The sequence below is a fragment of the Kocuria rosea genome (assembly GCF_023715525.1).
Taxonomy (GTDB): domain Bacteria; phylum Actinomycetota; class Actinomycetes; order Actinomycetales; family Micrococcaceae; genus Kocuria; species Kocuria rosea_A.
Genome location: NZ_JAMBOG010000001.1, coordinates 1 through 110,955, shown reverse-complemented (window position 1 = coordinate 110,955; position 110,955 = coordinate 1). Strand labels below are relative to the sequence as shown.

General features: G+C 74.0%; 109 protein-coding genes, 1 tRNA gene, 1 pseudogene and 1 riboswitch. Of the genes and pseudogenes, 72 read left to right on the top strand and 39 right to left on the bottom strand.

Translation table 11 applies throughout. The features are described 5' to 3' along the window. Positions 1 to 53: 53 nt before the first annotated feature. Entirely contained in the window at positions 54 to 1,211 is a 1,158-nt protein-coding gene (gene manA / locus M3185_RS00555; protein WP_251331727.1) for a mannose-6-phosphate isomerase, class I, read from the top strand. 12 nt (positions 1,212 to 1,223) lie between these two features. Here the strand turns inward: manA and M3185_RS00550 are convergent, their stop codons facing one another. From M3185_RS00550 to M3185_RS00540, 3 genes are all read right to left on the bottom strand, one after another. Beyond that, complete coding sequence (locus M3185_RS00550) at positions 1,224 to 2,096, bottom strand: FRG domain-containing protein (RefSeq protein WP_251331726.1); 873 nt, start codon at positions 2,094 to 2,096, stop codon at positions 1,224 to 1,226. A gap of 82 nt (positions 2,097 to 2,178) precedes the next feature. Continuing rightward, complete coding sequence (locus M3185_RS00545; RefSeq protein ID WP_251331725.1) at positions 2,179 to 3,081, bottom strand: potassium channel family protein; 903 nt, start codon at positions 3,079 to 3,081, stop codon at positions 2,179 to 2,181. 175 nt (positions 3,082 to 3,256) lie between these two features. Beyond that, positions 3,257 to 4,489: a glycerophosphodiester phosphodiesterase family protein gene (locus M3185_RS00540; protein ID WP_251331724.1), complete on the bottom strand. Its 1,233-nt coding sequence runs from the start codon at positions 4,487 to 4,489 to the stop codon at positions 3,257 to 3,259. Positions 4,490 to 4,613: 124 nt separating this feature from the next. Between M3185_RS00540 and M3185_RS00535 the strand changes: the two genes are divergently transcribed. Both M3185_RS00535 and M3185_RS00530 read left to right on the top strand, forming a co-directional pair. Then, positions 4,614 to 5,936 carry a hemolysin family protein gene (locus tag M3185_RS00535; RefSeq protein WP_251331723.1) on the top strand — a complete coding sequence of 441 codons (1,323 nt, stop codon included), beginning with the start codon at positions 4,614 to 4,616 and terminating at the stop codon, positions 5,934 to 5,936. Positions 5,937 to 6,056: 120 nt separating this feature from the next. Then, positions 6,057 to 6,626: a hypothetical protein gene (locus M3185_RS00530; RefSeq protein ID WP_251331722.1), complete on the top strand. Its 570-nt coding sequence runs from the start codon at positions 6,057 to 6,059 to the stop codon at positions 6,624 to 6,626. A gap of 28 nt (positions 6,627 to 6,654) precedes the next feature. Here M3185_RS00530 and M3185_RS00525 read toward each other — a convergent pair whose 3' ends face one another. Both M3185_RS00525 and M3185_RS00520 read right to left on the bottom strand, forming a co-directional pair. Beyond that, positions 6,655 to 7,161: a metallophosphoesterase family protein gene (locus M3185_RS00525; RefSeq protein WP_251331721.1), complete on the bottom strand. Its 507-nt coding sequence runs from the start codon at positions 7,159 to 7,161 to the stop codon at positions 6,655 to 6,657. Beyond that, positions 7,158 to 8,237: a HoxN/HupN/NixA family nickel/cobalt transporter gene (locus M3185_RS00520; protein WP_251331720.1), complete on the bottom strand. Its 1,080-nt coding sequence runs from the start codon at positions 8,235 to 8,237 to the stop codon at positions 7,158 to 7,160. Before M3185_RS00520 ends, M3185_RS00525 begins: the two co-directional genes overlap by 4 nt. 236 nt (positions 8,238 to 8,473) lie before the next feature. Here M3185_RS00520 and M3185_RS00515 point away from each other — a divergent pair, with 236 nt between their 5' ends. Genes M3185_RS00515 through M3185_RS00505 form a run of 3 tightly spaced genes read left to right on the top strand, consistent with a single transcriptional unit; the run spans position 8,474 to position 10,686 of the window. Next, positions 8,474 to 8,929, top strand: coding sequence for a hypothetical protein (locus tag M3185_RS00515; RefSeq protein ID WP_251331719.1), 456 nt, complete (start codon positions 8,474 to 8,476; stop codon positions 8,927 to 8,929). Further along, on the top strand, positions 8,926 to 10,095 hold the full coding sequence (locus M3185_RS00510; RefSeq protein WP_251331718.1) for a zinc-dependent alcohol dehydrogenase: 1,170 nt from the start codon (positions 8,926 to 8,928) through the stop codon (positions 10,093 to 10,095). Before M3185_RS00515 ends, M3185_RS00510 begins: the two co-directional genes overlap by 4 nt. A 48-nt stretch (positions 10,096 to 10,143) precedes the next feature. Further along, complete coding sequence (locus tag M3185_RS00505; protein WP_251331717.1) at positions 10,144 to 10,686, top strand: type 1 glutamine amidotransferase domain-containing protein; 543 nt, start codon at positions 10,144 to 10,146, stop codon at positions 10,684 to 10,686. 102 nt (positions 10,687 to 10,788) lie between these two features. Here the strand turns inward: M3185_RS00505 and M3185_RS00500 are convergent, their stop codons facing one another. Further along, positions 10,789 to 11,718: a sulfite exporter TauE/SafE family protein gene (locus M3185_RS00500; RefSeq protein ID WP_251331716.1), complete on the bottom strand. Its 930-nt coding sequence runs from the start codon at positions 11,716 to 11,718 to the stop codon at positions 10,789 to 10,791. Between the two features lie 326 nt (positions 11,719 to 12,044). Between M3185_RS00500 and M3185_RS00495 the strand changes: the two genes are divergently transcribed. The 7 genes from M3185_RS00495 to M3185_RS00465 all read left to right on the top strand — a co-directional run bounded on the left by M3185_RS00495 (position 12,045) and on the right by M3185_RS00465 (position 20,340). Beyond that, on the top strand, positions 12,045 to 13,022 hold the full coding sequence (locus M3185_RS00495; protein WP_251331715.1) for a hypothetical protein: 978 nt from the start codon (positions 12,045 to 12,047) through the stop codon (positions 13,020 to 13,022). Positions 13,023 to 13,100: 78 nt separating this feature from the next. Beyond that, positions 13,101 to 14,156 carry a LacI family DNA-binding transcriptional regulator gene (locus tag M3185_RS00490; RefSeq protein WP_251331714.1) on the top strand — a complete coding sequence of 352 codons (1,056 nt, stop codon included), beginning with the start codon at positions 13,101 to 13,103 and terminating at the stop codon, positions 14,154 to 14,156. Positions 14,157 to 14,471: 315 nt separating this feature from the next. Then, entirely contained in the window at positions 14,472 to 15,590 is a 1,119-nt protein-coding gene (gene chvE, locus M3185_RS00485) for a multiple monosaccharide ABC transporter substrate-binding protein (RefSeq protein WP_374238450.1), read from the top strand. A gap of 85 nt (positions 15,591 to 15,675) precedes the next feature. Next, entirely contained in the window at positions 15,676 to 17,205 is a 1,530-nt protein-coding gene (mmsA, locus tag M3185_RS00480) for a multiple monosaccharide ABC transporter ATP-binding protein (protein WP_251331712.1), read from the top strand. Between the two features lie 4 nt (positions 17,206 to 17,209). Further along, positions 17,210 to 18,463, top strand: a complete 1,254-nt coding sequence (gene mmsB, locus M3185_RS00475) for a multiple monosaccharide ABC transporter permease (RefSeq protein WP_251331711.1) — start codon at positions 17,210 to 17,212, stop codon at positions 18,461 to 18,463. A 71-nt stretch (positions 18,464 to 18,534) separates the two neighbouring features. Beyond that, the gene (locus M3185_RS00470; protein WP_251331710.1) at positions 18,535 to 19,020 is read left to right on the top strand and encodes a hypothetical protein; all 486 of its coding nucleotides are present in this window, start codon (positions 18,535 to 18,537) and stop codon (positions 19,018 to 19,020) included. Between the two features lie 72 nt (positions 19,021 to 19,092). After that, positions 19,093 to 20,340, top strand: coding sequence for a cytochrome P450 (locus M3185_RS00465; RefSeq protein WP_251331709.1), 1,248 nt, complete (start codon positions 19,093 to 19,095; stop codon positions 20,338 to 20,340). Between the two features lie 18 nt (positions 20,341 to 20,358). Here M3185_RS00465 and M3185_RS00460 read toward each other — a convergent pair whose 3' ends face one another. Beyond that, positions 20,359 to 21,201 carry an SDR family oxidoreductase gene (locus tag M3185_RS00460; protein WP_251331708.1) on the bottom strand — a complete coding sequence of 281 codons (843 nt, stop codon included), beginning with the start codon at positions 21,199 to 21,201 and terminating at the stop codon, positions 20,359 to 20,361. 65 nt (positions 21,202 to 21,266) lie between these two features. Between M3185_RS00460 and M3185_RS00455 the strand changes: the two genes are divergently transcribed. From M3185_RS00455 to M3185_RS00445, 3 genes are all read left to right on the top strand, one after another. Next, complete coding sequence (locus M3185_RS00455; RefSeq protein WP_251331707.1) at positions 21,267 to 21,830, top strand: DUF488 domain-containing protein; 564 nt, start codon at positions 21,267 to 21,269, stop codon at positions 21,828 to 21,830. Beyond that, positions 21,818 to 22,150 (top strand): cupin, encoded by a 333-nt coding sequence (locus M3185_RS00450; protein WP_251331706.1) that lies wholly within the window; start codon positions 21,818 to 21,820, stop codon positions 22,148 to 22,150. Before M3185_RS00455 ends, M3185_RS00450 begins: the two co-directional genes overlap by 13 nt. A 126-nt stretch (positions 22,151 to 22,276) precedes the next feature. Then, on the top strand, positions 22,277 to 22,939 hold the full coding sequence (locus tag M3185_RS00445) for an SDR family oxidoreductase (RefSeq protein WP_251331705.1): 663 nt from the start codon (positions 22,277 to 22,279) through the stop codon (positions 22,937 to 22,939). Between the two features lie 58 nt (positions 22,940 to 22,997). Here the strand turns inward: M3185_RS00445 and M3185_RS00440 are convergent, their stop codons facing one another. Together M3185_RS00440 and M3185_RS00435 are read right to left on the bottom strand one after the other, a co-directional pair. After that, positions 22,998 to 23,456: a nuclear transport factor 2 family protein gene (locus tag M3185_RS00440; RefSeq protein ID WP_251331704.1), complete on the bottom strand. Its 459-nt coding sequence runs from the start codon at positions 23,454 to 23,456 to the stop codon at positions 22,998 to 23,000. Beyond that, complete coding sequence (locus M3185_RS00435) at positions 23,453 to 23,974, bottom strand: nuclear transport factor 2 family protein (protein WP_251331703.1); 522 nt, start codon at positions 23,972 to 23,974, stop codon at positions 23,453 to 23,455. Before M3185_RS00435 ends, M3185_RS00440 begins: the two co-directional genes overlap by 4 nt. A 137-nt stretch (positions 23,975 to 24,111) precedes the next feature. Here M3185_RS00435 and M3185_RS00430 point away from each other — a divergent pair, with 137 nt between their 5' ends. The 4 genes from M3185_RS00430 to M3185_RS00415 are packed head-to-tail and all read left to right on the top strand — an operon-like array spanning position 24,112 to position 26,309. After that, entirely contained in the window at positions 24,112 to 24,594 is a 483-nt protein-coding gene (locus M3185_RS00430) for a pyridoxamine 5'-phosphate oxidase family protein (RefSeq protein WP_251331702.1), read from the top strand. Continuing rightward, positions 24,591 to 24,929 (top strand): acylphosphatase, encoded by a 339-nt coding sequence (locus M3185_RS00425; protein ID WP_251331701.1) that lies wholly within the window; start codon positions 24,591 to 24,593, stop codon positions 24,927 to 24,929. The genes M3185_RS00430 and M3185_RS00425 overlap by 4 nt, the downstream gene beginning before the upstream one ends. A 41-nt stretch (positions 24,930 to 24,970) precedes the next feature. Further along, positions 24,971 to 25,954, top strand: a complete 984-nt coding sequence (locus M3185_RS00420; RefSeq protein ID WP_251331700.1) for a cation diffusion facilitator family transporter — start codon at positions 24,971 to 24,973, stop codon at positions 25,952 to 25,954. Further along, positions 25,944 to 26,309 carry a hypothetical protein gene (locus M3185_RS00415; protein WP_251331699.1) on the top strand — a complete coding sequence of 122 codons (366 nt, stop codon included), beginning with the start codon at positions 25,944 to 25,946 and terminating at the stop codon, positions 26,307 to 26,309. Before M3185_RS00420 ends, M3185_RS00415 begins: the two co-directional genes overlap by 11 nt. 9 nt (positions 26,310 to 26,318) lie before the next feature. Here M3185_RS00415 and M3185_RS00410 read toward each other — a convergent pair whose 3' ends face one another. Then, positions 26,319 to 26,741 (bottom strand): DUF779 domain-containing protein, encoded by a 423-nt coding sequence (locus M3185_RS00410; RefSeq protein ID WP_251331698.1) that lies wholly within the window; start codon positions 26,739 to 26,741, stop codon positions 26,319 to 26,321. A gap of 46 nt (positions 26,742 to 26,787) precedes the next feature. Next, positions 26,788 to 27,558: a spermidine synthase gene (locus M3185_RS00405; RefSeq protein ID WP_251331697.1), complete on the bottom strand. Its 771-nt coding sequence runs from the start codon at positions 27,556 to 27,558 to the stop codon at positions 26,788 to 26,790. A gap of 144 nt (positions 27,559 to 27,702) precedes the next feature. On the opposite strand from M3185_RS00405, the gene M3185_RS00400 reads away from it, so the two are divergent. Continuing rightward, entirely contained in the window at positions 27,703 to 28,383 is a 681-nt protein-coding gene (locus M3185_RS00400) for a hypothetical protein (protein ID WP_251331696.1), read from the top strand. Here the strand turns inward: M3185_RS00400 and M3185_RS00395 are convergent. Next, positions 28,367 to 29,668: a glucarate dehydratase family protein gene (locus tag M3185_RS00395; protein WP_251331695.1), complete on the bottom strand. Its 1,302-nt coding sequence runs from the start codon at positions 29,666 to 29,668 to the stop codon at positions 28,367 to 28,369. The two genes, M3185_RS00400 and M3185_RS00395, sit on opposite strands and share 17 nt — an antisense overlap. Before the next feature lie 153 nt (positions 29,669 to 29,821). Next, complete coding sequence (locus M3185_RS00390) at positions 29,822 to 30,634, bottom strand: IclR family transcriptional regulator (protein WP_251331694.1); 813 nt, start codon at positions 30,632 to 30,634, stop codon at positions 29,822 to 29,824. A gap of 218 nt (positions 30,635 to 30,852) precedes the next feature. On the opposite strand from M3185_RS00390, the gene M3185_RS00385 reads away from it, so the two are divergent. From M3185_RS00385 to M3185_RS00345, 9 genes are all read left to right on the top strand, one after another. Further along, on the top strand, positions 30,853 to 31,839 hold the full coding sequence (locus M3185_RS00385; protein WP_251331693.1) for a tripartite tricarboxylate transporter substrate binding protein: 987 nt from the start codon (positions 30,853 to 30,855) through the stop codon (positions 31,837 to 31,839). Continuing rightward, on the top strand, positions 31,836 to 32,345 hold the full coding sequence (locus M3185_RS00380) for a tripartite tricarboxylate transporter TctB family protein (RefSeq protein WP_251331692.1): 510 nt from the start codon (positions 31,836 to 31,838) through the stop codon (positions 32,343 to 32,345). Before M3185_RS00385 ends, M3185_RS00380 begins: the two co-directional genes overlap by 4 nt. A 15-nt stretch (positions 32,346 to 32,360) precedes the next feature. Further along, on the top strand, positions 32,361 to 33,896 hold the full coding sequence (locus M3185_RS00375; RefSeq protein WP_251331691.1) for a tripartite tricarboxylate transporter permease: 1,536 nt from the start codon (positions 32,361 to 32,363) through the stop codon (positions 33,894 to 33,896). A 44-nt stretch (positions 33,897 to 33,940) separates the two neighbouring features. Beyond that, the gene (locus M3185_RS00370; RefSeq protein WP_251331690.1) at positions 33,941 to 34,327 is read left to right on the top strand and encodes a universal stress protein; all 387 of its coding nucleotides are present in this window, start codon (positions 33,941 to 33,943) and stop codon (positions 34,325 to 34,327) included. 117 nt (positions 34,328 to 34,444) lie between these two features. Continuing rightward, complete coding sequence (locus tag M3185_RS00365) at positions 34,445 to 35,329, top strand: LysR family transcriptional regulator (RefSeq protein ID WP_251331689.1); 885 nt, start codon at positions 34,445 to 34,447, stop codon at positions 35,327 to 35,329. Between the two features lie 154 nt (positions 35,330 to 35,483). Continuing rightward, positions 35,484 to 36,410, top strand: coding sequence for a 5-dehydro-4-deoxyglucarate dehydratase (gene kdgD / locus M3185_RS00360; RefSeq protein WP_251331688.1), 927 nt, complete (start codon positions 35,484 to 35,486; stop codon positions 36,408 to 36,410). A 36-nt stretch (positions 36,411 to 36,446) separates the two neighbouring features. Continuing rightward, positions 36,447 to 38,066 carry an aldehyde dehydrogenase (NADP(+)) gene (locus M3185_RS00355; protein WP_251331687.1) on the top strand — a complete coding sequence of 540 codons (1,620 nt, stop codon included), beginning with the start codon at positions 36,447 to 36,449 and terminating at the stop codon, positions 38,064 to 38,066. Next, entirely contained in the window at positions 38,063 to 39,391 is a 1,329-nt protein-coding gene (locus tag M3185_RS00350; protein WP_251331686.1) for an enolase C-terminal domain-like protein, read from the top strand. Before M3185_RS00355 ends, M3185_RS00350 begins: the two co-directional genes overlap by 4 nt. A 19-nt stretch (positions 39,392 to 39,410) precedes the next feature. Beyond that, entirely contained in the window at positions 39,411 to 40,394 is a 984-nt protein-coding gene (locus M3185_RS00345; protein ID WP_251331685.1) for an AEC family transporter, read from the top strand. Between the two features lie 54 nt (positions 40,395 to 40,448). On the opposite strand, the gene M3185_RS00340 is transcribed toward M3185_RS00345, so the two are convergent. After that, complete coding sequence (locus M3185_RS00340; RefSeq protein WP_251331684.1) at positions 40,449 to 41,744, bottom strand: multidrug effflux MFS transporter; 1,296 nt, start codon at positions 41,742 to 41,744, stop codon at positions 40,449 to 40,451. A 146-nt stretch (positions 41,745 to 41,890) separates the two neighbouring features. Here M3185_RS00340 and M3185_RS00335 point away from each other — a divergent pair, with 146 nt between their 5' ends. After that, positions 41,891 to 42,322, top strand: a complete 432-nt coding sequence (locus M3185_RS00335) for a MarR family winged helix-turn-helix transcriptional regulator (protein WP_251331683.1) — start codon at positions 41,891 to 41,893, stop codon at positions 42,320 to 42,322. 62 nt (positions 42,323 to 42,384) lie between these two features. Here the strand turns inward: M3185_RS00335 and M3185_RS00330 are convergent. Beyond that, a pseudogene (locus M3185_RS00330) lies at positions 42,385 to 43,212 on the bottom strand (DUF3500 domain-containing protein). Between the two features lie 146 nt (positions 43,213 to 43,358). On the opposite strand from M3185_RS00330, the gene M3185_RS00325 reads away from it, so the two are divergent. Further along, entirely contained in the window at positions 43,359 to 44,837 is a 1,479-nt protein-coding gene (locus tag M3185_RS00325; protein ID WP_251331682.1) for a DHA2 family efflux MFS transporter permease subunit, read from the top strand. A 57-nt stretch (positions 44,838 to 44,894) separates the two neighbouring features. On the opposite strand, the gene M3185_RS00320 is transcribed toward M3185_RS00325, so the two are convergent. From M3185_RS00320 to M3185_RS00305, 4 genes are all read right to left on the bottom strand, one after another. After that, on the bottom strand, positions 44,895 to 45,947 hold the full coding sequence (locus M3185_RS00320; RefSeq protein ID WP_251331681.1) for a quercetin 2,3-dioxygenase: 1,053 nt from the start codon (positions 45,945 to 45,947) through the stop codon (positions 44,895 to 44,897). After that, positions 45,944 to 46,924 carry an alpha/beta hydrolase gene (locus M3185_RS00315; RefSeq protein ID WP_251331680.1) on the bottom strand — a complete coding sequence of 327 codons (981 nt, stop codon included), beginning with the start codon at positions 46,922 to 46,924 and terminating at the stop codon, positions 45,944 to 45,946. The genes M3185_RS00320 and M3185_RS00315 overlap by 4 nt, the downstream gene beginning before the upstream one ends. Before the next feature lie 84 nt (positions 46,925 to 47,008). After that, positions 47,009 to 47,887 carry a LysR substrate-binding domain-containing protein gene (locus tag M3185_RS00310; protein WP_251331679.1) on the bottom strand — a complete coding sequence of 293 codons (879 nt, stop codon included), beginning with the start codon at positions 47,885 to 47,887 and terminating at the stop codon, positions 47,009 to 47,011. 20 nt (positions 47,888 to 47,907) lie between these two features. Next, positions 47,908 to 48,531: a cyclodeaminase/cyclohydrolase family protein gene (locus M3185_RS00305; protein WP_251331678.1), complete on the bottom strand. Its 624-nt coding sequence runs from the start codon at positions 48,529 to 48,531 to the stop codon at positions 47,908 to 47,910. 158 nt (positions 48,532 to 48,689) lie between these two features. Between M3185_RS00305 and M3185_RS00300 the strand changes: the two genes are divergently transcribed. The 5 genes from M3185_RS00300 (at position 48,690) to M3185_RS00280 (ending at position 54,749) form a co-directional block, all read left to right on the top strand. After that, positions 48,690 to 49,940, top strand: a complete 1,251-nt coding sequence (locus M3185_RS00300) for an endonuclease/exonuclease/phosphatase family protein (RefSeq protein ID WP_374238445.1) — start codon at positions 48,690 to 48,692, stop codon at positions 49,938 to 49,940. Continuing rightward, complete coding sequence (locus tag M3185_RS00295; protein ID WP_251331676.1) at positions 49,937 to 51,781, top strand: pyruvate kinase; 1,845 nt, start codon at positions 49,937 to 49,939, stop codon at positions 51,779 to 51,781. The genes M3185_RS00300 and M3185_RS00295 overlap by 4 nt, the downstream gene beginning before the upstream one ends. A 43-nt stretch (positions 51,782 to 51,824) precedes the next feature. Continuing rightward, positions 51,825 to 52,799 carry an acyl-CoA thioesterase gene (locus M3185_RS00290; RefSeq protein WP_251331675.1) on the top strand — a complete coding sequence of 325 codons (975 nt, stop codon included), beginning with the start codon at positions 51,825 to 51,827 and terminating at the stop codon, positions 52,797 to 52,799. Positions 52,800 to 52,902: 103 nt separating this feature from the next. Further along, complete coding sequence (locus M3185_RS00285) at positions 52,903 to 53,694, top strand: di- and tripeptidase (protein ID WP_251331674.1); 792 nt, start codon at positions 52,903 to 52,905, stop codon at positions 53,692 to 53,694. 167 nt (positions 53,695 to 53,861) lie between these two features. After that, positions 53,862 to 54,749: a glycerophosphodiester phosphodiesterase gene (locus M3185_RS00280; protein ID WP_251331673.1), complete on the top strand. Its 888-nt coding sequence runs from the start codon at positions 53,862 to 53,864 to the stop codon at positions 54,747 to 54,749. A 91-nt stretch (positions 54,750 to 54,840) separates the two neighbouring features. Here the strand turns inward: M3185_RS00280 and purB are convergent, their stop codons facing one another. After that, a complete protein-coding gene (gene purB / locus M3185_RS00275; RefSeq protein WP_251331672.1) occupies positions 54,841 to 56,274 on the bottom strand; it encodes an adenylosuccinate lyase in 1,434 nt (477 codons plus the stop codon). Positions 56,275 to 56,441: 167 nt separating this feature from the next. Here purB and M3185_RS00270 point away from each other — a divergent pair, with 167 nt between their 5' ends. The 5 genes from M3185_RS00270 (at position 56,442) to M3185_RS00250 (ending at position 63,269) form a co-directional block, all read left to right on the top strand. Then, entirely contained in the window at positions 56,442 to 57,605 is a 1,164-nt protein-coding gene (locus M3185_RS00270; protein ID WP_251331671.1) for a histidinol-phosphate transaminase, read from the top strand. A 56-nt stretch (positions 57,606 to 57,661) separates the two neighbouring features. Continuing rightward, complete coding sequence (locus tag M3185_RS00265) at positions 57,662 to 58,960, top strand: thiamine pyrophosphate-dependent enzyme (protein WP_251331670.1); 1,299 nt, start codon at positions 57,662 to 57,664, stop codon at positions 58,958 to 58,960. Beyond that, positions 58,957 to 59,940: an alpha-ketoacid dehydrogenase subunit beta gene (locus M3185_RS00260; protein WP_251331669.1), complete on the top strand. Its 984-nt coding sequence runs from the start codon at positions 58,957 to 58,959 to the stop codon at positions 59,938 to 59,940. Before M3185_RS00265 ends, M3185_RS00260 begins: the two co-directional genes overlap by 4 nt. Positions 59,941 to 60,059: 119 nt before the next feature. Beyond that, positions 60,060 to 61,592, top strand: coding sequence for a dihydrolipoamide acetyltransferase family protein (locus tag M3185_RS00255; protein WP_251331668.1), 1,533 nt, complete (start codon positions 60,060 to 60,062; stop codon positions 61,590 to 61,592). A 447-nt stretch (positions 61,593 to 62,039) separates the two neighbouring features. Further along, positions 62,040 to 63,269: an aminotransferase class I/II-fold pyridoxal phosphate-dependent enzyme gene (locus tag M3185_RS00250; RefSeq protein ID WP_251331667.1), complete on the top strand. Its 1,230-nt coding sequence runs from the start codon at positions 62,040 to 62,042 to the stop codon at positions 63,267 to 63,269. On the opposite strand, the gene M3185_RS00245 is transcribed toward M3185_RS00250, so the two are convergent. From M3185_RS00245 to M3185_RS00225, 5 genes are all read right to left on the bottom strand, one after another. Next, positions 63,235 to 63,942 (bottom strand): DNA-3-methyladenine glycosylase I, encoded by a 708-nt coding sequence (locus M3185_RS00245; protein WP_251331666.1) that lies wholly within the window; start codon positions 63,940 to 63,942, stop codon positions 63,235 to 63,237. The two genes, M3185_RS00250 and M3185_RS00245, sit on opposite strands and share 35 nt — an antisense overlap. Before the next feature lie 107 nt (positions 63,943 to 64,049). Beyond that, positions 64,050 to 65,063 (bottom strand): hypothetical protein, encoded by a 1,014-nt coding sequence (locus M3185_RS00240; protein ID WP_251331865.1) that lies wholly within the window; start codon positions 65,061 to 65,063, stop codon positions 64,050 to 64,052. Further along, the gene (locus M3185_RS17275) at positions 65,060 to 66,355 is read right to left on the bottom strand and encodes a sensor histidine kinase (protein ID WP_308222157.1); all 1,296 of its coding nucleotides are present in this window, start codon (positions 66,353 to 66,355) and stop codon (positions 65,060 to 65,062) included. Before M3185_RS17275 ends, M3185_RS00240 begins: the two co-directional genes overlap by 4 nt. A gap of 33 nt (positions 66,356 to 66,388) precedes the next feature. Further along, positions 66,389 to 67,105 carry a LuxR C-terminal-related transcriptional regulator gene (locus M3185_RS00230; protein ID WP_251331665.1) on the bottom strand — a complete coding sequence of 239 codons (717 nt, stop codon included), beginning with the start codon at positions 67,103 to 67,105 and terminating at the stop codon, positions 66,389 to 66,391. A gap of 137 nt (positions 67,106 to 67,242) precedes the next feature. After that, positions 67,243 to 68,289 carry a hypothetical protein gene (locus tag M3185_RS00225; RefSeq protein ID WP_251331664.1) on the bottom strand — a complete coding sequence of 349 codons (1,047 nt, stop codon included), beginning with the start codon at positions 68,287 to 68,289 and terminating at the stop codon, positions 67,243 to 67,245. 81 nt (positions 68,290 to 68,370) lie between these two features. Between M3185_RS00225 and M3185_RS00220 the strand changes: the two genes are divergently transcribed. Further along, positions 68,371 to 70,077, top strand: a complete 1,707-nt coding sequence (locus tag M3185_RS00220) for a long-chain-fatty-acid--CoA ligase (protein ID WP_251331663.1) — start codon at positions 68,371 to 68,373, stop codon at positions 70,075 to 70,077. Between the two features lie 16 nt (positions 70,078 to 70,093). On the opposite strand, the gene M3185_RS00215 is transcribed toward M3185_RS00220, so the two are convergent. Then, positions 70,094 to 70,708, bottom strand: a complete 615-nt coding sequence (locus tag M3185_RS00215) for a flavin reductase family protein (RefSeq protein ID WP_251331662.1) — start codon at positions 70,706 to 70,708, stop codon at positions 70,094 to 70,096. A gap of 163 nt (positions 70,709 to 70,871) precedes the next feature. Between M3185_RS00215 and M3185_RS00210 the strand changes: the two genes are divergently transcribed. Then, positions 70,872 to 71,756: a LysR substrate-binding domain-containing protein gene (locus M3185_RS00210; protein WP_251331661.1), complete on the top strand. Its 885-nt coding sequence runs from the start codon at positions 70,872 to 70,874 to the stop codon at positions 71,754 to 71,756. Positions 71,757 to 71,809: 53 nt separating this feature from the next. Further along, positions 71,810 to 72,091: a muconolactone Delta-isomerase gene (catC, locus tag M3185_RS00205; protein WP_251331660.1), complete on the top strand. Its 282-nt coding sequence runs from the start codon at positions 71,810 to 71,812 to the stop codon at positions 72,089 to 72,091. A 265-nt stretch (positions 72,092 to 72,356) separates the two neighbouring features. Here catC and M3185_RS00200 read toward each other — a convergent pair whose 3' ends face one another. Both M3185_RS00200 and M3185_RS00195 read right to left on the bottom strand, forming a co-directional pair. Next, complete coding sequence (locus M3185_RS00200) at positions 72,357 to 72,839, bottom strand: MarR family winged helix-turn-helix transcriptional regulator (RefSeq protein WP_251331659.1); 483 nt, start codon at positions 72,837 to 72,839, stop codon at positions 72,357 to 72,359. Between the two features lie 72 nt (positions 72,840 to 72,911). Next, a complete protein-coding gene (locus M3185_RS00195) occupies positions 72,912 to 73,643 on the bottom strand; it encodes a hypothetical protein (RefSeq protein WP_251331658.1) in 732 nt (243 codons plus the stop codon). A gap of 173 nt (positions 73,644 to 73,816) precedes the next feature. Here M3185_RS00195 and M3185_RS00190 point away from each other — a divergent pair, with 173 nt between their 5' ends. Then, positions 73,817 to 74,893 (top strand): glutathione S-transferase family protein, encoded by a 1,077-nt coding sequence (locus M3185_RS00190; RefSeq protein WP_251331657.1) that lies wholly within the window; start codon positions 73,817 to 73,819, stop codon positions 74,891 to 74,893. A 120-nt stretch (positions 74,894 to 75,013) separates the two neighbouring features. Further along, the gene (locus tag M3185_RS00185; RefSeq protein ID WP_251331853.1) at positions 75,014 to 75,859 is read left to right on the top strand and encodes an HpcH/HpaI aldolase/citrate lyase family protein; all 846 of its coding nucleotides are present in this window, start codon (positions 75,014 to 75,016) and stop codon (positions 75,857 to 75,859) included. A gap of 67 nt (positions 75,860 to 75,926) precedes the next feature. Here the strand turns inward: M3185_RS00185 and M3185_RS00180 are convergent, their stop codons facing one another. Further along, a complete protein-coding gene (locus tag M3185_RS00180) occupies positions 75,927 to 76,643 on the bottom strand; it encodes an HAD family hydrolase (protein WP_251331656.1) in 717 nt (238 codons plus the stop codon). Positions 76,644 to 76,793: 150 nt separating this feature from the next. On the opposite strand from M3185_RS00180, the gene M3185_RS00175 reads away from it, so the two are divergent. From M3185_RS00175 to M3185_RS00115, 13 genes are all read left to right on the top strand, one after another. Further along, positions 76,794 to 77,786 carry an LLM class flavin-dependent oxidoreductase gene (locus tag M3185_RS00175; protein ID WP_251331655.1) on the top strand — a complete coding sequence of 331 codons (993 nt, stop codon included), beginning with the start codon at positions 76,794 to 76,796 and terminating at the stop codon, positions 77,784 to 77,786. A 64-nt stretch (positions 77,787 to 77,850) separates the two neighbouring features. Next, positions 77,851 to 78,897 (top strand): NAD(P)-dependent alcohol dehydrogenase, encoded by a 1,047-nt coding sequence (locus M3185_RS00170; protein WP_251331654.1) that lies wholly within the window; start codon positions 77,851 to 77,853, stop codon positions 78,895 to 78,897. A gap of 70 nt (positions 78,898 to 78,967) precedes the next feature. Further along, positions 78,968 to 81,205, top strand: coding sequence for a 4-alpha-glucanotransferase (gene malQ / locus M3185_RS00165; protein WP_251331653.1), 2,238 nt, complete (start codon positions 78,968 to 78,970; stop codon positions 81,203 to 81,205). Further along, positions 81,202 to 82,047 carry an SGNH/GDSL hydrolase family protein gene (locus M3185_RS00160; protein ID WP_308222156.1) on the top strand — a complete coding sequence of 282 codons (846 nt, stop codon included), beginning with the start codon at positions 81,202 to 81,204 and terminating at the stop codon, positions 82,045 to 82,047. Before malQ ends, M3185_RS00160 begins: the two co-directional genes overlap by 4 nt. Then, the gene (locus M3185_RS00155; protein WP_251331652.1) at positions 82,044 to 82,949 is read left to right on the top strand and encodes an ABC transporter ATP-binding protein; all 906 of its coding nucleotides are present in this window, start codon (positions 82,044 to 82,046) and stop codon (positions 82,947 to 82,949) included. Before M3185_RS00160 ends, M3185_RS00155 begins: the two co-directional genes overlap by 4 nt. A gap of 274 nt (positions 82,950 to 83,223) precedes the next feature. After that, positions 83,224 to 83,460, top strand: a complete 237-nt coding sequence (gene rpmB / locus M3185_RS00150) for a 50S ribosomal protein L28 (protein WP_251331651.1) — start codon at positions 83,224 to 83,226, stop codon at positions 83,458 to 83,460. Position 83,461: 1 nt separating this feature from the next. Further along, the gene (gene rpmG, locus M3185_RS00145) at positions 83,462 to 83,629 is read left to right on the top strand and encodes a 50S ribosomal protein L33 (RefSeq protein ID WP_017832642.1); all 168 of its coding nucleotides are present in this window, start codon (positions 83,462 to 83,464) and stop codon (positions 83,627 to 83,629) included. A gap of 4 nt (positions 83,630 to 83,633) precedes the next feature. Further along, positions 83,634 to 83,939, top strand: coding sequence for a 30S ribosomal protein S14 (rpsN, locus tag M3185_RS00140; protein ID WP_251331650.1), 306 nt, complete (start codon positions 83,634 to 83,636; stop codon positions 83,937 to 83,939). A 73-nt stretch (positions 83,940 to 84,012) separates the two neighbouring features. Continuing rightward, entirely contained in the window at positions 84,013 to 84,297 is a 285-nt protein-coding gene (locus M3185_RS00135) for an HU family DNA-binding protein (protein ID WP_251331649.1), read from the top strand. 205 nt (positions 84,298 to 84,502) lie between these two features. Beyond that, positions 84,503 to 85,153, top strand: a complete 651-nt coding sequence (locus M3185_RS00130; protein WP_251331648.1) for a hypothetical protein — start codon at positions 84,503 to 84,505, stop codon at positions 85,151 to 85,153. Between the two features lie 142 nt (positions 85,154 to 85,295). Further along, the gene (locus M3185_RS00125; RefSeq protein ID WP_251331647.1) at positions 85,296 to 85,832 is read left to right on the top strand and encodes a copper resistance CopC family protein; all 537 of its coding nucleotides are present in this window, start codon (positions 85,296 to 85,298) and stop codon (positions 85,830 to 85,832) included. A 124-nt stretch (positions 85,833 to 85,956) separates the two neighbouring features. Then, positions 85,957 to 88,125, top strand: a complete 2,169-nt coding sequence (locus M3185_RS00120) for a cytochrome c oxidase assembly protein (RefSeq protein ID WP_251331646.1) — start codon at positions 85,957 to 85,959, stop codon at positions 88,123 to 88,125. Positions 88,126 to 88,276: 151 nt separating this feature from the next. Continuing rightward, positions 88,277 to 90,172, top strand: a complete 1,896-nt coding sequence (locus M3185_RS00115) for an NHL domain-containing thioredoxin family protein (protein ID WP_251331645.1) — start codon at positions 88,277 to 88,279, stop codon at positions 90,170 to 90,172. Between the two features lie 35 nt (positions 90,173 to 90,207). Here the strand turns inward: M3185_RS00115 and M3185_RS00110 are convergent, their stop codons facing one another. Then, positions 90,208 to 91,188 (bottom strand): hypothetical protein, encoded by a 981-nt coding sequence (locus M3185_RS00110; protein WP_251331644.1) that lies wholly within the window; start codon positions 91,186 to 91,188, stop codon positions 90,208 to 90,210. A gap of 110 nt (positions 91,189 to 91,298) precedes the next feature. Between M3185_RS00110 and M3185_RS00105 the strand changes: the two genes are divergently transcribed. Then, on the top strand, positions 91,299 to 91,949 hold the full coding sequence (locus M3185_RS00105) for a hypothetical protein (RefSeq protein WP_251331643.1): 651 nt from the start codon (positions 91,299 to 91,301) through the stop codon (positions 91,947 to 91,949). Positions 91,950 to 92,031: 82 nt separating this feature from the next. On the opposite strand, the gene M3185_RS00100 is transcribed toward M3185_RS00105, so the two are convergent. The 7 genes from M3185_RS00100 to M3185_RS00070 all read right to left on the bottom strand — a co-directional run bounded on the left by M3185_RS00100 (position 92,032) and on the right by M3185_RS00070 (position 98,393). Then, entirely contained in the window at positions 92,032 to 93,294 is a 1,263-nt protein-coding gene (locus tag M3185_RS00100; protein WP_251331642.1) for an ABC transporter ATP-binding protein, read from the bottom strand. Between the two features lie 50 nt (positions 93,295 to 93,344). Then, on the bottom strand, positions 93,345 to 94,178 hold the full coding sequence (locus M3185_RS00095; RefSeq protein WP_251331641.1) for a carbohydrate ABC transporter permease: 834 nt from the start codon (positions 94,176 to 94,178) through the stop codon (positions 93,345 to 93,347). Between the two features lie 6 nt (positions 94,179 to 94,184). Next, complete coding sequence (locus M3185_RS00090) at positions 94,185 to 95,177, bottom strand: carbohydrate ABC transporter permease (RefSeq protein WP_251331640.1); 993 nt, start codon at positions 95,175 to 95,177, stop codon at positions 94,185 to 94,187. Then, positions 95,174 to 96,496 carry an extracellular solute-binding protein gene (locus M3185_RS00085; protein WP_251331639.1) on the bottom strand — a complete coding sequence of 441 codons (1,323 nt, stop codon included), beginning with the start codon at positions 96,494 to 96,496 and terminating at the stop codon, positions 95,174 to 95,176. Before M3185_RS00085 ends, M3185_RS00090 begins: the two co-directional genes overlap by 4 nt. A gap of 230 nt (positions 96,497 to 96,726) precedes the next feature. After that, positions 96,727 to 97,653, bottom strand: a complete 927-nt coding sequence (locus M3185_RS00080; RefSeq protein ID WP_251331638.1) for an AEC family transporter — start codon at positions 97,651 to 97,653, stop codon at positions 96,727 to 96,729. A gap of 85 nt (positions 97,654 to 97,738) precedes the next feature. Then, complete coding sequence (gene panD / locus M3185_RS00075) at positions 97,739 to 98,185, bottom strand: aspartate 1-decarboxylase (RefSeq protein ID WP_251331637.1); 447 nt, start codon at positions 98,183 to 98,185, stop codon at positions 97,739 to 97,741. Between the two features lie 137 nt (positions 98,186 to 98,322). Next, a tRNA-Gly gene (locus tag M3185_RS00070) sits at positions 98,323 to 98,393 on the bottom strand. Between the two features lie 107 nt (positions 98,394 to 98,500). Between M3185_RS00070 and dcd the strand changes: the two genes are divergently transcribed. Next, positions 98,501 to 99,076, top strand: a complete 576-nt coding sequence (gene dcd, locus M3185_RS00065; protein ID WP_251331636.1) for a dCTP deaminase — start codon at positions 98,501 to 98,503, stop codon at positions 99,074 to 99,076. 2 nt (positions 99,077 to 99,078) lie between these two features. On the opposite strand, the gene M3185_RS00060 is transcribed toward dcd, so the two are convergent. Next, positions 99,079 to 100,389, bottom strand: coding sequence for an MFS transporter (locus tag M3185_RS00060; RefSeq protein WP_251331635.1), 1,311 nt, complete (start codon positions 100,387 to 100,389; stop codon positions 99,079 to 99,081). 199 nt (positions 100,390 to 100,588) lie between these two features. Here M3185_RS00060 and M3185_RS00055 point away from each other — a divergent pair, with 199 nt between their 5' ends. The 10 genes from M3185_RS00055 to M3185_RS00010 all read left to right on the top strand — a co-directional run bounded on the left by M3185_RS00055 (position 100,589) and on the right by M3185_RS00010 (position 110,827). Then, entirely contained in the window at positions 100,589 to 103,702 is a 3,114-nt protein-coding gene (locus M3185_RS00055; protein ID WP_251331634.1) for a Na+/H+ antiporter subunit A, read from the top strand. Further along, positions 103,699 to 104,190, top strand: a complete 492-nt coding sequence (locus tag M3185_RS00050; protein ID WP_251331633.1) for a Na(+)/H(+) antiporter subunit C — start codon at positions 103,699 to 103,701, stop codon at positions 104,188 to 104,190. Before M3185_RS00055 ends, M3185_RS00050 begins: the two co-directional genes overlap by 4 nt. Then, the gene (locus M3185_RS00045; protein WP_251331632.1) at positions 104,187 to 105,824 is read left to right on the top strand and encodes a Na+/H+ antiporter subunit D; all 1,638 of its coding nucleotides are present in this window, start codon (positions 104,187 to 104,189) and stop codon (positions 105,822 to 105,824) included. Before M3185_RS00050 ends, M3185_RS00045 begins: the two co-directional genes overlap by 4 nt. Beyond that, entirely contained in the window at positions 105,821 to 106,498 is a 678-nt protein-coding gene (locus M3185_RS00040) for a Na+/H+ antiporter subunit E (protein WP_251331631.1), read from the top strand. Before M3185_RS00045 ends, M3185_RS00040 begins: the two co-directional genes overlap by 4 nt. Next, positions 106,495 to 106,767, top strand: a complete 273-nt coding sequence (locus M3185_RS00035; RefSeq protein WP_251331630.1) for a monovalent cation/H+ antiporter complex subunit F — start codon at positions 106,495 to 106,497, stop codon at positions 106,765 to 106,767. The genes M3185_RS00040 and M3185_RS00035 overlap by 4 nt, the downstream gene beginning before the upstream one ends. Next, on the top strand, positions 106,764 to 107,198 hold the full coding sequence (gene mnhG / locus M3185_RS00030; RefSeq protein WP_308222155.1) for a monovalent cation/H(+) antiporter subunit G: 435 nt from the start codon (positions 106,764 to 106,766) through the stop codon (positions 107,196 to 107,198). The genes M3185_RS00035 and mnhG overlap by 4 nt, the downstream gene beginning before the upstream one ends. Before the next feature lie 57 nt (positions 107,199 to 107,255). After that, the gene (locus tag M3185_RS00025) at positions 107,256 to 107,522 is read left to right on the top strand and encodes a DUF4235 domain-containing protein (protein ID WP_251331629.1); all 267 of its coding nucleotides are present in this window, start codon (positions 107,256 to 107,258) and stop codon (positions 107,520 to 107,522) included. Positions 107,523 to 107,601: 79 nt separating this feature from the next. Beyond that, a riboswitch (TPP riboswitch) is annotated at positions 107,602 to 107,723 on the top strand. A gap of 85 nt (positions 107,724 to 107,808) precedes the next feature. Continuing rightward, a complete protein-coding gene (locus M3185_RS00020) occupies positions 107,809 to 108,423 on the top strand; it encodes an ECF transporter S component (protein ID WP_251331628.1) in 615 nt (204 codons plus the stop codon). Continuing rightward, a complete protein-coding gene (locus tag M3185_RS00015; protein ID WP_251331627.1) occupies positions 108,420 to 110,030 on the top strand; it encodes an ABC transporter ATP-binding protein in 1,611 nt (536 codons plus the stop codon). The genes M3185_RS00020 and M3185_RS00015 overlap by 4 nt, the downstream gene beginning before the upstream one ends. Then, positions 110,027 to 110,827 (top strand): energy-coupling factor transporter transmembrane component T family protein, encoded by an 801-nt coding sequence (locus tag M3185_RS00010; protein ID WP_251331626.1) that lies wholly within the window; start codon positions 110,027 to 110,029, stop codon positions 110,825 to 110,827. The genes M3185_RS00015 and M3185_RS00010 overlap by 4 nt, the downstream gene beginning before the upstream one ends. On the opposite strand, the gene M3185_RS00005 is transcribed toward M3185_RS00010, so the two are convergent. Then, positions 110,824 to 110,955 (bottom strand): integrase core domain-containing protein (locus tag M3185_RS00005; protein WP_251331850.1); only part of this gene is annotated, 132 nt, incomplete at its 5' end. The genes M3185_RS00010 and M3185_RS00005 overlap by 4 nt on opposite strands.

Sequence of the window (110,955 nt, the reverse complement as noted above, 5' to 3'; positions counted from 1 at the left end):
TTAGGCCACGGAGGTCCCGGGCCCGCCCCGTGAGCTGTGGTTGGATGACAGCCATGGGAGAGATACTGCGGATGCGCAACCCGATCCGCCACTACGCGTGGGGCTCGCGCGAGGTCCTGGCGCGCATCCAGGGCCGGCCGGCCCCCAGCCCGGAACCGGAGGCCGAGCTGTGGGCCGGGGCGCACCCCGGCGCGCCCTCCGCCGTGCTGGTGGACGGGCAGGAGCAGGCGCTGGACCGGCTGGTCGAGGAGGCCCCCGGCCGCTTCCTGCCGGGCGCCGGGCACGGCGGGCGCCTGCCGTTCCTGCTGAAGATCCTGGCGATCGACGCGCCGCTGTCCATCCAGGTCCACCCGTCGCCGGAGCAGGCGCAGGAGGGCTTCGAGCGCGAGGAGCGCGCCGGGGTCCCGCTCGACGCCCCCGAGCGCAACTACAAGGACCGCTCCGCCAAGCCCGAGACCGTCGTGGCGCTCACCGACGTGGAGCTGCTCACCGGCGTCCAGCCGGAGGACCGGCTGCGCGCGACCGCCGCGCGGCTGGGCCTCGGCTGGCTGCGGGACGCCCTCGCGGGGGAGGCCCCCGTCCTGCACGCGGTCCTGGGCCTCGACGACGCCGCCGCCCGCGCCGCCGTGGACGCGACCCTCGCCGCGGCCCGCGCCGCGGACCCGGCGGACCCCGTCGCAGAGCTGGTCCGGTACGTCGGCGAGCGCCACCCCGGGGACCGCGGGCTGCTCGTGGCCGTGTGCATGAACCACGTCCGCCTCACCCCGGGCCAGTCCCTGCACACCCCCGCCGGGCAGGTCCACGCCTACCTCTCCGGGACGGCGGTCGAGGTGATGTGCTCGTCGGACAACGTCCTGCGGGCCGGGCTGACCGGCAAGCACGTCGACGTGGCCGAGCTGCTGGCGGTGCTGGCGCCCGAGCAGGCGGACCCCGAGGTCGTCGAGCCCCCGGCCGCGGAGGACGGGCGCCGCGTCTACCCCCTGTGGGACGACCGGCTCGTCCTGATCGCCCACGAGCTCACCCCCGGCCGGCCGGTGCGGGACGAGCTGCGGGGGACCGCCGTGCTCCTGGACGTCGCCGGACGCGCCGTGGTCGGCGACCCGGACGGCACCTGGGAGCTCTGCGGCGGGGAGTCCCTGCTCCACTGCGGGGCTCCGACGCCGGTGAAGCTGTCCGGGGACGCGACGCTGTTCACCGTCTCCTGCTGCTGAGCCGGCCGGGGCTCAGCCGAGCTGCTGGTCCGTGTCGTTGCCCATCGCCGGCGGGGCCGGCGCGGAGGAGGCCTCCATCTCCGGGCGGGGCCCGTAGTAGCGGGTGAGCCACCGGCACAGCCCGTCGAGGCCGGGGAAGAGAACCCGCTCGGTCATGTTCGCCTGGTCGAGGTGGTCGCGGATCCGCCACTTCAGCCCCGGGGGGATGATCACCTTCCGGCAGAGCTCGGGGTGCTCGCCCAGCCAGTCGTGGAGGGAGGCGCTCGCCCCGGACATCGCGGAGAACACCGCCGCCTGGTTCACGATGCGGTCGTCCAGGGACGGCGGCTCGAAGAACAGCGGCACGGGGCGCCCGTCGGTGTCCCGGTGCCGGTCGAAGTCCTCCAGCGTGTACGCCACCCGGGTGAGCATGTCGGTGGTGAACAGCCCGGCCTCGTGCGCGTCGATCACCCGGTGCAGCCCCGGGGGCAGCAGCTCGTGCACCGCCGCGTAGTCCACGCACCACACGGCGCCCGGCTCGTCGTAGCAGCGCGGGTCGGCGGTGGCGAAGTGCAGGGCGACGTAGGGGGAGTTCGACCAGTCCAGCAGCCGGGTCGGCAGGCCGTGGTGCTGGGCGACGCTGAGCCAGTTCCAGTCCGAGTTCCCGGGGGACGTGTCCCGGGCGGCGAACTTGCGGAAGTTGCGCAGGATGTGGGGCTCGATCCGCTCGCTCGAGGCGCCCCGGAGGCGGTACAGGCTGGTGTGCAGGTCGTGGTCGGCCAGGGCGTGCCCCCGGTAGGCCACGTTGACCCGGAATCTTCCGCCGGACGGCTGCCAGTCGTTGTGCGTCAGGGCCGCGATCAGCCCGTACAGGTCGTCCTCGTCGATCTCGATGACCGGGTCCATGGGGTCTGGTCTCCGCCTTCTGCCGTGTGCGCCCCACGCTAGTGCCCGGTCCCGCCCGGGGAAAGCCCGGGCCCGGGGCGGGTCAGCGGCCGAGCCGGCCGGAGCGCCGAGGGGGCGGGTCCCCGTAGCCGTGGTCGACGGCGTAGGTGGTGAAGGCCTCCTCCGGGGTCTCGCCCGAGCTGTGGAACTCCTCCTGCAGCAGCCGGGCGAAGTCGTGCGCGGCGAGGGAGAGCACCGCCCCGGCGAGCCGGATCTCCGGGCTCGCGGAGTCCTGCGCCCGCGCCGCGATCTCCAGGGCGTAGGGCAGGGACACGGCGAGCGAGGCGTCCTCCCGGACCTCGCGGAAGTAGTAGGTCTCCGCGTTCTGCACGAGCGTCACGTGCGCCCGGGTGAGGTCCTCCGCGAGCTGGTCCAGCACCCGGGTGGCGCTGGCGGGCCCGAGTCCGGCGACGTGGTGGGCGTAGCCGACCTCCCGCAGCGCCCTCAGCCGGGCGGCCAGCGCTCGCCGCTCCGCCAGCGCCGGGTAGATCTGGCTGAACCAGGACAGCGCCGCGGTCACCAGGGCGAAGCCGACGAGCGCCTCCACCGGGGCCACGAAGCGCAGCCAGGGGCCCGCCGGGACGACGTCCCCGAAGCCCAGCGTGCCCAGGGTGACGAGGGAGACGTAGAAGGCCTCGGCGAAGTTGTTGTAGCGGGCGGCGTCCAGGCCCTCGGAGTAGAGGTAGTTCTCGGGCACGTGGGGGTAGAACACGAGGGCCCAGCCCAGGGCCTGGACGAGGACCCACAGCACGATCACGATCACGATCCCCACCGGACCGGCGAACGAGCCGAGGCGGTGGTGCGTGCGCCGGGAGAGCCTCCAGACGAGCTGCAGCACCCAGTGGCTGAGCGTGCCGCGGCCGCTGGGGTACAGGAGGTTGTGGAACACGTCGTTGAGCCCGAACAGCACCAGGCCCACGCCCAGCGCGGTGTACAGCACGTCCATCCCGGTCTCCCGTCGCGGCGCGGCCGGGCCCGGGGCGGGCGCTCCGCCCCGGGCCCGTCGATCGCCCCAGGATACTCGGCGCGCCCCGTCCGAGATCCCTTCCCCCGGGGCCGCCCGGATCCGGTTCCACGGGTGGGCGCTCAGCCCCGGCGGGGCACCTCGCGCCCGCCGGGCCTCAGTCGGCGAAGACGTCCTGCAGCTTGCCCTCCCCGGTCCACAGGGCCACGGAGTCCCCGCCGTTGTTGAGCACGGCCCCGGTCCGGCCGTTGTAGTAGGCGTCCTCGGTGTTCTCGCCGGGGCCGGTGTGCACGCGCAGCTGCGCGCCGGGGGCCAGCGCGTAGCCCTCGCCGACGGTGAGGACGTTGTTGGCGGCGTCGCGCAGCAGCCAGCCGCTGACGTCCACGGTGGTCGTGCCGGTGTTGGTGAGCACCACGTGCTCCCCGGTCCCGTGCTGGACGTCGTCGCCGGGCACGTCGTTGACCGAGCCGGCGATCTCCACGCCCCGGTCCGCGGGGAAGGGGTCCCGCCCGTCGAGGTACCGGTCGGTCTGGATCGGGAAGTCGCCGGTGACCATGTCGACCCCGAGGTCGAGCACGTGCTGGACGGCCTCGGGGGAGTTCACGGTGTACACGCCCAGGTCCAGGCCGGCGGCGTCGACGCGTGCGACGTCGTCGGCGTCGAGGGTGCGGTAGTTGGTGCCCACCGAGTCCACGACCCCGGTCCACCGCTGGAGGGTGGCGGCGTCCGGCACGGTGCCGACGAGCTGCTGCAGCGGGACCTCCGGGGCGATCCCGGCGAAGGTCCGGTTGGAGGTCTCGTCGAAGCCGATGACGGTGACCTTCCCCGCCTCCAGCAGCTTCGCCCACGCCTTGTCCCCGGCCAGGGCGTCGGCGACGACCTGCTCGATGCCGGGGGAGTTCTTCGGGGACTTGATCTCGATGTAGACGCCGGTGCTGACGGTGGCGATCCTCGCGGCGTCGTCCAGGTGCGGGATCCGCTCCCCGGCGTACCGGCCGGCGAAGTAGGAGCCGGCGTCGAGCTGCTGCAGCTCGGCCCAGGTGAAGGAGGTGACGGGGTCGTTCTCCCGGCCCGGGAAGACGTCCTGGACGTTCGTGGTCCGGGCGGGGGTGTCGTCGTGGAAGAGGAACGGCACGCCGTCGGCGCTGAGCTGGACGTCGATCTCGAGGTAGTCGACGCCGGCGGCGCGGGCGTCCTTGAACGCGGCCACGGTGTTCTCGGGGGCGGTGCCGGCGGCGCCGCGGTGGCCGATCACGAGGGGCTGCCCGGCGTCGTGCACGGCGGCCGCCGGGGCCGCGGTGGCGGGCAGCGCCGCGCCGAGCAGGGCGGCGGCGGAAAGGGCGCCGGCGGCGGCGCCGCGCAGCGTGCGGGGGGTGGGGCGGGCGGTCATGGCGGGTCCTTCGGGTCGGGGAGGGGGCTCCTCCAGGAAAGGCGGGCCGGGCGACGCCGGGGTCAACGCCGGGTGAAGCGGGGGTGATGTTCTGGGGACGCCGGCCGCTCGGTAGCGTGGGCCCATGGACTCCGACACCCTCGTCAACTCCCTGCTCGTGCTGGCTTTCGTGGTGGTCGGGGGTGTGTTCGCCGGCACGGAGATGGCGATCGTGAGCCTGCGGGAGAGCCAGATCAAGCGGATCGAGCGCTCCGGCCGGAAGGGTACCCGGACCGCGGCACTGGTGCGGGACCCGAACCTGTTCCTCTCCGCGGTGCAGATCGGGGTGACCGTGGCCGGGTTCTTCTCCTCCGCCTACGGCGCCTCCACGATCGCCCCCGACCTCGCCCCGCTGCTGGCCCGCGCCGGGCTGCCGGCGCCGGCGGCGCAGACCGCGGCGCTGATCGCGATGACCCTGGTCATCGCCTACCTCTCCCTGGTGTTCGGGGAGCTGGTGCCCAAGCGCCTGGCCATGCAACGGGCCGTGGGGTTCACGAAGGTCCTGGCCCCGCCGCTGAGCGTCTTCGCCGCGCTCATGCGCCCGGTGATCTGGCTGCTGTCGGCCTCCACCAACACGGTGGTGCGCCTGCTGGGGGCGGACCCGCACGCGGTCACCGAGGAGGTCACCGCCGAGGAGATCCGGGAGATGGTGGTGGACACCCGCGGGATCGGGCCCGTCTCCCGCTCGATCCTCACCGACGTCTTCGCCGCCGGGGACCGCCGGCTGGCCGAGGTGATGCGCCCGCGCCCCGATGTGGAGTTCCTCGACGGGTCCCTGTCGATCAACCAGGCCTACCGGCAGGCGCTGTCGCTGCCGCACTCCCGCTACCCCGTCACCGGCCAGGACATCGACGACGTGCTGGGCTTCGTGCACATCCGCGACCTGGTGGCCGCCGACGCCGACGGGGACGGGATCATCGAGGCCCCCCCGCGCACCCTGGCCGAGATCCTGCGCCCGATCCCCTACCTGCCCGAGACCAACTCCGTGCTGCGCACCCTGCAGTTCATGCGCAAGGGCGGCCACCACATCGGGCTGGTGGTGGACGAGTACGGCGGGACCGCCGGGATCGTGACCCTGGAGGATCTGGTGGAGGAGCTGGTGGGGGAGATTTACGACGAGTTCGACACCGGAGCCCGCGAGCACGAGGACACCGTGCTGCGCTCCGGCGAGGCGGTGCTCGTGGACGGCGGGCTCATCATCCAGGAGGTCCCGGCCGAGACCGGGCTGGTGATCCCGGAGGGCCCCTACGAGACCGTGGGCGGGTTCCTGATGGAGCGGCTGGGGCGGGTCGCGCGCACCGGCGACACGGTGGAGGTCGAGGGCTACCGCCTGGAAGTGCTCGCCACCGACCGCCACCGGGTCGAACGCGTCCGCATCACCCGCCTACCCGAGGCCTCCGGGTCCTGAACGCCCTTCCCCTCCCCGGCGCGGGCGTGGAGATGCGGGGCCCGGGGCAGGACAATGGGCGGTGACCGGCCGCGACGCGGGCAGCGGGCGGCGGGCGGGCGACGAGAGGACGGCGCGGCCATGGACGAGGAGATCCGGCTCGGCGGGGCCGAGCACCCGCACGTGCAGATCCCCCGGCTCGGGGAGCTCGATGCGATCTGGGCCCGGCGCGTCGTCGTGGCCGCCGTCCTGAGCCTGGTCCTCGGGCTCGTCGCCGGGATCGCGGCGGTGTGGCTGCTGGGGGAGGACGGGCCGCTGAGCCCGGCCCAGTGGGGGACGGCGGCCGGCGGGGCCGCCCTGGTCGTCAGCGGCCTGGTGCTCTCGCTGACCCGGGCGGACGACGCCCCGCGCAACGACCTGATGGACGCCCGCGCCCGGGCGGCCAAGGGCCTGCGCACGTCGGTGCGCCGGGGGGCGGTCCCGCAGGACCCGGCGCTGCGGGAGATGCAGGACTACATGGCGGTGGAGATGGTCCAGTACGCGTGGCCGATCCTGCTGGCGGTGCCCGGCATGGCGCTCATGGTGTGGGCGATCTTCGTCCCGGCGCCCGTCGTGGTGGCGACGCTGCTGTTCGTGGCGGTGTGGGCCGTGGTCCGGGTCAACGGGACCGTGGTGGGCCGGCGGTACTACCGGCTGCGGGACCTGCTCTGAGGCGGACCGGTCCGAGCAGGCCGGGGCCTCAGGCCCGCGGCGGCAGGCGCACGAGCTCGACGTCGGTGAGCCGCCCGCCCTCTGCGACGGCCGTGACGTAGGTGCAGAAGGGCTGGCGCCGCCGGTCCGTGGGGGAGCCGGGGTTGAGCAGGCGCAGCCCGTTCGCGGTCGTGGTGTCCCACGGGATGTGGCTGTGGCCGAAGACCAGGACGTCGAGGTCCGGGAAGGCGCGGTCCATCCGGGCCTCCCGCCCGGGCGTGCCGCCCGTCTCGTGGACCATGCCCAGGCGCACGCCCCCGATGGTCTCCCGGGCGATCTCGGGCAGACGGGCCCGCAGCGCGGGCCCGTCGTTGTTGCCCCACACGCCGACGAGCCGTGCCGCCCGCTCCTGGAGCCGGTCCAGGGTCGCGACGTCGACCCAGTCGCCCGCGTGGAGCACCACGTCGGCGTCGTCGACCGCGCGCCAGACCTGCTCCGGCAGGTCCCGGGCGCGCTTGGGGACGTGCGTGTCGGCGAGCAGGAGCAGACGGGTCATGGGCCCCAGCTTCGCACGAGCGCCGGCCGGGCGTCCCGGCGCAGCCGGTCCAGCACCCGCGCGCCGAGCCAGGCGGCGCCGAAGAGGACGATCACGGCCAGGCCGAGGAAGTTCAGGTCCACGGCGGCGACGGCGGCCAGCGCCCCGCCGGCCGGCCGCAGCAGCTCGGCCAGCACCGAGAGCAGGCCGGTGCCGCCGATGACGAAGGCGAGCACGACCGAGACGGTGGTGACCGTGAGGTTGTAGTTGAGCCGGCGGCGGGCGTCGGCCGAGCTCCAGCCGTAGACGCGGTTCATGAGGATGCCGTCGGCGCTGTCGAACACCGTCATGCCCGCGGTGAAGAGCACCGGGAGCACCAGCACGGCGTACCAGGGCAGCTCGGGGGCGAGCCCGCCGGCCATGACGAACAGCCCGATCGAGGCGGCGGTGTCCAGGCCGAGACCGAAGAGGAAGCCCACCGGGTACATCTTCGCCGGCCGGTCCACGACGCGGGTCAGGGGGTGCAGCACGCGGTGCAGGACCCCGCGCCGGTCGAGGTGCGCGTCGAGCTCCGCAGCGCTCAGGACGCCGGCACGGGCGGCCCCGCGGGCGCGGCGCAGCCGCAGCAGCACGGCGAGGTTCAGGGCCCCGGCCGCCAGGAGGAACAGCCCGGACACGGTGCCGCCCCAGATCCCGGCGGCCCGGCGCAGCCCGGAGCCCTCGTCGGCGAGCCCGCCCGCGAAGGCCTCCAGGCCCAGGGCCAGGAGCAGCACCGAGAGCAGCACCACGGAGGAGTGGCCGAGGGCGAACCAGAAGCCGGTGGCCGCGGACGCCCGGCCGCGGGCCATGAGCGCCCGGGTGGCGTTGTCGATCGCGGCGATGTGGTCGGCGTCGAAGGCGTGCCGGACGCCCAGGGCGTAGGCGCTCAGGGCGAGGCCCACGAACAGCCCGGTGCCGCCCGCGGCGGTCTCCGCGCCGAGGACCAGGCCGAGCAGCGCGCCCCATCCCACGACGTGCAGCGCCACGACGGTCGCACCGATCGTCGTGGCGCTGCGCCGTGCGGCGGGTGAGAGGGGAACGGGGCGGGATGTGCTCACGGGTGGCCTTCCGGTGCGGTGGGCGGTCGTCGTCAGAGGGGTCGTCGTCAGGGCGTCGGCGCGAGGCGTGCCGCGCGGGGTTCCCACGCTATCGGCGGAGGGTTACGGGCATGTTCCGGGGCCCGGGCGGCCACGGCGCGGCGGGCACCCCCTGGGCGTTCCCGGCCGGGCCTCGACCCCGATTGCCAGCATGGTTACCATTTCGGTACGAGCCCATCCCTGCCGAGGAGGACGACATGGTGAGCAGAGCCGCGCTGATCGGGGCAGGGTCCGTGGCCGCCGCGGTGCTCGCCCGGAAGGCCCTGGCGGTGGCGCGCACCGGGCGCACCACGGGCGACGACGAGGAGCGCTGGCAGGTGGTCACGGTGAACCGGCCGCCGGAGGAGGTGGCCCCGGGCGGGCGGTGTCCGCAGCCGCTGGCGGAGCTCGGCGGCAGCGTCGAGATCCGCACCGCGCCCGCCCCGGGCGGGCGCGGGACCGAGCTGGCCGTCCGGGCGCTGCAGACGGGAGCGGTCCGCAAGCGCCCGCGCCCCGAGCAGATCCGCCGGGCCGTGCGCGACGCCAAGGAGCTGCTGGAGGTCGGGGAGATCCTGCGCAACGAGCCGCGCCCGCACGGCAAGCGCTCCGCCTCCCCGGCGGGGTGGCTGGTGGACCGGGCGGAGAAGCACGCGCGAGGAGGAGGAAACCTGTGAAGGCCCTGACCTGGCAAGGCATCAACGACCTGGCCGTGGAGGACGTGGACGACCCGCAGATCCTCAACAGCCACGACGTCGTCGTCAAGGTGGTGCAGACGGTCACCTGCGGCTCCGACCTGCACCTGATCGGCGGCTACATCCCCACGATGCGCAGCGGCGACGTCCTGGGCCACGAGTTCGTGGGGGAGGTCGTCGAGATCGGGTCCTCCGTGCGCAGGCACCGGGTGGGCGACCGCGTCGTCGTGTGCTCCTTCGTCTCCTGCGGCCAGTGCTGGTACTGCCGGCAGGAGCTGTACTCGCTGTGCGACAACGGCAACCCCAACGACGCGCTGCCCGAGTCCCTGTGGGGCTACGCGCCCGGCGGCTGCCTGGGCTACTCCCACGCCATGGGCGGGTGGGCCGGCAGCCACGCCGAGTACATCCGGGTGCCCTACGCCGACGTCGGGGCGTTCCGGATCCCCGACGGGCTCGGCTACGAGCGCGCGCTGTTCGCCTCCGACGCCGTGCCCACCGGATGGATGGGCGCGGACCTGGGCGGGGTGCAGGCCGGGGACGTCGTCGCCGTCTGGGGCGCGGGCGCCGTGGGGCAGATGGCGGCCCGGGCGGCGCTGCTGCTCGGGGCGGAGCGGGTGGTCGTCGTCGACCGCTACGCCTACCGCCTGGAGCAGGTCCGCACCCACATCGGGGCGGAGACCCTGGACTACACCGAGACCTCCGTGCTCGGCGAGCTCAAGGAGCTGACCGGCGGGCGCGGGCCGGACGTGTGCATCGAGGCCGTCGGCATGGAGGCGCACAGCACCCGCCCCGACTACCTCTACGACCAGGCCAAGCAGCAGGTGCGCCTGCAGACGGAGCGGCCCACCGCGCTGCGGGAGGCGATCCTGGCGTGCCGCAAGGGCGGGAGCGTCTTCGTCCTGGGCGTCTTCGCGGGACTCGCGGACAAGATCCCGCTCGGCGCCCTGATCAACAACGGCCTCACGGTGCGCGGCGCGCAGCAGCACGGGCAGCGCTACATCCCCATGCTGCTGGAGCGCATGGCCGCCGGGGAACTGACCACCGAGCACCTGGCCACCCACGTGATGCCCCTGGCGGAAGGCCCGAGGGGCTACGAGATGTTCAAGCACAAGACCGACGACTGCGTCCGGGCCGTGTTCGAGCCCTGAGGGGCCGGCGCCTGGACCACGGACCGAGAAACCGAGAAGGAGAACCGCATGACCACCGACATCACGGGCAAGAGGATCGCGTTCATCGCCACCGACGGCGTCGAGGAGCCCGAGCTCACCGAGCCCTGGAAGGCCGTGCAGGAGGCCGGCGGCACCCCCGTGCTGCTGTCCCCCGAGCCGGGGACCATCACCGCGATGCAGGGCGACTGGGAGCACGCCGGGACCTACGAGGTCGACACCACCGTGGCCGAGGCGACGGCCGAGGACTTCGACGCCCTCATCCTGCCGGGCGGGACGCTCAACGCCGACAGCATGCGGGTCGACGAGGACGCGGTGCGCCTGGTCAAGGAGTTCGACGCCGCCGGCAAGCCGATCGCCGCCATCTGCCACGCCCCCTGGATCCTCATCGAGGCGGGGCTGGCCCGGGGCAGGCGCCTCACGTCCTACCACTCCCTGTCCTCGGACCTCGTCAACGCCGGGGCCGAGTGGGCCGACGAGGAGGTGGTGGTCGACGGCAGGCTCGTCACCTCCCGCAACCCGGGCGACCTCGAGGCGTTCAACCGGGAGACGCTGAAGACGATCGCCGGCTGAGCTCCTGCTCGCTGCCGGCGAGGGGTCGTCGCCCGCCCGTGTCCTCCGGGGACCTCAAGGAGCTGACCGGCGGGCGACGACCCCTCGTCCGTGCGGCGCGGCTCAGGCCTCGACCGGGCTGGTGGCGCGATCCGCGGCGGCTTCCCCGGCCCGCTCCGCGGCCCGGGTGCGCAGCTCGCCGCGCACGGTCCGGACGACCAGCGCGGCCCAGGCGGCGAAGAGGGCTCCGAGCAGGACGGTCCCGGCGGCCGGGCCCAGCAGGGCCTGGGCGGTGTCGGTGTTCACCAGGGTGCGGGTGTTGGTCCAGATGATCAGCCCGCCGGCGGCCACCGCCAGCACCCGGGGGGCCAGGTGGCGCACCAGGTAGGCGGCGATGGGGGCGGCGACGACCCCGCCGAGCAGCAGGGCGAGGACCCAGGCGAAGTCGATGCCCGCCGCACCCAGGCCGGTGAGGAACCCGGCGGAGGCGCCGAGGGCGACCACGAACTCGGAGGTGTCGATGGAGCCGATGACCTTGCGCGGGGCGATCTTGCCCGAGGCCAGCAGGGTGGGGGTGCCCACGGGGCCCCATCCGCCGCCGCCGACGGCGTCCAGTGCTCCGGCGGCCGCGGCCAGGGGCACGAGCAGGCGCTTGGGCAGCCGGCCCTGGAAGCTCGGGCGGGTGGTGGGCATGCGCAGGAAGCGGATCAGCACGTAGATCCCGAGGCCCAGCAGGATGGTCGAGACGACGGGCTTGGCGGCGTCGCCGTCCAGGCCCACCAGGAAGTGCGCGCCGAAGAACGCCGCGATCCCGCCGGGGGCGGCCATGATGGCCACCACGCGCCAGTCGACGTTGCCGAACCTCCAGTGCGCGGCCCCGGAGGCGATGGTGGTGCCGACCTCGGCGAGGTGGACCACCGCCGAGGCCGAGGCCGGGGCGATGCCGGCCAGCAGCAGCAGGGAGGTGGAGGTCACCCCGTAGGCCATGCCCAGGGAGCCGTCGACGAGCTGGGCGAAGAAGCCGATCACGGCGAGAACGACGAGAGAGCGCACGGGGAACCTTCCGTTGACGGGCCTGCGGCGCCCGGCGGGGCCGGACCAGCTCAGGCTAGGGAGGGCAGGTGCTCCCGCCAACGTCTGCGACGGAAGGCGTCCCCGGATGAATTCCCGTGACGTCCCTCTTGCGTTCTTCCGTCATCTGCCGCGCGCCCCGCGTCATCTGCCGCGCGGCCTTCGTCGTCCTCCGTGCGCCGCGGCCACGGCACGGTGAGCGGGAAGCCGGCCGCCTGTAACAAAACTGCCAGCCCTCGCGCGGCTTCCGTGCTTGTCAGCGCCCGTGCGACGCTGAGACACGTCGCCGGGGCAGAGAGGGAGTTGCCGTGCTGGATCCACGAAGCGTCACCGCCGAGAGGCCCGTGGGGGAGACCCCGTCCACCGCCGGACCCGGCGCGCCGGGCCGGCGGCCTCCCGCGCTGCCCGCCTCCCTGATCGCCCTGGGCGCGGCGCTCGTGCTCGTCGCCGTGGTGCTCGGCGAGGCGTGGTCGGGAGTCGCCGTGGACGCCGGCTTCGCCCTGCTCACCGTCGGAGCCGTGGTCCTGCTCCTCGAGTCCGGCCGGTCGGCCCGGCGCGCCCGCCGCCCCGGACGCCCCGCCGAGGGCGCGCACCAGGAGCCCTCCGGGCGCCCCGCGGCCGCCGGCGCCCAGCACGGCCTCGCCGGGGTGCACGAGGAGCTCGACGTCGTCGACGTGCTCCGGGGCGTGGCCCCGGGGCAGGAGCTGTGGTGGATGGAGACCTTCCCGCTGACGCTGGCCGGGGACCTCGACGCCATCCACAAGGCGCTGCGCACCGGGGTGCGGGTCCGGCTGCTGCTGCTGGACCCGAAGTCCCCGGCGCTCGCGGCCCGGCTCCGGGACATCCGCCACCGCTACGGCCTCTCGCCCATGGACCTGCGGCGCGGCTTCGACACGCTGAGCCACCAGCTGAAGGTGCTCGGCGGGACCGACCCGGCCGTGGCCGAGCACCTGGAGGTCCGGGTCTACGACGGCCTGCCGGGGGCGCCGCTGTTCCTCGTCCTCGACGGTGCCGCGCCGGGCGGTGCGCAGGACGGCGAGCCCGCACGGCAGGTCGTCCGGGCCTTCAGCAGCTACTACCTGCTCGACGCGAGCCAGGACATGCCGTACCTGGAGTGGCGCGACGGGCCCTTCGCGGACCGGCTGCGCGCCTACGTCGAGCACAAGTGGGACGAGGGCCGCGTGGTCTTCCCCGTCGAGACCGGGGAGCGCTCCTCCTCCGCCTTCCGCGCCGGGGACCTCCCGGCGAAGCACCGGGCCGGGAGCTCCGCCCCGACCGACCGCTGACGGGCCGCCCGCCCGGGCGCCGTCGGGCACGGCCACCCGGGCGGGTCGTCGCCCGCCCCGTGCAGTAGCGTTCCCGTCATGACCGTCGACGACGGGGTCAGCGGCGGGGCGGGTCCCGAGCGGCCCGGACGTGCTCCCAACATGCGGGACGTGGCCCGCGCGGCCGGGGTCTCGCACCAGACCGTCTCCCGGGTGGTCAACGGGCACCCGAACCTGCGCGAGTCCACCCGCCGGAGGGTGCTGGACGCGATGGAGCAGCTGCGCTTCCGGCCCAACCGCGCCGCCCGGGCCCTCGTGACCAGCGAGTCCCGCATCATCGGCGCGCTGCTGTCCAACGGCGCCGAGTACGGGCCGTCCGCCACTCTGCAGGCCGTCGAGGCCGCTGCCGACGCCGCCGGCTACGCCGTCGACATCGTGCACATCGACCCCGCCGGTCCCGCCACCATCGAGGCCGCCGTGGACCGGCTGGCCGACCACGCCGTCGACGGCCTGGTGGTGCTGGCGCCCCAGGTCCGCTCGCTCGAGGTGATCGAGCGGCTGCCGATCCGGATCCCCTTCGTCACGGTGCACTCGACCGGCGGCCGGGACCACCGGATGTCGGTCGACCAGCTCGCCGGTGCCCGGCTCGCCACCCGGCACCTGCTGGAGCTGGGGCACCGGCGCGTCGTCCACGTGGCCGGCGCCGAGGGGTGGGTGGAGACGTCCGCCCGCCGGCAGGGCTTCGCCGAGGAGATGGCGGCGGCGGGGCTCCCCGCCCCCGTGGTGCGCGCCGCCGACTGGACCGCCGAGTCCGGCTACCGGGTGGGCCTCGAGCTGGTGGCGCACCGCGACTTCAGCGCCCTCTTCTGCGCCAACGACCACATCGCGCTCGGGCTGGTCCACGCCCTGCACGAGGCCGGCCTGCGCGTCCCGGAGGACGTCAGCGTCGTGGGCTTCGACGACGTCCCCGAGGCGGCCCACTTCCTGCCGCCGCTCACGACGGTCCGCCAGGACTTCCCGGAGCTGGGGCGCCGGTGCATCGCGGCCCTGCTCGCGGAGCTGCGCGGGCAGCCCGTTCCGGCGGCCGGGGACGTCACACCCGGGCTCATGCTGCGCTGTTCGACGGCGCCCCCGGGTGCCGTTCCCGGTGGCTGAGCGGAAGTGGATGACGTTATAAATTCGTTATAAAACCTTGTTGATCCGTACCGGTTACTCCGGGGTATGGTGACGCAGATAACAGATGTGATCGTTCACATAGCGGATCGGGCGGTGCAGCGCCGTGGTCCCCGCTTCCCGTCACCACGACAACGAGGTCATCGCATGAGCCCGTCCCGGCCGGATCGGAGGTGCCTCACCGGCGCGGGCCGCGGCGCCGGGGCCCGCCACGCCGCCCTGACGGCTCGTGCGCATCCCTGACCTCGCCACCACGGACTCCCGGGCTCTCCCGGACCGACGAAAGGCACGACCATGATGAAGAACCGTATCCTCCTCGGCGTGACCGCGAGCACGCTCGCCCTCGGCCTCGCGGCCTGCGGCGGCAGCCGGGGCGGCGGGGGCGAGGGCGGTGGCGAGGACGCGGCCGCCAACGAGGGCGCCCGGATCGGGGTGGCGATGCCCACCCAGCAGTCCGAGCGCTGGATCGCCGACGGCGAGAACGTCAAGGCGAAGCTGGAGGAGCTCGGCTACGAGGTGGACCTGCAGTACGCCAACGACGACATCCCCACCCAGGTCTCCCAGATCGAGAACATGATCAACGGCGGGGCCAAGGCCCTGGTGGTCGCCTCCATCGACGGCACGACGCTCACCAGCGTCCTCGACACCGCGGAGTCCCAGGACATCCCGGTGATCGCCTACGACCGGCTGATCAACGAGTCGGAGACCGTCGACTACTACACGACGTTCGACAACCACCAGGTCGGTGTGCAGCAGGCCACGTCCCTGCTCACCGGGCTCGGCGTGCTCGACGAGAACGGCGAGGAGACCGGGGAGAAGGGACCGTTCAACGTGGAGCTGTTCGCGGGCAGCCCCGACGACAACAACGCCACCTTCTTCTGGAACGGCGCGATGGAGACCCTCCAGCCCTACCTGGACAGCGGCGTGCTGGAGGTCCCCAGCGGCCAGACGGAGTTCGAGCAGGCCGCCATCCTCCGGTGGCTGCCCGACACCGCCCAGGACCGCATGGAGGACCTGCTCACCGTGGGCGGCGGCGCCAAGCTCGACGGCGTGCTCTCCCCCTACGACGGGCTGTCGATCGGCATCATCTCCGCCCTGCGCTCGGGCGGGTACTCCGCGGACGAGCTGCCGGTGATCACCGGGCAGGACGCGGAGGTGGGCTCGGTGAAGTCCATCGTGGCCGACGAGCAGTACTCCACGATCTTCAAGGACGTGCGCGAGCTCGGCGAGCGCGCGGTCACCATGGTCGACTCCCTGATGAAGGGGGAGGAGCCCGAGGTCAACGACGAGAAGACCTACGACAACGGTGTGAAGGTCGTGCCCGCCTACCTGCTCGAGTCGCAGATCGTCACCAAGGACAACTACCAGGAGGTCCTCGTGGACAGCGGCTACTACGAGGAGTCCGACCTCAAGTGAGCGCCGCCGGCCGGGCGGACTCCTCCGCCCGGCCGGCGCGCCTGCCCCACCACCCCACCAGGTCCCACCAGACAAGGAGATCCGCATGGGCGAGCCCCTGCTGCAGATGCGCGGGATCACCAAGACCTTCCCCGGCGTCAAGGCGCTGGAGGACGTCAACCTCGTCGTCGCCCGCGGAGAGGTCCACGCGATCTGCGGCGAGAACGGCGCCGGGAAGTCCACCCTCATGAAGGTCCTGTCCGGGGTGTACCCGCACGGGACCTACGACGGGGACATCGTCCTGGAGGGCGGGACCGTCTCCTTCCGGGACATCAAGGACAGCGAGCGCAACGGCGTCGTCATCATCCACCAGGAGCTGGCCCTGTCCCCCTACCTCTCCGTCGCCGAGAACATCTTCCTCGGCAACGAACGGGCGCGGGCGGGCTTCGTCGACTGGAACGAGACCAACGTGCGGGCGGCCGAGCTGCTGCGCCGCGTGGGCCTCGACCTCAACCCCGTCACCCCGGCCGGGGAGATCGGGGTGGGCAAGCAGCAGCTCGTGGAGATCGCGAAGGCCCTGTCCAAGGACGTGAAGCTGCTGATCCTCGACGAGCCCACGGCCGCGCTCAACGACGAGGACTCCGAGCACCTGCTGGGCCTGGTCCGCGGCATGCGCGCGGATGGGATCACCTGCATCATCATCAGCCACAAGCTCAACGAGATCCGGGCCATCGCCGACTCCGTGACGATCCTGCGGGACGGGCAGACCATCGAGACGCTCAGCCTCCACGACGGGTCGGTCACCGAGGACCGGATCATCAAGGGCATGGTGGGCCGCGAGCTCACCCACCGCTACCCGCAGCGCACCCCCGCGGTCGGTGAGGAGATCCTGCGGATCGAGGACTGGACGGTGCACCACCCCCAGGACCACGCGCGGCGGGTCGTGGACGGGGCGAGCCTGTCCGTGCGCGCCGGCGAGATCGTCGGGATCGCCGGCCTCATGGGCGCGGGCCGCACGGAGCTCGCCATGAGCGTCTTCGGGCGCAGCTACGGGTCGGGGATCAGCGGCCGGCTGTACAAGAACGGCCAGGAGGTCACCGTGCGCACCGTCCGGGACGCCATCCGCCACGGCATCGCCTACGCCACCGAGGACCGCAAGCGCTACGGGCTGAACCTCATCGACGACATCAAGCGCAACATCTCCGGGGCCGCCCTGGGCAAGCTCGCGAGGGCCGGCTGGGTGGACGGCGGCAGGGAGACGCTCGTGGCCCAGGAGTACCGGGCGAGCATGAACATCAAGGCGCCCTCGGTGGCGGCCGTCACGGGCAAGCTCTCCGGCGGCAACCAGCAGAAGGTCGTGCTCTCCAAGTGGATGTTCGCGGATCCCGACGTGCTGATCCTCGACGAGCCCACGCGCGGCATCGACGTCGGCGCGAAGTACGAGATCTACCAGATCATCAACACCCTGGCCGCCCAGGGCAAGGCCGTGCTGGTGATCTCCTCCGAGCTGCCCGAGCTCCTCGGCATCTGCGACCGCATCTACACCCTCGCCGAGGGCAGGATCACCGCCGAGGTGCCCATCGCCGAGGCCACCCCAGAACTGCTCATGCAGCACATGACCAAGGAAAAGGACTGATCCCATGGCTTCCACCCTCGTCGACGAGCACCGGCTGGTCGCCCCCGACGGACGCCCGCCGCGCTCCACCCTCTCCGACGCCGGCCGGTTCCTGGCCGGGCGGCTGCGGCAGATCGGCATCTTCCTCGCCCTGCTGGTGATCGTGACGCTGTTCCAGGTCCTGACCGGCGGCGCCCTGCTCCAGCCGGACAACGTCTCGAACATCGTGGTGCAGAACAGCTACATCCTGCTCCTGGCCATCGGCATGGTGATGATCATCGTCGCGGGCCACATCGACCTGTCGGTGGGGTCCGTGGCGGCCTTCGTGGGGGCCATGTCCGGGATCATGATCCGGGACTGGAGCCTGCCGTGGTGGGTCGCCCTGGTCGCGTCCCTCGCCGTGGGCGCGCTCGTCGGGGCCTGGCAGGGCTTCTGGGTGGCCTACGTGGGCATCCCCGCCTTCATCGTGACCCTGGCCGGCATGCTCGTCTTCCGCGGGCTCACGCAGATCGTGCTCGAGAACCAGCGCATCACCGGCTTTCCGCAGGAGTACCGCCAGCTCGGCGGCGGGTTCCTGTTCCCGGGCCTGTTCCCGCCCGAGACCAGCATCCTCGACTGGACGACCGTGGGCCTGGGCGTGCTGGCCACGGTGCTGCTCGTGGGCAGCCAGGTGCGCGGGCGCCGGACGCGGGCGCGCCTGGGGCTCGACGACGAGCCGCGCGCGTGGTTCGTCACGAAGCTCGTCTTCGCGGCCGTCGTCGTGCTGGGCCTGACCTACCTCCTGGCGAGCTCGCGCAGCGGCACGCCGATCGTGCTCGTCGTGCTCGGCGTGCTCGTCGTGGCGTACAGCACGGTCATGAAGCGCAGCGTCTTCGGCCGCCACGTCTACGCGCGCGGCGGGAACCTGCAGGCCGCGCAGCTCTCCGGCGTGGACACCAAGCGGGTCGACTTCCTGCTCTTCGTCAACATGGGCGTGCTGGCGGCGCTGGCCGGGCTCATCTTCACGGGGCGGCTGAACTCGGCCGGCCCCGGGGCCGGCAACCTCTTCGAGCTCGACGCGATCGCCGCCGCGTTCATCGGCGGTGCCGCCGTCACCGGCGGAGTGGGCACGATCGTCGGGGCCATTACCGGCGGGCTGATCATGGGCGTGCTCAACAACGGCATGTCCCTGATGGGCGTCGGCATCGACTACCAGCAGTTCATCAAGGGCATGGTGCTGCTCCTGGCGGTCGGCTTCGACGTGCTCAACAAGCGCCGCGCCACGAACGCGCTCAAGTGAGCCGGGGCCGTGCGCCCGAGCCGTGGGCGGGGGGATTGGCGGCGGGACCGGAACTCTGGTGAGGTGAGGGCATGGACGTTTCGGACTTCAAGACCCTGTTCGGCGACAGCATCCGGGCCTGGCTCGACTGGGACGCGCTCCACGAGGAGAACGCCCGCGTCGAGGACCGGGTGCTCTCCGCGCGCGAGGACATCGGGGACCTCTACACGGTCTGGCACGTGGACCCCGACGGCAACCCGGGCGAGTGGTCACACCCCCAGCACCGGCCGCTGACGGTCGCCGACGCGGCCTCCCGGTCGTGGCCCGAGGGGCGGCAGGAGAAGATCGGACGCTTCCAGGAGGACTTCTCCGGCAAGCACGAGCCCGTGGTGCTCACCGTGCCCGCCTACCGGGCGGACGACGTGCTCGTCGTGCTGGACTCCTCCCACCGCGTGGTGGGGGGCTACCTCTCGGAGGCCGAGCTGCGGGTGCTGCTGGTCGTCCTGGCCGGGCCGGCGTCCTCCCTGGTCCTCCCGGGCCTCGCCCAGGTGGAGAACCATCTGGCGGACCGGATCTGACGTCCCCGGAGCGCACCGGCCCCGCGGGCGCCCCTGTGTTCCCGCTCACGCCCGGCGGCTAGCATGGCGTCCATGAGCGACGACGCCCGCTGCCCCGTCCCGCACGGCGACCGGCGCAGGACCGCCCGCCCCGGAGAGCCCGCCGCCCCGCGGGTGGAGGTGCTCGACGGGGTCTGGCACGTCCGCTCCCTGCCGCTGGTCCGCCAGGTGCTGCGGGAGGCGGACGCCACGGTGCAGGCGGGCTTCAACGCGGAGGCCGCCCGCGAGGGGCTCACCGGCAGCCACCCCCCGGTGCTGTTCATGGACGGCCCCGAGCACCGGCGCCACCGCACCGCCACGGCGAAGTTCTTCACCCCGGCCACCGTGAGCCGCCGCTACCGCGCCCTGATGGAGGAGCGCGCCGACGAGCTGGTCCAGCGGATCCGCCGGGACGGCGGGGGTGAGCTGTCCGCGATCACCCTGCGCTACTCGGTGGAGGTCGCCGCGCAGGTCGTGGGCCTGACGAACTCGGACACGGACGGGATGGCCCGCCGCCTCGAGCGCTTCTTCGCCGTTCCGTCCGCCCGCGCGCCGCAGCGGCCGGGTCCCGCGGCCCGGGTGCGCTCGGCCCTGGCCGCCCTGCGGCCTGTGTGGGCGATGGGCGTGTTCCACGTGCGGGACGTGCGCCCGGCCGTCGCCGCCCGGAGGGCCCAGCCCCAGGAGGACGTGGTCTCGCACCTGCTCGAGCAGGGCTACACCGAGCGCGAGATCCTCACGGAGTGCCTCACCTACGCCGCCGCGGGCATGGCCACCACCCGGGAGTTCATCGCGGTCGCGGCCTGGCACCTGCTGGAGGACGAGCGGCTGCGCCGCGCCTACCTGGACGCCGACGAGCCGGGCCGGCACACCATCCTGCACGAGATCCTGCGCCTGGAGCCGGTGGTGGGCCACCTCTACCGCCGCAGCACCCGGGAGCTGGTGCTGGAGGACGGCGACGAGCGGCACGCGGTGCCCGCCGGTGCCCTGCTCGACCTCTACGTCCGGCAGGCGAACACGGACCCCGAGGCGCTCGGGGAGGACGCCCGGCAGCTGTGCCCGGAGCGCTCCCGGCCCAGGGGTATCCGGCCGGAGGCCATGTCCTTCGGCGACGGCGCCCACCGCTGCCCCGGCGGCTTCATCGCGATCCAGGAGAGCGACATCTTCCTGCAGCGCCTGCTGCGGCTGCCGCTGGAGCTGGCGCGACCGCCCCGGCTGGCCTGGGTGGACCTGATCGCCGCCTACGAGGTGCGCGACGTCGCGCTGCGGGTGCGCCAGGACGTGCCCGCCCAGCCGGTGCCGTAGCCGGGCGGCGCCGCCCGCTCAGGGGTGGCGCACGCCCTGCCCGGCCAGGACCGCGCGGTAGCCCTCGCGGAAGGTGGGGTAGCGGAAGACGAAGCCGGACTCCCGCAGCCGCCGGTTGGACACCCGCTTCGAGCCGCGCCGCGGCGTGTCCGCCTCGGGGACGTCCTCGGGCAGCGGGACGCCGAGCTCCTGCGCCAGGAACTCCAGGACCTCCCGCTCCCGCACGGGCTCGTCGTCCACCCCCAGGTACAGCGTCAGGGGCTGGTCCGCCATGGTGAGCAGGTGCACGGCGGCCGCGGCGGCGTCGTCGCGGTGGATGCGGTTGGTCCAGGCGGCGCCGCTCGCGGCGTTCCCGGAGCGGACCGTGTCGATCAACCGGGTGCGCCCGGGCCCGTAGATCCCCGCCAGGCGCAGGACCGTGCCGTGCGGGAAGTGCTCGTGGAAGATCTCCTCGGCCTCCAGCAGGACCTCGGCCGTGGGGGTGGAGGGGGCGACGGGGGTGTCCTCGGTGACCCACTCGCCCTCGGCGGCCGCGCAGACCGCGGTGGAGGAGATCAGCAGGGCGCGCCGGGGGAGCGCGCCCCCCTCCAGGACGCCGGTGAGCAGGTTCCGCAGACCGTCGACGTAGGCCGCCCGGTAGTCCTCGGGGGAGCGCCCGTCCGCGGCCGTGGCGACCACGAGGTGCTCGAGGTCGCCCGGCAGCTCCGGCACCTCGGTGCTGAGGTCCACCGGCACCCCGGCCAGGGGCGGCGGCACCAGCTCCGCCCGCCGGCGCAGCCCCAGCACCTCGTGGCCCTGCTCGGCCAGCCGCAGCCCGATCTCCGTGCCCAGATCTCCGCATCCCGCGATGACGACGCTCATGGTGTGCATTCTTCCACCGTTCCCTCCACGGCGCGCCCGGCGGTGCCGGTCAGTAGGCTGAGGACATGGCACCGGGCACCGTCTACACCGTCGGGCACTCCACGCGCTCCGCCGAGGAGCTCGTGGCGCTGCTGCGGGAGTTCGGCGTGCAGGAGCTCGTGGACATCCGCACCGTGCCGCGCTCGCGGACCAACCCCCAGTTCGACCTCGACCGGCTGCCCGCCACCCTCGCGCAGGCCGGGATCGGGCACACCTACTGCAAGGGGCTCGGCGGGCTGCGCCCCACGTCGGGCGCCTCGGTCAACACCGCCTGGCGCAACGCGTCCTTCCGCGGCTACGCCGACCACATGCAGACCGAGGAGTTCCGGTCGGCGCTCGCCCGGCTGGAGGAGCTCGCGGCGCACCGCGTCGCCGCGATCATGTGCGCCGAGGCCGTCTGGTGGCGCTGCCACCGCTCGCTCGTGGCCGAGGCCCTGCTGGTGCGCGGGCACGACGTCCGGCACATCATGGGGCCCGGCCAGCAGACCCCGGCGGCGCTGCGGGACTTCGCCGTCGTCGACGGGGACCGGATCACCTACCCGGGCACCCATCCAGGCACGCAACCAGGAGGAGAACGATGCAGCACCTGAACGAGATCGCCATGCAGCACCTGAACGAGGCCCGCCACGGCGAGCACGGCCGCAGCTCGGAGCGCCTGCTGCACCAGAAGGTGCTGCGCCAGACCCTGATCGCCCTGCGGGAGGGCTCCCAGCTCTCCGAGCACAACGCCCCCTACGCCGGCAGCCTGCAGGTGCTGCACGGGAGGATCCGGGTGCGGTCCGGCAAGGAGCTGGTCCTCGAGGCCGGGCACCTGCACGAGCTCCCGCTGGCGCGGCACTCCGTCGAGGCCCTGGAGGACGCGGTGTTCCTGCTGACGGCGGTCACGGGCATCGAGGACGCCGCCGAGTAGCCGCCCCCCGCGCGCAGGGCGGGGCATTCCCGGTTTCGCCCTGCGCGTGAGGCGTGTCGCGGCGCCCGCGACGGGTCTAGCGTCGGGGGAGAACGCGAACATCCCCGCACCCGAAGGAGCACCCGCATGTCCCACGTGACCATCATCGGCGGCCACGGCAAGGTCGCCCTGATCCTCGCCCCGCAGCTCGTGCGCGCCGGCCACGCCGTGACCAGCATCTTCCGCAACCCCGACCACGTGGCCGACGTCCAGCAGACCGGGGCGGAGCCCGTCGTGGCCGACGTCGAGAAGCTCTCCGTCGACGAGATCGCCGGGCTGCTGCAGGGCCAGGACGCCGTGGTCTGGAGCGCCGGGGCCGGCGGCGGCAGCCCGGAGCGCACCTACGCCGTCGACCGGGACGCCGCGATCCGTGCCATGGACGCCGCCGAGCGGGCCGGCGTGAAGCGCTTCGTCATGGTCTCCTACTTCGGCGCCGGGCAGGACCACGGCATCCCCGAGGACGACCCCTTCCACGCCTACGCCCAGGCCAAGGCCGACGCCGACGACCACCTGCGCGCCTCCGGCCTCGTCTGGACCATCGTGGGCCCCGGAGCCCTCACCCTCGAGGAGGCCACCGGCGCGATCGACGTGCCCGCCGGCGGCGAGCGCGACGGCGAGCGCCGCACCTCCCGCGCCAACGTGGCGCTCGTGGTCGCCGCCGTGCTGGACGACCCGGCCACGATCGGGCGGAGGATCGACTTCTCCGACGGCGGCACCCCGATCCGCGAGGCGCTCGCCGCCCAGCAGTAGCGGGACCGGCACGAACCCGCCGCCGGTGCTGCGGCGCGGCGGCGGGCGGGGGAGGGGCTCAGCCCAGGAAGGCCTCCACGCCCGGCCGGGTGCCGGCCCCCGGCTGCGTCCGGGTCGTGCGGCGCTCCGTGATCCGCCACCCCTCCGGGGTGCGCACGAGCAGGTCCAGCTGCTCGCCGCCGCGCACGGTCCCGTCCGCGGCGACCGTGAACCACTTGCTCCACGCCCGCACGCGGTCGGCACCCAGCCGGCGCAGCACGGTGTCGGTGATGTGGTGCGGGCCGAGGCCGTGGGCCCGGGCGCGCTCGACGACCTCCACGAACTCCGTGGTGCCGTGCGCGGTCCCGTGCGTCGAGGCCACGACCGCGTCCCCGGTGAGCACCAGGTCCAGGTCGTCCCAGGCGGCGACGTCCACGAGCCGGGCGCACCGGACGAGGGCGGTGCCGATCGCCAGGGCGTCGTCCGCCGGGACCCGCTCCCAGCCCGCCGACGGGCCCGCCCCGGGCGCGGCGCTCACCGGCGGGCTCGTCCGGTCGCGGCGAGCACGGCGTCGTCGAACAGCGCGTACGAGTACGGGTCCGGGGCGTAGCCGCCCTCGGCGAGCGCCACGGAGTCCTGGTCGTTGCGGGGCGCGACCGTGCGCCGGGTGATCCGCCAGCCGGGGCCGGTGCGGCGGAACGTGTCGATGAAGTCCCCGCCGACGGCCTTGCGGTCCCAGGTCAGCAGCAGCATCCGCGACCAGGCCACGGCGGTGTCCTCGTCGACGGCCTCGATGATCGTGTTGAGCGTGTGCGTGGCCGGGAAGCGGGAGAGGTCGATCATCTCGAGGTAGCGCCGCACGCCCGCGGTGCCGGTGAACTCGCCGCGCGGGGTGACGAGCTCGACCTCCGGGACGAAGACCTCCCCGAACATGTCCCACTGGCGGTTGTCGAGCAGGTGCGACGAGAAGCTGAGGATCTCGGTGATCTCGATCCTGTCCTGGGCGCTGATCGTCCCGGGGGCGGTCTCCTCCGGGGCCTGTGCTGCGTGGTCCATCTGCGTGCTCCGGTCCTCTTCTGCGCCGGCGTCCCGGGGAGGACGGACCGGCGGACGGTGCGTGGGGGTTCGGCCCACGACGAATTCTCGGGCTCCGACCGTGCCGCGAGCGACGGTCGGTCCCCTAATCTGACCACATGAGCACGCACCAGGATGACATCCAGCACATCGTCGAGTTCGTCAACCGCACCCGGGTCGGCATGCTGACCACGCGGGAGGCGACCGGCAAGCTCGTGAGCCGGCCCATGACCGTCGTGGACGTCGCGCCGGGGGAGGACCTGCACTTCTTCACCGACCGCTCCACGTCCGCGGTGGAGGACGTCCGGCGCGAGGACGCCGTCAACGTCGCCTTCGTGGGCCCCCACGAGTGGGTCTCGGTCTCCGGGGCCGCCGAGGTGGTCGAGGACCCCGCGGTGGTCGAGGGCCTGTGGTCGGACGCCCTCAGGCCCTTCTACCCGGACGGCCCGGCCACGCCCGGGCTCGTCGTGCTGCGCGTGCGCACCGAGACCGCCGAGCTGTGGCGCAGCCCCGGCACGCTCGCCACCGCCCTGCGCTGGGCCCGGGCGCGGGTCACCGGCGAGCAGATCGACGCCGGCGAGTCGACGGTGGTGGAGCTGTGAGCCTGCCCCCGATCCACCCGAGCGCCTCCGACGACCGCTCCGCCGACGAACTGGACCTCAACGAGCCGCTGCGGCTCACCGCCGTGGTGCACGGCACCGTGCACGGGGTGGGCTTCCGCTACTGGACCTGGCGCCACGCCGAGAAGCTCGGCCTGCACGGCTCCGTGGTCAACAACGCCGACGGCACCGTGGGCGTGATCGCCGAGGGCCCGCGGTGGGCCGTGGGCGACCTGCTCAAGGCGCTCAACGGCAACGACACCCCCGGCGCCGTGATGCGGGTGGACTCCCACTTCGGCCCCGCCACCGGGCAGTTCAGCGAGTTCGTCACGGGCTGACCCGCCCGGCCGGGGCCGCGGCCCCGGCTTAGGATGGAGGCATGGCGCACGACCACGCCCGGGCCCACGGGCACGCGGGGCACGACACCGACCGCGGCCACGACCACGGCCCGGGGCACGCCCACGCCGGGCCCGGCACCGACCGGTGGCGGATCGTCACCGCCTTCGGGATCACCGCCGGACTGTTCGTCGTCCAGCTGGCCGGTGCCCTGTGGACGGGGTCGCTGGCCCTGCTCTTCGACACCGCCCACGTGCTCACCGACGCCGGCGGGCTGCTGCTGGCGCTGATCGCCGCACAGCTGTCCCTGCGCCCGCCCACGGCGCGGCGCACGTGGGGCTGGCGGCGCGCCGAGATCGTCGCCGCGGCCCTGCAGGCCGGGGTGCTGCTGGCCGTGGGCCTGTTCGTGCTCGTCGAGGGCGTGCGACGGTTCGTGCAGCCGGAGCCGGTGGCCTCCGTCGAGATGATCGTCTTCGGCGTGCTGGGCCTGGCCGGCAACCTCGTGGCCATGGCGGTGCTCGTGGGCGGGCGGCGCTCCAACCTCAACCTGCGCGCGGCCGTGCTCGAGGTGCTCAACGACGCCCTCGGCTCGGTCGCCGTGATCGTCGCGGCCGTGGTCATCACCCTCACCGGCTGGGTGCAGGCGGACGCCGTCGTCGCCCTGCTCATCGGCGTGCTCATCGTCCCGCGGACCATCCGGCTGCTGGTGGAGTCCCTGTCCGTGCTCATGGAGAGCGCACCGCCGGGGCTCGACCTCGCCGACGTGCGCGGGCACATCCTCGAGCTGCCGCACGTCGTGGAGGTCCACGACCTGCACGCCTCCCGCATCTCCTCGGACCTGCCGGTGCTCACCGCCCACGTGGTGCTCGAGGACGAGTACTTCTACTCCGGCGGCTCCGCCGAGGCGCTCGGCCGGATCCAGCGGTGCGTGGCCGAGCACTTCCCGGTCTCCGTCCAGCACTCCACGATCCAGCTCGAGCCCGCCGACCACGTCGAACCCGAGGTGTGCGCCCCCCATGACCACTGACACCCACGCGCTGGTCGTCTACGTCCCCGCCACCCACGCGGAGGCGGTGCTGCAGGCCCTCGGCGACGCCGGCGCCGGGCGCTTCGGCCACTACTCCCACGTGGCCTTCGTGAGCCGCGGCACCGGCCGCTTCACCCCCCTGCCGGGGGCGGACCCCGTGCTCGGCGAGGTGGGCCGCCCCGAGGAGGTCGACGAGGTGCGCATCGAGGTGATCTACTCCGCGGCCGAGCGCGAGCACGTCCTGCGGGCGATGGCCCGGGCCCACCCCTACGAGGTCCCGGCCTTCCACACCTTCCCGGTCCACGACCGGGGCCCGTCCTTCGACGAGCAGGGCCGGCTGCGCCCGGCCCCGTGAACCGGTGCCCTAGCCGCCCAGCAAGGTCGAGCGGATGAGGAAGCGCTTGCCCTCGGGGGCCTCCACCGAGAACCCCGAGCCGCGTCCGGCCACGACGTCCACGGTGAGCAGCGTGTGCTTCCAGTACTCGAACTGCTCCCGGGAGATCCAGAACTCCAGCCGGGCGGTCGCGGGATCGCCCGGCAGCGTGAACACCCCCAGCAGCACGTCCGCGGGGCCCGTGAGGAACTCGCCGGCCGGATAGCACATGGGCGCGGAGCCGTCGCAGCACCCGCCGGACTGGTGGAACATCAGCCGCCCGTGGACCTCCCGCAGCGTGCCCAGCAGCTCGACCGCCGCCGGGGTGAGCGCCACCCGGGAGAACGTCTCGCCCTCGATCGCCGGGGCGGAGTCCAGGACGCCGATCTGCTCGGTCTGGTCGGTCTTCTCCACGGTACGCTCCTCGGCATCGGGCACGGGCTCGGCGGTGCGACCCACGCTACAGCCGGCCCAGCAGTTCCTCCAGGCCCAGCCCGTCCAGCACGCCCGCCGGGTGCGGGCCCGCCGCCGCGAAGTGCTCCGCCCACGGCCGGGGCAGGGGCCGCCGCCCGCCCACGAGGATCAGGTTGCCCGGGTAGCGGCCCGTCAGGAGGCGCTGGTCGGCCAGGCACCACACGTCCGCGAAGACGGCCCGGGCGGCCCGGGCCTGGGCCGCGAAGAACGCCAGGCCCGGGTCGTCGCCGACGTTGACCGCCATGACCCCGTGCGGGGCCAGCAGCCCGGCGGCCTCGGCGTAGAACGACGGCTCCGTGAGGTGGCCGGGGTCGTCCCGGCCGGTGAAGACGTCGAGCACCACGAGGTCCACGGTCCCGGGGGCGGCGACGTGCGGCAGCGCCGCCCGGGCGTCGTCGACGACGATCCGCACGTCCGCCCCCGCCGGCAGGGGGAGGGCCTCGAGCACGAACGCGGGCAGCTCCCGCTCCAGCTCGACGGCGACCTGGGCGGACCCGGGCCGCGTCGCGGCGACGTAGCGGGCGAGCGTCAGGGCGCCCGCGCCCAGGTGCACGGCGGTCACGGGCTCCCCGGCGGGCGCCACGAGGTCGACGACGTTGCCGATGCGCCGCAGGTACTCGTAGAAGATCTCCTCCGGCCGGGCCAGGTCCACGTGGGACTGCTCGGCCCCGCCGATGGACAGCACCCACCCGCCCTCGGTGAACCCGTCCGGGGTGATCTCGGCGTGCACGCCGGCGTCCTTGAGGAATCTGCGCATGGGCCCATCCTCCCGCAGGGAACTCCCCGGCGCCTCTTCGGCCCCGGTGCTCCGGCCACCCACCGGCCCGCGGGCCGGCCCGCGGACGCCGCCGCGGTCGCCCACCGCCACGGGTCGGCCGCGCCGGCGGAGGGCGCCTCCGCCGTGCCGGCGTCCCGGGGCTCCGCGGGGGCGCTGTTCCGGGCCGGCGACCTGGCGCCCACGGCCGGGATGCGGGTGATGTGCCTGCTGAGCCTGCTCTCCATGTCCGGCCTCACCACGTGGTTGCCGCAGATCATGGACCGGTCCGGCTCCGCGACGGGCTCGGCGGTCTCCTTCCTGCTCACGTACTCGATCGGCGCGCTGGCCGGGACCGTCGTGGCCGCGGTCATCGTCCAGCGCACGGCCCTGAAGGCCATGGTCGTCGTCGGCTTCGTCTCCGCCGCCACCGCCCTGCTGATCGCCTCCCCGTCCTCCTCGCCCGCCGTGCTCACGGCGGCGATCCCGGTCGCCGGCCTCGGCGGCATGGGCACGCAGAGCATGGTCAACGACCACATCGCCCAGTACCACCCCGCGGCCGTGCGGGCCACCGGGCTGGGCCCTGTCGCTGGGCCGCGTCGGGGCCGTCGTCGGCCCCCCACGGCGCCTGGGCGATCACCGTCGGCGGGGGAGGGGGAGGTCGTGGCCGCCCGGGCGCTCCCGCCCCGACGGGGCCCGGGACGCAGCGCCGGCGGGAGGCGTCCGTGGCCGGCCTCGGCCGCGCGTGCCGGGGACGGGCGTCAAGCCGGCAGCGCGGCGCCGCCCGAGCGGGCCCGCTGCCGGGCCGCGCTCACCAGCGAGGGGTGATCAGCTCGTACTCCGGGTTGATCCGCTGCATGTAGCCCGTGTCGTCCCGGCCGCGCAGGCCGCACTCGAGGTACTGGCGGTGGAGCTTCTCCAACCCGTCGCGGTCCAGCTCCACGCCCAGGCCCGGGGCGGTCGGCACCGGCACGGCCCCGCCGGCGAAGCGGAGGGCGCCGGGCAGCACGACGTCCTCGTCCTCGTCCTTCCACGGCCAGTGCGTGTCGCAGGCGTAGTCGAGGTTCGGGGTGGCGGCGGCGAGGTGGACCATGGCGGCCAGGCTGATCCCCAGGTGGGAGTTGGAGTGCATGGACAGCCCCAGGCCGAAGGTCTCGGTGATCCCGGCCAGGGCCTGGGAGCGGCGCAGCCCGCCCCAGAAGTGGTGGTCGGAGAGGATCACGTCCACGGCGCCGGCGGCCACGGCCGGCGCCACGTCGTCGAAGCTCACCACGCACATGTTGGTCGCCAGCGGCATCGACACCGCCCGGCGCACCTGGGCCATGCCCTCGATGCCCGGTGTGGGGTCCTCGAGGTACTCCAGGATCCCGTCGAGCTCCCGGCCCACCCGGATGGAGGTCTCCACGGACCAGGCGGCGTTGGGGTCGATCCGCAGCGGTAGCCCGGGGAACTCCTCGCGCAGCGCCTTGATCGCCGCGACCTCCAGGTCGGGGCGGAGGACGCCGGCCTTGAGCTTCAGGGCGGTGAACCCGTACTCGTCCACCATCCTGCGGGCCTGCCGGACGACGCCCTCCGGGTCCAGGGCGGCGCCCCAGGTGTCCTCGTCGTGCCCGGGGTGGCCCGCCCACTTGTAGAAGAGGTAGCCGCTGAAGGGCACGGCCCCGCGCACGGCCCCGCCGAGCAGGTCGCTGACCGGGCGGCCGAGCAGCTTGCCCTGGATGTCGAGGGCGGCGACGTCGAAGGGGGAGAGCACGCGGTCGGCGGTGGACGAGCCGGTCACCATCCCGCTCATGCCGTGCCCGCCCTGGACGGTGTCCCGGGCCAGCGCGGCCGCGACCCGCTGCCGGAGGAGGTTGGTGTTGAACACGTCCGTCCCGGTGACGGCCTCGGCCGCCACGCGCAGGCGCTGCAGGTGGCCCGCGTCGCCGTAGGTCTCCCCGAGGCCGCTGATCCCGGCGTCGGTGTGCACCTCCACGATCGCGCGCAGGGCGAAGGGCTCGTGCACTCCCACGGCGTTGAGCAGGGGCGGGTCCTTGAAGGCCACCGGGGTGATGGTGACCCCCGAGACGCAGACCTGGCCGAGGAGTTCTTCCTGAATGATGTGCGGGGTCACGGGCGGGACTTTCTGGTGGGAGGGAGAGACGGGCGGGCGGCACCGGGCCGCCGGATCCTGCGCCGAGCGTAGACATCCGGCGTAATACAAGTCCAAGCCAAAAAAAGCACTGAACGATCCATAAAAGGTATTGAGCGGACTCCGGGGTCCTGCTCAGGCGAGGAGGCCGCCCAGCCCCCGGACGATCTGGAGGGTGACGTCGGCGGTCGAGCGCAGGGCGGCGATGATCTCCTGCTCGTGCTCGGGGGTCAGCCGCTCGATCGGCACCGAGCAGCTGAGGGCGTCCGTGATGCCGGAGCGGATGGGCAGGGCCACGCCGAAGCAGCGCAGGCCCGGCGTGTTCTCCTCGTCGTCGACCGAGTAGCCCCGTTCCCGGGTGGCGGCCAGGTCCTCCTTGAGCGCCGACCGGGAGGTGATGGTGCGCGGGGTGAGCGCGGTCAGCACGGCCGGCAGGTGGGCCTCCAGCTCCTCCTCGTCGAAGTGCGCCAGCACGGCCTTCCCCAGGGACGTGGAGTACGCGGGCAGGCGCCGGCCGACCCGGTTCCGGGTGCGCTCGTAGGCGGCGGACTGGTGGGTGGCCAGGTAGACCATGTCGGTGCGGTCCAGGCGCCCGTAGTGCACGGTCTCCTCCAGGCGCCTGCTCACCTGCTCCACGTGGGGCTGGACCACCTGCAGCAGCGGGTCGGTGTCCAGGTAGGTGGTGCCGGCCAGCAGGGCCCGGATGCCGATGCTGTAGAGCGAGTGCGTGGAGTCGCTGCGCACCCACCCCAGCTCGCTGAGCGTGCGCAGCAGCGCGTACATGCTGCTGCGCGGAGCGCCCATGGCCTCGCACAGCTCCCGGACGGTGACGGGCTCGTTGCCCCGGGCGGCCAGCACCTCGAGGACCTCCACGGTGCGGGCGGCGGACTTCACCCCGCGCACCCCGTTGCCCGCTGCCGGGCCTGCGGTCGCTTCCTGCTGCTCCATCTGGATCTCCCTCGGTCGGGCCTGGCGACCCTTGACAGTGATGTGTCTCATACACAACTATGAGTCCCATCACGAACTCTTGTCTACATATATAGACAGATTCCACGGACAAGACCGAATCGGGGATCACGGTTCCCGCGGTCCCGCACCGCCGGTCCGGCTCCGCCCCCTCGGTCGCCCGCGCCATCCGGCCCCTTCCAGCAGAGGAACGCTCCACGATGAACTCCCAGAAGCCCGCAGTCACCGCCGTCGCCGGCCTCGGCATCCTGTCGCTCGTCCTGACCGGGTGCGGTGGTGTCGAGACGGCCTCCGGCTCCGCCGACTACCCCACCAAGTCCGTCAACCTCACCGCGCCCTCGAGTGCGGGCGGCAGCACCGACCTCATCTCCCGCGCCCTCGCCTCCTCCCTCGAGGAGCCCCTGGGCCAGAGCGTCGTGGTGGAGAACAAGCCCGGTGCCAACACGGCGGTGGGGACCAAGGAGGTCCTGAACTCGGAGGCGGACGGCTACAGCACCGTCCTGGCCGCCGAGTCCCTGTTCGCCATCACCCCGCTGTTCGTCGAGGACCCCGAGGCCGCGACGATGGAGGACATGGCCGTCGTGGCCCCCGTCTCGGTGGAGGAGTACATCCTGGTCGTGAACAAGGACTCCGGCATCTCCACCCTGGAGGAGCTCCTGGAGAAGGACGACATCAAGTACGCCACCTCCGGGGCGGGAACCGGCGGGCAGTTCGGGCAGGCGGCCCTCTTCTCGCTGGCCGGCAAGAAGGCCACCGACGTGCCCTTCGACGGCGGGTCCGCCGCCGTGACCGCCGTGCTCGGCAGCCACGCCGACGCGACCGCCACCCAGCTCGCCGAGGTGAAGCCGCAGATCGACGCGGGCGAGCTGGTGCCGCTGGCCGTCTTCACGGCCGAGCGCAGCGAGTACTTCCCCGACGTGCCGACCGTCGAGGAGGCCGGCTACGACGTCGACGTCGTCCAGCGCCGCTGGATCGCCGTGCCGAAGGACACCCCCGAGGAGGTCGTCACCAAGCTGACGGAGTCCGTCGAGACCGCCAAGGACTCCCAGGAGTTCCAGGACTTCCTGAAGACCAACCTCATCGGCGAGTGGGACGGCGCGCCGGCCGACGTGACCAGCACCGTCGAGGAGGACCTCCAGACCTACACCGAGCTCGCGCAGGAGTACGGCATCGGGGGCCAGCAGTGAGCTCGTCGGCCGTCGCCCGCGGGGAGCCCGATCAGGACCACGAGCTCGAGTTCGAGGAGGAGGCCCCCCGGGGCGGGGCGACCACCGCACGCCTCGGCGCCCTCGTCCCCCTGGTGCTGGGGGTGTCCGGTGCCGTCGTGTCCGCGGGGCTGGGCATCGGCTCCCTCGGCGCCCCCGGCGCGGGGCTGTGGCCCCTGGTCATCTCCCTGCTCATGATCACGGCCTCGGCCACGGCCCTGCTCAAGGCCAAGCAGGACGACGACGTCGAGGCGTTCGACCGCGGCATCCTCACCGTGGTCCTCAGCGTGGTCAGCCTCCTGGCCTATGCGGCGCTGCTGCCCATGGTCGGCTTCGAGATCCCCACGGTCCTGCTCCTGTTCTTCTGGATCAAGATCCTCGGCCGGGAGGGCTGGCGCTCCGCCGTCACGGTGTCCCTGGTGGCCACCGCGGTGGTCTACGGGCTGTTCGTGCTCCTGCTCGCCGTCCCTCTCCCGCACCTCTTCTAGGAAGCGACACCCGGAATGGATATCCTCAACGACGCCCTCGGCGGCTTCGACGTGGTGCTGCAGCCGGCCAACCTGCTGTTCTGCCTGCTCGGCGTCACCCTGGGCATGCTGATCGGCGTCCTGCCGGGTCTGGGCCCGGCGGCCACGATCGCCATCCTGCTGCCGATCACCTACACGATGGAGCCGGCCAGCGCCATCATCCTGCTCGCCGGCATCTTCTACGGCGCCCAGTACGGCGGGACCATCACCTCGGTGCTGCTGCGGCTGCCGGGTGAGGCCTCCAGCGTGGTCACCGCCCTGGACGGCTACCAGATGGCGCGGCAGGGCCGCGCCGGCGCCGCCCTCGGCATCGCCGCGGTCGGGTCGTTCGTCGGCGGCACCATCGCGATCGTGGGGCTGACGTTCCTGGCGCCCCTGGTGGCCTCCTTCGCCCTGGACTTCGGCCCCGCCGAGTACACCCTGCTCGCCCTGCTGGGCATCCTGCTGGTGTCCTCGCTGGGCAACGGCTCGGCCCGCAAGGCCGCGGTCGCCGCCACCATCGGCCTGCTCCTGGCCACGGTGGGCCGCGATCCCGTCACGGGCGTCAGCCGGTTCACCTTCGGCTCGGACAACCTGGCCGACGGCATCGACTTCGTCATCATCGCCATGGGCCTGTTCGGGGTCGGGGAGATCCTCTACAATATGGCCACCCCGCCCTCGGCCACCTCCGGCACCCCGCAGTTCCGGCGGGCGCTGCCCACCGGCGCGGACCTGAAGCAGTCCTCGGGGGCCATCGCGCGCGGCTCCGTCTCGGGCTTCGTGCTGGGCGTCCTGCCGGGCGGCGGGGCCACGATCGCCTCCCTGGTGGCCTACGCGACGGAGAAGAAGCTGGCCAAGCGGCCCGAGCGCTTCGGCCGCGGCGCGATCGAGGGCGTGGCCGGACCGGAGACCGCCAACAACTCCGCCGCCACCAGCTCCTTCATCCCGCTGCTGACCCTCGGCATCCCCGCCAACGGAACCATGGCGATCATGTTCGGCGCGCTGATGCTGCAGGGGATCACCCCGGGCCCGGGGCTGATCAACGAGCACCCGGACGTGTTCTGGGGCGTGATCGACTCCATGTACATCGGCAACGTCTTCCTGCTGCTGCTGTCGATCCCGCTGATCGGGATCTTCGTGCGGCTGCTGCGGGTCAAGGCCACGATCCTCAACCCGCTGACCGTGCTGATCACCATGATCGGCGTCTACACCGTGCGCAACAGCGTCTTCGACATGTTCCTCGTCATCGCCTTCGGCGTGGTGGGGTACCTCATGAAGAAGACCGGCTTCCCGCCCGGGCCCCTCGTGCTGGCCTTCGTGCTCGGCGGGCTCCTGGAGACCTCCTTCCGCCAGTCCATCCGGCTCTCCGAGGGCAGCCTGGCGATCTTCGTCGCCAGCCCGATCGCCGTCACCCTGGTCGTCGCGATCGTCGTGGCGATCGCCGCGGCGCCGGTCATGGCCTGGCTGCTCAGGCGCCAGCAGGCGAGGACCGACGCCACGCTGCACACCCACGCCCAGGCCTACCAGGACTGAGCCGACGGCCGCTCCCCCGAACCCCCGAACGGAAACAGGTGAACATGAGCATCATCATCGGATACGTCCCCAACGAGCGCGGCGAGGCCGCCTACGCCAAGGCCCTGTCCCTGGCCGCCGGCCTCGGCCAGGAGCTGGTCATCATGAACAGCAGCGGCCGGCACTCCCACATCGACCCCCGCCTGGCCGCGGAGTCGGACCTCGAGGCCCTGGTGGCCCGTGCCCGTGAGGCCGGCGTCGCCGCACGGACCGAGCGCAGCGCCGGCGCGGACGGCCCCGAGGCCCTCATCGAGGCCTCCCACGCCGAGGACGCGGACATGCTGGTCATCGGCATCCGCAAGCGCTCCCAGGTGGGCAAGCTGCTGCTGGGCAGCGACGCCCAGCGCATCCTGCTGGAGGCGACCTGCCCCGTCCTCGCCGTGAAGGCGTGACGGGGGCGGGTCCGGTCCGGCGGCGCGGTCGCCGGACCGGACCCGCGCCACGGGGCGCCCGCCGGATCCGCCCCGCATCCAGCTGCCCGCCGATTCCCGCACCCCCCGGAGGACACCATGTTCACGCTGGACCAGGCCCGCAGCTTCATCGCCGTGGCCGAGGAGCTGCACTTCGGCCGCGCCGCCGAGCGGCTCAACATGACCCAGCCGCCGCTGAGCCGCCAGATCCAGAAGCTGGAGAAGGCGCTGGGCGTCGAGCTGCTGGAGCGGGACAACCGCCGGGTGGCCCTGACCGCGGCCGGCGTGGCCTTCCTCGCCGAGGCGCGCCGTCTGGTGGTGGCCGCCGACCGCGCCCCGGCGACGGCCCAGCGGATCGCGGCCGGGCGGGCCGGGATGGTGCGGGTCGGCTTCACCGCGGCCTCCGGCTTCAGCGTCCTCAGCCCGCTGCTCAGCGAGCTCGGGCAGGTGCTGCCCGACGTGGACGTGGACCTGCAGGAGATGGTGACCGACGAGCAGCTGCAGGCCCTGCTGGACGGTGACCTGGACCTCGGCCTGGCCCGCCCGCCCTTCGACCGGAACGTCTTCGAGTCCCGGCTGCTGCTCTCCGAGGCGCTCTGCCTGGCCGTCCCGCAGACCCACGGCCTGGCGTCCCGGGGACGGCCCATCGCCCCGGCCGACCTCGAGGACGTGCCGCTGATCATGCACTCCCCGACCACGGCACGGTACTTCTACGACCTCGCCGTGCGCACCGTCGAGATCGACCACCGCAACGTGGCCTACACCGTGGGCCAGATCGTCACCATGGTGGCGCTGGTGGCGGCCGGCCGCGGCGTCGCCTTCGTGCCCGAGTCCGCCCGCGCGCTCGGTCTCGCCGGCGTCTCCTACCTGCCGCTGGAGAACCACGCGCCGGACGCCGTGCAGCTGCACGCCCTCTGGGTGCGCGGCACGAACAACCCTGCCCTGAAGCGCCTGCTGGACGAGGTCCCCCTGCTCGCCCGCTGACCGGAGCGCCGGCGGCACCGCCCCTCCATCAATACCCGCACCGCATCGCACCATCCATAAAAAGGCTTAGACAGGCATAGACGGCCTTCCTAGGCTCATTGACGAACCACTGCCTCCCCGCCGCCGCGCGGGACCGAACGTAAGGACCACGACCATGGCCAACCACACCCCGCAGGAACTGGCGTCCCGGCTCAAGGAGGGCCTGCTCTCCTTCCCCGTCACCGCGTTCGACCGCGACCTGCTCTTCGACGAGACGGCCTACCGCGAGCACCTGGCCTGGCAGGCCAGCTTCCCCGTGGCAGGGCTCTTCGCCGCCGGCGGGACCGGGGAGGGCTTCTCCCTGGCCCCGGAGGAGATCGCCACCGTCGTGCGCGTGGCCGTGGAGGAGGTCGGCGAGCAGGTGCCGGTGCTCGCCCCGGCGGCCGGCAACACCGCCCAGGCCGTGCGCAACGCCCAGGACGCCGAGGCCGCCGGCGCCGAGGGCCTGCTGCTGCTGCCCCCGTACCTCACCGAGGCCGACCAGCGCGGACTGGAGGCGCACGCGGACGCCGTGTGCTCGGCGACGAGCCTGGGCGTGATCGTCTACAACCGGGCGAACGCGATCTACTCGGCCGAGACCGTGGCCCGCCTGGCCGAGCGCCACGAGAACTTCATCGGCTTCAAGGACGGCGTCGGCAACATCGAGCACCTCACCAAGGTCTACGCCCGCAACGGCGACCGGCTCTTCTACCTCGGGGGCCTGCCCACCGCGGAGACCTTCGCCCTGCCGCTGCTGCAGCTGGGGATGAGCACCTACTCCTCGGCGCTGTACAATTTCATGCCCGAGTTCGCCCTCGCGTTCTACCGCGACGTCCGCGCCCAGGACCGGGCCGCCGTGACCGACAAGCTCAACCGCTTCGTCCTGCCCTACATCGAGATCCGCGACCGGGTGAAGGGCTACGGGGTCTCGATCGTCAAGGGCGGCCTCAAGGCCGTGGGCCGCGACGCCGGCGGGGTGCGCCCGCCGCTGCAGGACCTCACCGAGGCCGACCTCGCCGACCTCAAGGCCCTCATCGACGCCAACATCCTCCAGTCCGCCTGAGCGCCCCGCCCCCGAACCAGCAGAGGATCCACGCCCATGAGCACCCAGACCATCACCCTCTCCGGCCACTCGATCATCGCGGGCCGTGAGACCCCCGGCAACGCCGGCACCACCCGCGGCATCGACCCCGCCACCAACGCGCAGCTCGAGCCGGCCTACACCCTGGTCGACGAGGCCCAGCTCGCCGAGGCCACCGCCGCCGCCGAGGACGCCGTCGCATCCTTCAGCAGCCTCGACCCCGGGTCCCACGCCGCGTTCCTGGAGAGGATCGCCGCCAACATCGAGGCCGTCGGTCCCGAACTGGTCGAGCGCGCCTCGGCCGAGACCGGCCTGCCGGGCCCGCGCCTGCAGGGCGAGCTGGCCCGCACCACCGGCCAGCTGCGGCTGTTCGCGTCCGTCGTGCGCCAGGGCGACCACCGCGGCGTGCGCATCGAACCCGCCCTGCCCGAGCGCACCCCCCTGCCCCGCCCCGACCTCCGCCAGCGCAGGATCCCCCTGGGCCCGGTCGCGGTGTTCGGCGCGAGCAACTTCCCGTTCGCCTTCTCCACGGCCGGCGGGGACACCGCCTCCGCGCTGGCCGCCGGGTGCCCGGTGATCTTCAAGGCGCACAACGCCCACCCGGGCACGGGCGAGATCGTCGGCCGCGCGCTCACCGACGCCGTGGCCGAGTGCGGCCTGCACCCCGGCGTCTTCTCGCTGGTCTACGGCCCCGGCGCGAGCATCGGCCAGGCCCTGGTGAAGGACCCGGTGATCAAGGCCGTGGGCTTCACCGGCTCCCGCGGCGCCGGCACCGCGCTGATGGCCACCGCCGCCGCCCGTCCCGAGCCCATCCCGGTGTACGCCGAGATGAGCTCCATCAACCCGGTCTTCCTCTTCGACTCCGCCCTGCGCGGTGACGCCGACGAGTTCGCCCGCGCCTACGTCACCTCCCTGACCGGCTCCTCCGGGCAGCTGTGCACCAACCCGGGCCTGCTGTTCGTGCCCTCGGGGGAGGCCGGGGACGCCTTCCTGGCCGCCGTCGGGCGCGCCCTGGCCGACGCCGAGGGCGCGACCATGCTCACCCCCGGCATCGCCGACTCCTGCCGGGCCGGCATCGACGCGCTGGGGTCCCAGGAGGGCGTCGAGGTCGTGGCCCGCGGCCGCGAGGGCTCCACCGCCAACGCCCCGGCCCCCGTCGTGTTCGGCACCGAGGTGCCCACCTTCCTGACCAACCCGGTGCTGCAGGAGGAGATCTTCGGCGCCTCCTCCCTGGCCATCCGCTACGGCTCCGTGGAGGAGCTGCTCGCCGCCGCGGCCCGGATGGAGGGCCAGCTGACCGCCAGCCTGTTCCTGTCCGAGGAGGACCACGCGACGGCGGCCCCGCTGCTGTCGGTGCTCGAGCGCAAGGTGGGCCGCATCCTCGCCAACGGCTGGCCGACCGGCGTGGACGTCGGGGACGCCATGGTCCACGGCGGCCCGTTCCCGGCGACCTCCGACTCCCGCACCACCTCCGTGGGGACGCTGGCGATCGAGCGGTTCCTGCGCCCGGTGGCCTACCAGAACATCCCCGGTTCCCTGCTGCCCGCCGCCCTGCAGGACGCCAACCCCTGGCGCCTCAACCGCCGCGTCGACGGCCGCATCCAGCTGGCGGGGACCGCCGAAGGAGACCGCGCATGAGCACCCAGCCGACGATCGCCCGGGTCGAGGTGGTGCCCGTCGCCGGCCACGACTCCATGCTGCTGAACCTCTCCGGGGCGCACGGTCCCTACTTCACCCGCAACGTCGTGATCGTCACCGACTCGCAGGGCCGCACCGGCCTGGGGGAGGTGCCGGGCGGGGAGAAGATCCGCGCCACGATCGAGGAGGCCGGGAGCCTGGTCACCGGGCAGCCGGTGGCCCTGTTCCGCACCTTGCTGCGCCGGGTCGCCGCTACCTTCGCCGACCGCGACGCCGGCGGGCGCGGCCTGCAGACCTTCGACCTGCGCACCACCGTGCACGCCGTGACCGGCATCGAGTCGGCCCTGCTGGACCTGCACGGGCAGTTCCTGGGCGTGCCCGTGGCGGAGCTGCTCGGGGACGGCCAGCAGCGCACGGCCGTGCCCATGCTGGGCTACCTGTTCTTCGTGGGCGACCCGGACAGCACCGACCTGCCCTACCTGCGGGAGCCGCACGGTGCAGACGCCTGGGAGCGGGTGCGCCGCGAGGAGGCGATGACGCCGGAGGCCGTGGTGCGCCTGGCCGAGGCCTCCCGGGAGCGGTACGGGTTCAAGGACTTCAAGCTCAAGGGCGGGGTGCAGGCCGGCGACGTCGAGGTCGACGCCGTCACCGCGATCAAGGAGCGCTTCCCGGAGGCGCGGGTCACCCTCGACCCCAACGGCGGCTGGCTGCTGGAGGAGGCGATCCGGCTGGGCCGGCGGATGCAGGGCGTCGTCGCCTACGCGGAGGACCCGTGCGGGGCCGAGGGCCGGTTCTCCGGCCGGGAGGTGATGGCCGAGTTCCGACGGGCCACCGGCCTGCGGACGGCGACGAACATGATCGCCACCGACTGGCGGGAGATGTCCCACGCGGTGCGCGCCGGCGCCGTGGACATCCCGCTGGCCGACCCCCACTTCTGGACCATGGCGGGGTCGGTGCGCGTGGCCCAGCTGTGCCACGAGTTCGGGCTGACCTGGGGCTCCCACTCCAACAACCACTTCGACATCTCCCTGGCCATGTTCACCCACGTGGGTGCGGCCGCCCCCGGCGAGATCACGGCGCTGGACACCCACTGGATCTGGCAGGACGGCCAGGGCCTCACCCGGGACCCCCTGGCCATCCGCGGCGGCGAGATCCAGGTGCCCGCCGCCCCGGGCCTGGGCCTCGAGCTGGACCGCGACCGCCTGGCGGCCGCCCACGAGCTCTACCTCGAGCACGGGCTGGGCGCCCGCGACGACGCCGCGGCCATGCAGTACCTGATCGAGGGCTGGAGCTTCGACCCCAAGCGCCCCTGCCTGGTCCGCTGACCGGACGGGAGACGACCGGATGACGGGGGTGCTGCTGGGCTTCGGCGTGGTGGCCGTGATCGCGGCCACCGGTTTCGCCACCGCCGCGCTGCTGCCCGGTGAGGCCCGCACCATGCGCGCGGGCCTGACCCCCGTCATCTACTACCTCACCAACCCGGCGCTGATGCTGGTGCTCGTCGCGGGCACCGATCTCGGGGCCGTGCTCGGGGTCTACACCCCGATCGCCCTCGCCACCGCCGCGGTGGCGGGGGCGCTCTTCGCCCTGTTCAGCGGCCTGCTCCTGCGCCGCGGGGCCGCGCGCACCGCCGTGGGGGCCATGGCCTCCTCCTACGTCAACGCCGGCAACATCGGGCTGCCCATCGCCCTCTACGCGGTGGGCAGCGCCGCGCCCGTGGTCTCGGTGCTGCTGGCCCAGCTGCTGGTGGTCGCCCCGCTGTACCTGGTGGTGTTCTCCCTGGCCACCCGCCCCTCCCGCCGGACCGGGCCGGGGGCGGCGACGGCGACCGGGACGGCGGCCCCGCAACGGGAGGGCCCGTCGACCCTGCGCACGGTCGTCAGGTCGGTGGCCAACCCGGTGACGATCGGCACCGCCGCCGGGGTGGTGCTCTCGGCCACCGGCGCGCAGGTGCCGGAGGTGCTCTGGATCCCCCTGGAGATGCTCGGCGAGTCCTCGGTGCCGATGCTGCTGCTGCTGTTCGGCATGAGCCTGCACGGCCGGCGCCCCTTCGAGCAGCGTGCGCTGGTCCCGGACGTCCTCGGCGGGACCCTGATCAAGCTCACGGTGATGCCGGCCGCGGCCTGGGCCGTCGGGCGGTTCGGCTTCGGGCTGGCCGGCACGGAGCTGCTGGGCGTCGTCGTCATGGCCGCCCTGCCCACGGCCCAGAACGTGTTCCTGTTCTCGTCCCAGTTCCGCATGCCGGCCAACGCCGCCCGCGACATCATCTTCCTCAGCTCGATCCTGTCCTTCCCCGCGATCCTGCTCATCAGCCTGCTCCTGCACTAGGCCCCCGCCGTCACCGGCCCCCAGGAGCCGGTGCTGCCGGCGGCGCTGCGCAGGTCAGGCGCGGGCCGCGGCGTCGTCCCCGCGGCCGGCGCCGGACAGCAGGTGGCCGGCCAGGGCGATCAGGGCGGCGGTGACCATGACCGCGGCCAGCGGCGCGGCGGTGCCTTCCCCGCCGACGCTCACCAGGGGCGAGACGGCCCCGGCCAGGGCGAACTGCGCGGCGCCCAGCAGGGCCGAGGCGGTGCCTGCGGCGTGCGGGACGGCGCCCAGGGCCAGGGCGGTGGCGTTGCCCATGACCAGGCCCAGGGCGGCCACGGCCACGAAGATCGGCACGGCGTACCACCCGGCGGGCACGCCGGCGGCCACGAGCACGGCCAGCGCGACCGTGGCGACCAGGACGGTCACCAGCCCGGCGCGCAGCAGGCCCGGCACGGAGCGGGTGGCGGTCAGCCGCCCGGAGACGCCGCTGACCACGCCCAGGGCCAGGGCGTTGAGCCCGAACAGCAGGCCGTACTGCACCGCGCCCAGGCCCATCATCTGCTGGTAGAGGAACGGGGAGGCGGAGATGTAGGCCATCATCACGGCGAAGGCGAAGGTGAACGCCACCGTGCTGCCCCAGAAGGTGCGCGAGCGCAGCCCGCCGCGGCCCGCGCCGGCGCGGGCGGCGCGGGCCGTGCGCCGCCCGCGGGGCAGGGTCTCCCTCACCACGGCCAGCACCGCCACGAGCATCACCACCGTGAGGGCGAGCACCACCCCGAGCAGCCCCCGCCACCCCAGCGGTCCCATGAGCAGGCTGCCGACGACCGGGGCCACGACGGGGGCGATGCCGCCGACGATCATCATGAGGCTGAAGGCCCGCGCCGCGGCACGCCCGGTGGCCAGGTCCGAGACGATCGCCCGGCCGATGACCATGCCGGCGGCCCCCGCCAGGCCCTGCACGAAGCGGGCGGCGACGAGGACCTCCACGGTCGGGGCGAGGGCGGCCACGACGCTGGCGGCCACGCACAGCACGGCCCCGGCCACGAGCGGGGGCATCCGGCCGACGCGGTCGGACAGCGGGCCGAAGACCAGCTGCCCGGCCGCCACCCCGGTCAGGAAGGCGGTGAGCGTCAGCTGCACCCACGTCGCACTGGTGTCCAGCGCCGTGGTCATGAGCGGGAACGCGGGGAGGTAGAGGTCGGTGGCGAACGGGGCGATGGCCGACAGCAGCCCCAGGACCACCAGCAGGCCCGCGGTGATCCTCCGGCTTCCCTCGGGGACGTCCTCACCGTTCGGTGCGGGGGCGGCGGCAGGGCCGGTGCCGGCCCCTGCGGCGGGGAAGAGGCGCTCGTCGGGTGGTGCGCTGTGCATGGATGCTCCCAACATAGTTCTGTTTGTATAATCGTATGCACCAGGAAGGAGTGTCCACGCCCATGCCGGTGTTCTCTTCGTCACCCTCGCAACCGCCCACGCCGTCGGGCTCGCCGTCGAGCCCACAGTCGGGCTCGGACCCGGCGGTGTTCGTCGACCTACTCCTCACGGCCGCCCGCGAGTTCCACGTCTGCCAGGGGGAGGACCCCGGGATCATCGAGCTGACCGCGACCGAGACCAATGTCATGCGCTTCCTCGACAGCCACCCGGGCGCCACCCCGAGCGAGGCGGCCGCAGCGACCGGCCTGCGGCGCAGCAACCTCAGTGCCGCGCTGCGGGCCCTGGAGCACAAGGGGCTCGTCGAGCGCGCGGGCGACGACCGGGACCGGCGCTCCGTCCGGCTGCACCCCACCCCCCTGGCGCAGACCAACCTGGCGCGGCTGCACGCGCTGTGGCGCCGCGCCCTCGAGGAGGCGCTGGAGGGCGACCGCTCCGGCCTGGACGAGGCCGTCGACCTGCTGGCCCGGCTCGAGGCCGGGCGCGCGCGGGCGCGCACGCGGAGCGCCGGCGCGCCCTGATCGCGAGGGGGCACCGTGAGGAGAGCCCTGCCGATCCGTCCCGTGGGCGGACGCGACCGCGCTCAGTGCGCGCCGGGGCGGGCCTCCTGCCACTGCCGCACCCAGGCGCGGCCGTAGTCGTTGCCGTGCGGGGTGCGCAGCACGGTGTGGACGTGGAAGTGCTGCGGGGTGTCGTAGTCGAGGAACACTCCGCAGTGGTGGTCCAGCTCGGCGATCACCACCGAGGACCGGATGCGGTGGTAGAAGACGTCCCCGGGTTCGTGCCCGCCGATCCAGCAGGACCACGTCTAGTCCAGGTGCTCGGCGACCTCCCGCAGCCGAGCCGCCCGCGGGCCTTCGGGCAGGGGGAGCACGAACTGCTCCACGACCGCCAGCACCAGCTGCTGCGCGTCCGCCGGCATCTCGGCCACCCGGATGCCCTCGAACGGGATGACCCGGTTGTCCTGGAACGCCCCGGCCAGGTGCCGCTCGTCACCGGGGTGCACCCGCCCTTCGGGCATGGCGGTGTCGACCATCTGCTCGTAGACGGTGGCGGCGGCGCGCTGGTCGGCGGGCAGGGCGGCCATCAGCTCGGTGCCCAGGCGGATCCGGTCGCCGAAGGCGGCGGTGCCGGCGTGGGGGCCGGCGTCGATCTCGTTGGGCTCGGCGCCGAAGAACACCGGGCTGACACTCATGCGGCCCTCGACCGCCCGGCAGTTCACCGCGCAGTGGTGGCCGGACAGCTGCCACCCCCACGGGGCGGTGGGGTGCGGGGTGCAGTGGAGGGCGATGTCGTAGCTGAACTCGTTGAGCACGTTCTCCAGGCCCACGACCTCCCCCAGGAAGCCGTTGATGAGCATCGTGTCGTGGGCCAGCCGGAGCCCCTCCGGGCTCAGGGAGGCCTCCGGCAACGCCCGCGCCGCGAGACGCGGGCGGCCGTGAGCATCCGGCGCCGGCCGCGGCGACGGCTCCGGCGCCCGCCCGTTCGGGGACGCGCGGGCGCCACCCCTATGCTCTACCGGTGACGTCCGCCCTCCCGCCCGAAGGAGACCTGCCCATGGCCACCGACCCGACTGCGCCCCCGGGGCCCACGAGCCCCCCCGCCCCCGCGGCACCGGACCAGGTCGCCGACCGCGACCGCGTCGTGATCGGCGTGCTGCTGGTCTCGGCCTTCGTGGTGATCCTCAACGAGACGATCATGGGCGTGGCCCTGCCGCGGCTGATGAGCGACCTGGCGATCACGGCGGTCGCCGCCCAGTGGCTCACCACCGCGTTCATGCTCACCATGGCCGTCGTCATCCCGGTCACCGGGTACCTGCTGCAGCGGCTGGCCACCCGCCCCGTGTTCCTCACGGCGATGGGCCTGTTCAGCCTCGGCACCCTCGTCTGCGCGGCGGCCCCGGGCTTCGGCGTGCTTCTGGTGGGCCGCGTCGTGCAGGCGTGCGGCACGGCCATCATGATGCCGTTGCTGATGACCACCGTGCTGACCCTCGTGCCCCCGGCCCGCCGCGGCCGGGTGATGGGCAACATCTCCGTCGTCATCTCGGTCGCGCCGGCCATCGGTCCGACGATCTCCGGCGTGATCCTCAGCGTGCTCGAGTGGCGGTGGATGTTCATCGTGGTGCTCCCCATCGCGCTCGCGGCGCTGGTGCTCGGCGGGATGCGGATCCAGGACGTCACCGAGCCGCGCCCGGCGCCCCTGGACCTGCTCTCCGTCGTTCTGTCCGCCCTGGGCTTCGGCGGGCTCGTCTACGGCCTCAGCGCCCTGGGCGAGGGCGGCGGCGGCGCCGTCCCGGCGTGGGCCCCCCTCGCCGGAGGGGCCGTGGCGCTGACCCTGTTCGTGCTGCGCCAGACGCGCCTGCAGCGCAGCGACCGCGCCCTGCTGGACCTGCGCACCTTCGCGTCCCGGACCTTCACCGCGGCGACCGTGGTGCTCGGGATCAGCATGATGGCCCTGTTCGGCACCCTCATCGTCCTGCCCATCTACCTGCAGACCGTGCACGGGCTCGAGCCGCTGGCCACCGGGCTCCTGCTGCTGCCCGGCGGGCTCGTGATGGGCCTGCTCGCGCCCGTCGTCGGGCGGGTCTACGACGCCGCCGGCCCCACCGTGCTGCTCGTGCCCGGCGCGCTGCTCGTCAGCGCCGTGCTGTGGGGGCTCACCCTCGCGTCGGCGACCACGCCGATCCTGCTGGTGCTCCTCGCCCACGTCGTGCTGAGCACCGGGCTGGCCCTGATGTTCACGCCGCTGTTCACCGCGGGGCTGGGTGCGCTGCCGCACAAGCTGTACTCGCACGGCTCCGCCGTCGTCGGCACGGTCCAGCAGGTGGCCGGCGCCGCCGGCACGGCCCTGTTCGTGGCCGTCATGGCCATCGGGGCCGAGGCGTCCGGGGCACCCGGCGTCGAGGCCACCGCCGCCGGTGTCCGGGCCGCGTTCCTGTGCGGAGCGGTCGTCTCGCTGCTCGCCGTCGTGGGGTCCTTCTGGGTGCGCCGCCCCGCGGCGGGCGTGACCACGCTGCCGCCGGGCGCGGCCCACTAGGCCGGCGGCGCGGACCGCGTGCGGGCGGGCCCCGTGTCCGTGGTGGGACGCCCGCCCCTACAGGTCCGCCGCCCGCACGCGCTGCGGGGGCCCGCCCACGACGACGACGTCCAGGTCCGGGTGGGCCTGCATCCCGCCCATGACGACCGAGGGGTCGATCAGGCCCTCGGTGTGCACGAGGTCGTCGGTGGCCACCCCGGTGACGTCGAAGAACGGCTCGAAGACGTCGGAGGTCAGCAGCCCGAGCATCTGCGTGTTGTGCGCGGCGACGGCGAAGCTGTGCACCGTGCCGGCCGGGGCGTGCAGGAAGTCCCCGGGGGTCAGCAGCACCTCCTGGCCGTTGACCCACAGCCAGATCCGCCCGGACAGGCACAGGAAGTTCTCGGTGTGCAGCCGGTGGAAGTGGCGGACGATGTAGGGCTGCGGGGCGGCCAGGGTGCTGACCGCGAAGTACCGCCCGCCCGTGTGGCGCCCCCGGGCCGCGTAGGCGTTGACGGCGTCGGGCCAGGCGCGGCGGTCCCCGCCGCGGTTGCGCAGGAAGTATCCCTCGGCGCCGGCGGGCAGCTCGTCGTCCCACACGTCCTGCGGGTCCACCTGCGGCAGCTCGTGCAGCCGGGCGTCGCCGGGCAGCAGCAGCTGGCCCGTGGAGGTCCCGGAAGCGGAGTAGACGTGGCGCTCCACCGCCGCGTCCGAGCCGACCAGGGCGTCCAGGGCCCCGGAGGGGGCGGAGAAGAACAGCAGCCTGCTCAGATGGGACAGCATCCGGTAGGCCACCGGGGTGCCCGCCGGGACGTGGATCGAGTCCCCGGGCACCAGCACGCGGGACTGCCCGGGCAGCCAGAACTGCACGCTGCCGTCGAAGACGTAGTAGGAGCGCTGGTGGGAGGGCAGGCTGTGGAACGGCGTCCCGGCTCCCCGCGGGCCGAGCACGAACGCGGCGTCGAAGAGTCCGCCCGTGTCCGCGCCGCGGGCGACGACCGTCCACAGCTGCCCGTCGGTCTCGAAGCGCAGGCCCTCGCCGGACGCGAGGTAGTACGGGACCGGCTCGCCGGGCAGGGCGTCGATCACGGGCGCGAGGCCGTGCACGGCCTCCAGGTCGATGGCGGTCACAGGGAGTCTCCTGTCGTGGGGCGGGTGGTCAGGTGCCGGCGGAAGAAGGCCTCGACGTGCTCGAAGCCGAAGCCGCGGTCCTCGTCGGGGGCGCCCGGGCGCTCGGAGGTGCGGTAGCGGGCGGGGGCGGCTCCCTCGGCGGCGAGGCGCCCGTCGTCCATCACGCGGGCCAGCTCGACGTCCAGGCGCCCGGCCGGGTTGAGGAACCCGTGCTTGTAGCCCTCGACCAGGTAGAGCTCGCTGGCCGCGCCGGCGGCGACGAGGGCCTCGTGCAGCCGCTCGCTCTGCCGGTGCGGGACCAGGACGTCACCGGTGCCGTGGGAGATCTGGAACGGGGGAGCGGCACCGCTCACCCGGGCCAGCGGGCTCGCCGCCCGGGCCAGGTCCGGGCGGCCGGCGGCCGGCCCGCCCAGCAGCCGGGCCTCGGGGGTGCTCGTCCTGTCCGCGCCGGGGAGGGTGGTCTGCGCCGCGTCGGCCCCGGCGGTCAGGTCGGCCGGGCCGTAGGACTCCGCGACGGCCTGCACGGAGGCGTCCCCGGCGGTGTCCTCCTCGCCGGGGAGGCCCGGCAGGTGGCCGGTGAGCCCGGCCAGGGCGGCCAGGTGGCCACCGGCCGAGGAGCCCCACAGCCCCACCGCCCGCGGGTCGAGACCGAGCTGCCCCGCGGAGGCGCGCAGGAAGCGGATCGCGGCGCGGACGTCGTGCAGCTGGGCGGGGAACAGCGCCTGCCCGGAGAGCCGGTACTCGATGCTCGCCATGGCGCACCCGGTGGTGGCCGCGTGGCGGGCGAGGTCCGGGGCGAGGGTCCGGTCCCCGGTGAACCAGCCGCCCCCGTGCAGCCACAGCACCACCGGCACGGGCGCCCCGGTGGCGGGCGGTCGGTGGAGGTCCAGGAGCAGGTCGCCGGTTCCCCGGCGGGCGTACACGAGGCCGGCGTCGACGCGCACGGCCGCGACGGAGGAGGGAGGGTTCTGGGGCATGCCCTCCATCCTGTGCGGTCCGCCGCGGGGCGGCCAGCGGGAGTTCCCGCAGGGCCGTTCGGCCGCGCCGAACGGTCCGGCGGCTCAGGGGTGCGCCAGCTCGGCGGCGAGCCGCGCGAACTCCTCCAGCGGGCCGGGCCGCGGACCGGGGCGCAGGTACAGGTAGCTGGTGGCCGGGGGCGCGTCCTCGACGGGCACGAAGCGCACGCCGGGACGGGCGTAGCTCGCCTGCGCGGACTCCCCGGCGATGTTGACGCCCAGCCCGGCCCCGCACAGCTCCAGGACCTCCTCGAAGCTGCGGGCCACCGGCAGCAGCCGGGGGGCGGCGCCGTCCGCGGAGGCCAGGGCCGGGAACCAGCGCCCGGCGACCGCCCCGTCCTCGACCGACACGAAGGTCTCCCCGGCGAGCTCCGCCAGGCGCACCGAGCCCCGGCCAGCGAACCGGTGCTGCTCCGGGACCACGAGCACGCACCCCTCCTCCCACAGCCGCAGGGCCGGGAACTGCTGGGCCGGTGCCTCGCCGATCTCGGCGACGAACGCGCAGTCCACCTCGCCCCGGGCGAGCGCGCCGTGGCAGCCGAGGAAGCCCAGCTGCCGGATCTCCCACTGCACCTGCGGCATCCGCCGGGCCGCCGCCGCCATGATCGTGCGGAAGCCGGGGCTGGAGACCATCAGCCCGATCCGCAGGCGCTGCCCGCCCGCGACGGCCTCGGCCCAGCCCACGACGTCCTCCATGGCCGCCACGGCCGCCCGCGCCCGCGGGATCAGCTCGCGGCCGTCCGCGGTCAGCTCGACGCGGCGGGAGGAGCGGCGGAACAGCCGGCGGGAGAGCCGCCGCTCCAGGGCGGAGACCTGCTCGCTGAGCGAGGAGGGGCTCAGGTGCAGCCGTGCGGCGGCGCGGCCGAAGTGGAGCTCCTCGGCCACGGCCAGGAAGCACCGGAGGTGGTGGATGGTGAGGTCCACGGCGCTGGGGATCCGTCCGCTCAGCCCCGCACGCGCTCCCGGATCCGGCGGGTGAGCTCCGCGGCGTCCTCGACGGCCTGCTCCGCGCGGCCCACCTCCGAGCGCAGCTCCTCCTGCACGGCGGGGTCCTTGAGGGAGCGCAGGTTGATCTCGAGGGTGACGAGCGCCGTGGCGACGGCGGCCCGCGCCGCCTCGGACGCCGCGGCCACGTCGCTGAGGACGTTGGGGTTGCACCAGCCCGTCAGCTCCCGGGCCAGGCCGACGACCTCCGCGCCCACGCCGATCAGCTGCTGCGGGGGCCGGGCGGCCCCCGCCGTGGCCTCCTGGATGGCCCGGGAGCGCTCCGTGCGCTCCTCCTCGGAGCCGGCGGGCAGGGCGTAGGCCTCGGCGAGCGCCCCGAAGGCCTCGGCGTCGGCGTCGGCCAGGCGCAGCGCGTCCGGGATCAGCTCCTCGGCGCGCGCGGCCGCCCGCTCGGCGTCCTGTGCGTGCCCGGCGTGGTCGGGGCCGGTGGTGTAGCGGGCGGCCATCGCGAGCAGCGCCGCGCCCAGGGCTGCCTGGAGGGCCCCGGCGGCGCCGCCCCCGGGGGCGGGCTCACCCGAGGCCATGCGCTCGACGTAGGCCTGGACGTTCTCCGAACTGATCACGGTCGTTCCTTCCGACGGCGGACGTGCTCACGAGCCTAGCCCGCCGGTCGGGCGGGCGGGTCGTTCAACCGGTGTTCGCCCGGCCCCGCTACGGTGACCGGTGAGCGCGGGCGTCCGGTCCCGCGGACTGTGGACGGCCGGTCCCCGGGACGAGGACAATGATGGGCAGCAGCAAGGCGATCACGGCGGCCGGACTGGCCGCGGCCCTGGCGGCGGGCGCGACGGCGCCGGCCACGGCGGGGCAGGGGCACGGGCGGGACGCGGAGCACCGGAAGGAGCAGGCGGTGCAGGAACCGGTGCGGTTCATGACCTACAACGCCTCGCTGAACCGCGGGACCGAGGGGCGGCTCCGGGCGGACCTCACGGCCCCGGACGACCCGCAGGCGAAGGCGGTGGCCGAGGTGATCCAGCGCGCCGACCCGGACGTGCTGCTGGTCAACGAGTTCGACTTCGACGCCGGGGCCCGCTCCGCCGAGCTGTTCCGCACCCGCTACCTCGCCGTCGGCCAGAACGGCCTGGACCCCGTGGACTACCCCTACGTCTACACCGCCCCGGTGAACACGGGCGTGCCCTCCGGGCTGGACCTCGACCAGGACGGCGCCGTGGGCGGGCCCGGCGACGCCTGGGGCTTCGGGCTCTTCCCCGGCCAGTACGGCATGGTCGTGTACTCCAAGCACCCCGTCGACACGCACGGCGTGCGCACGTTCCGGGACTTCCGCTGGGCGGACATGCCCGGCAACCTCCTCCCCGCCGACTACTACACCCCTGAGCAGGCGGAGCAGCTGCGCCTGTCCAGCAAGTCCCACTGGGACGTGCCCGTGCGGATCGGCTCCCGCACCGTCCACGTGCTGGCCTCCCACCCCACCCCGCCGACGTTCGACGGGCCGGAGGACCGCAACGGGCGGCGCAACCACGACGAGATCCGGTTCTGGGCCGACTACGTGGGCGGCCCCGCGGCGTCGTCGTACGTCTACGACGACGAGGGCCGGCGCGGCGGGCTGGAGCCGGGGGCCCGCTTCGTGGTCATGGGCGACCAGAACGCCGACCCGCACGACGGCGACTCGTGGCCCGGGGCCGTCCAGCAGCTGCTCGGGCACCCCCGGGTGCAGGACCCGCTGCCCGCCTCCGCCGGCGGCCCCGAGGCCGCCGCCCGGCAGGGCGGGGCGAACCTCCGGCACGTCTCCGACCCGGCCCACGACACCGCGGACTTCAGCGACGACCCCGCCCCCGGCAACCTCCGGGCCGACTACGTGCTCCCGTCGAAGAACCTGCGGGTCGTGGGCTCCGGGGTGTTCTGGCCCGCCCCGGGCGAGCCCGGCGCGGAGCTGACCGGCGAGCACCCGTTCCCCACCTCCGACCACCGCCCCGTCTGGGTGGACGTCGCCCTGCCCGCCGGGGGCCGGGGATGACCCCCTCCCGGCAGGAGGAGGCCTCCGCGCTGCTGGACCGGGTCCTGGAGCTGGTCGACGTCGTCGCCCGCGCCCGCCGCCGGGCCGCGCGGGAGGTCGGGCAGGTCAACCCCCGGCACCGGCCCTCGGCGCTGAACCTCGTGGACTACGTGGCGGTGCGCAGCCAGGACGTCCGCGACCTGCAGCAGCGGCTGCGCGCGCTGGGGCTGTCCTCCCTGGGCCGGATGGAGGCCGGGGTGGAGCCGCACCTGCGCGCCGTCGTGGAGACCCTGCAGGTGCTCGCCGGCCGGACGGGGGAGGGGTGGGCCCTGGCCGGAGCGGGGGACCGGGCCGGTGACGGGGCCGGGGAGCCGGAGCTGCCGGGGGCCGAGGTGCTGCGGCGCAACACCGCCGCGCTGCTCGGCCCGGGCCGGGAGGACCGGGCCACCCGGATCATGGTCACCTTCCCCTCCGAGGCCGCCGGGGACGCGCGGCTCGTGGAGGACATGGTCCGCGCCGGCATGGACGTGGCCCGCATCAACTGCGCGCACGACGGCCCGGAGCAGTGGACGGCGATGATCGGCCACGTCCGGGCGGCCGAGCGGGCGCTCGGCCGGGAGGTGCGCGTGGCCATGGACCTGGCCGGGCCCAAGCTGCGCACCGGTCCCCTCGAGCCGGGCCCGCGGGTGCGGAAGATCAAGCCGGCGCGGGACGCCACCGGGCACGTCACGGCCCCCGCCCGCCTGTGGCTGGGCGAGCCGGACCCCGCGGTCGACGACGACGCCCCGGCCGTCCCCGTCGTCGAGCCCGCCTGGACCGCCGCGCGCACCCCGGGGGAGCGGCTGCGGCTCAAGGACGCCCGCGGCTCGGGGCGGAGCCTTCGCGTGCTCGAGGCCACCGGTCCCGGCGTGCTCGTGGAGTGCTCCCGGACCGTCTACTTCGCCACGGGCCTGGGCGTCGAGGCCGAGGACGGGTCGCGGGGCACCCTCGGCGAGCTGCCCGCCGTCGAGCAGTCCGTGCGCGTGCGCACGGGGGACACGCTGGTGCTGACCCGGGACATGTCCCCCGCCCCCGTGCGGGACACGGGACCCCACCGGATCGGCTGCTCGCTGCCGGAGGCGTTCGACGACGCCCGCGCGGGCCAGCCCGTGTGGATCGACGACGGGAAGATCCACGGCCGGATCCGCTCCGTCACCCCCGACGAGATCGAGCTCGAGGTGCTGCAGGCCGGGCCCGGCGGCACGCGGCTGCGGGCCGAGAAGGGCATCAACCTCCCCGAGACGGACCTGGGCATCGCCGCGCTGACCGCGGAGGACCGCGCGCACCTGCCGTTCGTGGCCGAGCACGCGGACATCGTCAGCATGTCCTTCGTGCGCTCGCGCGAGGACGTGGCGGACCTGCTGCGGGAGCTGGAGGCCATCGGCGACCACGCCCTGGACGTCACCCTGAAGATCGAGACGGTCGGCGGCTTCGAGGCGCTGCCCCTCATGCTGCTCGAGGCCATGCGCTGGGAGGACGTGGGGGTGATGATCGCCCGCGGCGACCTCGCCGTCGAGGCCGGGTTCGAGCGGCTGGCCGAGGTGCAGGAGGAGATCCTGTGGCTGTGCGAGGCCGGGCACGTCCCGGTCGTGTGGGCCACCCAGGTGCTCGAGTCCCTCGCCAAGAAGGGCCTGCCGTCCCGGGCCGAGGTCACCGACGCGGCGATGGGCCAGCGCGCCGAGTGCGTGATGCTCAACAAGGGCCCGTTCGTGGTCGCGGCGATCGAGGCGCTCGACGACATCCTCGTGCGCATGCAGGGCCACGCCGAGAAGAAGTCGGACATGCTCCGGCGGCTCCGCGCCTGGGCCCCGCTCGTCGACTGACCGCGCAGGGTGAGCCCCGCCACGCCCGTGGCACACTGGTGGCATGGCCGCCCGTGACACCGCCGTCCTCCGCTTCCTCGCCGCCCCGACCGACGCCGGGCGCACCGGCACCGTGGACGGCGGCCGCGTGCTCGAGTGGATCGACCGGGCCGCGTACGCCTGCGCGGTCGGCTGGTCCCGCTCGTACAGCGTGACGGCGTACGTGGGCAACATCCACTTCGACCGCCCGGTGTGCGTGGGCGACATGGTCGAGGTCGCGGCGAAGATCGTCCACACCGGCCGCTCCTCGATGCACATCCGCGTGGAGGTCGCCTCCGCGGACCCGCGCGAGCCAGGGGTCACCCTCAAGGACACCTGCCTGATCATCATGGTGGCCGTCGACGGCAACGGCCGGCCCGTCCCCGTCCCGCAGTGGGCGCCGGAGACCGAGTACGAGCGCCGGCAGCAGGCGATCACGCAGCGGCGGATCGAGCTGCGCGACCGCATCGAGGCGCTGATGGCCGAGCAGAGGTACACGGACGAGGGCACCGCCGAGGAGACCGTGCTGCGCTTCCTCGCCGCGCCCACGGACGTCAACTGGGGCGGGAAGGTGCACGGCGGGACGGCCATGCGCTGGATCGACGAGGCCGCCTACGTGTGCGGGTCCCGGTGGGCCGGCCGGCCCGTGATCGCCGTCTACGCCGGCGGGGTCCGCTTCTACCGGCCCATGCACATCGGCCACCTGGTCGAGATCCGGGCCCGGCTCATCCACACCGCCGCCCGCGGCCTGCACGTCTCCGTCAACTGCTGGTCCGGGGACCCCACCACCGGCGAGCTGCAGCTGACCACCAACTGCCTCATGGTCATGGTCGCCCTCGACGACGAGGGCCGCGCCCTGCCCGCCCGGCCGTGGGAGCCCGTCAGCCAGGAGGACCGGGACCTGGACGCCTTCGCCCGCGAGCTCGTGCGGCTGCGGGCCGAGTTCCCCGACTCCTTCCAGCACGTCGACCCGTCCGTCTCGCGCCTGCCCGGCGGCTGAGCCCGGGCGCCTCCGCCGTGGGCGAATCCCCGGTCCTGGGCTGCGCGCCGTGCCTATAGTGGGGCCGAGACCGCCGTCCCCGGCCCCAAGGAGAGCACGTCCCATGGACTTCAACCCCCTGAACAAGGCGTTCGACGAGCAGGGCAGGCCGAAGCCCGCCATGAACAAGGTCCTCGACACCGTGCTGCGCGTGCAGCGGCCGGTGGTGCTGAAGTTCGTGCAGAAGGAGCGCTCCGAGCACCCGGACGAGACGCCCCAGCAGCTCGCCGAGCGGCTCGAGAAGATCTACCTCCGCTCCGTGACCGTGGGCGGCGGGGCCGTGGGCGCGACGGCCGTGGTCCCCGGCGTCGGCACGATCGCGTCGCTGGGGCTGTCCTCCTTCGCGGTGGTCGGCTACCTGGAGGCCACCGCCCTCTACGCCCAGGCGATCGCGGAGCTGCACGGCGTGCACACCGAGGACCCCGAGCGGACCCGCACCATGGTGATGGCCCTCATGCTCGGCGAGGACGGCAAGCAGGTGATGAACCAGATCCTGGCCAGCGGCACCAAGGGCAAGGGCCTCGTCTCCTCGTGGGGCCTGATGATGGGCAGGGACGACTCCAAGACCTTCGACGTCGGGCGCACCATCCGCAACATGTTCGTCAAGCGCTTCATCGCCCGCCAGACCGGTGCGGTCTTCGGCCGCGCCCTGCCGTTCGGCGTGGGCGCGATCGTGGGCGGCGGCGCGAACCTCGCCATGGCCAAGCAGGTCATCGCCGCGACCCACGAGGCGTTCGGCCCCCTGCCGGCGAGCTTCCCGGCCGATCTCGCCACCGCGAGGCGCGCCCCCCGGTTCCGCGACCGCACGGGCGGGAAGGACACCGCCCGCGGCGAGATCCAGGGCGAGCAGCAGTAGCCCCACCGCTTCCCGGAGCGCTCCGGCCGACGACGCCCCGCGGGCCCGCCCGCGGGGCGTCGTCGGCATTTCACCCCGACGTGCCCCTCGTTGGCCGCTCGTTCACCGCCGCTCCCTAGCCTCGGGAGCGAGCGGCGGAGACCGCCGCCCCGAGCCGAGGGAGCGCCGTGCGACCGACCGTCTACGCCCACCGCGGATCCAGCGCCGCCTACGCGGAGCACACCCGCGCCGCCTACGTCCAGGCCCTGCTCGACGGCGCCGACGGCGTCGAGTGCGACGTGCACCTGACCCGCGACGGGCAGCTCGTGCTCCACCACGACGCCCAGCTCGGGCGCACCAGCGACGGCCGCGGCCCCGTCTCCGCGCGCACGCTCGCCGAGCTGCGCGGCCTGGACTGGAGCTCCTGGAAGGGCGTCGAGGTCCCGCCCACCCACGGGGCCGCGGACCGGCAGCTGCTGAGCCTGCCCGAGCTGCTGGAGCTGCTGCGCGACGCCGGCCGCCCCGTGGGCCTGGCCGTCGAGACGAAGCACCCGAGCCCGTACGGCCACCGGCTCGAGGAGGAGCTCCTGGCCCTGCTGATGCGCGAGGGCTGGGACCCCGAGACCGGCCGGCTGGACAACATCGACGTCTCGCTCATGAGCTTCCACCCCGACGCCGTGCGCTACCTCCTGGAGTCGGTCCCGCCCCGGCTCGTGTGCCAGCTCGTGGAGACCACCACCCGGCGCACCGTGCGGGAGAGCCTGCGGGTGAGCGGGGCGGCCGCGGCCGTGCTGCACGCGGGCATGCGCCTCGTCGTGCCCCCGGCCGTCCCGGTGATCAGCGGCGGGCTCGTGGGCCTCGCCGGCCCGGGCATCGACTTCGTCCGCGCCCACCCGGAGCTGGTCCGGCAGTGGCACGCGGACGGCTCCGTGCTGCGGGTGTGGACGGTCGACGAGCGGCGGGACGTGGAGCTGTGCCAGGCGCTGGGCGTCCAGGAGCTGACGACCAACCGGCCCGCCGAGGTCCTGCAGTGGACGGGCTCCGCGCTCACGGGCGCCCCCACCCTGAGCCGGTGAGCGCTGCCGCCGGCGGGGAGGGCGGCACCGCGGGGACACGGCAGGGCCCCCTCCGGGAGACCGGACGGGGCCCTGTGCGCGGGACGGAGGCTCAGCAGGCCAGGTAGTCCACGAGCTGCGACGCGATGCCCGTGTACGTGGCGGGCGTGAGCTCGGACAGCCGCCGCTCCGCCGCGGGGGGCAGGCCCAGCCCGGCCACGAACTCCTTGAGCCGGGCCGCGTCCACCCGCTGCCCGCGGGTGAGGTCCTTGAGCCGCTCGTAGGGGTTGTCCATCCCCGCGACGCCCGCGACGGCCTCGGCGCGCATCACCATCTGGATCGCCTCGGCCAGCACCTCCCAGTTCTGGTCGAGGTCCGCGGCCAGGACGTCCTCGGCGACGTCGAGCCGGGCCAGGCCCTTGACCACGTTGGAGACCGCGAGCAGCGAGTGGCCGAAGGCCACGCCGATGTTGCGCTGGGAGGAGGAGTCCGTGAGGTCGCGCTGCCAGCGGGACGTCACGAGCGTGGCGGCCAGGGTGTCCAGCAGGGCGTTGGAGAGCTCCAGGTTCGCCTCGGCGTTCTCGAACCGGATGGGGTTGACCTTGTGCGGCATGGTCGAGGAGCCGGTGGCGCCCTCGACCGGGATCTGCTGGAAGTAGCCGATGGAGATGTAGGACCAGACGTCCGTGCAGAGGTTGTGCAGGATCCGGTTGAAGCGGGCCACGTCCGCGTAGAGCTCCGCCTGCCAGTCGTGGGACTCGATCTGGGTGGTCAGCGGGTTCCAGGTCAGTCCCAGGCCCTCCACGAAGGTGCGGGAGACCTCGGTCCAGTCCGCGTCCGGGACGGAGGCGTAGTGCGCGGCGTACGTGCCGGTGGCGCCGTTGATCTTGCCGAGGTACTCGGTGCGCTCGATCCGGGCGAGCTGGCGGGACAGGCGGTGGGCGACCACGGCCATCTCCTTGCCCAGGGTCGTGGGCGTGGCGGGCTGGCCGTGGGTGCGGGAGAGCATCGGGGTGCCCGCCGCGGAGCGGGCGAGCTCCTCGAGGTCGGCCACGAGGCCCCGGGCGGCGGGCAGCCACACGTCGGTCACCGCGTCCTTGATCCCCAGCGCCCACGCGAGGTTGTTGATGTCCTCCGACGTGCAGCCGAAGTGCACCAGCGGGACGAGGTGCTCGAGCCCGAGGGCGGGCAGGCGGCGGCCGATGTAGTACTCGACGGCCTTGACGTCGTGGACGGTGACGGCCTCGATCCCGGCGAGCTCGGCCACCGCGTCCGTGTCGAAGTCCGTGACGATCCGGCGCAGCCCGGCCTTCTGCTCCTCGTCGAGCGGGGAGAGCCCGGGGAGCACGGCCCGCTCGGCCAGGTGGACGAACCACTCGACCTCCACGTGCACGCGGTTGCGGTTGAGCGCCGCCTCGGAGAGGTGGTCGACCAGCGGGGCGACCACGGGCTGGTAGCGGCCGTCGAGCGGGCCCAGCGCGACGGGCGGGACGGCGGCGGCGAGCGCGGCGCGCCCGGAGGACAGGATGCGGTTCGTGGTGGGCATGGGCCCATTCTCCCACGGTCCCCGGGCCCTCCCGGGCGGACGATTTGTCGTCCGTCGCCAACTTTGGCAGGACCCGGTTGTAGCTTTCGCGCCGAAAAGCACCGGGTCGTCCGGAGCGGCGTCATCCACCGGGGAACCCCGGGGGGAGCGGGGATAGCATAACCTCCATGAGTGCCAACGACGCTGCCCACACGCCGCTCGGAGAACCCGCGGCCGGAGGGACGACCACCGCCACCACCCCGGCGGTCCGACCGCGCCCCGCTCTGTCCCGCCTGCCCCGCTACGCCGCCGGCAAGCCGCCGGTCGCCGTGGAGGGCTTCGCCTCCTACAAGCTCTCCTCCAACGAGAACCCGTTCGGGCCCGTCCCGGCCGTCCGCGACGTCCTGGCCCGCTGGGAGGACGTCCACCGCTACCCCGAGACCACCTCCGCGGAGCTGCGCGAGGTCCTCGGCGAGTTCCTGGGCGTGCCCGCCGAGGACATCGTCACCGGCGCCGGCAGCCTCGGCGCCCTCAACCAGCTGCTCGGCGCCTTCGTGGGCGCCGGCGAGGACGGCGCCCCGGACGAGGTCGTCCACGCGTGGCGCTCCTTCGAGGCCTACCCCATCAGCATCGGGCTCTCGGGCGGGCTCGGCGTGCCGGTGCCCAACCGCCGCGACGGCTCCCACGACCTCGAGGCGATGGCCGCGGCCGTGACCGGGCGCACGAAGGTCGTGCTGCTGTGCACGCCCAACAACCCCACGGGCCCCAGCCTCACCACCGCCCAGGCCGAGGACTTCCTGGCCGCGGTGCCCCGCGACGTCGTCGTCGTGATCGACGAGGCCTACCAGGAGTTCCAGCGCCGGGACGACCTGGTCGACGGCATCGAGATGTACCGCCGGCACCCCAACGTCGTCGTGCTGCGGACGTTCTCGAAGGCGCACGGGCTGGCCGGGCTGCGGATCGGCTACTCGGTGGCCCGCCCGGAGATCACCCAGTACCTGCGCCAGGCCGCGCCCGCCTTCTCGGTCACGGACCTCGCCCAGCGCGCCGCCATCGCGTCGGTGCGCCACTACGACGAGGTCGCGGAGCGGGTCCAGCGCGTCGTCGACGAGCGCGAGCGCGTCCTGGCGGGCCTCGACGCCCTCGACTGGCCGTACCCCGAGACCCAGGCCAACTTCGTGTGGCTGAACCTCGGCGAGCACAGCGGGGCCTTCGCCGAGCTGTGCGACGCCCACGCCCTCGCCGTGCGCCGCTTCGGCGCCGAGGGGATCCGGGTGACCATCGGGGAGCCCGAGGCCAACACCCGGCTGCTGCAGCTGTGCGCGCAGTTCCCCCACCCGCCCGTGCTCTGACCCGAGCACGCCCCTGACCTGCTCCGAGCCGAGCAATCCGAAAGGACGTCCTGACCATGGATGCCGCCCCATCGTCCCCGGCCGCCCACGCGCCGGGCCGCGCCGCCGCCGCACCGCAGGTGCGCACCCGCCTGGTGCGCCTGCTGGACCGTGACGGCCGTCTCGGCGAGGACCCCGTCTTCTCGCCCCACGTCGGCGACATCGGGACGGAGGAGCTGCGCGGGCTCTACCGCTCGATGGCGCTCGCCCGCCGCTTCGACGAGGAGGCCCACAACCTCCAGCGTCAGGGCGAGCTCGTGCTGTGGGCGCCGATGCGCGGGCAGGAGGCCGCCCAGGTGGGCTCCGTGCGCGCGGTGCTCCCGGACGACCACGTCTTCCCGACCTACCGGGAGCACGCGGTGGCGATCGAGCGGGGCGTCGACCCCGCCGAGCTCCTCACCGTCTTCCGCGGGCACGCCGCCGGGGGGTGGAAGCCGAGCGAGCACCACATGGGCGTGTACTCGATCGTGCTGGGCTGCCAGGTCCCGCACGCCGTCGGCTACGCCATGGGCATGGACCTGGACCGCCGCGCCGCCGAGGCCGAGGGGCGCGAGGCCGCGCCCGGCGCCGCCCTGGTGTACTTCGGCGACGGCACCTCCACCCAGGGCGAGGTGCACGAGGGCATGGTCTTCGCCGCGTCCTACGACGCGCCCGTCGTCTTCTTCGTGCAGAACAACCAGTGGGCGATCTCCGTGCCGTTCAGCACCCAGTCCCGGGTGCCCCTGGCCGAGCGCGCGGCGGGCTACGGGTTCGAGGGGATCCGCGTGGACGGCAACGACGTCCTCGGCGTCCTGGCCGTCACCCGCTACGCCCTCGAGAAGGCGCGCCGCGGGGAGGGCCCCGTGCTCGTGGAGGCCGAGACCTACCGCCTCGGCGCCCACACCACCGCCGACGACCCCACCAAGTACCGGGACCGGGAGGACGAGCGGCGCTGGGCCGAGCTCGACCCGCTGGTGCGCCTCGAGACGCACCTGCGGGAGTGCCACGGCACCGGCGACGACTTCTTCGCGGCCGTGGCCGCCGACGCCCAGGTGTTCGCCGACGCCGCCCGCGCCCACGTGCTGGCGATGTCCCCGCCCCGGTTCGAGGAGTTCTTCGACAAGCCCTACGCCGAGCCGCACCCCCTCGTCGAGGAGGAGCGCGCCTGGTACGCCGCCTACCAGGCGGGTTTCGCGGACGACGACGCGGAGGGCGGCGACGGGGCCGGTCCGGCCGGTCCCGACCGCGGCACGCAGGCGTCGGGCCTGACCGTCGCCGCCGATCCCGACCACCCCGCCGAGGGCACCGCCTCGGGGACCCAGGAGGACCTCGCATGAACGACGTCGCGACCCTGACGCTCGCGAAGGCCGTCAACGCCGGCCTGCGCCGGGCGATGGAGGACAACCCCAAGGTCATGCTCATGGGCGAGGACATCGGGTCCCTGGGCGGGGTGTACCGCGTCACCGAGGGGCTGAAGCGGGACTTCGGGGCCCACCGTGTGCTCGACACCCCGCTGGGGGAGGCCGGGATCGTGGGCACCGCCGTGGGCCTGGCGATGCGCGGCTACCGGCCCGTGTGCGAGATCCAGTTCGACGGCTTCTCGTTCCCGGCGTTCAACCAGATCACCACCCAGCTCGCCAAGATGCGCAACCGCACCAGCGGGGACGTCACCGTCCCGGTGACGATCCGCATCCCCTACGGCGGGGTCATCGGCTCCGTCGAGCACCACTCGGAGTCCCCGGAGGCGCTGTTCGCCCACACGGCCGGGCTGCGCATCGTCACCCCGTCCAACGCCCAGGACGCGTACTGGATGACCCAGCAGGCCATCGCGTGCGAGGACCCGGTCATCGTCTTCGAGCCCAAGCGCCGCTACTGGCTCAAGGGCGCCGTGGACACGCAGCGCCCCACCGCCGACCCGTTCTGCGCCCAGGTGGTCCGCCCGGGCGAGGACGCCACCGTCGTGGCCTACGGGCCCCTCGTGCCCGTCGCCCTCGCCGCGGCGGAGGCCGCCGCGGAGGACGGGCGCAGCGTCGAGGTCATCGACCTGCGCTCGCTCTCGCCCATCGACTTCGACACCCTCGAGGACTCCGTGCGCCGGACCGGCCGCCTCGTCGTCGCCCACGAGGCGCCGACCTTCGGCGGGCTCGGCGGGGAGATCGCCGCGCGCATCACCGAGCGGGCGTTCTACTCCCTGGAGGCCCCGGTGCTGCGCGTCGGTGCGTTCCACATGCCCTACCCCGTGGCGGCCGTCGAGGACCAGTACGTGCCCGACCTCGACCGGATCCTGGAGGCCCTGGACCGGTCCTTCGCCTACTGAGCCCAGCCGAGCCCTGCCGAGCCCTGTCGGCGCCTGCCGACGCGTGCCGGCGACCGCCGAACCGGTCGCCGGCCCGGGCCGCCGCCGCCGCGGGGGCCCGTGAGAGAGGAAGTGGAAACATGCCCCAGATCTTCAAGTTGCCCGACGTGGGCGAGGGCCTGACCGAGGCCGAGATCCTGGCGTGGAAGGTCGCGCCGGGGGAGACCGTGACGGTCAACCAGGTGCTCGTGGAGATCGAGACGGCGAAGTCCGTCGTCGAGCTGCCCTCCCCGTACGCCGGGACGGTCCTGGACCTGCTCGTGCCCGAGGGCGGCACCGTCGAGGTCGGGACCCCGATCATCGCGGTGGCCTCCCCCGGGGAGACCGCGGGCGCCGCCCCGGCCGCCGGTCCGCGGGCGGCAGCCGCGTCCGCCCCGGCGCGGGAGGAGCAGGCCGAGGAGTCCCGTCCGCTCGTGGGCTCGGGGCCCAAGGCGGACCCGGTGCGCCGCCGCCGCCGGAGCGCCCCGGCCCCGGAGGCCGTCCCCGCCGCGCCGGCCGCCGCGGAGCCCGCCCGCTCGGCGGGGTGGACGGAGAAGCTCTCCCGCGGCGCCCTGGTCGGCGGGCTCGGCGGCTCCCTGGGCGGCAGCCTGGGCAACGGTCTCGGCAGCGGCCTGGGCAACGGCCTCGGCAGCGCGGCGCAGGGCCTCGCCGACCGCGCGGCACGCCTCGCCGAGGACCGCGGGGTCTGGCGCCGGCCCGGCCGCGGGGACGAGCCCGGCACCCCGCCGGCCGCGACCCCGCCCCGCCGGCCGGCGCTCGCGAAGCCCCCGGTGCGCAAGGCCGCCCGCGACCTGGGCATCGACCTCGCCGACGTCCCGGCGACCGGGGCCGCCGGCCAGATCACCAAGCAGGACCTGCTGGCCCACGCCGCGCGGCTGCGCGAGGCCGGCGCCCGGCGCCCGGCCGCGGCACCGGGCCAGGACGGGCGGATCGAGCGGATCCCGGTCAAGGGCGTGCGCAAGGCCACCGCGCAGAACATGGTGCGCAGCGCCTTCAGCGCCCCGCACGCATCGGTGTTCGTGGACCTCGACGCCTCACGGACCATGGAGTTCGTCCAGCGGCTCAAGGCCGCCCCGGACTACGCGGGGGTCAAGGTCACGCCGCTGCTGGTCCTGGCGAAGGCGGTCATGTGGGCGGTGGCCCGCACCCCGCAGGTCAACGCGACGTGGACGGACGAGGAGATCCTCGTGAAGCACTTCGTCAACCTCGGCATCGCGGCGGCCACGCCCCGGGGGCTCATGGTGCCCAACATCAAGGACGCCCAGGACCTGAGCCTGCGCGAGCTCGCCGTGGCCCTGGACGAGCTCTCCCGCACGGCGCGCGCGGGCCGCACCCAGCCGGCGGACATGCAGGGCGGGACCGTGACCATCACCAACATCGGGCCCCTCGGCCTGGACACGGGGACCCCGATCATCAACCCCGGCGAGGTGGCCATCGTCGCCTTCGGCAGCATCAAGCAGAAGCCGTGGGTCGTGGACGGCGCCGTGGTGCCCCGCTGGGTGACCACCCTGGGCGGATCGTTCGACCACCGGGTGGTCGACGGGGACCTCGCCGCCCGCTTCATCGCCGACGTCGCCCGGATCCTCGAGGAGCCGGCCCTGCTCCTGGACTGAGCCGCGGCCCCGGGCACGGCAACGGCCCCGTACCGGAAGGTACGGGGCCGTCTGCTCCGCCGTCGACGGGCGGTTCCGCGGCCTGCGGCTCTCCCCGCCGGGCCCTCGGCCCGGCACCGCACTCCACGGACGGCGGGTGGTCGTTCCCCGCGCCCGGTGTCCCACCGGTACGGATCCGCGATTGAAATCCCCCCAGACACAATCACACATCTCATTCACGATGGATCACCGCGGGACACGAGCCGCGGTGGCGACCGACCCGGTCGGCCCCCGGTGCTCGCACCGGCGACCTGTCCCCCCACGCCCGGCGGCCGCCTCAGCGCGCCCCCCTGACGTCCAGGACTGGCACCAGTATGTCCCAGGCCTGGACGAAAGTCTGTCCCCCGAAGTGCGCATGACCTGGCGTGACGGACATCACCTCCGGGGTCCCGGCCGTAGGCTGGGGCCATGCCCCGCCCCGCCCCGCCCCGCCCCTCCACCCGCTCCGCCGTCCCGGCCTTCCGGGTGATGGAGATCCTCGCCGCCGTCGAGCGCCTCCGGGCCGAGGGCCGGGACGTCGTCTCCCTGTGCGCGGGCGAGCCCTCCGGCGGAGCGCCCCGGGCCGTGGCCCGGGCGGCCGCGCGCGTGCACGCCCGCAACGAGGGCCTCGGGTACACCCCGGCCCTCGGCACCGAGCCGCTGCGCCGGGCCGTGGCCGGCCACTACGCCCGGTGGTACGGCCTCGAGGTCTCTCCGGAGGACGTCGCGATCACCACGGGGGCCTCCGGGGCGCTGGTGCTGACCTTCCTGGCGGCGTTCGACGTGGGGGACCGGGTCGCGGTGTGCCGGCCCGGCTACCCGGCCTACCGCAACACCCTGGCCGCCCTCGGCGCGGACGTGGTCGAGCTCGACTGCGGCCCGGCCACGCGCTTCCAGCCCACGCCCGCGATGCTCGACGCCGCGGCCGCCCGGCACGGACCGCTGCGCGGCCTCGTGGTGGCGGGCCCGGCCAACCCCACCGGCACCCTGCTCGCCCCGGAGGAGCTCGCGGCGCTCGCGCGCTGGTGCGCCGAGCACGGGACCCGGCTGATCAGCGACGAGATCTACCACGGGATCGTGCACGCGGCCCCGGAGGGGGCCGGCCGACCCGGCGGGCGGCCGTACCGGGGGGCCAGCGCCTGGGAGCACGACCGGGACGCGGTGGTCATCTCGTCGTTCTCCAAGTACTGGGGGATGACCGGGTGGCGCCTCGGCTGGGCGCTGCTGCCCCGGGACCTGGTGGCGCCCGTCGACGCGCTCGCCGGCAACGTGAGCCTCTGCCCGCCGGCCGCGGCGCAGCACGCCGCCGTCGAGGCGTTCTCTGAGGAGTCCTACGCGGCCGCCGACCGCGCGGTCGAGGGCTTCGCCCGCTCCCGGGGGCTGCTCCTGGACGCCCTGCCCGCCCTGGGCTGGGGGGAGACCGCCCCGGCGGACGGGGCGTTCTACCTCTACGCCGAGCTCGGGGAGCAGCTCGAGCGCCACGGCAGCTCGCTGGAGTGGTGCCGGCGGCTGCTCGAGGCCGAGGCCGTGGCGGTCGTGCCCGGACTGGACTTCGACGCGGCCCGCGGCCACCGCACGGTCCGGCTCTCCTTCGCGGCGGGGCCCGACCGGGTGGAGGAGGCGATCAGGCGGATCCTGCGCTTCCAGGCCCGGCCCTGAAGCACTCCGCGAGGTGTCCCGGGAGCACCCCGGTGCGCAGCAGGAACTGGTGGGCGGTCGTGGGGCCCACGAACACGAGGCCCCGCTCCTTGAGCCGGGCGGCGAGCCGGTCGCCCTCCGGGGACCGGGCGGGCAGCTCCAGCACGGTGCGCGGCGGCTCCGCGCGGACCGGCCGCAGGCCCTCGAGAAGCTCGGCCCACTCGCCCGGGCCCCGCTCGGCGCACGCGCGGGCGTTGTGCACCACGGCGGCGATCTTGGTCCGGTTGCAGATCACCGCGGGATCGAGCAGCAGCTCGTCGACGTCGTCCTCCGTCATCCGGGCGACCTCCTCCGGGGCGAAGCCCCGGAACGCCCGGTGCAGCCCGTCCCGGCGCTGGGCGATGCTCCAGCGGGCCAGGCCGGCCTGGAGGATCTCGAGGCACAGGGCCTCGAAGAGGCCGGCGGAGGAGCGGGGCGCGGTGCCCCAGCGCCGGTCGTGCTCCTCGAGGACCTCCGGGCCGGTGGCGGCCCAGGGGCAGCGGCGCAGGCCGTCGCCGCAGAGCACGGCGCGGAAGGCGTCGGCGGCGGCGGTGCTCCCGGGAACCGCCGCGGGGCCGGCCCCGGGCGGGGCCGGTGGCGCGGACGGGGGCGTGGGGTCGGGGTGCGGCGCGTGGCCGTCGGCGGGGCTGTCCATGGCCCCACCGTAGGGACGGCCCCGGTCCGGGGCGGCGCCGGGGCGGAGCGCTGTGGACGGGGCGGGCCCGGCCGCGGCGACCGGCCCGCGGTGCAGTGCGGACGCCGTCAGAACCGGGAGACCTCGCCGGTGCCGTCGGCGATCTCGATGGCCACGGGCTCCTCGTCCGCGGTGTTGCCGTCGTGCACGATGAACACCGCCGTGGGGTCCCCCTCGGGGAAGGCCCGGATCGTGACGGACCCGGACGTCGCGGCGTTGAGCACCTCCATGGCCTGGCGGGTGGCGGCGCGCAGCACGGCCGTGGGCAGGGGCTTGCCGCGCTCGTCGAGGATGTCCACCTGGACCCCCCGGGCCCGGGCCGCCCGGGCGATCTCGAGCAGGTAGGACGTGGCCAGCGCGCGGCCGCGGATCGAGTCCCGCAGCTGCGCCTCGGTGAGCCGGAACTGGTCGATCTCGTAGTCCGTGACGGGGGAGGCGTCGTGCGCGATCCGCTCGAGCAGCCCGCCGGCGAGGCGGCGCACCTCCTGGACGCGCTGGACGGAGGCGTTGACGACGTCCCGCTCGGCCTCGTCGTGCGTGCGGGCGGAGATCACCATCTCCCGGGCCTCGGCGAAGGCGGTGGAGGCCCGGTCGTACTCCCGGGCGATGAGCTGGCTCGCGAGGAGCAGGGCCGCGGCCGCGGCGTTGCTCAGGGCGGCGTCCCACGCCCCGAGACCGGAACGGGCGCCCCACGTCATCGAGATCGCCACCGCGATGACGAGCGTGGCCCAGCCCCACCCGCCGCGCCGGCGGATGCCCAGCACCACCAGGAACCCGTCGAAGCCGAGGGTGAACCACTGCCCGCCGAACAGCTCCGCCCGCGGGTCCAGGGCGTCGTAGGAGCGCTGGATCGACACCAGCATGAGGAGCACGGCCAGCAGCACGGGCAGGTCGGGCAGCCGCCGCCGCCCGTACGGGTGGACGACCAGGGCCACGGCCACCACGTAGGTGACGAGCGCGGCCTGCATCAGGTCCGGCTTGTCCATCTCCCGGGTCAGGAGCACGCCGAGCACCACGGGGATGAGGAAGAAGACGGCCGTGGCGACGACGGTCAGGGGGTGGAAGAGGGCCCGGAAGATCACGGCTGGGCGTCCCGGGGCCAGAGGACGGTGACGCGGGTGCCGCGGCCGGGGGCGGCGTCCACGTCCACGGCGCCGCCCACCTGCTCCACGTTGCCCAGGATGGACACGCGCACCCCCAGCCGGCGGGAGTCGATGCTGCGGACCTGGAACCCGCGGCCCCGGTCCACGACCTGGAAGCGCAGGTAGAAGCCCTCGGGGTTGATGGGGGTGGGCGGGCAGATGCCGCCGTCCATGGTGACGAACGTGACGTCCGTGCCGGAGTGGCGGGCGCTGTTGGACACGGCCTCGGTGATGGCCTGCACGAGCGCCTGCGCGGTCTCGGTCGGGATGAGCGGGCGGGGCTCGCCCGGGGGCCGGATGTAGGGCGTGATGCTGTTGAAGCGCACGCGGGTGCGCCACGGGGACAGGGACTCCAGCAGGTCGTCCAGGAGGACGTGCACCATGGTGGTGCCCTGGCCCCGGGCGCGGCGCTCCTCGAGCGCGAGGACGTCCAGGGCCCGCTGGGCCAGCACCCGGGTGCCGCGCTGGACGGGGCCCGGGGCCCGGCCGGCGTCCAGGAGGGCGGCCATAACGTTGTCGTGGATCAGCCGGTCCAGCCGCTCCTGCTCCCCGGCCTGGGAGCGGGAGCGGTTGAGCTGCAGCTCCTGGGCGATCGCGTCGGCGTAGACCCGGTCCGCGTTCCGCCCGCCCCGGGCGACGAGACTGATGAGCAGGACGATGATCACCCCGAAGGCGACCCGGCTCGTGGCGTCGAACAGCACGTCCATGACGTCCGGGGCGGCCGCCGTGCGGACCATGACGGCGACGTAGACGCCCGTCACCGCCACCAGGTACCCCACGGCCAGCTCCGGGCCCCACACGACCGCGACGGCGGCCGCGGCGAGCAGGATGAAGGGCTCCACCCAGGGGTCCTGGGGCGGCGGGGTGCCGGTCCACGCGAGCGGCAGGGCCAGCACGGCGAGCGCCACGAGCAGCGGGGCCGTCACGACCGGCCACGTCCGCACCCGCTGCCGCGCGCCCTGCAGGAGCAGCACCCCCGCGTCGAGCAGCAGGGCGAGGAGGAAGGCGAGGTGCCACCGCTCGAACGCCCGCAGCTGGTCCTCGAGGATGGTGAGGGACTCCAGGAACAGGGCGACGGCGACGAGCCCCTGGCAGATGTTGGCGAGCAGGTGGATCCGGTAGGAGTTCATCCCCAGCTCCTGCGGGGTCGCCGGGACCAGGAGGCCGGTGCGGCGGCGGCGGGCCGGGACCTTCCGGTAGGCGAGCGGGGGCCGGGAGGCTGCGGGGCTCACGGAGCGGGGCTCCTCACAGGGGGCCGGGGCGGCTCACAGGTGCTTCTCCGCCGTGGTGATGTCCGCCGTGGGCTCCACGAGGCCGTCCTCGATCGCGCGGATCCGCAGGTCGATCTTCGTGGGGGCCGGGCGGCCGATGCGGGCGTACTTCTCCCGGATGCGGTCGATGTTGGTCTTGACCGCGCTCTGCTTGATCCCCATCCGGCGGGCCACCTGGACCTGGGCGAAGCCCGAGGCGTACAGGCGCAGGGTCTCCTGCTCGCGCGGCGAGAGATTCGCGCGGGAGAACTCGACGTCGCCGTCGATCGCGGCGGCCAGCTCCTTGGTGATCACCGGCCGGCCCTCGGCGATGTTACGGGCCTCCTCGATGGCGTGCTCGAGCGGGTCCGACTTGCGCACCAGGCCCAGGGCGCCGGCCCGCAGCGCCTCGCGGATCAGGGCGGCGTTCTCCCCGATGCTGAAGATCAGCACCTTCATCCCGGCGGCGCGCAGCAGCTCGACGTTGGTCGAGGGGCGGGACATGTCGTTGAGGGAGAGGTCCAGCAGCACGACCTCGCACTCGATGCGCTTGGCGCCCTGGCCGGTGAGGGCAGGGTTCTCCGGGTCGCGGCCCAGCTGGTCGAGCAGGTCGGGGACGGTCGAGGCCGACCCCACCAGCTTCACGTCGGCCTGGGAGGTCATGGAGACGAGACGGACGCCTTCCCGGACGACCTCGTGGTCATCGACGACGGCGACAAGGGTGGACGGCATGGGGCTTCCTCCGGGTGCTGCTCGGTGGCCGGCCCGCAGGTTTCTGCGTGGGGGTGACGGAAAACCCACCGAGGTGCTCCGATTGTGACCCCTGCCGCCGCGGGAGACGAATCCGACACGGCCTTCGTGGCACAACGTTACCGACCGGTGTCCCCCCAGCGGTCGACCCGGCGGTGGTACCGGGCGCCCCACAGCCCGCCGAGCACCGCGCCCAGCAGGTCGACGAGGAGCACGGCCGCGACCGCGAGCAGGCCGGGGGCCAGCAGGTCGCCGATCAGCGCCTGGGCGGAGACCCCCACGGGCGCGAGGCCGATCGTGTCCGCCCACACGAGGCCGGCCACGGTGGCGACGGAGCGGCCGAGCAGGGACCACAGCCACACGGACACCCCCTGGCGGGCCCCGGAGAACCGGGCCATCCGGCCCGCGGCATAGCCGCCGCCCAGGAACGCGAGGAACTCGGCGGCGCCGAGCACGACAGCGCCCGTCCAGGCGGCCGGCGACCCGGAGGCGAGCTCGTCGACGACGCCGCCCATCCCGTCGTCGAGCCGCAGCCCCGCGGCCGAGGCGGCCAGTCCCGCCAGGGCCAGCAGCAACCAGGTGAGGGCCAGGGCGCTGAGCCAGCCGAAGAAGCCGGGGACCAGCTGCAGGCCCCCGAACTCCTCCCGCTGGCGCGCGTAGCGGGTGGCGGGGTCGACCGGCAGGCCCGGGACGGGACCGGCACCCGTGGCCCCGTAGCCCTGCACCCCGTAGCCCGGCGTCCCGTGGCCCTGCACCCCGTAGCCCTGCACCCCGTAGCCCGGCGTCCCGTGGGCCGGCATCCCGTGGTCGGCGGGCACCGCCCGCTCGCGGGACACCGGCGGCGCGGAGGACAGCGGCGGCATCGGCGCCGGGGCCGGCGGGGCCAGGGGCGCCGTGGGGGTCGGGTCGGTGCGCGGGTGCAGGTCCTCGCCCCGGGAGCGCTGCGCGGCGACCGGCGGCAGCGGCCGGGTGTGCTGCGCGTCGTCGTCGGTGTCGTACCAGCTCCAGTCCTCGTCGCCGGCGGCCGGGGCCGCGGGGAGCCTGCTCACCGCGGGCAGCGGCCGGGTGGCGTCGGCGGAGCCGTGCGGATCCGTGTCCGCCCACGGCACCGGGTCGCCGTGGTCGTCCCAGGAGGATGACGTGCCGGGGGTCGAGGAGGGAGTCATGTCATCGAAGTCTACGGGGCTCGAGGCGCCGGGCCGAAGCGGACTGGGAAGCGGTCGAGGCCGCCGAGTAAGGTCGGAGCCATGCCTGCTGAACCCGCGCGCGACCTCCTCGGCGCCCGCCCCTGGACCGCCAGCTACGACCCCGGGGTCCCCGTGGACCTGGAGCTGCCCGAGACCTCGCTCGTGCACATGCTCGAGCGCTCGGTCGCCCGCAACGGCGCCGGGACGGCCCTCGAGTTCTTCGGGGCGACCACCTCCTACGCCGTCCTCGGCCGGCAGGTCGAGCGCGTCGCGGAGGGACTGCGCCGGCTGGGCGTGCAGGCCGGGGACCGCGTGGCGATCGTCCTGCCCAACTGCCCGCAGCACGTCGTCGCGTTCTACGCGGTGCTGCGCCTGGGCGCGGTCGTCGTGGAGCACAACCCGCTGTACACCGCCGCGGAGCTGCGCCACCAGTTCGAGGACCACGGGGCGCGCGTCGCGATCGTGTGGGACAAGGTCGCCGGCCGCGTCCGGTCGCTGCCGGCGCAGCTGCAGATCGACGCCGTGGTCTCCGTGGACATCACCGCCGCGATGCCGCGCTCGATGCGCCTGGCCCTGCGCCTGCCGCTGCCGAAGGCCCGGGCGTCCCGCGACCAGCTCACCGGCCCCGCCCCCGGCACCGTCCCGTGGCAGCGGCTGCTGTCCGCCGAGCCCCTCGCCGTCGACCACCCACGGCCCACGGCCCGCGACCTCGCCCTGCTGCAGTACACCTCCGGCACGACCGGGCTGCCCAAGGGCGCGATGCTCACGCACCGCAACCTGGAGTCCAACGCCACGATGGGCCGGCACTGGCTCGACTCCTCCGAGGACGAGGTCGTCTACGGCGTGCTGCCCCTCTTCCACGCGTTCGGCCTCACCCTGGGGGTGACCTTCGCGATGTCCCTGGGGGCGAAGCTCGTGCTGTTCCCCACCGTCAGCACGGACCTGGTGCTCAAGGCAATGAAGCGCTCACGGCCCACGGTCCTGCCCGCCGTGCCGCCGGTCTACCAGAAGCTGCTCGACGCGGCCGAGGAGCGCGGCGCGGACCTCAGCGGCATCACGGTGGCCGTCTCCGGCGCCATGACCCTGCCGGTCCCGCTCGTCGAGCGCTGGGAGCACGCCACCGGCGGCGTGCTCATCGAGGGCTACGGGCTCACCGAGTGCTCCCCGCTCGTGGCGTGCAACCCGCTCAACGACTCCCGCCGGGCCGGGTCCATCGGGATCCCCTTCCCCTCCACGCAGATCCGGCTGGTGGACCCCGAGACCTCCGAGGACGTGCCCGCGGGCGAGGAGGGCGAGCTGTGGGTGCGCGGCCCGCAGGTCTTCCAGGGCTACTGGAAGCGCCCCGACGAGACCGCCCGGACCCTCGTGGAGGACGGCTGGCTGCGCACCGGGGACATCGTCGCCGTGGACGAGGACGGGTTCCTGCGGGTCGTCGACCGGATCAAGGAGGTCGTCATCACGGGCGGGTTCAACGTGGCCCCCACCGAGGTGGAGAACGCCCTGAGGCTCCACGACGACGTCGAGGACGCCGCGGTGGTCGGCCTGCCCGACCCGCGCGGCAACGAGGTCGTGGTCGCCGCCGTCGTCCTGGCGCCGGGCGCCCGCCTGGACGAGCAGGCGCTGCGGGAGCACTGCTACGCGGAGGTCACCCGCTACAAGGTGCCGCGGCGGATCGTGGCCGTCGAGGACCTCCCCCGCACGATGCTCGGCAAGACGCTGCGCCGCAAGGTGCGCGAGCAGCTCCAGGAGACGGGCGTCCGGGTCTGAGCCCGGGCGGGCCCGCTCAGGGCAGGTCGGCCTCCGGGACGGCGTCGCGGTACGGGACCCGCCGGACGGTGCGCACGCGCCCCAGCTCCGCCCACTCGTCGTAGCCGAGCCGGGCGATGGGCCGCAGGGCCTCCACCAGGGGGCCCCGCTCGCCCATCGCGGCCGTGTCCACGGCCACGTGGGTCACCTCCCCGAACACGAGGAAGCTGTCGCCGATCGGCATCGGCTCCCGGTGGAGCCGGCACTCGATGGCCGCCGGCGACTCCGCGACCCGCGGGGCGGCCACGGTGAGGGAGGGCTCCCGGGTCAGCCCCACGGCGTCGAACTCGCTGATCTCCGCGGGGTAGTCGGTGCCCGTCGCGTTGATCTGCGCGAACAGCTGCGCAGGGGCGAGGTTCACGACGAACTCGCCCGTGCGCCGGATGTTGCGCAGGCTGTCCTTCTCCCCGTTGGAGACGAACTGCACGATCGTCGGCGTGAGCGAGGCGACCGTGAAGAACGAGTGCGGGGCCAGGTTGTCGAGGCCCGCGGCCGAGAGCGAGCTCACCCACGCGATCGGGCGGGGGACGACCAGGGCCTTCACCGCCCGGGCGAAGGAGCCGCGCCGGTCGGCGGGGATGTCGGTGCGCATGGGTCCCATTGCACCACCTCTGCCCGCTCCGGTCACGGCCCGCTGCGCCACGCTCCGGTCCGCACCGCACCCGGATCGATCTGCCCGGAGGTAGCCTGTGGACCAACAAGCAGCCGGTGGCCGACGAGGACCGCCGTGCGGACCGGGAGGACGGGCGCTCACGATGGAGATCCGGCAGCTCAACTACTTCATCGCCGTCGCCGAGGAGCGCCACTTCGGCCGGGCCGCCAAGCGCCTGCACATGGCCCAGCCGCCCCTGTCCCAGCAGATCCGCCAGCTCGAGGAGCAGCTCGGCGTGCGCCTGCTGGACCGCACCACCCGCCGGGTGGACCTGACCGCGGCCGGCCAGGTGCTCCTGGACCGGGGGCGGCGGATCGTCAACGATCTCGAGGCGCTCCGGGCCGACGTGTACCAGGTGGGGCAGGGGGCCACGGGCGTGCTGCGGGTGGGCTTCTCCGGATCGGCGACCTACGGGTTCATGCCCGGGATCGTCCGGCGCGCCAAGGAGGCCATGCCCGGCCTGTCGCTGAGCCTGCACGGCGAGATGCTGACCCCCGCCATGGAGGTCGGGCTGCGGGAGCACACGCTCGACGCGGCCCTGCTGCGCCCGCCGGTGGCCTCCCCGGACCTCGACTACCGGACCGTCTCGCGGGAGCCGCTCGTGGTGGCGCTGCCCTCCTTCAGCGCCCTCGCGGGGGACCGGCCCCTGGCCCTGCACGAGCTGCACGACCAGGAGTTCATCACCTACCCTCCGGACTCGGTGCTCTACCGCACCGTCGCCGACCTGTGCCGGCAGGCGGGCTTCCGGCCCCGGATCGCCCAGGTCGCGGCGGAGACCGCCACGCTGCTGTCCTTCGTGGCGGCCGGGGGCGGCGTGGCCGTGGTCCCCGCGACCGTGCGCGCGTTCCAGCTGGAGGGCGTGCTCTACCGCGACATCGAGCACTCGCCCCGGATCGAGCTCGCCGTCGCCTGGCGCCGGGGAGACCGCTCCGCGCTGCTGCACAACTTCCTGGACCTCGTCGTCGCCCCGGAGGGCGCCGTGCCCTGATCCCCGCGCCGGCCGCTGGACCCCGCACCCACCCGCAACGGAAGGACGTCACCGTGAAGTACCTGGTCCACATGGACATCGACCTGCCCCCGGAGCTGCCCGCCGAGGAGGCCGCGGAGCTGAGGGCCACCGAGAAGGCCTACTCCCAGGAGGTGCAGCGGGCGGGCAAGTGGCCCGAGATCTGGCGGGTGGTCGGCGAGTACGCCAACTACTCCGTCTTCGACGTCGACTCGCACGACGAGCTGCACGAGATCCTGCAGAACCTGCCGCTGTTCCCGTACATGGACATCACCGTGGTGCCGCTGGCCAAGCACCCCTCCGACATCAAGCAGTGACCGCTGTGACGCTCCGATCATGAAATTGCGTGGACCCGCTTGCTCATGCAGATCACTCGGTCTAGAGTGAATCCGTCGTCGGCGATGGCCCGGACGCGATCCCCCCATCGGCGTCCGGATGATCCCCGCCGACGTCTGGTGTCCCATTCCCCCGATCGGGATGCCCGACGAACCCCGCCGAACCCCCCAACCGGCGGGGTTCGTCCCTTTCCCGGCTCGTTCGCCACCGTCCCGCCGGCGCGCCCGGCCCGGTGCGCCCGGCCGCTCAGCAGAGGCCGAGCTCCTTGAGCCGCGGGGCGACCTTGGCGGAGACGGACAGGATCGCGTCCATCTCCTCCGGGGTCAGGTGGTCGATCAGCGCGGCCCGCACCATCGCCAGGTGGGCCGGGGCGGCGTTCTCGATGGCGCCTCGCCCCTCCGGGGTGATCCGGACGTCGAGCCCGCGCGCGTCGCTGTCGCAGGGCAGGCGCTCGAGGAGCCCGCGCTTGGCCATGCGGGAGAGCAGGTGGGAGAGCCGGCTGCGCTCCCATCCGAGCTGGTTGAGGAGGTCGCGCGAGCGGGCGACGCCCGTGCTGCTCTCGGAGAGCAGGACCAGCACCTCGTACTCCGAGCCGGACAGGGCGCTGTCGCGGGCCAGCTGGCGGTCGATCGCGGTCTGCATGCTGCGGCTCAGCAGCAGGAAGCCGCGCCACACGCGCTGCTCCTCGTCGGTGAGCCAGTTGACCTCGGTCGTCTCCGGCGCGCTCATGCGGTGGTCCCTTCTCGTGTGCGGAAACCCCCAGCTTATATTGACGTGTCAACAAATGTCAAGGGGGGCGGCTCACTCCGGTGCGGTGCCGCCGGAGGGCGGGGGGCCGGCGTCCGGGCCGCGGCGAGCGGTTCCCCGCGGGCCGTGGCGCGGGGGAGGGCGGTGGTGGACCCACCCCGGGTCGTAGTAGTCCGGTCCGGGCGGGCCCGGGTCCCGCCGCTCGCGCCGCCGGAGCTGCTCGGCGTAGCCGGTGGGGCGCAGCGGTGAGTCGTCGTCGTCGCGCAGGGTGAACGAGGCCATCGCCACCAGCCCGAATCCCAGGGCCGCGGCGACCACGAGCGTCATCCCCGAGACGACCAGCACGGTGACCCACTGGGCGACCAGGTGTGCGCGGGCGGTGCCGGCGAGGACCGGCTCCACGGCGAACACCGCCCCGAGCGCGACCAGGCCCAGCAGCAGCAGTGCCGAGGGGATCAGCCACAGCCTGGACAGGCTCCGCAGCGGAGGGGCCGAGGCGTCGCGGAAGGCCGGGCTCAGCTGGGCCTGCACGCTCACGAAGCCAGCGATCCCCAGCAGCACGAGCAGGGTCCCGGCCGTCCACCCCCAGCGCAGGCCCAGGGCCGTGAGCCCGGCACCCAGCAGCACGCCGAGCATCACGAGGGTGAACGAGAGTCCGCGCGCCATCCGCCGGGCGGCGCGCGGCGGGCCGGCGGGGGCGGTCGCGGGCCGCCGCCGGGCACGGGCCGAGAGCTCCTCGGGGGAGAGGCGCCGTCCGTACTCGGGCTCGTTGCCGTGGGGGCTCATGGTCGGTGGTTCCGGGGTCGCGGGGGTGGGGACGCCTCCACTGTAGACCTCGCCCCCGACAGGACTTCCTGGCGCCCCGGGGATAATGGACATATCATCAAACCCCGGGGTTCCGCCCCGGCCGTCCCGCCGTCGAGCGGCGCCCCGTTCTGCCGAGCGCCCGAGGAGCCACCATGTCACAGCGCAGCACCAAGCACTCCGAGCACAGCACCGCCGGCGCCTACGTGCACGCCGGCGAGGAGTTCACCCGCGACACCGCCTACATCGAGGACCGGATCGTCCGCGACCCGCAGCGCGCCGTCGTCGCGGAGGGCGCCCGGGCGTGGTCCGTCGAGGCGGGCCGCTACCGGCTCGTGGCCGCCCGCGCCTGCCCCTGGGCCAACCGGACCCTCATCGTGCGCCGCCTGCTGGGGCTGGAGGACGCCCTCTCGGTGGGCCTGCCCGGGCCCGTGCACGACGCCCGGTCGTGGACCTTCGACCTGGGCCCGGACGGGAAGGACCCCGTGCTGGGGATCGAGCGCCTGCAGCAGGCGTACTTCGCCCGCTTCCCCGGCTACCCCCGCGGCATCACCGTCCCCGCGGTCGTGGAGATCGCGAGCGGGCAGGTGGTCACCAACGACTTCCCGCAGCTCACCGAGGACCTCGCCAAGGAGTGGACGGCGTTCCACCGGGAGGGCGCGCCCGACCTGTGGCCGGCCGCCCTCGAGGACGAGATGCGGGACGTCATGCGCCGCGTCTACACCGAGGTCAACAACGGGGTCTACCGCTGCGGCTTCGCCGGCTCCCAGCGGGCCTACGAGCAGGCCTACGAGCGGCTGTGGGCCGCGCTGGACTGGCTCGAGGAGCGCCTCGCGACCCGCCGCTACCTCATGGGCGAGCACATCACCGAGGCCGACGTGCGGCTCTTCACGACGCTGGTGCGCTTCGACCCCGTCTACCACTCCCACTTCAAGTGCTCCCGCAACAAGCTCACCGAGATGCCCCGCCTGTGGGGCTACGCCCGCGACCTGTTCCAGACCCCCGGCTTCGGCGACACCGTGGACTTCCAGCAGGTCAAGGAGCACTACTACGTGGTCCACGAGGACATCAACCCGTCGCAGATCGTGCCGGTGGGCCCGGCGCTCGGCAACTGGGTCTCCCCGCACGGGCGCGAGGCGCTCGGGGGTTCCCCGTTCGGGACCGGCACGGCCCCCGGGCCGGTGCGCCCGGACGAGCGGGTTGACCAAGCTCACACCCCGCTGCCGGCCTGAGGTTCCCCCGCCCCCGGCGCCGGCCCTAGAATGGTCAGCTTGAGCGCCCCGGGCGGGTCCGCCCACGACGACCTGCACCCGGGGCCGTCCGTGCCCGCCGCACCCCTGGAAAGGACCCCCGTGGCCCCCTACCGCAACCAGCGCGCCGCCGCCCTGCCCGCCCGCCTCTCCCGCTCGTGGCTGCTGACCTCGGCCGCCGACCCCTCGAAGTTCCCCGCGGCGCTGGCCTCCGAGGCCGACTCCGTGATCTTCGACATCGAGGACGCCGTGCCGGCCGAGGGCAAGGCCGAGGCCCGGAACAACGTGGTCGAGGCCCTCAACGCGGGCGCGAGCGCGTGGGTGCGGATCAACGACATCTCCACCCCGTACTGGGAGGACGACCTCGCGGCCCTCAGCCGCGTGGACCACCTGCGCGGGATCATGCTCGCCAAGACCGAGCACCCCGACCACATCACGAAGACCGCCATGATGGCCGCCGCGGGCACCCCCGTCGTGGCCCTCATCGAGTCCGCCGTGGGCATCATGAACGCCAACGCCATCGCACGGGCCCCCGGGGTCTTCCGCCTCGCCTTCGGCGTGGGCGACTTCCGCCGCGACACCGGCGCCAGCGGGGACCCCATGGCGCTGGCCTTCGCGCGCTCGACGCTCGTGGTCGCCTCCCGGGTCGGCGAGCTGCCCGGGCCGATCGACGGCCCCGCCGTGGGGGCCTCCGGGGCGGAGCTCGCAGAGGCGTGCGAGGTCACCCACTCGATGGGCATGACCGGCAAGCTGTGCCTGGACCCGGCCCAGACGGACGGGATCAACCGGGCCCTCGCCCCGAGCGACCAGGAGATCACCTGGGCGCGGGAGCTGATCGAGCAGCACGACTCCGGGCACACCGTGGGCGACGGCAGCTACCTCCCGCGCCTCGCCCGGGCCCGCAAGGTCTCGGAGCTCGCGCAGACCTACGGCCTCTGGAACCGCTGACCCCGCAGCGCCACCGGCGCGCCCGCCACGACCGCCCGGTCCGCCTCCGCGTGCCGGGCGGTCGTACTCAGCCCAGCCAGCGGGCCATCAGCTCCCGGAACGCCGGATCCGTCAACGACGTGACCCGCAGGTGCGCCGGAACGGGGTCCCCGTCCGGCAGGGACGGCACCGCGGTCACCACCAGCCCTGCGGCCACGGCCGACGCGGCCCCCGCCGCGGAGTCCTCCACCGCGAGCGCCTCGCCGGGGGCGAAGCCCAGCCGCCGCACGGCCTCGAGGTAGATGTCCGGGGCGGGCTTGCCGCGGGGCACGTCGTCGGACGAGACCCAGGTGGTGAGGTAGGGGGCGAACCCGGCCGACTCGAGCTTCACCCCGAGGATCGTGCGCGTGGAGTTGCTGGCCACCGCCACCGGCACGCGCTGCGCGAACGCGCGCACCGTCTCGAGCGCGCCCTCGATCGGGACCAGCCGCCCGGACAGGATCTGCTCCTCGGTGCGCAGGACGTCGGCGTAGACGAGGGCGCGGTCGGCGTGGGCGGCGCCGGCGATCGCGTCCGCGACGTCCGCCGCCGACCAGCCCATCATCCTCCGCTGGTCGGCGTCCGTGTACTCCAGCCCGTTGCGCTCGGAGACGATGCGCTGGACCTCCGCCCAGTTCGCCTCCGTGTCCATGAGGATGCCGTCGCAGTCGAAGACCACGCACGCCGGGACCCACTCCGGGGCCGGCGCGGGCAGGACCGCCGAGGGTCCTGCGGGGGAGGGGACGGGGTGCGCAGAAGAGGTCATGCTCCCATGGTGCCCCACCCCGGGGGTCCCCGGGCCGCCGTGTGAGCAGGACGACGCCGCGGCGGGGCACGGAATAACGCCCCCCGTCCCGGGTGTTGCCGCCACCGAACGACCTCCCCGACCCCATCCCCGAACCGGAAGAAGCCGCCCGTGCCCGCCCCCTCCCACGTCCCGCTGTCCGCCCTCGACCTCGTCCCCCTGTCCGAGGGCCGCTCCACCGCGGACGCCCTGCGGGAGGCGACGGCCCTCGCCCGCCGGCTCGAGGCCGCCGGCTACGGGCGGCTGTGGTACGCCGAGCACCACAACACGGAGGCGTTCGCGTCCTCCGCGACCGCCGTGCTCATCGGCCAGGCGCTCGCCGCGACCGAGCACCTGCGCGTGGGCTCCGGCGGGATCATGCTGCCCAACCACGTGCCGCTGACCGTGGCGGAGGCCTTCGGCACGCTCGCCAACCTCTACCCGGGGCGCGTCGACCTCGGGCTGGGCCGCGCCCCGGGCACCGACATGCGCACGGCGCTCGAGCTGCGCCGCGGCTCCGCCGGCCACGACACCTTCGAGGCCGACGTGCGCCGGCTGGTGCGGCTGTTCGGCGGGCAGGAGCAGGAGGTCGTGCGCGCGCCGGTGGCCCGGACCACGGACGTGCCGCTGTGGATCCTCGGCTCCTCGACGGGCGGGGCGGAGCTCGCCGCCCGGCTGGGCCTGCCCTACGCCTTCGCCTCCCACTTCGCCCCGGCCATGATCATGGACGCGATCGCCCTGTACCGGCAGCGCTTCGACGCCGGGGCCCCCACCGCCACGATCGAGCGCCCCCACGTCATGGTGGCGGCCAACGTCCTCGCCGCCGACTCGGACGAGGAGGCCCGGCACCAGTTCACGACCCACCAGCTGCTCGTGCGCGGGCTGGCCCGCAACGACCGCGGCCCCCTGCGCCCGCCCGTGGACCGGGTCGAGCTGACCGCGGCCGAGGCGGCCATGGTGGAGCAGCACCTCGCCGTCTCGGCGGTCGGCACCCCGGAGCACGTCGTCGCGGAGCTCGAGCAGATCGTGGAGATCACCCAGGCCGACGAGCTGATGCTCAACAGCTACGCCCACGACCCCGAGGTCCGCGCCCGCTCCTACGAGCTGGTCGCGCAGGCCTGGTGAGCCGCCGGCCCCCCGGCCCGTCCCGTCCGTCCCCGTCCGACCCGCCCCACGACAGGAGCACCGCATGAGCACCGTCCCCGCCCTCGAGGCCACCTCCGCCGGCTCCGGCTTCCGCCGCACCACGATCGAGCGCCGCGCGGTCGGTCCCCGCGACGTCGAGATCCGCATCGACTACGCCGGGATCTGCCACTCCGACATCCACACCGCCCGCGACGAGTGGGGCGGCACCCGCTACCCCGTGACCCCCGGCCACGAGATCGTCGGCCGCGTGCTCGCGGTGGGCGAGGCCGTCGAGGGCTTCGCCCCCGGCGACACCGTGGGGGTCGGCTGCTTCGTCGACTCGTGCGGGCGCTGCGAGTACTGCACCACCGGCCAGGAGAACTTCTGCACGCAGGGCGTGGTCGGCACCTACAACGCCCCGCTGCCCGACGGCACCGTGACGAAGGGCGGCTACAGCCGGGGGATCGTCGTCGACGAGCGCTTCGTGATGCACGTGCCCGACGCCCTCGACCCGGCACGCGCGGCCCCGCTGCTGTGCGCCGGGATCACGACGTACGCCCCGCTCAAGCGCTGGGGCGCCGGGCCCGGCCGCAAGGTCGCCGTCCTGGGGATGGGCGGGCTCGGCCACGTCGCGGTGAAGATCGCCGCGGCCATGGGCGCCGAGGTGACCGTGCTCAGCCAGAGCCTGTCCAAGCAGGACGACGGCCTCGCCTTCGGCGCGGTCGACTACTTCGCCACGAAGGACCCGGAGACGTTCGCCCGCAACCGGGGCCGCTTCGACCTGATCCTCAACACCGTCTCCGCGGACCTGCCGATCGAGCAGTACCTGTCCCTGCTGCGGGTCAACGGCGTGCTGTGCTCGGTGGGGCTGCCCACCGAGCCGTACAGCGTGCGCCCCGGCGCGCTGGTGGGCACCCAGCGGGTGCTCACCGGCTCCATGGTCGGCGGGCTCCCCGAGCACCAGGAGATGCTCGAGTTCTGCGCCGAGCACGGCGTCGAGGCGGAGATCGAGCTGATCGGCGCCGACGACGTCGACGCCGCCTACGACCGGGTCGTCGCCTCGGACGTGCGCTACCGGTTCGTCGTCGACGTCGCCCGCACCCTCGCGTAGCGCGGGGCCCGCCCGGGGCGGACCGTCAGCCCACTGCGCGTCGCGACGCGCACTGGTTAGAGTGGGGCCCATGGCCGACACCACCACCACCAGCGACGCGCTGCGCCGGCTCGCCGAGGCGCACCGGGTCTCCACGACCTACTCCGGGTTCGACGGGCAGGAGCGGGAGGTCCCGGAGCCGACCCTGCGGGCCGTGCTCACGGCCCTGGGCGCCGACGCCTCCGACGACGCCGCGGTCGAGGCGGCGCTCGCCGAGCGCGACCGCGCGCCGTGGCGGCGGCTGCTGCCGTCCGTCGTCGTCGCCGTCGCCGGCGCCCGGACCCGCTTCGCCGTCCACGTCCCCCACGGCTCCCCGGTGCGGGTGACGGTCGTGGCGGAGGACGGCAGGACGACCACCGCCGGGCAGGTCGAGAACTGGCGCTCCCCGCGCGACGTCGACGGCGTGCTCACGGGACAGGCCACCTTCGAGGTCCCCGAGCACCTGGCCGTGGGCTGGTACGAGCTGCGGGCGGAGTGCCCCGACGTCGACGGCGGGCGCCCCGCCACGGCGCCGCTGGCGGTGACCCCCCGGCGGCTGTCGACCACGGACCGGCTCCACAGCCGGCGCCGCTGGGGCTACATGGCGCAGATCTACTCGGTGACGTCCGGGCGCTCGTGGGGGGTCGGGGACGTCTCCGACCTCGCGAGCCTCGCCGCCATCTCGGGGGAGCAGGGTGCGGACTACCTGCTCGTCAACCCGCTGCACGCCGCCGAGCCCACCCCTCCGGTGGAGCCCTCGCCGTACCTGCCCACCAGCCGCCGGTTCTTCAACCCGCTCTACCTGCGCATCGCCGAGGTCCCGGAGTACGCCTACCTGCGCCCGGCCGACCTCGAGGTCGTGAGCACGCTGGCCGCCATCCAGCGCAGGGACAACCTCGACACCACCTCCATCGACCGGGACAAGGCGTACGCGGCGAAGCTCAAGAGCCTCGAGCTGCTGTTCACGGTCCGCCGCTCCCCGCACCGCCAGCAGCAGCTGCGCCGCTTCGTGGCCGAGGGCGGGCAGGGCCTGCAGGACTTTGGCCTGTGGTGCGCGCTGCGGGAGGAGCTCGGGGAGGACGCCCCCGAGTGGGCCGACGCGGCCGCGACCCCCGACTCCCCGTACGCGGTGGAGGCGCGCACCCGGCTGTCCCGCCGGATCGACTTCCACGTGTGGATGCAGTGGCTGCTCGACGAGCAGCTCGAGGCCGCCCAGCGCGCGGCCCACCTCGCCGGGATGGACATCGGCGTGATCCACGACCTGGCCGTGGGCGTGCACAAGCAGGGCGCCGACGCGTGGACCCTCCAGGACGTCCTCGCGTCCGGGGTCAGCGTGGGCGCGCCCGCCGACATGTACAACCAGAAGGGCCAGAACTGGTCCCAGCCCCCGTGGCACCCCGAGCGCCTCGCCGAGGCCGGGTACCTGCCCTGGCGGGACATGCTGCGCACCATCTTCCGGCACGCCGGGGGCATCCGCGTGGACCACATCCTGGGCCTCTACCGGCTGTGGTGGATCCCGGACGGCCAGGAGGCCTCCGACGGCGCCTACGTCTACTACGACCACGAGGCGATGGTCGGGATCCTCGCGCTCGAGGCCGAGCTCGCCGGTGCCGTGGTCGTCGGCGAGGACCTCGGCACCCTCGAGCCGTGGGTGCGGGAGCACCTCGCCGAGCGCGGCGTGCTGGGCACCTCCATCCTGTGGTTCGAGCTGGACGAGGACGGGGAGGAGCCCCTCGACCCGTCCCTGTACCGGGAGCTGAGCATGGCCTCGGTGAACACCCACGACTTCCCGCCCACCGCCGGGTTCCTCGAGGGCGTCCAGGTGGACGTCCGCGAGCAGCTCGGGCTGCTGGCCCGCCCCGCCGAGGAGGAGCGCGCCGAGGCCCGCAAGCAGCTGGACACGTTCTTCGCGGCGGTCGCGGCCAAGGGACTGCTCCCGCACGGCGAGGCCACGGACGAGCAGGGCAGGATCGAGGCGCTGCACCGCTACCTCGCGCAGTCCCCGGCGCTGCTGCTCAACGTCTCGCTCGTGGACGCGGTCGGCGAGCGGCGGATGCAGAACCAGCCGGGCACCGGCGACGAGTACCCCAACTGGCGGGTGCCCCTGGCCGACGGCGCGGGCAACCCCGTCCTGCTCGAGACCCTCCCGGACAACGACCGCGCGAACTCCCTGGTGCGCGCCGTCAACGAGGCCCTGGGCATCCGGCCCCGCCTGCGGCAGGTGGGGGAGCCCGAGCAGCCGCAGGGCGTCGACCGCGCCGCGCCCGACGCCGGGGGGCGCAGCGCGTGACGACGACGACCGACCTGCTCGCGCACCCCGTGCGCTACGTGGCCATCGGCGACTCGATGACCGAGGGCGTGGGCGATCCCGACCCCGCCCGCCCCAACGGGGTGCGCGGCTGGGCCGACCTCGTGGCCGAGCAGCTCACCGCCGCCCGCCCGGACACCCGCTACGCGAACCTGGCGGTCCGCGGCCGGCTGCTGCGCGGGATCGTCGAGGAGCAGCTCGACCCGTGCCTGGCCCTGGAGCCGACCCTCGTGAGCCTCTACGCGGGCGGCAACGACATGCTGCGTCCCCGGGCGGACGTGGACGCCCTCATGGAGGACTACGAGGCGGCGGTGGCGCGGCTGCGGGCCTCCGGCGCCCGGGTGGTGCTGTTCACGGCCTTCGACCCGGGCCGCGACGCCCCCACCTCCTGGACCCGGCCCCGTCAGGCCCTCTACAACGAGCACGTGCGGGAGATCGCCGACCGGCACGGGTGCCTGGTCCTCGACTACTGGCGGATGCGCGCGCTGCAGGACTGGCGCTACTGGGCGGTGGACCGGCTGCACATGTCCGCCGCGGGGCACGCGTTCGTGGCGGCCCGGATGCTGGAGCTGCTGGGCGTGGAGCACGCGCTCGAGCTGCCCGCCACCGACCGGCTGCCGGTCACCGCGACCCCCGGCGTGCTCAAGGAGGACCTGTACTGGGCCCGCGAGTACCTGCTGCCGTGGATCGGGCGGCGGCTGCGCGGCACGTCGTCCGGGGACGCCGTCGCCCCGCGGTACCCGCAGTACACGGCGCTGCACCCGCGCGAGGTCGTCCCCGCCGGGCCCGCGGAGCGCCCCGGCCGCGAGGAGACCCGCCCGTGACCTCCCTGCGCACCGTCGACCTCAGCCTGGCCTACGGGGCGGAGCACGTCCTGCGGGACGTCTCCGTGGAGATCCCCGAGGGGAGGGTGACCGTCATCGTGGGCGCGAACGCCTCCGGCAAGACCACCCTGCTGCGGGGCCTCGCCCGGATGCTGCGCCCCACCACGGGCCTCGTCCTGCTCGACGGCAAGGACATCCACTCCCGCTCCTCGAAGTACGTGGCCACCGTGATGGGCCTCCTGCCCCAGGACGCCCCCGAGCACTCCGGGCTGACCGTCACCGAGCTCGTCTACCGCGGCCGCACCCCCCACCGCCGGGGCCTGCTCGGCGGCTACGGCCCGCAGGACGAGCAGGCCGTGCGCCGGGCGATCGCCCTGACCGGTCTGGAGCCGGTGGCCGGGCGCGCCGTGGACGACCTCTCCGGGGGCCAGCGCCGGCGCGCCTGGATCGCGATGGCCCTGGCCCAGGAGACCGAGATCCTGCTCCTGGACGAGCCCACCGCGTTCCTCGACGTCGCCAACGAGGTCGAGGTCCTGGACCTGCTCACCGACCTCAACCGGCGCGAGGGCACCACCATGGTGCTCGTCCTGCACGACCTCAACCTCGCCGCCCGCTACGCGGACCACCTCGTGGCCCTCAAGGACGGGGAGGTCGCCCGGCAGGGCGCCCCGGCCGAGGTGCTCACCGAGAGGTTCCTCACGGACGTGTTCGGGCTGCGGGCGCGGATCGTGCTCGACCCCGTCTCCCGCACCCCGCTGATCGTCCCCATCGGCCGCCACCACTCGTACGCGGCGATCGACTGCCGCTACCCGATCGGCCGGGATCCCGGGGCCCGGCCCGCCCCCGTGCGGATGGTCGGGGAGCCGCCCGGTTTGCGGCCCCCGGGGGAGCCGGTAGACTGACCCGAAGCTGGTCACGCCTGACGTCAAGTTGCGGGGGAGCCCGTGCGGGCCTAGAATTCAAGGCTGTCGTGTGGTGGAGTCCACCTTCCGGCACCTTGATTCTCACCGTCTTCATCGTGGCGAGGCCCCGCCGGTTCCCGCCGCGGGCCTTACGAGAGGGCCCGGTTGGCGAACGGTGGCATTTCTCAGGTGACGGGACGCTCGGCCGCGGGTGAGGGATCATCCGCGGCGCCCACTGCGTGCCGTCATTTCGTCAACATTGGAGGAGAACACTATGGCAGCGCACTGCCAGGTGACCGGAGCTCAGCCGGGCTTTGGCCACAGCATTTCGCACTCGCACCGCCGTACCAAGCGCCGGTTCGACCCGAACATTCAGAAGAAGCGTTACTGGGTGCCCTCGCTGCGCCGCAACGTGACGCTCAACGTCAGCGCCAAGGGCATCAAGGTCATCGACGCCCGTGGCATCGACGCCGTCGTCACCGACATGCTCGCACGTGGGGAGAAGATCTGACATGGCCAAGGACAAGGACGTTCGTCCCATCATCAAGCTGAAGTCCACCGCCGGCACGGGCTTCACCTATGTGACCCGCAAGAACCGCCGCAACGACCCGGACCGCATGGTGCTCAAGAAGTACGACCCGGTCGTCCGCAAGCACGTCGATTTCCGCGAGGAGCGCTGAATCCATGGCCAAGAAGTCCAAGATCGCCAAGAACGAGCAGCGCAAGGTCGTCGTCGAGCGCTACGCCGCGAAGCGTGCCGAGCTCAAGAAGACCCTGGTCGACGAGAACGCGACCCCCGAGGCCCGCGAGGAGGCCCGCCTGGGCCTGCAGAAGCTGCCCCGCGACGCCTCCCCGGTCCGCCTGCGCAACCGCGACCAGATCGATGGCCGCCCCCGCGGTACGATCCAGAAGTTCGGCATCTCCCGCGTCCGCTTCCGCGCGATGGCGCACCGCGGCGAACTGCCCGGCATCTCTAAGTCGAGCTGGTAGTTTCTGACGCAGGAGCGCGGGCTGTCCCTGACGCCGTGCTCCCCCACGACCCCGAGTCCAGGAGGACATGAACATGGCTAAGAACCGCAGTGAACTCGTCGCAGAGGTCGCCGAGAAGGCCGGCACGACCAACGCCGCCGTCAACGGTGTGCTGGACGCGCTGTTCCAGGTCTTCGAGGAGTCCGTCTCCGCCGGTGAGAAGATCACCATCCCGGGCTGGCTGGCCGTCGAGCGCACCGACCGTGCCGCTCGCACCGGGCGCAACCCGCAGACCGGCGAGACCATCGAGATCCCGGCCGGCCACGGCGTCAAGCTGACCGCTGGTTCCAAGCTCAAGGCGGCTGTCTCCAACAAGTGAGCGCCTCCGCAGGTCCGTCTCGGACCTCGTCCACCGGCTTCGTCCGAAGGGGCGGTCCCCGCACCGGGGACCGCCCCTTCGGCGTCTCCGGGGGCCCCGCCGGTGCCGCCCGCCCCGGTCCGCCGCGATTGGCCCGGCCCCGCAGGCGCGGCGCATAATTGGAGCGCCGAGCCGTCCGGCCGGCGGTCCGAGGGGAGGTGGCGGCGTGGGCCCACGCGCGCAGCGCCTCGCCCGCGGCTGGACCGGAGCGGGCCTCGCCACCTTCTTCGCCGCCGCGTCCCACGTCGCCGCGGACGGGCCGGCCCCGCCCGCGGTGCTGGTGCTCCTCTCCCTGGCCCTGTCGGGGCCGCTGTGCGTCGCCCTGGCCGGGCGGATGCTCTCGCGGGCCTCGCTGCTGGCCGGCGTGCTGCTCAGCCAGGGCCTCCTGCACGCCCTCTTCGCCGGGACCGGCGCCGTCACCACGGTCGTCGACGCCACCCGGCCGGCGGGCCTCCACGGAGCCGCCCACGCCGGCCCCGCCCTCGTGCTGGAGGTCGAGTCCCACGCCGGTCCCGCCATGGTCCTCTCGCACGTGCTGGCCGCCGCGGCCTGCTACGCCCTGGTGCGCCACGGCGAGGTCGCGGCCGTGGTCCTGCTGGACACCCTGCGGCTGCGCGTGCGGCGGCTGTGGCAGGCCCTGTCCGTCCCGCTCGCCGTGCCCCGGCCCCGTGCCGCGGCCGGCGGGCGCCCGCACGTGCTGACCGACCAGTCCCTGCTGCGCCCGGTGCGCTCCCACCGGGGGCCGCCGCCCGTCCGTCGTCGTGGCCCCCGGCGCTCCGCCCTCCCCGGCGGACCCGCCCCGCTGCCCGCCGGCTGACCCGGCCGCACGGTCCCGTGCGCGCCGGCGCCGGGCGCGGAGCCGGGCGCACGACGACCCCCAGCGCCGCGGGCCGCCCGGCCCGGCGGCCCGTCCCCACGGTCGACCGATGCCCTGCCCGGCAACGAAGGAGCCCCTCCCCATGCGCACCACCCGACGCACCGCCGCCCTCCTGGCCGCGGGCGCCCTGACCGTCCTGTCCGCGCCCCCCGCCTCCGCCCACGACGAGCTCGTCGGCGTCTCACCGGAGCCCGGCGCCGTGCTGGAGACCGCCCCGGAGCAGATCGAGCTCACCTTCACGGGGGAGGTCCTGGACATCGGCCCCCGGGTGAGCGTCACCGACTCCGAGGGCCGGTCCGTGACCGACGGCCCGCTCGAGCAGGACGGTACCCGCGTCAGCCAGCCGCTGACCGACGAGGGCACCGAGGACGAGACCTACCACGTCGTGTGGCGGGTCGTCTCCAGCGACGGCCACCCCATCGAGGGGACCTTCGACTACGAGGTCGGCCAGGGCTCCGGCACCGGGCCCACCGCCTCCGCCGGCGCGCAGGCCCAGGAGCCCGCGGCCGCGGGCGCCGGCGGGGACGTCCCGCTGTGGCTGGTCGCCGCCGCCGGAGCGGGCGTCTCCCTCGCCGTGCTCGGCGCCGTGAGCCTGGCCTCCCGCCGCCGCGCCCGCTGAGGCGCACCCGCCGGACCGCCCCCGCTGAGCCGGGCCCGGGAACCCTCACCGGGGTCGATTTGCGCCGCGGGGGACAATGGACGCAGCCGCCCCGTCGTCGAGGGGCGGGCGAAGGAGAACGGGAATGATCACGAGGACGGACCGCCGCCCCGCCCGGGGCGACGCCCCCGACGCGGAGGCCGCCGGCGCCCGGGGCGTCGACCCGTGGCTGCTCGCCGCGGCCCCCGTGGTGGCGCTCACCGCCCTGGTCGTGGCGATGCTCTACAGCGGCTCGGGCACGGCCCCTCTCGCCGCCGACCCCGGGGCGCTGGTGCGCTGGGGCCTGCCGGTGGCGGAGGTGCTCCACGACGGCGCGCTCGTCGTCGTCATGGGCGCCCTGCTCTTCGCCGTCGGCGTCGTGCCGAGGACGCGGGGCGGGCTGCGCCGCCGCACGGGCCCGGACGGGCGGGACGACGGCGAGGCGGTCGAGCACCCGCTGTTCACGGCGACGCTGCGCCTGGCCGAGGCCGCGTCCGCGGTGTGGACGGTGGCCGCCGTCGCGGTCCTCGTGCTGTCCTACTCCGACGTGGCCGGCGTGCCGGTGGGCGGGGACGCCACCTACACCCAGCAGCTGCTCCACTACACCACCGACATCCCCGCGGGCCAGGCCCAGGCCACGGTCGTGGTGGTCGCCGCGGTGGTCACCACCCTCGTCTTCGGCGTGCGGGCCCTGCTGGGGCTGCTCCTCACCTTCGCCCTCGCGTGCGTGGCGCTGGTCGCCATGGCCCTCACCGGCCACGCCGCCGGCGGCGACGACCACATGGGCGCCGTCAACTCCCTGGGCCTGCACCTGCTGGGCGTGAGCCTGTGGACCGGCGGGCTCGTGGTGCTGGCCTGGCTCTCCCCGCAGCTGAGCGCCCGGGACGCCGGCACCGGGACCCTGCCCGAGGGCGCCGCCCGCGGCGCCGGGGCGCGGCGCCGGGTGCCGATGGCCGCCGTGGTGCTGCGCCGCTTCTCCGCCGTGGCGCTCGGTAGCTTCTTCCTGGTGCTGCTCTCCGGCGTGCTCAACGCGGCCGTGCGGATCGGCACCTGGGAGCAGCTGCTCAGCCCCTACGGGCGCCTGGTGCTCGTGAAGGCCGCGCTCACGCTGGTGCTCGGCCTCGCCGGGCTCGCCCACCGCCGGTGGCTGGTCCCCGCGCTCGAGGCCGGCCGGCTCGCCGCGCGCCGCGCGCTGTGGCAGCTCGTGCTCGGCGAGGTGCTGGTCATGGGCGCCGTCATGGGCCTCGCCGTGGCGCTGTCCCGCACCGCCCCGCCGGTGCCCGAGGAGCTGGCCCCGGACGCCTCCCCGGCGCTGATCCTCACCTGGTACGAGCTGCCGCCCGAGCCGACCGCCGCGTCCTGGTTCACCACGTGGCGGGTGGACCCGCTGTGGCTCGCGGTGTGCGCGTTCCTGGCGCTCGGCTACGTGTGGGCGCTCGTGCGGGTCCGCCGCCGCGGGAGCTCCTGGTCCGTGCTGCGCGGGCTCTCGTGGCTGACGGGTCTCGCCGTGCTGTTCTGGATCACCTCGGGCGGCGTCGCCGTCTACGGCCGGGTCCTGTTCTCCGCGCACATGGTCGAGCACATGGTGCTCACCATGGTCGCCCCGATCTTCCTGGTCCTCGGAGCCCCCGTCACCCTGCTGCTCAAGGCCCTCGAGCCCCGCCAGGACGGCACCCGGGGGCCCCGCGAGTGGATCCTGCGCCTGGTCCACTCCACCTGGGGCCGGATCGTCACCCACCCGGTCGTCGCCGGCGTGAACTTCGCGGCCTCGATCGTGGTGTTCTACTTCACGCCGCTGTTCCACTTCACCCTGCACTACCACGTGGGGCACGTGCTGATGATCGTGCACTTCCTGCTCACCGGCTACCTGTTCATGCTCGTGCTCATCGGCATCGACCCGATCCCGAGGCGTCCCACGCACATGATGCGCCTGATCCTGCTGCTGGCCACGATGGTCTACCACGCGTTCGTGGGTGTGGCGATCATGGGCTCCGACACCCTGCTGCAGGCCTCCTGGTTCGGCAACACCGGCCGCGACTGGGGCCGCAGCGCCATCGAGGACCAGCAGCTCGGCGGGGCCCTGATGTGGGGCATCGGCGAGTTCCCGACCGTCGTCGTCGCCGTCGTCGTCGCGATCATGTGGGCGATGGAGGGCACGAGGGAGAACCGCCGGGTGGACCGCGCGGCGGACCGCACCGGCGACGCCGAGCTGAGGGCCTACAACGAGATGATGGCGGGCCTCGCGGAGCGCGACGACCGCTCCGCCCGCCGCTGAGCCGATTCTCACACCGCCGCCGTCGGGCTCCCGGAATACCCGCCCGCCCACCGCGTTGACCAGGAACGGAACCACCCTGCCCGCACCACCGGCCGCACCCGCTGCCGCACCGTCCGCCGCACCGCCCGTGCCGCCGAAAGGACCCGACCCCATGCGCCTCACCTCCCGCGTCCGCGCCTCCGAACTGGAGGGCCGGGCCTGGCTCAACACCGGCGACAAGCCGCTGGACCTCGCCGCGCTGCGCGGCAAGATCGTGCTCCTCGACTTCTGGTCCTTCTGCTGCATCAACTGCCTGCACGTGCTGGACGAGCTGCGCCCGCTGGAGGAGCGCTTCGCCGACGTCCTCGTCACCGTGGGCGTGCACTCGCCGAAGTTCGAGCACGAGGCCGACCCGGCCGCGCTCGCCGCGGCCGTGGACCGCTACGAGATCCACCACCCGGTCCTCGACGACCCCGAGCTGACGACGTGGCAGGCCTACACGGCCCGCGCGTGGCCGACCCTCGTGGTCGTGGACCCGGAGGGCTACATCGTGGCCCACCTCTCGGGGGAGGGCCACGTCCAGGGCCTCGTCCCCCTCGTGGAGGAGCTGGTGGCCGAGCACGAGGCGAAGGGCACCCTGCACCGCGGCGACGGCCCCTACGTCCCGCGCCCCGCCCCGGAGGGTGACCTCCGCTTCCCCGGCAAGGTCCTGCCCCTGCCCGACGGGTCGTTCCTCGTCTCCGACACGGGCCACCACCGCCTCGTCCAGCTGGGCAACGACCTCGCCACGGTCCAGCGGGTCATCGGCTCCGGGACCAAGGGCCACCGGGACGGGGACGCCGCCGCCGCGCAGTTCACCGAGCCGCAGGGCCTGACCCTGCTGCCCGAGGCCGTGCGCGCGGCCGCCGGCTACGACGTGGTCGTGGCCGACTCCGTCAACCACCGCCTCCGGGGCGTGGACCTCGCCACGGGCGAGGTCCGCACCGTCGCCGGCAGCGGCGTGCAGCGACTGCTCGACGCCGAGCGCGCCCGCGGCGCCGGGCCCGACCACGTCGCGCAGGGCGCGGACCCGCTGAGCGTGGCCCTGTCCTCGCCGTGGGACGTGGCGTGGTCCACGAGGGCGGACCGGCTCGTCGTCGCGATGGCCGGCACCCACCAGCTGTTCTCCTTCGACCCCCGCACCGGGCAGCTCGCCGTGCTCGCGGGCACGGGCGACGAGGGGCTCAAGGACGGCCCGGCGGCCGAGGCGTGGTTCGCCCAGTCCTCCGGCCTCGCCGAGGACCACCTGGGCAACCTGTGGGTCGCCGACTCGGAGACCTCCGCCCTGCGCGTCCTGCGCTTCGCCGACGACGGCTCCGTGACCGTGGAGACCGCCGTGGGCGAGGGGCTGTTCGACTTCGGCTTCCGCGACGGGGACGCCGGCCAGGCCCGGATGCAGCACTGCCTCGGGGTGGCCCAGCTGCCCGACGGCTCCGTGGCGGTGGCCGACACCTACAACGGGGCCGTGCGCCACTACGACCCGCGCACCCGCCAGGTCGCGACGCTGGCCCGCGGGCTGGCCGAGCCCTCCGACGTCCTGCTGGACGTCTCCGGCGACGAGCCGCTGCTGGTCGTCGTGGAGGCCAACGCGCACCGCCTGGTGCGGGTGCCGATCCCGGCGGCCGCCCAGCGCGTCGACGAGGGCGCGTCGCAGACCCAGCGCCCCCGCACGAGGCTGGCCCCCGGCGCGCTGGGGATCGAGGTGCGGTTCGCGGCCCCCACCGGGCAGAAGCTCGACGACCGGTGGGGCGACCCCACCCAGCTGAAGATCTCCTCCTCCCCGGAGCACGCGCTCGCGCAGGGCGCGGGCACCGCCCAGGGGCTGCGCCGGGAACTCGTGCTGGCGGAGGGCGTCACCGAGGGCGTCCTGCACATCACCGCCCGCGCCGCGGCGTGCGACGGGGAGCCGGGCGGGGAGATCCCCGACCACGCGGCCTGCCACCTGTACCAGCAGGACTGGGGGATCCCCTTTGTGCTGGACGCCGATGGGGAGGCCGAGCTGGTCCTCGACCTGCGCGGCGTCAACTGAGCGCGGCTGAGCCGGGCCCGCCGCACGGGCCCGGCTCAGCCGCGCGGGGTGACCGTGACCGTGGTGTCGTCGACCCGCAGGTCGGCCGAGACCTCGAACGGCACGGTCCGCTCGACGCGCTCGACGTCGCCGGTGAACAGGTCGAGGGAGTCGAAGGCGATCCGCGCGGTGCCCTGGGCGGGGGCCATCGACCAGCCGCCCGGGCCCTCGCCCACGGTGATCTCCGGGTCGGGGTAGTCCTCGATGTCCCACTGCACCTCCCCGTCCACGCGGCCGTCGAACTCGAACGAGAACGGGCAGCCGGCGGGGTAGAGGGTGTTCTGCCCGGCGCAGCCGTCGAGGTGCTCCCGCAGCTGCCGGTCCACCTCGTCCTCGAGCTTCGGGGTGGGCCGGGCCCGCAGCTCGATCTCGGCGCGCTGGCCCGGGGCGGTGACGACGGTGCTCACCGGGTCGGTCTCCACCAGCTCGGACGTGTAGGAGGCCGTGTAGACGCCCGGGAAGAACGCGGAGAACTCCCGCGCGGACTCCGGCAGGGCCACCGCCGTGCCGTTGAGGTCCACCGATGTGGCGCCCGGCAGGGACACGGCCACGGTGGGCAGCTCGGTCTCGTCGAACGCCCACACCGTGAAGAAGCCCCACTGCGTGTCCACGGGGTGGAGGGAGAACTCCGAGCTGTGCTCGGTGCCGTCGAGGGTGTACACGGCCCGCACCACGGCCCGCTCGCCGTCGTCGGAGACGGTGGAGACCTCGACGTCCTCCAGGCCCCCGGCGGCCGCCTCGAGCGGCTCGCCGTCCAGCATGGCCGCGTTCGAGTCCGGGACCCGGGCGTTGAGCAGCCCCAGCGCCTCCCCGCCGTCGCCGTCGCGCAGGTCCTCGAAGTACGCCCTGACGTCCGTCTCCGGCCCGTACATGTACTTGTTGACCAGGGCGATCGTGACCGCCGCCGCCGCCACCCCGAGCAGCACGAGGAACAGCCAGGCCCCGATGGCCTTGAGCACGCGCACGTTCGACTCCATCCGTCCACGCTATCCGATCCGCCCCGTCCACCCACCGTTGCCCCGCGGCGGGTACGCTTCCCCTGCCGCCCCGGCATCCCCCGTCCCCGACCCCGTCTGGAGTTCCGCCCATGGCCGACGCCGTCCGGCAGGTCCCCGAGAAGTACGGCCCCGTCCGCGAGGCCTTCCACCCCCGGCTGGGCTCCTACGGGCCCCGGCTGCTCTCCTGCACCCTCCCGCTGCTGGTGGCCGCCGCCGGCCTGCTCACCCTCTTCTGGCGCCGCCCGGCCGCGGGGACCGCGGCCGTGGTGGCGGCGCTCGTGCTCGCCGCGGCGGCGGTCTGCTGGACCCGGCTGCGCCCGGCCCTGGTGGCCCGCACCGACAGCCACCTCCTGCGCTCCCGCACGGTGGGCTTCGCCGCGGCACCCCTCGCCGACGTCGACCACGTGGTCACGGTCGGGGCCCTGCACCGCTCCGCCGACAGCCCGCGCCGGGCGGGCCGGCCCCACCTGTGGGCCGCGGACCCGGCGGGCCGGGCGGTGCTCGCCCTGGACGGGACGGTCTGGGACGCCCGCACGCTGGAGGAGGTGGCCCGCTCGCTCGGCCGCCCGCGCACCCACCTGGACTCCGCCACCGTCCGGGACGCCGTCCGGCGCTGGCCCCGGCTCGTGCCGTGGCGGCTGCGCCACCCGCGGCTGCGCTCCGCGGCGGCCTCGGCCGCGCTGGTCGCCGTCGTCGCCCTCGTGCTCTGGTCGGCGCTCGCCCAGCAGACCGGCGCCTGAGCGGCCCGCGCGGGCCCGCACGGCGAGGAGCCCGCCACCCGGGTCGTGCGGGCGGCGGGCTCCTGGCGCGGTGCGGGAGGGCTCAGCCGGTGGCGGCCACCTGCTGCTGCCGGGCGCGCTCGATCTCGGCCTTGCGCTCCTCGGCGGCCTCGCGGGTCAGCTCGGCCCCGGCTTCGACGTCCCGGGTGAGGTTCTCCCCGGTCTCGGGGTCGAAGACGTGCATCCGGCGGGTGTCCAGCCAGATCCGGCCGGGGGAGCCCCCGCGGATCCGCGAGGAGGCGTCCAAGGCCACGACGAGCTGCGGCTGCATCTCGTCGCCGTCGAGGTCCCGGGCCAGCTCGTTGAGCTTCGCCTGCACGGCGTCGTCCGGCCGGTAGCGGATGTAGCCGTACTGCTGGTTGCCCAGCCACTCGGTGTGCGTGAACTCGGTGTCGAAGACAGACCCGTAGGGCAGCTTCGCGTCGTCCACGAACTTGGCGTCCTCGAAGTGCTCCGGGCGCACGCCCAGCAGCACGATGTCGCCGGCCTTGGACATCCGCCCCCGGGCCTGCGCCGGGACCGGGATGTCCCCGAGCGGGGTGGAGAACACGTCGCCCCGCACGTGCGCCGGGATGAAGTTCATCGAGGGCGCCCCGATGAACCCGGCCACGAACAGGTTCGCGGGCTGCTCGTAGAGCTCCCGCGGGGACGCGATCTGCTGCAGCAGGCCCTTCTTGAGCACCGCCACGCGATCGCCCAGGGTCATGGCCTCGGTCTGGTCGTGGGTGACGTAGACGGAGGTGATGCCCATGCGCCGCTGCAGCTGGGCGATCTCCGCGCGCATCTGCCCGCGCAGCTTGGCGTCGAGGTTGGACAGGGGCTCGTCGAAGAGGAACGCGTCGGCGTCCCGCACGATGGCCCGGCCCATCGCCACGCGCTGGCGCTGGCCGCCGGAGAGGTTCGCCGGCTTGCGCTCGAGGTGCTCGTCGAGGTCCAGGGTCGCCGCGGCGTGGCGGACCTTGCGGTCGATCTCCTCCTCGGAGAACTTCCCCTTGGACAGGCGCAGCGGGAACGCGATGTTCTCGTAGACCGTCAGGTGGGGGTAGAGAGCGTAGTTCTGGAACACCATCGAGAGGTTGCGCTCGCGGGGCTCCTTGTCGTTGACCCGCTGGCCGTTGATCAGCAGGTCCCCGGAGGTGATGTCCTCCAGGCCCACGATCATCCGCAGCAGCGTCGACTTGCCGCAGCCGGAGGGGCCCACGAGGATGAGGAACTCGCCGTCGGCGATGTCGATCGAGACGTCGTTGACCGCGGGAAAGCCGTCGCCGTACTGCTTGACGAGGTGGTTGAGGGTGATGGCTGCCATCTGGGCTCAGTCCTTCGTTCGGTTTGGAAGAGGTTCGGGGGCGCGCGGGCTCAGCCCTTGACCGCGCCCTGGGTGAGGCCGGAGACGATCTGGCGCTGGAAGAGCAGCACCAGCAGCACCACCGGGATGGTGACGACGATCGCGGCGGCGGAGATCGCGCCGGCCGGGTCCTCGAACTGCGAGGCGCCGGTGAAGAACGCCAGCGCCGCGGGCACGGGCCGCGCGCGCTCGGTCGAGGTGAGGCCGATGCCGTAGACGAAGTCGTTCCACGCGATGAAGAACGCGATGATCGCGGTGGTGAACACGCCGGGCGCGGCCAGCGGGACGATGACCTTGCGGAACGCCTGCCAGGTGGTCGCGCCGTCCACCTGCGCGGCCCGCTCGAGGTCCCACGGGATCTGCTGGAAGAACGCGGTCAGCGTCCAGATCGAGATCGGCAGGGTCAGGGAGAGGTAGGGGATGATCAGGCCGGGCCACGTGTCGTAGAGCCCGATCTGGCGCCACAGGTTGAACAGCGGGGTCACGAGGGAGATCACCGGGAACATGGACACCGCGAGCGCGGTGGTGAGGATGATCTTCTTGCCGGGGAAGTCCAGCCGGGCGATGGCGTACGCGCAGAACGTGGCGAGCACCACCGCGATGAACGTGGAGATCAGGCAGATGCCGATCGAGTTGATCAGCGACGGGACGAAGAGGTCCTTGGCGTCGCCCACGAAGATGGACGCGTAGTTCTCGCCCACCCACTGGGTCGGCAGGAACTTCCCGGAGGTCAGGTCCGAGGGCGTCTTGAAGGACGTCATGAGGATCGACAGGACGGGGAACAGGGCGTAGACCAGGACCAGGACCGAGACGACGGCCCACCCGACCTTCTGCTTGGTGGACATGGGCGGTTACCTTCCCTTTCCGGAGCCGGCGAGGTCGACCTTGAACACCCGGATGGCGACGAAGGCGATCAGCAGGACGCAGACGAACAGGATCACGGAGATCGCGGAGCCGAGACCGATCTCCAGGCGCCCGATCGAGGTGCGGTAGGCCAGCAGCGAGAGGGTCTCGGTGCCGTACTGGCCCTGGGTCATGATGAAGATGTTGTCGAAGATGCGGAAGGCGTCCAGGGCGCGGAACACGACCGCCACCATGATGGCCGCCTTCATGTTCGGGATGATCACCCGGGACATCCGCTGCCACCAGGTGGCGCCGTCGACCTTGGCGGCCTCGGTGAACTCGGTGGGCACCTGGGCCAGGCCGGAGAGCAGCAGCAGGGAGATGAACGGGGTGGTCTTCCAGATCTCGGAGGCCATGATCACGAACAGCGCCGGCCACTGGGAGGCGAACCAGTTGAAGTCGGGGCCGATGCCCGGCAGCCAGGAGAACCAGTTGTTGATGTAGCCGGTGGTGATGTCGAAGGCGTAGAACCAGGCGAAGGCCGACACGACCGTGATGATGCCGTAGGGCACGAGGATCGCGGTGCGCAGCAGGCCGCGGGTGTTGCGGATCGCGTTGTTCATCACGAGCGCCAGGGCGAAGCCCAGCACGAGCTCCACCACGACCGTCACCACGGTGATCAGCACGGTCACCCCGAGGTCCTGCCAGAACAGGCCGTCGGAGAGCACGGTGGCGTAGTTGCCTAGGAAGACGAACTCCCGGTTGCCGGGGTCGGTGAGGCGGAACGAGAACAGGGAGTCCCACAGGGCCTGCAGGATCGGGTACAGGGTGACCAGCAGCATCAGGACGAACGCCGGGCCGGCGAGCATCCAGCCGAGCTTGCGCTCCGACTTGGCGCGGTCGGACAGGCCCTGCTTGGCGCTGCGCCGCCCGGTCACGGGCGCCGGGGCCGGCGAGCGCGGATCGGTGCCGGGAGCGTTGGGGTTGACGACGGTGCTCATAGCAGCTGGTCTCCCTTCAGGACGGCCTCGATGAACTCGGCGGTGTTCCGGGGCGTGTTCTCGTTGACGGACGCCGGCGGGGTCCACTGCTGCTGGATCGCGCTGGAGACCTCGTTGTAGTAGGGGGTCTGGGGCCGCGGGGCCGCCTGGTCCAGGGACTCGCGGATGGTCGCGTACATCGGGTAGGCCTCGCGGACCGCGGGGTCCTCGTAGGCGGCCTCGGACGCGGCGGGGTTGCCGTTGGTGACGAAGTACTGCGCCTGCTTCTCGGGGGCGACGATGCACTCGACGGCCTCCCAGGCGAGGTCCTGGTGCTTCGAGGTGGAGCCCACCCCGATGTTGATCCCGCCCAGCGGGGGAGCGGAGGGCTGGTCCGCGTCCACGCGCGGCCACAGGGCCCAGCCGATGTCCTCGTAGACGGACTGCTCGACCGTCCCCTCCTCCACCGCCGCCGCCGTGGCCGCGTAGATGAACGGCCAGTTGACCATGAACGAGCCGTTGTCCGACTGGAAGTCGATCATCGAGGTGTTCTCGGTGGAGGTCGGCAGGCCCGGCCCGCCCAGTCCGTCCCGGCCGATGGTGCCCACGATCTCGGCGGCCTTCGCCGCCGCCGCGGAGTCCATGCCGATCGAGACCTCGTCGGCCGGGGCCTCGGGGTTCTCCACGATGGAGCCCCCCGCCGACTCGATGAGCCCGTTGACCCACACCGTCATCGACTCCGCCTGGGTGCCCTGCACGCCGAGGTTCTTGTCCTGCTCCCGGGCCGCGTCCATGATCTGGTCCCAGGTCACGGGCTGGTCCATGTCCAGGCCCGCGGCCTCCGCCACCGACTCGCGGTACCACAGCAGCTGGGTGTTGGCCCAGAAGGGGATCGTCACGACCTCTTCGTTCCAGCGGGCCCCCTCGAGCGGGCCCGCGAGCACGTCCTGGGTGGTCGCCTCGACCACCTCGGCCGGGGGCCGGGCCAGGAAGCCCGGCTCGGCCAGCTCGGGGATGAAGGGCGGGTCGAGGCTCATGATGTCCATCGAGGTGTCCCCGGCGGCGAGGCGGCGGGCCAGCTGCTCGCGCTGCCCGGCGGCGTCGAGGGGCAGCAGCGCGGTCACGATGTTGTACCTGCCGCCGGAGGCCTCGGAGCACTGCTGGGCGATCTCGGCCTGTCCGCCGGCGTCCGGGTTGATGTACCAGGTGAGGGTCGGGGTGGCGCCGGCGTCGGCGTCGCCGCAGCCGGTGAGGACCAGGGCTCCCACGGCCCCGACGGCGGCGGCGGCGCTGAGCCGCCGCCGCCGTCGGGCTGGGTGGGCTTGTGAGGTGGTGGTCAACGGTCTGTTCCTCCCCTTCGACGGTGTGGCGGGCCCGCGGAGGCCGTCGGGAGAGGACCCCTGCGGGCCCCGGCCGGCGGGACGGCCGGGGCCGGACCTGCGCCCGGGGCGACCGCTCCTCCGCGGATCTTCAGTCTAGGGGTGGCTTACCTCACAGACCAGTAACCTGATGGTTTGCAGTCGTTGAACGCGGCGCGCGGGTCCGCGCGGGCCCGGCGGCGCCCGGCGGATCAGGACAGGACCAGCGCCACGCCCGCCATGGTGAGCATCGCGACCACCGTGGTGACGAGCACCGTGTCGCGGCACAGCACCTCCGCGCGGCCGTAGCGGACCGCGGCCACGTAGATGTTCTGCGCGGTGGGCAGGGCTGCCATCACCACCACCGCGTAGAGCAGGTGCCCGTCGAGGCCCAGCAGGAAGCGGGCGAACACGAACGCCAGCAGCGGGTGCAGCAGGAGCTTGAACGCGGCGGCGAGCGCCACGTCCCGGCGCGGTCCCGCGCCGCGGCGCAGGGGCGAGGCCCCCACCAGCGAGATGCCGAACGCCATGAGCATCGCCGGGATGGAGGCCCCGGAGACCAGCCGCACGGGCTGCTCCACGACCTCCGGCAGCTGCCAGCCCGTGACGGCGAACAGGATCCCGAGCGCGGAGCCCACGATCATCGGGTTGGTGACCACGTTGTGCAGGACCGAGCCCAGGCTCGGGCGCCGCCCGTCGGTGAGGGTGTCCATGACGGTGAGGTAGACGGGGGTGTTGATCGCCAGCTGGAACAGCAGCACGGGCACCACCTGGGTGGCGTCCCCGAGCACGAACGTCGCGATCGGGATGCCCAGGTTCGCCGAGTTGACCTGCGACGCCGCCTGCGCGCCCATCACGGTGGTCGCGAGGTCCCGGCGCAGCAGCCACCGGGCGAGGCCGGCGTAGGCGAGGGTCGTGAGCAGGGCGGAGACCGCGGCGACGAGCAGCGGGGCGGAGAACATCCGGGCGATGTCGGCCTCGGAGATCGTCAGGAACAGCAGCGGCGGGCTGGCCACGTAGAAGGAGAACTTGCTGAGGATCTCCTGCCCGTGCGGGCCCAGCACGCCGCGGCGGCCCACCAGGTAGCCCGCGATGATGATGGCCCAGACGATGAAGAACCCCGAGAACACTCCGGTCACGGGCCCTCCTCGCGCTGTGGGGGCCCGCGGGTTCGGGCCCCTACAGTTCTATCCCATCCGGGGGACCGGTCCGGGCGGCAGGGGCTCAGCCGGTGGGCAGCTCGGCCTGCGCGTCCGCCAGCGGGCGGGAGTGCGGGGGGCGGGACACGCCCTCGAGCAGGGCCTCCGCGGGGTCCGTGCCGAGGTCCACGATCCGGTTGTCCCCGTCCACGTGGACGACGGTGGGCACGTGGGCGCGGGCCTCGGCGTCGTCCATCTGCGCGTAGCTGATGAGGATGACGAGGTCGCCGGGGTGCACGAGGTGGGCGGCCGCGCCGTTGATCCCGACCACGCCGGTCCCGCGCTCGCCGGCGATGGTGTAGGTCTCGAGCCGGGCGCCGTTGGTGACGTCGACGACGGCGACCAGCTCGCCGGGCAGGATGTCGGCGGCGTCGAGGAGGTCCTGGTCGACGGTCACCGACCCGACGTAGTGCAGCTCCGCCTGGGTGACGGTCGCCCGGTGGATCTTGGCCTTGAACATGGTGCGCAGCATGACGCGGCAGGGCTCCTCGGAAGCGGGGTGCGGAGGTCGCCCGGGCGGGCGCCGGGGCGATTCTACCGGAGGGGCCCGCCCCGGGGGAGGGGACGACGAACGCCCCGTGCCGGGGGCACGGGGCGTTCGGTCTCCAGAGCGGCCGACGGGAATCGAACCCGCGTATCAGGCTTGGGAAGCGTGCGCTCTACCATTGAGCTACGGCCGCGCGTCCTCGGTCCCGCTCGGCGCACGCGCCGGACGGGGACACCAGAACACTGTACACCACCGCACGGGCCCGGTGGGGCGCCGGGCCCGTGCGCTACCTTGGGGACCGTGCTGATCTCTGACCACGACATCCGCCGGGAGCTCGACGGCGGCCGGGTCGTCCTCGAGCCCTACGACCCCGCCATGATCCAGCCCGCCAGCGTCGACGTGCGGCTGGACCGCTGGTTCCGGCTCTTCGACAACCACAAGTACGCGCACATCGACCCGTCCGTGGAGCAGCCGGAGCTGACCCGGCTCGTGGAGGTCGACCCCGAGGAGGCGTTCGTGCTGCACCCCGGGGAGTTCGTGCTGGGCGCCACCTTCGAGAAGGTGACCCTGCCCGACGACATCGCGGCCCGGCTCGAGGGCAAGTCCTCCCTCGGCCGGCTCGGGCTGCTGACCCACTCCACCGCCGGGTTCATCGACCCGGGCTTCTCTGGCCACGTCACCCTCGAGCTGTCGAACATGGCCACGCTGCCGATCAAGCTGTGGCCGGGCTCCAAGGTGGGCCAGCTGTGCTTCTTCCGGCTGTCCTCCCCGGCCGAGCACCCGTACGGCTCCGGCGCCTACGCCAACCGGTACCAGGGGCAGCGGGGGCCGACGGCGTCGCGCAGCCATCTCGGCTTCACCCGCACCCCGATCTGAGCTCAGTCCCGCCGGTCCTCCGGCGGGCGCACGCCCAGCAGCAGGACCGTGCCCGCGGCGACGACGAGCAGGATCCCCAGGATCCCCCAGCGCTGGGCCCCCAGCACGGAGACGAAGACCGCGAACAGGGTGGGCGCCAGGAAGCTCACGGCCCGGCCCGTGGTGGCGTAGAGCCCGTAGAGGGCGCCCTCGTGCCCCGCGCTCGTGAGCCGGCCGAGGAACGTGCGCGAGGCCGACTGCGCCGGGCCCACGAACAGGCACAGCAGCAGCCCGCAGACCCAGAACGCGGCCGTCCCGTCCAGGACCAGCAGCGGCGTGCCCGCCGCGATCACCCCGACCAGGGAGACGACGATGACGCGCCGGGGGCCCACGCGGTCGTCGAGGCGCCCGCCCACGAGCGCCCCCGCCCCGGCGGCCACGTTGCCGACGATCGCGAAGACGATGACGTCCGTGAGGCTGAAGCCGAAGGTGCCGGCCGCGAGCACGCCGCCGAAGGTGAACACCGCGTTGAGCCCGTCCCGGAACACGGCGGAGGCCAGCAGGAACCGCAGGGTCTGCGGGGAGTCCCGCCACAGCTCCCGCAGCGTCGCCCCCAGCTGCCGGTAGGAGCGCAGCACGGAGGGGCGGGGCCCGGTGCGGACCGGGCGGGCCTCCGGCACCGTGAGCAGCACGGGGACCGAGAACAGGGCGATCCACAGCCCGGAGAACAGGGCGACCGCCCGCACGTTGAGGGCGTCCTCCTCGGGCAGGCCCAGCAGGCCGGGCGTGATGAAGCCGAACAGCACGATCGTCAGGGCCACGATGCCCCCGAAGTAGCCCATCGCCCACCCCTGCCCGCTCACGCGGCCGATGTGCTCGCGGCCCGCGAGGCCGGGCAGCATCGCGTTGTAGTTGACCACCGCGAACTCGTCGAAGACGTTGGCCAGCGCCAGCAGGCCCACGCCCAGCCAGAGGAACGGGTACTGCGGGTAGACGAAGAAGCACAGCGCCGTGAGCAGCGCCGTGAGCATGGTGTTCACCCCCAGCCACAGCTTGCGCCGCCCGGCGCCGTCGCTGCGCTGGCCCACCACGGGGGCGAGCAGGGCGACGAGCACCCCCGCGGCGCCCATCCCGTAGCCCAGCACCTCGGAGGCGTGGTCCTCCCCGCCGAACGGCTCGCCCGTGAGGTAGACGGTGAACACGAACGTGGTCATCACCGCGTTGAACGCCGCCGAGCCCACGTCCCACAGGCTCCACGCCCACACGTGGCGGCGGTCGGGCACGAAGGGGGCGGCGGGGCGGGCCGACGAGGGGGCGGGGGGTGCGGCGTCCATGGCTGCCATGCTAGGCGCGCGCCGGCCCCGGGAGCGGGAGACGGGCCGGAAAAACGCCTTTGATAGGGTGGAACCTCCCGGGGACGACCGGGAACCCCCGCACCGTCGCGAGCGCCGCCCGCGGCGGCGCCCGCATGACGCCCACCGCCGAGGTCGCGCTACGCGCCGATCATCCTTCCCCGACCCCCGGAGGCGCCCGATGACCGCCGTGCTCCTGCTCCACGCAGTGATGGCCGCGGTCGCGCCCCTGATCTTCGACCGGCTGGGCCGCGCGGCGTTCTACGTCCTGGCCGCCGTCCCCCTCGCCGGCCTCGTCTGGCTGCTGGCCTCCGCCCCCCGGGTGTACGGGCCGGCCGCGGGGCCGCAGGGCGGCTGGACCGAGGGCGGGAGCTGGATCCCCTCCCTGCACCTGGACCTCGTGCTGCGGATGGACGCCCTCGCCTGGTCGATGTCCCTGCTGGTGCTCGGCGCGGGCTCCCTGGTGCTCTTCTACTGCGCCCGCTACTTCAAGTCCGACGCCGACGACATCGGCCCCTTCGGCGCGCAGCTGCTGGCCTTCGCCGGCGCCATGTTCGGGCTGGTGACCGCCGACGACCTGCTGCTGCTGTTCGTCTTCTGGGAGATCACCACCGTCCTGTCCTTCCTGCTCATCAGCTACAACCGCACCCGCCTCTCCGCCCGCCGCGCGGCCCTGCAGGCCCTCGTGCTCACCACGGCCGGCGGGCTGGCCATGCTCGTCGGCGTCGTGATGCTCGGGCAGACCGCCGGCACCTACCGGATCTCCGAGCTGCTCGCCGCGGCCCCCGAGCTCGCCCGGCGCGGCACCGTGGTCGACGTCGCCGTGCTGCTGCTGCTCGTGGGCGCCGTGACGAAGTCCGCGCTGATCCCGCTGCACTTCTGGCTGCCCTCGGCGATGGCCGCCCCGACCCCGGTCTCCGCGTACCTGCACGCCGCCGCGATGGTCAAGGCCGGGATCTACCTCGTGGCCCGCCTCGCGCCCGGCTACGCCGAGACGGCGCTGTGGCCCCCGGCCGTCACGGTCCTGGGCCTGGGCACCATGCTGTTCGGCGGCTGGGCGGCCCTGAAGCACTACGACCTCAAGCTCGTGCTCGCCTACGGGACCGTCAGCCAGCTCGGCTTCCTCGTCGTGGTCGTCGGCCACGGCACCGCCGACACCGCGCAGGCCGGGATGGCGATGCTGCTGGCGCACGGGCTGTTCAAGGCGGCGCTGTTCCTCGTGGTCGGGATCATCGACCACCGGGCCGGCACCCGCGACATCCGCCGCCTGTCCGGGCTCGCCGGCCGGGTGCCGGTGCTCTTCGCCGTCGCGCTCGTCTCCGCCGCCTCCATGGCCGGGGTGCCGCCGCTGGCCGGGTTCGTGGCGAAGGAGGCCGTGCTGGCCGCGTTCGTGCACGCCGCCGAGGACCCCGCGGGCGTCGTGGTGCTCGCCGGGCTCGTGCTGGGCTCCGTGCTGACCTTCGCCTACAGCGCCCGCTTCGTGTGGGGCGGCTTCGCCCACAAGTCGGCCCGCTTCTCGGAGCTCGAGGCCGGCGTCGGCGGGAAGTCCGTGATCAGCGACATGCAGCGCGTGGAGCCCGCGTTCCTCGCGGCCCCGCTCGTGCTCTCCGCGCTCACCGTCGCGTACGGGCTGTGGCCGGCCCCCGTCGCCGCGATGCTGCAGCCCTACGTGGACCAGTTCCCCGGCACGGGGGAGCACCACTTCTCCCTGGCCCTGTGGCACGGGCTGAGCCCGGCGCTCGGGCTGTCCGCGCTGATCATCGGCGCCGGTGCGCTGCTGCACCTCGGCAAGCGCCCCCTGCGCGAGCTCCAGCGCGCCCTGCCCGCCCTGCCCCCGGGAGAGCTCGTCTACCGCAGGGTCATCAACGTCCTGGACCTCGTGGCCGTGTGGATCACCGGCCGCACCCAGCGCGGTTCGCTGATGTACTACCTCTCCGTCATCCTCGTCACCGCGATCGCCGTGCCCGCCGTGGCGCTGTACTGGGAGGAGACCCCGCCGCTGGGCGAGCTGCGGATCGCGGACGGGCCCGGCCAGGTCCTCGCCGGCGCGGTCATGGTGGTCGCGGCCCTGCTCGTGCCGCTGGCCCAGAAGCGCTTCCTCGCCGTCCTGCTCGTCTCCGTCACCGGCTACGGCGTCGCCCTCACCTTCGCCCTGCAGGGCGCCCCGGACCTCGCCCTGACCCAGACGCTCGTGGAGACGGTCTCCCTCGTGGCCTTCGTGCTCGCCCTGCGCTCCCTGCCCGCCCCCCTGTGGCAGCGCAACCCGACCGGGCGCCGGCTGCTGCGCGGGTCCATCGCCGTGGCCTTCGGGCTGTTCATGATGGCGCTCGCGGCGTTCAGCATCTCCTCCCGCAGCGCCGAGCCGATCTCCCTCGAGTTCCCCCGCCTGGCGTACGAGCAGGGCGACGGCGAGAACATCGTCAACGTGACCCTGGTGGACATCCGCGCGTGGGACACCTTCGGCGAGATCTCCGTGCTCGTGCTCGCCGCGACCGGCGTGGCGTCCCTGATCTTCGTCACGGGCCGCGGGGACCGCATCGTGCGCTCCGGCGACCGCCCCGACACCGAGCAGCTGCGCGTGATCCGGGGCCGCAACGCCGTGGCCGTCGACCGCAGGGGCCGCGAGCCCGAGATGGACCTCGCGCGCCGGTTCGGGCAGTCCGAGCAGCCCGGGGAGGACCCCTACCTGCTGGCCGGGCGCACCCTGGCCCCGGAGCGGCGCTCCATCGTCTTCGAGGTGGTCACCCGCCTGCTGTTCCACACGTTCATGATGGTCTCGCTCTACCTGCTGATCGCCGGGCACAACGACCCCGGCGGGGGGTTCGCCGGCGGGCTGATGGCCGGGCTCGCGCTCGCCGTGCGCTACCTCGCCGGGGGCCGCTACGAGCTCGAGCGGGCGACGCCCATCAACGCGGGCACCATGCTCGGGACCGGGCTCGCGATCGCGGCCCTCTACGCCCTGGCCCCGGTGTTCTTCGGCGGCGCCGTGATGCAGAGCTACACCTTCGAGGCGGACCTGCCGCTGTTCGGCCACGAGAAGTTCGTGACCGCGCTGGTCTTCGACATCGGGGTCTACCTCATCGTCGTCGGGCTCATCCTCGACATCCTGCGCTCGCTGGGCGGGCGGATCGACGAGCGGATCGAGGAGGAGGCCGTGCTGCGCCGCCGCCGCACCCGCGGCACGCGCATCCGGGTCTCGCGGCAGCGCCCGGCCGCGGGCGCCCCGGCCGGACGGGCCGTGCCCGCCGGGGCGCCCGGCGGCGCAGTGATCGACGGAGGGGGCGAGAGCCGATGAGCGTGAACCTGACCCTGCTGGTCGTGATGGGGGTGCTCTACGCCGTGGGCGTGTACCTGCTGCTCGAGCGCTCGCTGACCCGCGTGCTGCTCGGGCTGATGCTGCTCACCAACGGCACCAACATCCTGATCCTGCACACCGGCGGCGTGCCGGGCTTCGCCCCCCTCTACGACAAGGCGATCGCCCCGGAGGACTACAGCGACCCGGTGCCCCAGGCGCTGATCCTCACCTCCATCGTCATCTCGCTGGCCGTCACGGCGTTCCTGCTCGGGATGATCTACCGCTCCTGGGTGCTCGGGCGCCGGGACGAGATCCAGGACGACGTCGAGGACCGGCGCGTCGCGCGGCAGTCGTCCTACGACGTCGAGGACGACGCCGAGGTCCCCGAGGACACCACCGAGTTCGACGAGGCCCCGCGCCGCCACGACCCGGAGGAGGCCGTCGAGGCCCCCGGGCACCCCCTGGCCGAGCGGAGGCAGGGCCGATGACCGTCCACGTCGCCCAGCTCGCCCCCCTGGCCGTCATCATCCCGTTCCTCGGCGCGGCCCTGAGCCTCGTGCTGCTGCGGCGCACCAACCTGCAGCGGATCGTGGCCATCGGCTCGCTCGTGCTCAGCCTCGTGGTCGAGTCCGCGGTGCTCGCCGGCACGTGGGAGCTCGGCCCGCAGGCCGTGCACCTGGGCGGGTGGGCGGCGCCCTGGGGCATCGTCATGGTCGTCGACCAGCTCTCGTCCCTGATGCTGGTGGTCTCCACGGTCGTCTCCCTCGCCGTGCTCGTCTACGCGACGGGCCAGGGCGTGGCCGACGGCGACGCGGAGGGGCCCATCTCGATCTTCCACCCGTCCTTCCTCATCCTCGTGGCGGGCGTGTCCAACGCCTTCCTCGCGGGCGACCTGTTCAACCTCTACGTGGGCTTCGAGATCCTGCTCACCGCGTCCTACGTGCTCATGACCATGGGCGGGACCGCGCAGCGGATCCGCACGGGCGTCACCTACGTGGTGGTCTCGGTGATCTCCTCGGTGCTGTTCCTCATCACCATCGCGATGATCTACGCGGCCACGGGCACTATCAACATGGCCGACCTCGCCGGCAAGCTCGAGGCCCTGCCCGTGGGCACCCAGCTGCAGCTGCACCTCATGCTGCTCATCGCCTTCGGGATCAAGGCCGCGGTCTTCCCGCTGTCCTTCTGGCTGCCCGACTCCTACCCGACGGCCTCGGCCCCGGTCACGGCCGTGTTCGCGGGCCTGCTCACCAAGGTGGGCGTCTACTCCGTCATCCGCACGGAGACCCTCCTGTTCCCGGGGGAGCGGCTCGACGGGCTGCTGATGTGGGTGGCGCTGCTGACGATGGTCGTGGGGATCCTGGGCGCGCTGGCCCAGATCGACATCAAGCGCATGCTCTCCTTCGTGCTCATCAGCCACATCGGCTACATGGTCTTCGGGGTGGCCGTGGGCAGCCAGCAGGCGCTGTCGGCGACCGTCTACTACGTCGCCCACCACATCGTGATCCAGACCAGCCTGTTCCTCGTGGCGGGGCTGGTGGAGCGCCGCGGCGGGTCCACCAACGTCGACCGTCTCGCGGGCCTGGCCCGGATCGCCCCCGTGCTGGCGCTGCTGTACTTCGTGCCCGCCCTCAACCTGGGGGGCATCCCCCCGTTCTCCGGGTTCCTGGGCAAGACGGGGCTCCTGCAGGCCGGCGTGGACCGCGGGGACTGGCTGTCCTACGTGCTGGTCGCCGGCTCCGTGCTCGTGTCCCTGCTGACGCTGATGGCCCTGATCCGGGTGTGGAACCGCGTCTTCCTGCGCGCCCCGGAGGACGCCGAGTACCCCGACCCCATCCTGCTGGCCCCCGTCCCGGCCGGGGCGCGCTTCCTGCGCTCCTCCGGGTCGGTGGACGGCCAGGACGGACGGTTCGCGGGCAAGGGCGACGTCCGCCTGATGTCCCCGTCCATGCTCGGGGCGACCTCCGCCCTGGTCGCCGTGGGCGTGGCCCTGACCGTCTTCGCCGAGCCCCTGTTCCAGCTCGCGGACAACGCCGCGGAGAACCTCGTCCGTCCCGACCGCTACGTCGGGGCCGTCCTGGACCCCGGCTCCTCCCGCCCCGCCGTCGAGGGAGCCCCGTGACCCGGCCCAAGAACCCGCTGCTCGTCGAGCTGCCCCTGCTCGTCTGGCTCGTGCTCGTGTGGGGCGCGCTGTGGGGCGACTTCGGCGCGGGCAACCTCGTGTTCGGCCTCCTGCTGGCCCTGCTCGTCACGTGGGTGCTGTACCTGCCCCCGGTGCAGCTGTCCGGGCGGTTCGACCCGCTGCAGTTCGTCCTCTTCGCCGCCACCTTCGTGTGGCAGGTCGCGAAGGCGAGCGTCGAGGTCATGCTCGTGGCGATCCTGGTGGGGCCGCGGGCGCGCAACGCCGTGATCGGCGTCCCGCTGCGCACCCGCTCGGACCTGCTGATCACCGCGACCGGGCACACGATGTCCCTGATCCCCGGCTCGCTGGTGGTGGAGGTCGACCGCTCCACCGCCACCCTGTACTTCCACGCCCTCAACATCCGCACCCCGGAGGAGGCCGAGGCGTTCCGCCGGGCCGTGCGGCGGATCGAGGCCGCCTGGATCCGGATCATGGGCACCCGCGAGGAGCTCGCGGCCCTGCGGGCCGAGCGCCGCCGGGGCGGGGCCGCGGGGGAGCAGGAGCGCGGAACCGCCGCCATCGGCTCCCCGGTCACCGCCCAGCAGCAGATCGTCGGCGCCCGCCGGGAGGGCGCGCCGCCGGCCGGAGGACCCCCCGAGGAGGAGCGCCCGTGATGGAGATCGCCGTCGTCGTCGCCGTCGTGCTGCTGAGCGCGGGCGCGGCGGGAACCCTGTACCGGCTGGCGAAGGGCCCGTCCCTGCTGGACCGGGTCGTGGCCGCCGACGTGCTGCTCGCGATCGTCGCCGCGGGCCTCGCGGTGGAGATGACCTACCACGGCCACCTCAACAACCTCATCCTCATGGTGATCGTCTCGCTGGTGGGGTTCATCGGCTCCGTGACCGTGGCCCGCTTCGCCACCCAGACCGCCGAGCACGGGCGGTGAGCGCCGTGGTCGACACCGTCCTGGACGCCGCCGCGGCCGTGTGCCTGGTGGTCGGCGCGCTGATGTCCCTGGGCGCCGCCATCGGGCTGGTCCGCTTCCCCGACCTGCTGACCCGCATGCACGCCGGCACCAAGCCGCAGGTCTTCGGCCTGCTGCTGATGCTCACCGCCGTGGCGCTGGAGAACCGCGAGCCGGTGATGGCCCCGCTGATCGCCCTGGGCTGGCTCTTCCAGCTGCTCACGGTACCCGTCTCGGCCCACATGGTGGGCCGGTCCACCTACCGGACCAAGCACCTCAACCGGGCCACGCTCACCCAGGACGACCTGCAGGAGGTGCTCAACCGCACGAGCGGCGACGCCGCGCCCGGAGCGGCCGCGGGCGCGCCCTCCGCCGACGGACAGCAGACTGACGGACCCGCCGGGACGCGCTAGGCTGGGACGGATCCCCGGGCGCACCCGCGCCGCCCCGACGACAAGGAGCAGCAGTCCATGAACAGCCAGATCCTCAACCTCCTCGGCACCGGCGCCTCGCTCGGCGGCGTGGCCCTGTCCCACCGGGCGCTCGGCACGGTGTGGGAGCGCGTCACCGGCAACCCGCCGCCCGCCAAGAACCCCGACCCCGAGGAGGCCTGGACCGGCATCATCATCTGGTCCCTCGTGACCGGCCTGGTGGGCACCGTCATCAAGGTCGGGATCACGCGCCAGATCGCCAAGTGGGAGGCCAAGCCGAAGGCCGCCAGCCAGGCCGAGGTCTGAGCCGTTCCGCACGCCGCCCCTCCGCCCGTTGCGTGGGACCGGTCGGCGGGAACCGCCCCGGAGGGGTAGACTCGGTGCCACTGAACGACAGGGGAGCGCACCCCGCCGGCGACGGCGGCAAGGCGCTGAGAGTGCGGATCACCGCAGACCCTCGAACCTGCTCCGGTTAGCACCGGCGAAGGGAGTCGAGCACCTCAGGGGTCCTCGCGGACGGGCACCGCCCGCGCCCGCCCGGATCCTTCCCCTCCTGGCACCGACGGCTCGCAGAGCCCAGGAGGAACCCACCGTGAACACCACCACCCACCGCCCCGCCCCCCGCGCGTCCCGGCAGCGGTCCTGGCGCGTCGTCGACATCGTCGTGGCCGCCGTCCTCGCCGCCGTGTGCGCGGTCGTCTTCTGGGCGTGGTCCAACCTGCTCTACCCGCTGATCAGCACCGCCTCCGTCGCCTACCCGCCGTCCGTGGGCCTCATCGCGGGCGGCTGGCTCGTGGCGGGCGGGCTGGGCGGGCTCGTGATCCGCAAGCCCGGCGCCGCGCTGTTCGTCGAGCTGCTCGCGGCGGTCATCGAGGGCTTCCTGGGCACCCACTTCGGCTGGCTCGTGGTCCTCTCCGGGCTGCTCCAGGGCATCGGGGCCGAGCTCGCCTTCGCCGCTTTCCGCTACCGCCGCTTCGACGCGCTGGCCGCCGCGGCCGCCGGCGCAGTGAGCGGGATCTTCCTGGGCGTCAACGAGAACATCCTCTACAACTACGAGTGGGCGTTCTCCCACCAGGTCGTCTACGTGGTCCTGGCGGCGGTGTCCGGGGCCGTGCTCGCGGGCCTGCTCATGTGGGCCGCCGTCCGCGCCCTGGCCGCCACGGGCGTGCTCGACGGCCTGGCCTCGGGCCGGGCCGCGCGGCGGTGACCGCGCCCGCCGCGGCGTCCCGGGCCCCGGCGCCTGCCCGCGGAGCCCGCGTCGAGGCCCGCGGCTTCGGCTGGCACCACCCCGGCCGCGCCGAGCCGTCCCTGCACGGCGTCGACCTCGTCCTGGAGCCCGGGGAGCGGGTGCTGCTGCTGGGTCCCAGCGGGGCGGGCAAGTCCACCCTCCTGCACGCCCTCGCGGGCGTGCTCCACGACGACGACGGCGAGTCCCGGCTCGGCGAGCTGCTGCTGGACGGGGTGCCCCCCGAGCAGGCCCGCGGCCGGGCCGGGCTGGTGCAGCAGGACCCCGAGTCCCAGGTGGTGCTCTCGCGGATCGGCGACGACACCGCCTTCGGGCTCGAGAACCTCGCCGTGCCGCGCGAGCGGATCTGGCCGCGCGTGCGGGAGGCCCTCGACCGGGTGGGCCTGGACCTGCCGCTCGAGCACCCCACCTCGGCCCTGTCCGGCGGGCAGAAGCAGCGCCTGGCGCTGGCGGGGGCGGTGGCCATGGAACCGGGGCTGCTGCTGCTCGACGAGCCGACCGCGAACCTCGACCCCGCCGGCGTCGAGCAGGTCCGCGACGCCGTGCTCGCCTGCCTGGAGCGCAGCGCGGCGACCCTCGTGGTCGTGGAGCACCGGACGGCGGTGTGGGCCGACGCCGTGGACCGCGTCGTCGTCCTGGGCCGCGACGGCGGGATCACCCACGACGGGCCCCCCGCGCAGGTGTTCGGCGCCGCCGGGGCCGAGCTGCGCGCGGCGGGGGTGTGGGTGCCCGGCTGGGTGCCCCCGACCCGACCCGCCCCCCGCCCCGGGGGACCCGGCGAGGCCCTCCTCGGCGCCGAGGAGCTGGCCGTCTCCCGCCGGCAGCCCACGCGGCGGCAGCTGCGGGCCCGGCGCCGCGGGCTGCGCAGCGGGCGCCCCGCGGCCGAGGCCGTGGCCGGGCGGGACCTGCCCACGGCCGTGGACGGCGTGGCGCTGACCCTCCGCCGCGGGCGCGCCCTCGCGCTCACCGGACCCAACGGGGCCGGCAAGTCCACCCTCGCCCTCACCCTCGCCGGGCTGCTCGCGCCCGTGCGCGGGAGCGTGACGGCCCACCCGGCGCTGGCGCGCGGCGCGGGGCCCGACCCGCTGGCGTGGGACGGGCGGGAGCTCGTGGCCCGGATCGGCACCGTCTTCCAGGAGCCCGAGCACCAGTTCCTGCGCCCCACCGTGCGCGCGGAGCTCGAGCACGGGCCGCGGCTGGCCGGCGCGGACCCCGAGGAGCGGCGCCGGCGCGCCGACGAGCTGCTCGCCCGGCTGCGGCTGGCCCACGTGGCCGAGGCCAACCCCTTCACGCTCTCCGGCGGCGAGCAGCGCCGGCTGTCGGTGGCCACGGTGCTCGCGACGGCGCCCGACCTGCTCGTCCTCGACGAGCCCACGTTCGGCCAGGACGCACTGACGTGGGCCGAGCTCGTGGACCTGCTCGTCGAGCTCGTGGCGGCTGGCACGTGCGTGCTCGCCGTGACCCACGACGCCGAGTTCGTCCGGGCGCTGGGCGCGGACGTGCTGGACCTGGGCGGGAGCCCGCCGCACGGCGTCCGGGCCCCGCGGCCGGCGGAGGAGGGCCCGTGAGCACCGAGCTCCTGGGCCCGGCGGCCCGCGCCTCGCTGCTGGGCCGCACCAGCGCGGTCACGAAGCTCGCCGGTGCACTGCTGCTCACGGCGGTGCTCGTGGTGAGCGCGGACGCGGTGACCTCGGGCGTGGTGCTGCTCGGCGAGCTCGTGCTCCTGGGGCTGGCCGGACGGCGCCCGCTCGCGCTCCTCGCCCGCGCGTGGCCCGTGGTGGTCGCGGCCCTCGTCAGCGGGTGGGGCACGGCGCTGCTCGCCGAGGACTCCGGGCCCGTGCTCGCGGACCTCGGCGTCACGGAGCTCTCCGCCGGGTCGGTCGCCGCGGGCGGGGCGATCGCCCTGCGCGGGCTCGCCCTCGCCCTGCCCGGGCTCGTGGTGGTGCTCACGACCGACCCCACGGACCTGGCCGACGGCCTCGCCCAGACGGTGCACCTGCCGGCCCGCTTCGTCCTCGCCTCCCTCGCGGCCCTGCGCCTCGTGGGCGTGATGGTCGCCGAGTGGAACACCCTCGTGATGGCCCGCCGCGCCCGCGGCGCCGGCGCGGGCCACGGCCCGGCCGGGGCGCTGCGGGAGTTCGGCGGGCAGGCGTTCACGCTGCTCGTGCAGTCGCTGCGCCGGGCCACGCGCCTGTCCGTGACGATGGAGGCCCGCGGCTTCGGCGCGGGGCCGCGCACGTGGGCCCGGGTGCCGAGCTACTCGTGGCGGGACGCCGTGGTGCTCGGCGGCTGCCTCGCCCTGGCGGCGGGCGCCCTCGCGGTGTCGGTGCTGCTGGGGGAGCACCGCTTCATCTGGGACGCCTAGGTGTACTGCCCAGGGAGGTTGGTCAATCGGGTGACGGGTGGGTGGTTGCCGATAGCGGTGTGTGGCCGGTGATGGTTGTAGTGATGCAGCCATCCCGGCAGTGCGGCCCGGCGGGCCTGCTCGGTCGG

What these genes read in the sequence shown, in the direction of transcription:
- manA (WP_251331727.1), top strand. Translation starts at nt 54, where the DNA reads ATGGGAGAGATACTGCGGATGCGCAACCCGATCCGCCACTACGCGTGG.
- M3185_RS00550 (WP_251331726.1), bottom strand. Translation starts at nt 2,096, where the DNA reads ATGGACCCGGTCATCGAGATCGACGAGGACGACCTGTACGGGCTGATC.
- M3185_RS00545 (WP_251331725.1), bottom strand. Translation starts at nt 3,081, where the DNA reads ATGGACGTGCTGTACACCGCGCTGGGCGTGGGCCTGGTGCTGTTCGGG.
- M3185_RS00540 (WP_251331724.1), bottom strand. Translation starts at nt 4,489, where the DNA reads ATGACCGCCCGCCCCACCCCCCGCACGCTGCGCGGCGCCGCCGCCGGC.
- M3185_RS00535 (WP_251331723.1), top strand. Translation starts at nt 4,614, where the DNA reads ATGGACTCCGACACCCTCGTCAACTCCCTGCTCGTGCTGGCTTTCGTG.
- M3185_RS00530 (WP_251331722.1), top strand. Translation starts at nt 6,057, where the DNA reads ATGGACGAGGAGATCCGGCTCGGCGGGGCCGAGCACCCGCACGTGCAG.
- M3185_RS00525 (WP_251331721.1), bottom strand. Translation starts at nt 7,161, where the DNA reads ATGACCCGTCTGCTCCTGCTCGCCGACACGCACGTCCCCAAGCGCGCC.
- M3185_RS00515 (WP_251331719.1), top strand. Translation starts at nt 8,474, where the DNA reads ATGGTGAGCAGAGCCGCGCTGATCGGGGCAGGGTCCGTGGCCGCCGCG.
- M3185_RS00505 (WP_251331717.1), top strand. Translation starts at nt 10,144, where the DNA reads ATGACCACCGACATCACGGGCAAGAGGATCGCGTTCATCGCCACCGAC.
- M3185_RS00490 (WP_251331714.1), top strand. Translation starts at nt 13,101, where the DNA reads ATGACCGTCGACGACGGGGTCAGCGGCGGGGCGGGTCCCGAGCGGCCC.
- chvE (WP_374238450.1), top strand. Translation starts at nt 14,472, where the DNA reads ATGAAGAACCGTATCCTCCTCGGCGTGACCGCGAGCACGCTCGCCCTC.
- mmsA (WP_251331712.1), top strand. Translation starts at nt 15,676, where the DNA reads ATGGGCGAGCCCCTGCTGCAGATGCGCGGGATCACCAAGACCTTCCCC.
- mmsB (WP_251331711.1), top strand. Translation starts at nt 17,210, where the DNA reads ATGGCTTCCACCCTCGTCGACGAGCACCGGCTGGTCGCCCCCGACGGA.
- M3185_RS00470 (WP_251331710.1), top strand. Translation starts at nt 18,535, where the DNA reads ATGGACGTTTCGGACTTCAAGACCCTGTTCGGCGACAGCATCCGGGCC.
- M3185_RS00465 (WP_251331709.1), top strand. Translation starts at nt 19,093, where the DNA reads ATGAGCGACGACGCCCGCTGCCCCGTCCCGCACGGCGACCGGCGCAGG.
- M3185_RS00460 (WP_251331708.1), bottom strand. Translation starts at nt 21,201, where the DNA reads ATGAGCGTCGTCATCGCGGGATGCGGAGATCTGGGCACGGAGATCGGG.
- M3185_RS00455 (WP_251331707.1), top strand. Translation starts at nt 21,267, where the DNA reads ATGGCACCGGGCACCGTCTACACCGTCGGGCACTCCACGCGCTCCGCC.
- M3185_RS00450 (WP_251331706.1), top strand. Translation starts at nt 21,818, where the DNA reads ATGCAGCACCTGAACGAGATCGCCATGCAGCACCTGAACGAGGCCCGC.
- M3185_RS00445 (WP_251331705.1), top strand. Translation starts at nt 22,277, where the DNA reads ATGTCCCACGTGACCATCATCGGCGGCCACGGCAAGGTCGCCCTGATC.
- M3185_RS00435 (WP_251331703.1), bottom strand. Translation starts at nt 23,974, where the DNA reads ATGGACCACGCAGCACAGGCCCCGGAGGAGACCGCCCCCGGGACGATC.
- M3185_RS00430 (WP_251331702.1), top strand. Translation starts at nt 24,112, where the DNA reads ATGAGCACGCACCAGGATGACATCCAGCACATCGTCGAGTTCGTCAAC.
- M3185_RS00420 (WP_251331700.1), top strand. Translation starts at nt 24,971, where the DNA reads ATGGCGCACGACCACGCCCGGGCCCACGGGCACGCGGGGCACGACACC.
- M3185_RS00415 (WP_251331699.1), top strand. Translation starts at nt 25,944, where the DNA reads ATGACCACTGACACCCACGCGCTGGTCGTCTACGTCCCCGCCACCCAC.
- M3185_RS00405 (WP_251331697.1), bottom strand. Translation starts at nt 27,558, where the DNA reads ATGCGCAGATTCCTCAAGGACGCCGGCGTGCACGCCGAGATCACCCCG.
- M3185_RS00390 (WP_251331694.1), bottom strand. Translation starts at nt 30,634, where the DNA reads ATGGAGCAGCAGGAAGCGACCGCAGGCCCGGCAGCGGGCAACGGGGTG.
- M3185_RS00385 (WP_251331693.1), top strand. Translation starts at nt 30,853, where the DNA reads ATGAACTCCCAGAAGCCCGCAGTCACCGCCGTCGCCGGCCTCGGCATC.
- M3185_RS00375 (WP_251331691.1), top strand. Translation starts at nt 32,361, where the DNA reads ATGGATATCCTCAACGACGCCCTCGGCGGCTTCGACGTGGTGCTGCAG.
- M3185_RS00370 (WP_251331690.1), top strand. Translation starts at nt 33,941, where the DNA reads ATGAGCATCATCATCGGATACGTCCCCAACGAGCGCGGCGAGGCCGCC.
- M3185_RS00365 (WP_251331689.1), top strand. Translation starts at nt 34,445, where the DNA reads ATGTTCACGCTGGACCAGGCCCGCAGCTTCATCGCCGTGGCCGAGGAG.
- kdgD (WP_251331688.1), top strand. Translation starts at nt 35,484, where the DNA reads ATGGCCAACCACACCCCGCAGGAACTGGCGTCCCGGCTCAAGGAGGGC.
- M3185_RS00355 (WP_251331687.1), top strand. Translation starts at nt 36,447, where the DNA reads ATGAGCACCCAGACCATCACCCTCTCCGGCCACTCGATCATCGCGGGC.
- M3185_RS00350 (WP_251331686.1), top strand. Translation starts at nt 38,063, where the DNA reads ATGAGCACCCAGCCGACGATCGCCCGGGTCGAGGTGGTGCCCGTCGCC.
- M3185_RS00345 (WP_251331685.1), top strand. Translation starts at nt 39,411, where the DNA reads ATGACGGGGGTGCTGCTGGGCTTCGGCGTGGTGGCCGTGATCGCGGCC.
- M3185_RS00340 (WP_251331684.1), bottom strand. Translation starts at nt 41,744, where the DNA reads ATGCACAGCGCACCACCCGACGAGCGCCTCTTCCCCGCCGCAGGGGCC.
- M3185_RS00325 (WP_251331682.1), top strand. Translation starts at nt 43,359, where the DNA reads ATGGCCACCGACCCGACTGCGCCCCCGGGGCCCACGAGCCCCCCCGCC.
- M3185_RS00315 (WP_251331680.1), bottom strand. Translation starts at nt 46,924, where the DNA reads ATGCCCCAGAACCCTCCCTCCTCCGTCGCGGCCGTGCGCGTCGACGCC.
- M3185_RS00300 (WP_374238445.1), top strand. Translation starts at nt 48,690, where the DNA reads ATGATGGGCAGCAGCAAGGCGATCACGGCGGCCGGACTGGCCGCGGCC.
- M3185_RS00295 (WP_251331676.1), top strand. Translation starts at nt 49,937, where the DNA reads ATGACCCCCTCCCGGCAGGAGGAGGCCTCCGCGCTGCTGGACCGGGTC.
- M3185_RS00290 (WP_251331675.1), top strand. Translation starts at nt 51,825, where the DNA reads ATGGCCGCCCGTGACACCGCCGTCCTCCGCTTCCTCGCCGCCCCGACC.
- M3185_RS00285 (WP_251331674.1), top strand. Translation starts at nt 52,903, where the DNA reads ATGGACTTCAACCCCCTGAACAAGGCGTTCGACGAGCAGGGCAGGCCG.
- purB (WP_251331672.1), bottom strand. Translation starts at nt 56,274, where the DNA reads ATGCCCACCACGAACCGCATCCTGTCCTCCGGGCGCGCCGCGCTCGCC.
- M3185_RS00270 (WP_251331671.1), top strand. Translation starts at nt 56,442, where the DNA reads ATGAGTGCCAACGACGCTGCCCACACGCCGCTCGGAGAACCCGCGGCC.
- M3185_RS00265 (WP_251331670.1), top strand. Translation starts at nt 57,662, where the DNA reads ATGGATGCCGCCCCATCGTCCCCGGCCGCCCACGCGCCGGGCCGCGCC.
- M3185_RS00260 (WP_251331669.1), top strand. Translation starts at nt 58,957, where the DNA reads ATGAACGACGTCGCGACCCTGACGCTCGCGAAGGCCGTCAACGCCGGC.
- M3185_RS00255 (WP_251331668.1), top strand. Translation starts at nt 60,060, where the DNA reads ATGCCCCAGATCTTCAAGTTGCCCGACGTGGGCGAGGGCCTGACCGAG.
- M3185_RS00250 (WP_251331667.1), top strand. Translation starts at nt 62,040, where the DNA reads ATGCCCCGCCCCGCCCCGCCCCGCCCCTCCACCCGCTCCGCCGTCCCG.
- M3185_RS00245 (WP_251331666.1), bottom strand. Translation starts at nt 63,942, where the DNA reads ATGGACAGCCCCGCCGACGGCCACGCGCCGCACCCCGACCCCACGCCC.
- M3185_RS00230 (WP_251331665.1), bottom strand. Translation starts at nt 67,105, where the DNA reads ATGCCGTCCACCCTTGTCGCCGTCGTCGATGACCACGAGGTCGTCCGG.
- M3185_RS00225 (WP_251331664.1), bottom strand. Translation starts at nt 68,289, where the DNA reads ATGACTCCCTCCTCGACCCCCGGCACGTCATCCTCCTGGGACGACCAC.
- M3185_RS00220 (WP_251331663.1), top strand. Translation starts at nt 68,371, where the DNA reads ATGCCTGCTGAACCCGCGCGCGACCTCCTCGGCGCCCGCCCCTGGACC.
- M3185_RS00215 (WP_251331662.1), bottom strand. Translation starts at nt 70,708, where the DNA reads ATGCGCACCGACATCCCCGCCGACCGGCGCGGCTCCTTCGCCCGGGCG.
- M3185_RS00210 (WP_251331661.1), top strand. Translation starts at nt 70,872, where the DNA reads ATGGAGATCCGGCAGCTCAACTACTTCATCGCCGTCGCCGAGGAGCGC.
- M3185_RS00200 (WP_251331659.1), bottom strand. Translation starts at nt 72,839, where the DNA reads ATGAGCGCGCCGGAGACGACCGAGGTCAACTGGCTCACCGACGAGGAG.
- M3185_RS00195 (WP_251331658.1), bottom strand. Translation starts at nt 73,643, where the DNA reads ATGAGCCCCCACGGCAACGAGCCCGAGTACGGACGGCGCCTCTCCCCC.
- M3185_RS00190 (WP_251331657.1), top strand. Translation starts at nt 73,817, where the DNA reads ATGTCACAGCGCAGCACCAAGCACTCCGAGCACAGCACCGCCGGCGCC.
- M3185_RS00180 (WP_251331656.1), bottom strand. Translation starts at nt 76,643, where the DNA reads ATGACCTCTTCTGCGCACCCCGTCCCCTCCCCCGCAGGACCCTCGGCG.
- M3185_RS00170 (WP_251331654.1), top strand. Translation starts at nt 77,851, where the DNA reads ATGAGCACCGTCCCCGCCCTCGAGGCCACCTCCGCCGGCTCCGGCTTC.
- malQ (WP_251331653.1), top strand. Translation starts at nt 78,968, where the DNA reads ATGGCCGACACCACCACCACCAGCGACGCGCTGCGCCGGCTCGCCGAG.
- rpmB (WP_251331651.1), top strand. Translation starts at nt 83,224, where the DNA reads ATGGCAGCGCACTGCCAGGTGACCGGAGCTCAGCCGGGCTTTGGCCAC.
- rpmG (WP_017832642.1), top strand. Translation starts at nt 83,462, where the DNA reads ATGGCCAAGGACAAGGACGTTCGTCCCATCATCAAGCTGAAGTCCACC.
- rpsN (WP_251331650.1), top strand. Translation starts at nt 83,634, where the DNA reads ATGGCCAAGAAGTCCAAGATCGCCAAGAACGAGCAGCGCAAGGTCGTC.
- M3185_RS00135 (WP_251331649.1), top strand. Translation starts at nt 84,013, where the DNA reads ATGGCTAAGAACCGCAGTGAACTCGTCGCAGAGGTCGCCGAGAAGGCC.
- M3185_RS00125 (WP_251331647.1), top strand. Translation starts at nt 85,296, where the DNA reads ATGCGCACCACCCGACGCACCGCCGCCCTCCTGGCCGCGGGCGCCCTG.
- M3185_RS00120 (WP_251331646.1), top strand. Translation starts at nt 85,957, where the DNA reads ATGATCACGAGGACGGACCGCCGCCCCGCCCGGGGCGACGCCCCCGAC.
- M3185_RS00115 (WP_251331645.1), top strand. Translation starts at nt 88,277, where the DNA reads ATGCGCCTCACCTCCCGCGTCCGCGCCTCCGAACTGGAGGGCCGGGCC.
- M3185_RS00110 (WP_251331644.1), bottom strand. Translation starts at nt 91,188, where the DNA reads ATGGAGTCGAACGTGCGCGTGCTCAAGGCCATCGGGGCCTGGCTGTTC.
- M3185_RS00105 (WP_251331643.1), top strand. Translation starts at nt 91,299, where the DNA reads ATGGCCGACGCCGTCCGGCAGGTCCCCGAGAAGTACGGCCCCGTCCGC.
- M3185_RS00100 (WP_251331642.1), bottom strand. Translation starts at nt 93,294, where the DNA reads ATGGCAGCCATCACCCTCAACCACCTCGTCAAGCAGTACGGCGACGGC.
- M3185_RS00095 (WP_251331641.1), bottom strand. Translation starts at nt 94,178, where the DNA reads ATGTCCACCAAGCAGAAGGTCGGGTGGGCCGTCGTCTCGGTCCTGGTC.
- M3185_RS00090 (WP_251331640.1), bottom strand. Translation starts at nt 95,177, where the DNA reads ATGAGCACCGTCGTCAACCCCAACGCTCCCGGCACCGATCCGCGCTCG.
- panD (WP_251331637.1), bottom strand. Translation starts at nt 98,185, where the DNA reads ATGCTGCGCACCATGTTCAAGGCCAAGATCCACCGGGCGACCGTCACC.
- M3185_RS00060 (WP_251331635.1), bottom strand. Translation starts at nt 100,389, where the DNA reads ATGGACGCCGCACCCCCCGCCCCCTCGTCGGCCCGCCCCGCCGCCCCC.
- M3185_RS00055 (WP_251331634.1), top strand. Translation starts at nt 100,589, where the DNA reads ATGACCGCCGTGCTCCTGCTCCACGCAGTGATGGCCGCGGTCGCGCCC.
- M3185_RS00050 (WP_251331633.1), top strand. Translation starts at nt 103,699, where the DNA reads ATGAGCGTGAACCTGACCCTGCTGGTCGTGATGGGGGTGCTCTACGCC.
- M3185_RS00045 (WP_251331632.1), top strand. Translation starts at nt 104,187, where the DNA reads ATGACCGTCCACGTCGCCCAGCTCGCCCCCCTGGCCGTCATCATCCCG.
- M3185_RS00025 (WP_251331629.1), top strand. Translation starts at nt 107,256, where the DNA reads ATGAACAGCCAGATCCTCAACCTCCTCGGCACCGGCGCCTCGCTCGGC.